Here is a 115,343-nt window from a genome sequence, read left to right on the forward strand (position 1 = left end):
GGAACGCCCGGGCGTGCCACGCGAGTTGCTGACCACTGACGCCAAGGCGCTTATCGCCCGCGATGACATTGATCTTGTGGTGGAGGTAATTGGCGGCATTGATTACCCTCGTGAGCTAGTTCTTGAGGCGCTTAAGTCCGGAAAGTCAGTGGTCACCGCGAACAAGGCCCTCGTTGCGGCGCACGCCGATGAACTCGCGGATGCGGCGGAGGCCGCCGGGGTGGACCTCTACTTCGAGGCTGCGGTGGCCGCGGCCATCCCGGTCGTGGGCATGCTGCGCCGTTCCTTGGCCGGCGACCAGATTCAGCGCATCTCCGGCATCGTCAACGGAACCACCAACTTTATCCTTGACGCCATGGAGTCCACCGGTGCTTCCTATGATGACGCATTGGCAGAGGCCACACGCCTGGGCTACGCGGAGGCGGATCCAACCGCCGACGTTGAGGGCCACGATGCGGCATCCAAGGCGGCAATCATGGCCTCGCTGGGCTTCCACACCCGCGTGAAGTTTGAAGACGTCTACTGCGAGGGTATTTCCTCCGTGACTGCTGATGACATCAAGGCGGCGAATGAGGCGGGCTATTCCATCAAACTGCTGGCCATCTGTGAGCGCATTCAGGATGAATCCGGCGTGGAATCGGTGACCGCACGCGTCCACCCAACCCTTGTCCCTCAGGAGCACCCATTGGCCTCTGTATCCAAGTCATTTAACGCCATCTTCGTTGAAGCCGAAGCGGCCGGTTCCCTGATGTTCTACGGCAACGGCGCCGGTGGTAACCCTACCGCTTCCGCGGTGCTTGGCGATGTGGTGGGCGCCTCCCGCAACATCGTCCACGGCGGCCGCGCCCCCGGGGAAAACACCTACGCTAACCTGCCGATTGCGGACTTTGGCCAGGTTCAGACCCGCTACCACATCGACATGGAAGTTCCTGACCGCACCGGTGTCTTGGCCACCATCTCTAACACCTTCGCGGCGCAGGGCGTGTCCATTCGCACCGTTCGCCAGGAGGAATTCGGCGGCACCGCCCGCTTGATCGTGGTGACCCACTCCGCACGCGAGCACGTGCTCGCCGCCATCGTTGAGCAGCTGGGCAACCTGGAGGATGTAATCAATGTTAATTCAGTCATCCGCCTGGACCACTAGGGGTTAAACGAACGCCCGCAACCGCGCCCGCATCCCGCAATCTGGGATACGGGCGCAACGAATTTATGCGCCCCTTAGTCCTTGGCGCAGTGGTTGCGCAGTGGTTGCGCAGTGTTGCGGAGTATTGGAAACAAAAGCCGATGAACCGGCTAAGATAAACCGGCATGAGCACTGAACTTGAAGTTGGCACCAAGGTAACCGTCAAGGTCCCGGGTTCTTCCGCGAATCTGGGCCCGGGCTATGACACTCTAGGGTTGGCGGTGACCCTGTATGACACGGTTGAAGTTGAGGTCACCTCTTCCGGCCTTGAGGTGGAAATCTTTGGCGAGGGGGAAGCTGAGCTGCCGCGCGATGGCTCCCACCTGGTGGTCAAGGCCATCCGCTCCGGGCTCAAGGCCGCCGACGTGGAGGCGCGCGGCCTGCGCGTGGTCTGTACCAACAATATCCCTCAGTCCCGCGGACTGGGATCCTCGGCCGCGGCCGCCGTCGCCGGGGTGGCGGCGGCCAACGGCCTGGCGGGTTTCCCGTTAAGCGATGAAAAGGTGGTCCAGCTTTCATCGGCGTTTGAGGGGCACCCGGATAATGCCTCCGCATCCGTGCTTGGTTCGGCCACCGTATCGTGGACGGATATCCCGGTCGATGGCCAGTCCTTGCCGGCTTATAAGGCCGTGACCATTCCGGTGCATGAGTCCATTAAGACTACGGCCTTGGTCCCTGACTTTCACGCCTCGACTCAGGCGGTGCGTCGCGTACTTCCTTCGCACGTCACGCATGCCGACGCCGCCTTCAACGTCTCCCGCGTAGCGGTCCAGGTCGCGGCGCTGCAGAACCATCCGGAACTGTTGTGGGAGGGAACGCGTGACCGCCTGCACCAGCCGTATCGCTCCGATGTCTTGCCGGTGACCGCTGAGTGGGTAAACCGCCTGCGCAACCGCGGATACGCGGCTTACCTTTCCGGGGCCGGCCCGACCATTATGGTGCTCCACACCGAGCCGATCGATCAGGCGATCCTCGACGATGCCAGGGGCCAGGGTCTGCGCGTATTAGAACTTGGCGTAGCGGGGCCCGTCGAGGTCGAGGTCTCCCAGGCCTAAACGCGCTTCGCGGCCCGGGAGCATTTTTGGCCGCGGGATTCCTGCCGGGCTACGCCACGGTTTGCAGGGCCACGCGGCACGCGCCGTTGCCCATCATCGGGTGCAGATCTAGCTTTAGCCTGCCGCCGCTTTCGTCGCTGACCAAGTGCGAGAGGAAGCCGTCATGGATAGCGCACAGGAATGGGGAAGGGCGGATGCCGGCAGCGACGAACGGGCAGGCATTGAGATCGAGGGCTATGCAGCCGCCGGCGGAACCGGCCTGGCTGCGGACCACCGGATCAAAGCCCATGTCGCGCAGCTTGCGAAACAACAGGTCCCGGGCCTCTTCGGGTGAAGAAGGGGCGAGCCCGTGGGCGCGGATGGAGGCGGCCCAATTGCGGCCAATCGTATGGGCCTTTACGCTTTCCCAGTCCTCGAGTTCGTCCTTATCGGCGAGGATTTCCGCCATGATGCCGATGAGGGAAACGTATTCCTCGGCAATGGATTTACTATCCGGCACGCGGACCTGGAAGATGAGGGACGGCCTGCCCCGGCCCTTAGCCGGTGCGGTAACGACGCGCACCGCCTTGCGTAACACGAGTTCATCCAGGTGGCCGCGGGCGGTATTGACGTGCATGCCCAGCACCTGAGCCACCTCCGCTGACTTGGCGCCCTGCGGGAACGCCTGGAGGGCGTTGAGGACTTCACGCTGCTTGGGTGACAGCTTGAGCTGGTCAGGGAATAGTTCCGTGGATGAACGGGGCATGGCTCACGCTCCTCTTCTCTGGTTGCTAGACAGGCGCGGGCGCATGGGCTGCACGCAGCGGATGCCAGGTTCGGAATAAGCTTTAGTGGTACGCGCTAGGCCTCTGACGGGGCACCGTAGAACCTCCTGCGGAGAGGCGGGTGCGCGCCGCTCGCACTGGGGCTAAATTCTTACCCCAGAAGGAGCTTCGATTAGGCCCTACCGTAGCAGATTGCGCCACCTACTTTATCGGTTCAGGGCCCCTTGTTACGGTGATTTTCGCAATAAAAATCCCCGTGCGCGCATGTCATTGGCGGCCATGCGCGCACGGGGGAAGCCCTCCGGCAAGTCTTAAGCGCTGGTGCGCGTGTATTTCACGTGGTAATCACCGGGGAGGTCCTTGAGCACGGTCGCCGTGAAGCCCGCCCCGCTGGTCTCCAGGGCCGCAGCGATGCGGCGCGGGTCGTCCGGGGTGATCACGATGAGGGCTTGGCCCTCCCGCCGCTCCAGCAGTGCGCCGATAGTTTCCTCGAAGCGGGAAGTTTCGGCGAGGCTCCAGGCGTTAAGCGTTTCAACGCTGCCTAATTCATCGGCTAGCGGCGCGTCGAAATGGGCGAACCCGTGGGCGCCGGATCCCAGCGCCCGGGCTGGCGCTGAATCCAGGACTGGATCTTGGGAGTTGGTCTCTGATGGGCTCTGGGAAGATGCAGTCATGATCCCACCATAACGGGCTCAAACGGGCAGAGAAAATTCGGCGTGCAGGAGTTTCATCACGGGCGCCGCGCCCTTTGACCCGGCTCACACGAGGTTGGAACGGGGTAGGGGCCCGCGCTGCGGCGGATGCCTCCTGATGCGGCGTGCGGCTGACCGCTGCAGCTCAGGAATCCGTGGGTGCTAGCTTTCTAACGGTCCCCGCGATCCTGGCGCGCTAACTTGGGAGTTATCCGCTTGCTCCGATTCACCCGGGCCTGTCAGGCGGATGATATTGAGCTCGCCCTCCGCTAGGTGCGTGCGTAGATCCTTCTTATCGAATTTGCCCACGGAGGTTTTATCGATTGCCCGGACGAATGCCCAATACTCCGGAAGCATCCAGCTGGGCAGTTCCTTGCGCATGTTGTCCCGCAGGCGCTCGGCGGTTTCCCTGTCCGGGCTAACCCCCGGATACAGCACCGTCACGGCCAAGGGGCGTTCCACCCATTTCTGATCCGGGTAGCCGATGACGGCCGCCTCCACTACTTCCTCGTCGGCCATGATCAGGTTTTCGAGCTGCACGGAATAAATCCACTCGCCGCCGGAGCGGATAACGTCCCGGGCGCGGTCCTCAACGGTGAGGAAGCCGTCCGCGGTCACGCTACCCACGTCCCCGGTGCGCAGCCATCCATCCCCGGTGAACTTGTCTGAGGCATTCTCCACGACCTTGCCCCGGAATTCCGAGGCCGGCCCGCCGTCTACGGCGGTGGGGGACTCATAGTAGCTAGCGGTGACCATGTTTCCCCGGACCTGAATTTCACCGGAGTGCCGGTCAGACTTGGAGACCACCTGGCCGTCGTTGACCACGCGCCACTGCAGGGAGGCGGGGAAGCGGCCTTGTGAGATGCGGTAGGCCCAGCGTGCCTCACCAGATGCGCCCTGAGGCGGGCGGGCCACCGTCCCTACGGTGGAGGTCTCCGCCATTCCCCAGACATGGATGACGTCTACACCGAACCGTTCCTCCCAGACCTTGATGAGCTGTGGCGGAACGGGGGAACCGCCTGCGTAGATCTCGACCAAGGACATACGCGATGGTGGATTGTTGAGGTAGTGGACCATCAGCTGGATCCAAACCGTGGGAACGCCATGCGCAACGCGGGGGTGCAGGGCGGCGATTAGGCGGGCGAGCGTGGGTGCGGAAACATCGGAATCCGGCAGGATGAGGGGAGTGCCGGTCATGAAAGCGGCAAACGGCACGCCCCAGCTAAGCACATGGTAGATGGGGATGCAGCACAGGAAGGATTCACCGTGGGTGACGGCCAGCGAATCGGTGGCGCGCAGCATCATAGCTTCCAGGTAGATCGAGCGGTGGGAGTACACCACGCCCTTGGGGGCTCCGGTGGTGCCGGTGGAATAGCACAAAGCCGCCGCGGTATTTTCATCAAGCTCGGGCCACGGGTAGAGGCTAGAGCGCCCATCGAGCAACGCCTCATATGAATAGGCCTCCACGCCACGCGGTAACTGCGCGCTCAAGTCATCGAGCTTCGCGGTGCCGATGAACACCACCGCCCGGACGGACTCGGCTCCGGAGAGGACCCTTCCTAATTGGCCGGCCAAACGCGGATCCGCTACCACCACTTCAACTTCCGCATGGTTGATAATGTGACGAATCTGATCATTCATCAGCTGCTTATTAAGGGGCGTAAATACCGCTCCTTTGCAGGCGGTGGCGAACATGACCTCCAGGTGTTCGGCGCAGTTCCATAAAAAAGATCCCACGCGCTGGTCCCTGTCAATCCCCAGCTCGTCGTGGAGGGCGTGGGCGAAGGCCGCGGCGCGGGCGGCGATGGCGGAGAAAGTGGAGACCTCGGCGGGATCTTCACCCTCAGGCGTGGTTTCGCCATGCCACGTGGTCACCTTGGTGTCACCGTGGACCGTGGCGCCATACCTAAGAATGCGCCCAATGGAAAGTGGTACGTCCTGCATCGTGGAGAGCATGAATACCACTCTAGCTGTGTCCGTTACATTCTGGGAGCGGTGGTGCGCTATACTGGGGCGCGACTGAACTTTAGGGGACTAGGTATCAGAGATAGATATCGATAGTCCGCGGGAGGGGAGCCGGATAGGCACGTCCCCCGCCCTGCGGGTATTCCGCCCCATGACCTGCAGCTTGCGCTGCAAGCAGTCACCATACAATCCCGCTGCCATTACAGCTTTTACTGCGCCTGCGAAGGGCTCATGCTGGGCATGCAACCTAGGCGCTCGAAGTAGCGGCCCATACGGCGGCGGCGAACCGGTTCACCTCAAGACGGCTTCCGGCCCTTATATATTTTCATCCACTTCTTTTTGCGCCCACGCTTTAGGCGCGGGGTCGGTGAAGCGACGAAAGGACATCCGTGAGCACAACGGACAACAACGCGGCACAGAACTTGGCATCCCTGAAATTGCCTGAGCTGCGCAAGATTGCTGCAGAAAAAGGCCTACGCGGAATCTCGGGGCTCCGCAAGGGTGATCTGATTAAGGCCATCGAGACGGGCAAGGTCCCGGCCAAGGGTGCCAGCGCCGGAAAGGATTCCCAGGAGTCCAGCGCCGCACCAGAGCGCGGAGCGGCAGATCTCGGCGGAGACAAGCCACGCCGCGCAACGCGCCGCCGCGCGGTGCGCCAGGATAATCACGAGCAGACGCAGGAGAACCAGACTGAGGGCGCTGGATCCTCGGCCGAAGCAAACGGCGCCGAGGCTAAGGGTGACGGCGGCGATGAGCGCCGTTCCGATTGCCGCTCCGAGTCCCGTTCCCAGGCTCGCCGTGCGCGTCGCAACCGCGCCCGGCGAGAGGCGCGCAATGGCGAAGGCAACCAGGACGCCCATGACTCTGAGAATCAGGATGAGCAGAGCGTCTCTGGTAACCAGGCCGAATCCAACGCTGAGCCCGGTAACGGCGTGGACGGGGACAAGCGCGGTGGGCGCAACAACCGCCGCAATCGAGACAACAACCGCGCCGATTCCGAACGCGCTGACAGGGGCGAGAACGGCGGCGAGGGCGACGCCCAGGATTCCGGCGATGAGCGCGGGGACCGTGGGGATCGCGGCAACGATCGCAACGACCGTGGCGGCCGCGATAACGATCGTCGTGGCCGTAACAACCGCCGCAACCGCGGTGACGATGATGACAACGGTGGCCGCCGAGGCCGCCGCAACCGCCGCAACCGCCGCAACCGGGGCGGCAACGATGACGGTGGCAACAACAACCCCAATGAGCTGCAGATCCGTGAGGGGGATGAGCTCCAGGCCGTAGGCGGCATCCTCGAGGTCGTGGACAATAACGTGGCGTTTTTGCGCACCACGGGTTACCGCGCGGCGGCGTCGGACGTGTTCGTGCATAACAAGCTGGTACGCGGCCTGGGCCTGCGCTCCGGGGACGCGATTACCGGCCAGGTTAAAGTCGGTGGCAACACCCACACCCATGGCAACGGACGCAACCGGCGGAAGTACAACCAGTTGGTACGCGTCGATTCCGTCAACGGCATGGAGCCAACGGCGGCTAAGGACCGTCCGGAGTTCAGCAAGCTTACCCCGCTGTATCCAAACCAGCGCCTGCGCCTGGAGACCACTCCAAACATCTTGACCACCCGCGTCATCGATCTCATCATGCCAATCGGCAAGGGTCAGCGCGCGCTGATTGTCTCCCCGCCAAAGGCCGGCAAGACAACCATCCTTCAAAACATTGCTAACGCGATTTCCACCAACAACCCTGAGTGCTACCTCATGGTTGTCCTGGTTGATGAGCGCCCCGAGGAAGTCACGGACATGCAGCGTTCCGTCAAGGGTGAGGTAATCTCCTCCACCTTCGACCGGCCGCCGTCAGAGCACACCTCCGTGGCCGAGCTGGCCATCGAGCGCGCCAAGCGCCTGGTGGAGCAGGGCAAGGACGTCGTGGTTCTCCTGGACTCCATCACCCGCCTAGGCCGCGCGTACAACAACTCTTCACCTGCATCCGGCCGCATCCTGTCCGGTGGCGTGGATTCCAACGCGCTGTACCCGCCGAAGCGTTTCTTGGGTGCTGCCCGCAATATCGAAAATGGCGGCTCTTTGACCATCATCGCCACGGCAATGGTTGAGACCGGCTCTACGGGTGACACCGTGATTTTCGAGGAGTTCAAGGGCACCGGCAACGCCGAGCTCAAGCTGGATCGCTCCATCTCGGAGCGCCGCGTATTCCCGGCGGTTGACGTCAATCCTTCCGGTACCCGCAAGGATGAGCTGCTGCTGGTCCCCGAGGAGGCACGCATCATGACCAAGCTGCGCCGCATCCTGTCCAACCTGGATTCCCACCAGGCTATCGACCTGTTGATCAAGCAGCTGAAGAAGACCAAGTCCAATGGCGAGTTCCTCATGGGCGTGGCGAGCTCCGCGCCTATGGTCGCCGCCGCTGATGAGGAGGACTACTCCTAATGGCTAACCAGGTTTCCCTTGTAGACGATATTGTCTCTGAATACCAGGGCATCGAGATGCAAATGGGCGATCCGGAGATCGCCGGTGATCAGACCCAGTTCCGCAAGCTTTCCAAGCGCTACGCCGAGCTGCGCCCGATCATTCAGGTCAACGATGAACTCACACAGGCCCGCGAGGACCTGGCCGATGCGAAGGAAATGGCCTACGAGGACAGCGAATTCAAGGCCGAGGCCGAGCGACTGGAAAAGAGCGTGGTAGAGCTCGAGGAAAAGCTCGCCGACCTGCTGGCCCCGCGTGATGAGCAGGACTCTGAGGACATCATCATGGAGATCAAGGCTGGTGCCGGCGGCGAGGAGGCGGCCTTGTTCGCCGGCGATCTGGCCCGCATGTACGAGCGTTTTGCCGATAAGGCCGGATTTGCCTGGGAGGTCCTGGGGCTCAACGAGTCTGACCTCGGCGGCGTCAAGGACATGACCATCGCCTTTAAGTCCAAGACCCCGTCCCGCGATGGCGCGTGGTCCGTGTTCAAGTTCGAGGGCGGAGTGCACCGCGTGCAGCGCGTGCCGGTCACCGAGTCCCAGGGGCGCATCCAGACCTCCGCCGCGGGCGTGCTGGTATACCCCGAGCCGGACGAGGTTGAAGCGGTCAACATTGATGAAAAGGACCTGCGGATCGACGTGTACCGCTCTTCCGGTAAGGGCGGACAGGGCGTGAACACCACGGACTCCGCCGTCCGCATCACGCACCTGCCAACCGGCCTGGTGGTGACCTGCCAGAAGGAGCGTTCCCAGATTCAGAACAAGGCGCGCGCGATGCAGGTCCTGCAGGCGCGCCTGGACCAGATGGAGCGTGAGGCGCGCGAGGCCGAGGATGCGGAAAACCGCGCGTCCCAGGTCCGCACCATGGACCGCTCCGAGCGTATCCGCACCTATAACTGGCCAGAAAACCGCATTACGGATCACCGCATTGGTTACAAGGCCAATAATTTAGACGCTGTGCTCAACGGTGACCTTCACGCGTTGATTGAGGCCCTTCAGGCCCAGGAGCGCGCCGAGCGCCTCGAGGCCGAGGGCTAAGGCGTGTCCTTCGACCTCTCTAAGGCGCTCCGTGATGCCGCGGGGCGCCTTTCCCATGCTGGTGTTCCCAGCCCATATGTCGACGCGCGTTTACTGGCGTCTCACCTCCTAGGCCGCGACCCCATGCAGCTCGGGATGGTGGAGGTTCCGCCCGTTTTCGAGGCGGCCTTCGTCCGGCACTTCGGGGAGATGGTGGCCCGCCGCGCGGCGCGTGAGCCGCTTCAACACATCCTGGGTGAGGCACCGTTTGGGCCATTGACCCTGAAAGTTGGCCCCGGCGTGTTCATTCCGCGCCCCGAAACGGAGGTGCTGGCGGACTGGGCGGTGCGCAGCCTGCTTAGCCACGGGCCGGACGCGCCAGTGGTGGTGGATTTATGCACCGGCAGTGGCGCTTTGGCCCTGTACATAGCCCACTACTTTCCATCCGCACAGGTCCACGCGGTAGAGCTGTCTGAGTCGGCACTTACCTACACACGCGAAAACGCGCACGGCGGCGGGGTAGTGGTCCACCGAGGGGATGTTACTGCGGCGGATACGCTGGCTGAACTCAACGGCGAGGTGGATATGGTGGTGACCAATCCGCCGTACGTACCGGAGAGCCCCGATCTGGACCCCGAGGTGTACTGGGACCCGCACATGGCTGTCTTCAGCGGGGAATCCGGCATGGATCTCATCGAAGCATTTATTCCAACGCTGACCAGGTTGCTCAAGACCGGCGGATTGTTAGGTATTGAGCATGATGACTCCACTTCCCGCCAGGTTCAAGACGTGCTGGCGGCAAGCGGCGCCTTTAGCGAGATCGCCGTACTCAAGGATCTCACCGGGCGGTCGCGGTTTGTTACGGCGCGACGGGCATAAACCGCGGTGTTCGCAGGCCGCACCCGCGGCGCCCTAACCGGTTAGCACTTTGCGGTGGGGGGAGTAAACTAAGCATTTTACAACCAGCGGGCTACTCTTTTAGATGGAAGCGGTCCGCGAAAGGGAACGTGGACGATTGCAGGGAGGTCTCTAGCGAATGAACGGCACAATCTACAGTTGCGCTGATGCCGACGCGCGCGCCAAGGGCATCGACGCTGCGGCCAACGCGGCTCGTGACGGGCGCCTCGTGGTTATGCCTACGGACACGCTATACGGGATTGGATGCGATGCGTTCAATAACCAGGCGGTGGCAAACCTATTAGCCGCTAAACACCGCGGCCCCGATATGCCCGTGCCCGTGCTGGTGGGCTCGTGGGACACCATTCAGGGACTCGTGGCTACCTACTCGGATCAAGCAAGGCTGCTGGTGGAGGCGTTCTGGCCCGGCGGATTGTCGCTGGTAGTCCCGCAGGCGCCATCCCTGCCGTGGAACTTGGGTGATACCCGAGGCACGGTGATGCTCCGCATGCCGCTGCATCCGGTAGCCATTGAGCTGTTGCGCGAGGTGGGCCCCATGGCCGTATCCTCTGCCAATATCTCCGGACAGGCCCCTGCGAAGACTGCCATCGAGGCCAAGCAACAGCTCGGGGAGACCGTGCAGGTCTACCTTGACGGCGGGGAGGCTCCAATCGGTGAGCCCTCCACCATCATTGACTTGTCCGGCCCCCGCCCGTACCTATTGCGTGAGGGCGCCATCTCCGCCGAGCGCCTTGGTGAAGTTCTGGGGGTGAGCGCTGAATCGCTGCGCACCCGCCCAGGTCAGGGTGGTGCAGCCAGCTAAATGGGGGCGGCCGGCGTACCGCTACGCGAACTGGGGTTGGTCCTCCTAGTCGCTGCGGCTATCACATTCCTTGCGACCGGTTTCGTGCGATCTTTCCTTGTCCGCACCGGCCAGGTCGCCGAGATCCGCCAGCGGGATTCACACTCCCAGCCCACCCCGCAGCTCGGGGGCGTGGCTATGTTCACCGGATTCGTTGCCGCGACCTTCCTGGCCGCGCAGCTGCCGGCCCTGACGCGCGGGTTCATGCCCGTGACCCCAGAGATGACAGCGGTGGTGTGGGCGGCCCTCGCAATTGTGTTGGTTGGCGTGCTGGATGACCTGCTTGAACTCTCCGCCTCGGTCAAGCTGGTGGGGCAGCTATTCGCCGCCGTGTTGCTGTCCATGCTGGGGTTGACCTGGACCATCCTCTTTGTGCCCTTCGGCGGTGGAACCACGGTTTTTCTGGACCAAGTCCAGTCCACGCTCTTGACCGTACTCTTTACGGTAGTGCTCATTAATGCCATCAACTTCGTTGACGGGCTAGATGGGCTTGCGGCCGGCCTCGGCATGATCGCCGGCGCGGCCATTTTGGTTTTCTCACTGACGGTGCTTCATGACCAAGGCGGCGCCGTTTCGGCCTACCCACCGGCTATCATCGCGGCGGCCCTGGTTGGCATATGCGCTGGATTCCTGCCGCATAACTTTGAGCCCTCGCGTATTTTCATGGGGGACAGCGGCTCGATGCTCATCGGTCTGCTCCTGGCGGCGGCCTCCACCTCCGCTTCCGGCAAGATTAATATGTCCCTCTACGGTGGTGTTGACATGATAGCGCTGCTCAGCCCCATCATCGTTGTCGCCGCCGCGGTTTTCATCCCGGTGCTGGACTTGGTATGGGCGGTGATCCGCCGCGTCTCCCAAGGGCGCTCTCCCTTCTCCGCGGACCGCCTGCACATCCACCACCGCTTATTGTCCCTGGGTCATACGCACCGCCGCACAGTATTGGTGCTGTACTTCTGGGTCTCCGCGGTGGCCTTCGGGGCGGTGAGTTTTTCCATCGTCCCGCCCATCGCTGCGATCATCTTTTCCGTCCTGGCACTGGCGTTCGCCTTCCTTGCCACGCTCATTCCCCTGCGCGCCGGAAAGATTGGGCGCAAGCGCCCCCGCACCCAGATAGTCGCCGAAACCGAACCCCGGTAGGGAAACTCAAGCCGGCGGGGCGGTTCCAGCTTTAAGCTTCGCCGCTGGGGTAATATGTGGCAACGTGTCTGAAAATATTTCTCGAGTAGCAAAGCACACGGATACGGGAAGCGAATCAGAATTCGATGACCCGCGCCGTCCCCTGATTCGCGCCGTGCGCCTGGGCGCTATCGCGCTGGTGGTAATCACCATCGCCTCGTTGGCCATCTGGGGTGGGTTAGCCGGGTTGCCCGGTATCTGGGGCGTGCTCATCGGCGCGGCGATAGGTGGCGGATTCGTGCTGTTGACGGCCCTCTCCGTTCTAGTGACCTCTGGTTCCACGCCCTCTACTACCATGGCGGTTGTATTGGGAGGGTGGTTAATCAAGATTGTGGTCTTGATTCTGGTGCTTCTGCTTATCAGGGACCTGGACTTTTATCACACCATGGCGATGTTCGTGACTGTGGTCCTGGCTCTCCTCGTGGTCCTTGGGACCGAGGTATGGGGAGTGATTACGTCTAAGGTGACCTACGTCAGCTAGGTCCACGGCGGGATCGCTTCCTTGGCGGCCTGTTTATGAGCAGCGGGCTTGGGGATAGCTGGAAATTAACCCGACACACCCTGTGGGTGTGTCGGGTTTATTCTTGCCCCCATCGCTGTGGATTTGGCTAGTACTAGCACGTCACGGGCGTGCGGTGGGCCTTTTTCTCTACCCCCGTCAAGGGTGGAATTAACCCGGTGTGACCAACCTTACTTACCGGCATTGCGCAGGTGCGCGGGCTTTTTGGGGCAAATTTCCGTGGTGGGGCGAAGGGGTGCAAAGTATCCATCGGCAGCGGGGGCGAAATAATGCCTTTTACCTGATAGTATTTCCTGCGGGTTACCGCGGAGCTTGTGGACCCTCCATTCTGGAGTGTCTTTACGCATCCGTTGCGGTGAATCCCTGTCACAACTTCGCTGATGTGCGACGGAGTCCGTAGTTGTGTCAGAGAGTTTGAGACGTCCATCGCACCGTATGAATTCGACACTCATACGGCCCGAACACGGGAGAGAACGCTGAGCGTTACAACATTGGCCATGAAGGGTAGCTTCCACGCACCCGAACTGGATCCAGAATTTTTCCCGGGGCAATACTACGGCGACATTCTGCTCAACGACGTGTTGGGCGGTTGGTTCGCACTGGATCGCCTGATGCTCGTCCGCCTGCTCATGGCGGCAGTATTGGTAATCCTTTTTGTTGTCGCTTTTAGGAATCCGAAGCTGATTCCTAAAGGTCTTCAGAACGTCGCAGAATACGCGTTGGATTTTGTTCGCATCCACATCGCTGAAGACATTCTTGGCAAGAAGGAGGGGCGCCGTTTCCTTCCGGTTATCGCGACCATCTTCTTCACCATTTTGTTCATGAATGTCGCCACGATCATTCCTTTGCTGAACATCTCTCCAAACGCGCGTATCGGTATGCCAATCGTGCTGGCAATCTTCGCGTACATCGTTATGATCTACGCGGGTTCCAAGCGCTACGGCTTCGGCAAGTTCGTGAAGTCTTCGGTAGTGATTCCTAATCTGCCGCCGGCTCTGCACCTGCTGGTTGTACCGATTGAGTTCTTCTCAACCTTCATTCTGCGCCCAGTCACCCTGGCTCTTCGTCTGATGGCGAACTTCCTTGCAGGCCACATCATTTTGGTCCTCCTTTACTCGGCTACCAACTTCTTCTTCTGGCAGCTCAACGGTTGGACCGCAATGGCTGGCGTGACCGCGTTCGCAGCGATTCTGTTCACGGTTTACGAGTGCATCATCATCTTCCTGCAGGCATACATCTTTGCCCTGCTGACGGCGGTGTACATCGAACTGTCACTCCATGCAGATTCGCACTAGACAGCACGGACCGCGTTGCTAATTTAATAACCCCATATCAAACCAACACCGCCTCCGCTGGCAAGGCGCCGGCGGAAACATTCGAAAGGGAACGACTTTCACATGAACGAGATCATCCTGGCTCAGGCTGCAGAGTCCACCATCACTGGCCTCGGCACCATCGGCTACGGCATCGCTACCATCGGCCCAGGCCTGGGCATCGGCATCCTCGTCGGCAAGACCGTTGAGGGCATGGCACGTCAGCCTGAGATGGCCGGCCAGCTCCGTACCACCATGTTCCTGGGTATCGCATTCGTTGAGGCACTCGCTCTCATCGGCCTGGTTGCAGGCTTCCTGTTCTAAAAGCGCGCGTTAAATAACTAACCACCCTTTTTAGACTGGAGACTCATGAACAACGTCCTTTACTACCTTGCTGCAGAAGGAGGGGAGACTCTGCCACTCGAAGGCGGAAACTCCATCCTTCTGCCCAAGGCATATGACATCGTCTGGTCTCTCATTCCGTTTCTCGTAATTCTGTTCGTCTTCGGCAAGTTCGTTATTCCGAAGTTCCAGGAACTACTGCAGGAGCGTGAAGACCGGATTGAGGGCGGCATCAAGCGCGCTGAGGCCCAGCAGGCCGAAGCAAAGGCCGCACTCGAGAAGTACAATGCTCAGCTTGCAGACGCTCGTACTGAGGCCGCGGAGATCCGCGAGGCTGCGCGTGAGCGCGGCAAGCAGATTGAGGCCGAGGCTAAGGCTAACGCTGAGGAAGAGTCCCGCCGTATTGTCGCCGCTGGCGAGAAGCAGCTGGAAGCTTCCCGTGCCCAGGTCGTCTCTGAGCTGCGTTCCGATATCGGACAGAACTCCATCAACCTGGCTGAGAAGCTCCTCGGCGGCGAACTTTCCGACGCCACCAAGCAGTCTTCCACCATTGATAACTTCCTGTCCGAGCTCGACAATGTGGCACCGGCCGGAAAGTAGGCACTCATGAAGGCAGCTAGCCGCGAAGCACTCGCTAACGCAGAATCTAGCCTGGATCAGGTCCTGGCAGAGGCAGGCGCAGTAGCGATTGCAGCAGAGACCGGTATGGATCTGTTCGAGATTGCAGACGTCCTTGACAGCGACCGCGAGTTGCGCGTCGCCGTATCCGATTCTGCTGCTCCAGAGTCCGCACGCAAGTCCCTGGTTAGCCAGTTGATTGGCGAAAAGGTCAACCCAACCACCTTGAAGGTTGTTGAGGATGCCGTTGCCTCTAATTGGTCCTCCGGCCGCGACTTGGTAAACGGTCTGGTTGCTCTCGGCCGCCGCGCACTGCTGCGCGGCGCTGAGTCTCAGGGTCAGCTTGGACAGGTTGAGGATGAACTTTTCCGTCTGTCCCGCATCCTGGACCGCGAGGGCGAGCTTACCCAGCTGCTTTCCGACCGCACTGCAACGTCCGCGCGCAAGCGTGGGTTGCTGGCAAATGTTCTGTACGGCAAGGTCACTATGTTTACCGAGGCGCTAGCGCTCCAGGTCATTGGCCGCCCAGAGCACAACCCAATTGATGACACTGCCGCTCTTGCCTCCAAGGCAGCCGAGCTGCAGGGCCGTACCGTGGCACACGTTGTCTCTGCGGGTGAACTGAACGAAGGCCAGCAGGCAGTACTCGCCGAGAAGCTGGGCAAAATTTATGGTCGTGCGATGTCCATCCACTCTGAGGTTGACACCAGCCTCCTCGGTGGTATGACCATACGCGTCGGCGACGAAGTCATTGATGGTTCTACCGCGGGCAAGATTGCTCGCCTGCGAACCGCTATGAAGTAAGTCTCCGAGAGTCCGTTGACTTTTATTAACGACTACGACAGATTGAACAAGAATTGCTGGAAGATACTACCGAGAGCAGGAACAACATGGCGGAGCTGACGATCTCCTCCGACGAGATCCGTAGCGCGATTGCGAACTACACCTCGAGCTACTCCGCGGAGGCCTCCCGTGAGGAGGTCGGCGTGGTCATTTCGGCAGCTGACGGTATTGCGCAGGTTTCTGGCCTGCCGTCCGTGATGGCGAATGAGCTTCTCGAGTTCCCAGGCGGCGTTATTGGCGTCGCACAGAACCTTGACACCAACTCCATCGGTGTCGTGGTCCTGGGCAACTTCGAGACCCTTACTGAGGGCGACGAGGTAAAGAGGACCGGCGAGGTTCTCTCCATCCCTGTGGGCGAGGAATTCCTCGGCCGCGTAATTAACCCACTGGGTCAGCCGATTGACGGCCTGGGCCCTATTGCAAAGGAAGAGGACCGCGTCCTCGAGCTGCAGGCACCTTCCGTTCTGCAGCGCCAGCCAGTGGAAGAGCCAATGCAGACCGGCATCAAGGCTATTGACGCGATGACCCCAATTGGTCGTGGTCAGCGTCAGTTGATCATTGGTGACCGTAAGACCGGTAAGACCGCCGTTTGTATTGACACCATTCTTAACCAGAAGGCTAACTGGGAATCCGGCGACAAGTCCAAGCAGCTGCGTTGCATCTACGTAGCCATTGGCCAGAAGGGTTCCACCATTGCTGGCGTTCGCCAGACTCTGGAAGAGCACGGCGCACTGGAGTACACCACCATCGTGGCGGCACCAGCGTCTGATTCCGCCGGCTTCAAGTGGCTTGCACCATTCTCCGGCGCGGCTCTGGGCCAGCACTGGATGTACCAGGGCAACCACGTCCTGATCATTTACGATGATCTCACCAAGCAGGCCGAGGCCTACCGTGCGATCTCCCTGCTTCTGCGCCGCCCACCGGGCCGCGAGGCATACCCAGGTGACGTCTTCTACCTGCACTCCCGTCTGCTGGAGCGTGCTGCAAAGCTCTCCGATGACATGGGTGCCGGTTCCATGACTGCACTGCCAATCATCGAGACCAAGGCGAATGACGTTTCCGCGTTCATTCCTACCAACGTTATTTCCATTACCGACGGCCAGGTCTTCCTGGAGTCCGACCTGTTCAACCAGGGCGTCCGTCCGGCGATTAACGTCGGTGTTTCCGTGTCCCGTGTTGGCGGCGCCGCACAGACCAAGGGCATGAAGAAGGTTGCCGGTAACCTGCGTCTTGACCTGGCTGCCTTCCGTGACCTCGAGGCATTCGCTGCCTTCGCTTCTGACCTGGACTCCGCGTCCAAGGCACAGCTCGAGCGCGGCCAGCGCCTCGTCGAGCTGCTGAAGCAGGCAGAGTCCTCCCCACAGCCGGTTGAGTTCCAGATGGTTTCCATCTTCCTCGCCGACAAGGGCGTATTCGACGTCGTTCCCGTCGAGGACGTTCGCCGCTTCGAGGCCGAACTGCACGAGTACCTGAATCAGAACACTCCTCAGGTATTCGAGCAGATTGCCGGCGGCCAGGCTCTGAGCGAAGAGTCTCAGCAGGCTCTGGTTGCTGCGGCAGAGGACTTCACCCCAACCTTTCGCACCACTGAAGGCCACAACCTAGGCACTGAAGCGCCGGTTGACCCATTGGATGCGAACGAGGTTAAGAAGACCGAGCTCAGCGTCTCCCGCAAGACGGCTAAGTAAATAGAGCCTTAATAAAGACTCTTAAGACGAACCGTTTAGAAGAAAGAAGGGAGGAGCAAATCCATGGCAAATCTTCGCGAATTGCGTGACCGTATCAGGTCCGTGAACTCGACTAAGAAGATCACCAAGGCACAGGAGCTCATTGCGACCTCGCGCATTACCAAGGCTCAGGCCAGGGTAGAGGCGTCGCTGCCGTATGCGAACGAAATGACTAACGTCATGAACCGTCTCGCGGCGGCCAGCTCGCTGGATCACCCGATGCTGCGTGTCCGTGAAGACGCTAAGGTAGCTGCCGTTCTCGTGGTCACCTCTGACCGCGGCATGTGTGGCGGCTACAACAACAACGTCTTCAAGAAGGCGGCTGAGCTCGAGGCTCTCCTCAAGAGCGAGGGTTACGAGATCGTCCGCTACGTCACTGGTGGCAAGGGCGTTGGCTTCTACAAGTTCCGCGAAGCCGATGTCGCTGGCAGCTGGACCGGTTTCTCTCAGGATCCATCCTGGGAGGCAACCCATGACGTGCGCCGCCATCTCATCGATGGCTTCGTGGCGGGTTCTAACGGCACCACTAAGGGCCGCGATGGCCTCCACACCGAGGGCGAGGGCAATGGCGTCCGCGGCTTCGATGTAGTGCACGTTGTGTACACCGAGTTTGAGTCCATGCTGACCCAGACCGCGCGTGCACAGCAGCTGCTGCCGGTCGTGCCGGTAGTGCAGGAACGCGAGATGCACCTGGGCGGCTCCGCCACGGAGACCGCCGAGGACGCAGAGATTGGCCCGGACGTAGAGTTCGAGCCGGACGCGGATACCCTGATGGAAGCCCTGCTTCCTAAGTACGTATCTCGCACCCTGTACGCCATGTTCTTGGAGGCTTCCGCTTCCGAGTCCGCCGCACGCCGTACCGCTATGAAGTCTGCTACTGACAACGCTACGGAACTGGTCAAGGACCTGTCCCGCGTGGCTAACCAGGCTCGTCAGGCGCAGATTACCCAGGAAATTACAGAGATCGTCGGTGGCGCTGGTGCGCTCGCCGAAAGCGCAGAAAGTGACTAGATTATGACTACAGCTCTGCAAGAAGAGCAGAACACACAGTCGGCTGTCGCCGGCCGTGTGGTGCGTGTCATCGGTCCGGTCGTCGACGTGGAATTTCCACGTGGCGGGCTGCCGGCACTGTACAACGCATTGACTGTCGAGGTAACCCTCGAGGCAGTTGCAAAGACCATCACCCTTGAGGTTGCTCAGCACCTCGGTGACAACCTCGTTCGTGCCGTTTCCATGGCGCCTACCGACGGCCTCGTCCGTGGCGCTGCGGTAACCGACACTGGCAAGCCAATTTCCGTACCAGTCGGTGACGTTGTTAAGGGCCACGTATTCAACGCCCTTGGCGACTGCCTCGACGAGCCGGGCCTTGGCCGCGACGGCGAGCAGTGGGGCATCCACCGCGAGCCACCAGCATTCGACCAGCTCGAGGGCAAGACCGAGATTCTGGAGACCGGCATCAAGGTCATCGACCTGCTGACCCCTTACGTTAAGGGCGGCAAGATCGGCCTGTTCGGTGGTGCGGGCGTGGGTAAGACCGTTCTTATCCAGGAGATGATTACCCGTATCGCGCGCGAGTTCTCCGGTACTTCCGTGTTCGCGGGTGTTGGTGAGCGTACCCGTGAGGGTACCGACCTCCACCTCGAAATGGAGGAAATGGGCGTTCTTCAGGACACCGCCCTCGTGTTCGGCCAGATGGATGAGCCGCCAGGAGTCCGTATGCGTGTGGCTCTGTCCGGCCTGACCATGGCGGAGTACTTCCGCGATGTTCAGAACCAGGACGTGCTGCTGTTCATCGATAACATCTTCCGTTTCACCCAGGCTGGTTCTGAGGTTTCCACGCTGCTCGGCCGTATGCCTTCCGCAGTGGGTTACCAGCCAACCCTGGCTGACGAGATGGGTGTTTTGCAGGAGCGCATTACCTCTACCAAGGGTAAGTCCATTACCTCTCTGCAGGCCGTTTACGTTCCTGCGGATGACTACACGGACCCGGCTCCAGCAACCACGTTCGCTCACCTGGATGCAACCACCGAGCTTGACCGTGGCATCGCTTCCAAGGGTATCTACCCAGCAGTGAACCCCCTGACCTCGACCTCTCGTATTCTCGAGCCGGGTATCGTTGGTGAGCGCCACTACGCCGTAGCTCAGCGCGTTATCGGCATTCTGCAGAAGAACAAGGAACTCCAGGACATCATCGCCATCCTCGGTATGGACGAGCTGTCTGAAGAGGACAAGATCACCGTTCAGCGCGCGCGTCGCCTCGAGCGCTTCTTGGGCCAGAACTTCTTCGTTGCAGAGAAGTTCACCGGCATCCCAGGTTCTTACGTGCCGCTGTCCGAGACCATCGACGCGTTCGAGAAGATCTGCGACGGCGAGTTCGATCACTACCCAGAGCAGGCCTTCAACGGCCTGGGTGGCTTGGACGATGTCGAAGCAGCCTACAAGAAGATCACCGAGAAGTAGGGAGTAACACATGGCTGACATCACCGTGGAACTGGTCGCTGTTGAGCGCTTGCTGTGGTCCGGTAAGGCCACCATCGTTACCGCAGAGACCACCGAGGGTGAGATCGGCGTGCTTCCTGGTCACGAGCCAATGATCGGCCAGTTGGCCGAGAACGGCGTTGTGACCTTCCGCCCAGTGGACGGCAACCGCCGTGTCGCTGCCGTTCAGGGCGGTTTCCTCTCCGTGTCCGCTGATAAGGTGACCGTTCTCGCTGATTGGGCCGTTTGGGCCGATGAGATCAACGAGTCCCAGGCGCAGAGCGATTCTGAGTCTGATAACGAGTTGACCGCTTCACGTGGCGAGGCGGGCCTGCGTGCCCTGCGTCGCTCCCGGGAAAGCTAGGACACGTAGGGATGAAGGGGTAGCAGTTGCGCCCTTCCATTCTCGCATCGACTTAAAGCCCCACCGCTTCCGTTAGGGAGCTGGTGGGGCTTTCGCGTACCCAAAATTCTGGGCCGTGGTCCCCAGAGCTCAGATCACACAACCGCCCGCTGTGTGATTGTTGACTATTGGCGGGGCTGGGGGCGCGAATTCCTAGCGTATCGGGTGAACAATCGTTAGACTCTTTGAAAAATACTTCATGTCATCCTGTGAATACTTTTTCGCTGAAAGGGACGCACTGTGAATGGAACTCTGCTCAGCCTCGTGACCTGGTCAGTGCTGTTCGTTCTGGTTGGCGTAGTACTCCTCGCCGCGACGCGCTTTTTCACGCTGCGTTCCCGCGGGGCCTCGGTACTGCTGCGCCACTTGCCGGCGAAGGGGATTCACGGCTGGAGGCATGGCGTCATTCGCTACGCGGGGGACCATGCTGAATACTTTAAGCTGCGTTCGCTTGCCCCGGGCTACGATCTGCGCCTCAATCGCCTCGACATTGAAGTCGTGGGTCACCGCACCGTCTCCGACGATGAGGCCAGCTTCATCTCCACCGACATGAGGGCGGTCCACGTCAAGGTGGGGGCTAAGGAATATGAGATTGCCTTTGACCTCCACGGAGAGATGGCCTTCATGGCATGGATAGAGTCCGCGCCATCCAAACGCATGGAGCGGGTAGATTACCGTCGGCTGCGCGAGCGCGCAGAGCGCAAGGACAAGGCCAGCCGCAGGAATGCCGAGGGTGATTACGGTGCAAATTGGCCCACATCCTACGATCGATAGGCGCTACGTCGGGTAAAAGCTGGGCGCCAAGCACACGATGCGGGCTCGAGTAGGACTCGGCGCTCGCTCGCGATAGGGTAGAGGGCATGCGTTTAGTCCTCGCCCATTGTTCAGTTGATTATGTAGGTCGTTTGGATGCCCACCTTCCGGCCGCGGACCGCCTGCTATTAGTAAAAGCTGACGGATCCGTATCCGTTCACGCGGATGATCGCGCCTACAAACCGCTGAATTGGATGACCCCACCGTGCACCCTTGTGGAGGAGTCCATTACCGATATTGACGGTGAGGACACCGGGGAGCAGCTGTGGTTGGTGGAAAACCCAAAGGGCGAGCAACTCCGAATCACCGTTTCGAAAATCTACGAGGATATTTCCTTCGACTTGGGGGTGGATCCCGGGCTGCAGAAAGATGGCGTGGAGGCACACCTGCAAGAGCTCTTGGCTGAGCACATCACGACCCTGGGGCCTGATTACACCCTGGTTCGGCGCGAATACGCCACACCCATCGGCCCTGTGGACATCATGGCCCAGGACGCGGATAAAAAATACGTCGCGGTGGAGGTCAAGCGCCGCGGGGAGATCGCCGGCGTAGAGCAGTTAACCCGTTACCTCGATCAGCTCAACCGGGACAAGCTCATCGCGCCGGTTGCGGGAGTGTTCGCCGCCCAGGAAATCAAGCCGCAGGCCCGCACCCTCGCCGAAGACCGAGGCATTCGTTGCGTTGTCCTCGACTACGATGAGCTTCGCGGCATTGAGTCCAACGAGCTCCGCCTGTTCTAGTGGGGCGCAAGAACCGTAGGGCCGTCACGCCTGCGCGCGCCTTGCCCCGTGACGGTGCCGCGTTTCTGGGGTCCGCTACCGTAGAAGGCCCGCGGTGGTCGATGGGCGAGCCGTACGTAATGCGGCACATCGGGTCCAACGCGGCCCGCAAGTATTATGTGTGCCCGGGATGCAACCAAAACATTCCGCCCGGCATGGCCCATATAGTGGCTTGGCCGCGGGATACTGGTGGCCGCGCGGATGATAGGCGGCACTGGCATAGGAATTGTTGGGAACGCCGTTAAAGATATGGCGGTAGAATGGCCGCCATGATTGTTGCGTTTTCAGTAGCACCCGCCGCCGTTGATAATCCCACCGCAGAAATGGCCGAGGCGGTCGCCGAAGCGGTCCGGGTGGTCAGGGCCTCCGGGCTTCCCAACGAGACGAACGCCATGTTCACTCTGATTGAGGGTGATTGGGACGAAGTTTTCGCGGTTATAAAAGAGGCCACTGCGGCGGTAGAGAGGGTATCCCCTCGCACCTCGTTAGTTATTAAGGCCGATATTCGTCCGGGGCGCACCGACATGCTGACCCAGAAGGTGGAATCGGTGAATAGGATCCTTAGCGGAGATGTAGACGGTCAACCCGGCACGGTTGACACCAGCAAGTAGACCAGGGACAAAATAGGGAAGTAGAGGACGTTCACGTGACTAAACCCAACGCACCATACGTAGCAGGCGCACTAGATCTCGGCGAGGTCAAGGCACGGGCGGAGGCCCGCGCTCAGGCGGAGAAGGCGGCGCAGGGAGCCGCTGGTGGCGCGATGGGCGCGAATGGTGCGCCCCAGGACGCGGGCCTGGCTCCGTTTTTTGAAGTAACCGATGAGAACTTCGAAACCCATTTGGTGCGCCGCTCCGCCGAGGTTCCCGTCATCGCCATGGTCGGCACATCCCGTTCCGATATGTCCGAAAAGCTTAAGGCCACCCTCAAGGAGCTAGCCGAGGAGGGTAGCTTCTCCTTCATCGTGGGCTACATTGATGCGGACGCCCGCCCGCAGATTGCGCAAGCTTTTGGCGTGAAGAATCTACCCACCACAATCGCGGTGGCTGGCGGTCAGCCGATTACCAACTTCGAGGGCGGTCAGCCCCGTGAGGCGCTTGAGCCCTGGGTCGAGGCTTTAGTCTCTAATATCGCGCCGCAGCTCAACGGCCCGGGCCCGGAGCTGCAGGCGGCCAAGGCGGCCTGGGAGGCGGGGGAGCGCCCCGGCGCGGCTCAGGCAGGGCCCCAAGAGGGCTTGGCAGATCCGCGCCTTGGAGTAGCCGAAGAAGCTCTCAATGCTGGTGACTTTGACGCGGCCATCGCCGCATACGAGGAAATTTTGGCTGCGGAGCCGGGAAATAAGGAAATCAAGCAGGCACGCGATACCACCATGTTGCTCAAGCGCTTAAACCCCGCCGAGCGCGCCGAGGATCCTATCGCCCTGGCGGATTCCAATCCCGATGACGTGCAGGCACAGTTGGATGCTGCGGATGCAGAGGTAGTAGCAGGAGCGCCGGATAAGGCTTTTGACCGCCTGATCGAGGCCATGAAGCGCACCGCTGGTGACGATAAGACGGTGCTGCGCGAGCGGGTATTGGAGCTATTCGGCCTTTTTGAAGCGGGGGACCCGCGCGTCTTGGCCGCGCGCACCAAGTTGGCGAGCGCGTTGTATTAGCCTTCCCCAAAGCTGCCAATAGCCAGTATGGTGCGGAGCTGAGCGAAGACCTCAGGGACCACGCTGTAACGCAGCGTGCGTCCCTCTCTTTCTGCGTGGAGTAGCCCGGCCTCCTGGAGTTTGGCCAGGTGGTGGGAGACGGTGGCTTGGCTGGTGCCCGTGAAGCACTGGAGATCTGCGGCGGTAACCTTGCGGCAGCCGTCGGCCGCGATACGCGAGATGATGCTCAGCCTGTTGGGATCCCCCAGCGCCTTGAAGATATGGGCGTAGTGATTTAAGTCTTCCTGACTCAACGCTTCATCGGCCAACGGGCAGCACTGGGGCTTAGCGGCGGGTGGGGATTGTCTCTGAAGCGGTGGACGCATGGTCTGAGTATAGCTTGACTGCGCCGCCGCATAGGCTAGGCTTGATATCGATAGTTGTCGATATCAAGCTAGGGGCTTCAACGCATGCGCCTTTCACTGCTGGACCGCTACCTGCCGGTCTGGATACTTCTAGCAATGGGCTTGGGCCTGGCGCTGGGCACGTTTGTGCCTGGTGTAAACGAATTGCTCCAATCCTGGAGTATTGGGCAAACGTCCATTCCGATTGCCGTTGGCCTGCTGGTCATGATGTACCCGCCTTTGGCGAAGGTTCGCTACACGGAGGCCAAGCGCATAGCGGGTGATGCGAAACTGATGACGGTGTCCGTGGTCCTCAATTGGATGTTGGGCCCGGCTTTCATGTTCGCGCTGGCATGGATCTTCATCCCAGATCTGCCGGAATTGCGCACCGGGCTTATCATCGTGGGCCTAGCTCGGTGTATCGCCATGGTCCTTGTGTGGAATGACCTGGCCTGCGGCAACCGTGAGGCCGCGGCGGTTCTGGTGGCGATCAACTCGATTTTCCAGGTGTTCATGTTCGCGGTCCTCGGCTGGTTCTACCTTCAGATTCTGCCCGGCTGGCTGGGCCTGGAGACTGCTAGCGCCCAGTTTAGCTTCGGGGCCATCGCGCTATCTGTCATCGTTTATCTTGGTATACCACTGCTGGCCGGTTACCTCTCACGCGTTGCTGGTGAGGCAACCAAGGGGCGGCAGTGGTATGAATCCACGTTCATCCCAGCGGTGTCCCCGCTGGCGTTAGGCGGCCTGCTCTTCACCATCACCTTGCTCTTTAGCCTGCAGGGGGAGCAGCTCCTGGCTCAACCGGCCGCTGTTGCCCGCGTGGCCATTCCGCTCGTCGTTTACTTCATCGGCATGTTTGCAATGGCGCTGTTGGTGACCTGGCTAATGAAGTTTGACTACGCCACGTCTACTACCGTGGCGTTTACCGCAGCGGGTAATAACTTCGAGCTCGCCATCGCCGTGGCGATCGGTACCTTCGGAGCCACCTCTGGCCAGGCGCTGGCAGGTACGATCGGCCCACTCATCGAGGTTCCAGTCCTTGTGGCGCTGGTTTACGTGTGCCGGTGGGCGGGGCCTAGGCTCTTTCCTCAGACTTTTAAGGAGGCAGTCAATGTCTAAAGAATCCAAGTCCGTAATCTTCTTATGCAACTCGAACCGCGGAAAGTCTCAGATGGCTGAAGCGTTGGCCAGGAAGGCCGCGCCGGAATGGAAGGTGTACTCTGCGGGTGTCCAGGTAAACGATGAGAACGCGGGACGTTCCGTGAATCCCGAATCCGCCGCGTCCCTGGCGCGGGTTGGCGCGGACATGAGCCAGGGAAGCTCCAAGCCGGTTGATGAGCAGCTTGTCCGCAGCGTCAACTACGTAGTAGCCGTAGGTGGCGCGGAGTTTGAGATGCCGGAGGGCGCCGCGGGTGAGTTTATTCGCTGGGAGATTATAGACCCGTCAGAGCGCGGCGTCGAGGGAGAACAACGCATGGACGCGCTGCGCGATGATATTCAATCGCGCGTCCAGGAGCTAGTTGACCGCAGTTAAAGCAGTTACGCATCCGCTGAAACCGGGTCAAGAATTCCGGGAGCACTGGTCATTGATGTGGTGCTCCAGCAGCGGGATGAGGTAATTAGTCAGTTATTGGTCAGTACTCCAAGCATGGCCGGTTTAAGAGACTCCCCAAGCCAAGTTTTCATCTCCATGTCACGTGACATGGAGATACCCGCCTCCGCGCGAAAGAGTGATCCGCCCTGCGTGAGCCGGTGGAGAGCTGATACCCGCCGGTAACGCCTGGGCTTTGCTCATAGTATCTCTTTGGTTAATACGCGGCCGTCTGAAGGGTTTTTAGATACCTCTGCCACGCTCATGCGTCTGCTTTAACTGAAAAAGGCTTCGCATTGGATGCGTCGTGTTATGCGCTGGGCAACTATCGCGATGGATTGGGAAAACGCTTCTATCACTAACGGCTCTTCCCGAAAAGAAGGGGAAGAGCCGAGCGGTTTGGGGTCAGGCTGGGCCTATGGGCCTAGCCGCGATGGACGTACCACTGAACGGACATGGCCGGCAGGTGCAGAGTTAGAGCATTTCCTTCACCTGTATGCACGTGGCGTGGCAAGTCATTGCCGGCGCCTTCATAAACACCGTCATCGGTATTGAGCACCATCTCCCATTCGCCACCGCGTGGCACATGGAGGCGATAGTTCGTGTGGGAGGCACCGGCCAGGTTGATTACTGCCAGCAGCGCGGATCCATCAGAGCCGTAGCGGACGTAACCGAGCACCGAGTTTTGGGAATCATCGTCCTTGACCCACTCGAATCCGGCCGGGTCAAAATCCTGGGACCATAGGGCGGGGGTGTCCTTGTAGATGGCTCCGATGTCGCGAACGAGGCGCTTGATACCGCGGTGCCACTCGCCGCCCCAGCCCTCCAAATCGGACCAATTAACCGACTCGTGCTCAGCCCACTCGCCAACCTGGCCAAATTCCTGCCCCATGAAGAGCAAGTTCTTGCCGGGATGGGAGTACATGTAACCGAACAGGGCCCGCAGGCCTGCGGCCTTGTTCCAATCGTCACCGGGTTGGCGGGTCCACAGGGAACCCTTGCCGTGGACCACCTCATCATGGCTAAACGGCAGTACGTAGCGTTCAGAATAGGCGTAGACCATGGAGAAGGTCAGGGATCCGTGGTGGAAGGAGCGGTGAATTGGATCGTGCTTGAAGTATTCAAGCGTGTCATTCATCCAGCCCATATTCCATTTCAGGTCAAACCCCAGACCGCCCTCGTGGGTGGGCGCCGTAACGCCAGGCCAGGAGGTGGATTCCTCGGCGATGGTGAGCACGCCGGGATGGGCTCGGTGGAGCGTGCCGTTAGTCTCCTGGAGGAATTGGACGGCTTCAAGGTGCTCGCGGCCGCCATGAATATTGGGTAGCCACTCATCGCGGGAATAATCCAGGTACAGCATGGATGCCACCGCGTCTACGCGCAGTCCGTCGATGTGGAATTCCTCGGCCCAGTACAAAGCGTTGGCCACCAAGAAGTTGCGTACCTCATTGCGCCCGAAGTCAAAGACGTAAGTGCCCCAGTCGGCCTGCTCGCCGCGGCGTGGGTCAGGGTGCTCGTAGAGCGGTTCGCCGTCAAAACGGCCCAAGGCCCATTCGTCCTTAGGGAAGTGTGCGGGGACCCAATCCGCGATAACACCTATGCCGGCTTGGTGGCATGCGTCAATCAGCGCGCGCAGGTCATCCGGGGAACCCCAGCGTGCGGATGGGGAGTAATAACCGGAGACCTGGTATCCCCAGGAACCACCGAATGGGTGCTCGGCAACCGGGAGTAGTTCCACGTGGGTGAAACCGTGTTCGAGCAAGTATGGGATGAGCTCTTCACGGAGGGAGTTGTAGTTGGATCCCAGCTTCCACGAGCCAACGTGGAGCTCGTAGATGTTCATGGGCACGTTCAGGTCACCGCTGCGGTTTGCCATCCATGCGGAGTCCCCCCAGTCGTAGCCGCCGGCGACGACGATGGAAGAAGTGGATGGGGCCTTCTCGGACGCCTTGGCCAGCGGGTCGGCCTTGTCTATACGGCCGTTGCGCTTAGTTTCGATGGCGAATTTGTAGCTCTCACCTGCGCCAATGCCCGGAATGAAGACCTCCCACACGCCGGTGGAGCCAAGGGATCGCATTGGGTATTGGGTTGGGTTCCACCCACAGAAGTCACCTACTACGGCAACGCCTTCAGCGTTGGGGGCCCACACCGCGAAAGCCACGCCCTCCACCGTGCCCAGGGCCGTTTCGTAGGTCTTCAGGTTCGCCCCAAGCACGTCCCAAAGGCGCTCGTGGCGCCCCTCGGAGATGAGGTGCAGATCTAATGGCCCCAGGGTTGGCAGGAAATAATAGCCGTCAGCTACGGTCTGTGGGCTTTGGCCAGGGTAGGTGATGGCCAGGCGGTAGTCATCCGCGGAGTCAGCAATACCGCCTTCCCAGATATCGTGACCGATATTGTTCATCGGGGTGCTGCCTTCTGCAGTGACCAGCTCTACCTTCTCGGCGCCTGGACGACGCGTACGCACCACCCCATCATGGCGGCCGTAGAAGGCATGCGGGTTGTAGTGGCGGCAATGGTCAAGACGAGAAAGATCGTCTGCGGGAATGCTCATTCTTTTAACGCTACCTAAAAAATAGTTTCTGATCAGACGTGTTACCGGGGAACGTGGCGGATCCCCACCGCAACGCGCTAGGCCCGGTAGTCCTCAACGGTGCGCCACGACAGCCGCTCGCGGCGGTCTTGGTCAACGGAAGGCAGAACAAAAATGTGGGCCACATCGCGCAGCGGCTCCAGGCGAACAAAGTTACGCTCAGACCACTGGTAGGCGGCCCCGGTGATGAGGTCCTTGACCGGATACACTTCGCCGGGGTTGCGGCCTATAGCATCCATATCCACCGTCACGGTGGCCTCTTGCGCGTTGCGCGGGTCGAGGTTGATGACCACCAATACCACGTTGCCGGTCACCGAATCCGCCTTAGAGTAGGCCATGATATTGGGGTTATCCGCATTGTGGAAGTGAAGGTTACGCAGCTGCTGGAGGGCGGGGTTGTCGCGGCGAATATGGTTGAGCAGCCTGATGAAGCTCTCGAGGGAATTGCCTGAGTTGACCGCGGCCTGGAAATCGCGCGGGCGCAGCTCGTACTTCTCGGAATCCAGATACTCCTCGGAACCGGGGGCCACGGCGCGGTGTTCGTAGAGCTCGAACCCGGAGTAGACGCCCCAGAGCGGGGACAGGGTCGCGGCAAGCGCGGCGCGGATAGCAAACATTGCACGGCCGCCGGTCTGCAGCGACTCATGCAGGATGTCTGGCGTGTTGACGAACAGGTTGGGGCGGCAAATATCGGCCTGTTCAACGTGCATCTTGGCGAATTCGGTCAGGTCGTACTTGTTGGTCTGCCACGTGAAATAAGAATAGGACTGGCTAAATCCCGCCTTGGCCAGGCCGAATAGGCGCGGGGCGCGGGTGAACGCCTCGGCCAAGAAGATCACGTCCGGGTGCGTGGACTGGACCTTGGTGATCAGCCAGTTCCAGAAGTTGGTTGGCTTGGTGTGCGGGTTATCCACGCGGAATGTCTTGACCCCGGCCTCAACCCAGATCATGACTACTCGGTAGATCTCCTGGTAGATAGCCTCGGGCGCGTGGTCGAAGTTGAGGGGGTAGATGTCCTGATACTTCTTCGGCGGGTTCTCAGCGTAGGCGATGGTGCCGTCGGCAAGAACCGTGAAGAACTCTGGGTGCTCCTTCGCCCAGGGGTGGTCCGGCGAGGCCTGCAGCGCCAGATCCAGCGCCACCTCTAGCCCCAGCTCCTCCGCGCGGGCAACCAGCTTCTTGAAGTCTTCCATGGTGCCCAGTTCCGGGTGCGTTGCGGAGTGGTCCTGAATCGCCCATGGGGAACCCACGTCGCCTTCTTCGACCACCAGCGTATTGTTCTTGCCCTTGCGGTGGACCTCACCAATCGGGTGGATAGGAGGGAAGTAGACGGTATCGAAGCCCATATCCGCCACGCGGTCCAGGGCCGCGGCGGTGGTCTCGAAGGTTCCATGAACAGGGTTGCCTTCCTCATCCCAGCCGCCGGTGGAGCGTGGGAAAAGCTCATACCAGGAGTTGAATAACGCCTCGCGGCGCTCGACATAGACCTCCTGCTCGCTGCCTTCCACAACCAGCTCGCGCAAGGGGTGCTCGTCGAGGATCCCGCGGATCTCATCATTTTCTACCGCCGCTACGCGCGCGGACAACGGTTTGGTTTTATCCGCTAGCGTTGCGCCGGCGTTGAGGAGGGTGCGGCGGTACTCGCGCGGGGCCTGCGCTGCGGCCTTGGCCAACAGGTCGGCACCGTGGGCAAGATCGTTGGCCAACTCAATGGCGTCCTGGCCAACGTCCATCTTCTTGGTAACGGCGTTGCGCCAGGTGGCTACGGGATCGGACCAAGCGTCGATGCGGAAATACCAGCGGCCCTGGGTCGCCGGGGTAAACACGGCGTGCACGCGGTCTTCATTATGCGGGTCCTGGGCCATGGTAATGGACGCGACTTTGTCAGGATGGGCCGCAGACCAGACGTTCAACGTAGCCGCTATCTTGTCATGGCCTTCCCGCCAGACCAGCGCGGTAACTGGAACCACTTCACCTACTACCGCCTTAGAGGGCAGCGAGCCGGAAGATACTAGGGGGCGGACGTCATCAATACCGAGGCGTGTAATCATACTTTTAGGGTAGTCCACCTGTGTCACTTTCACCGGCCGTGGGGAGAATCGGTCACAATGGAGTGGTGAATTCCCCCATGTTTAGTCAAGAACAAATTGCTGCGGCCCGGGCGGCAGCCAACCACGCGGAGCAGCAGGCGGCGCAGCGCGCGACCGCGGCGGCAAATAACGCCGCGATGGAAACTCCCGAGGTGGATGAGGACCTCCTCATTGACTTCCGTGGGGTCTCGCTTCGCCGCGGCGGTAATACGCTTGTAGGTCCGGTGGACTGGCAGGTGGAGCTGGATGAAAGGTGGGTCATTATTGGCCCCAACGGGGCCGGAAAGACCTCCCTAGTGCGCATGGCGTCCGCTGAAGAATTCCCCTCCTCGGGCACCGCCTACATCATGGGCGAGCGTATCGGCAAGACTGACATGCGCGACCTGCGCGCATCCATCGGCATATCCTCTGCCGCGGTCCAGCACCGCATCCCTGATGGCGAACGCGTCGATGACCTCGTCATCTCCGCGGGGTATGCCATCTTGGGCCGCTGGCGTGAGGAATATGCCGACATGGACTTCGGCCGTGCCGATGAAATCCTCGAACAGGTTGGGGCTTCCCATCTAGCCAAACGTACATGGGGGACGCTATCCGAGGGTGAGAAGAAGCGCGTCATCCTCGCGCGCGCGTTGATGGCCGATCCCGAGCTGCTCATTCTGGATGAGCCATCCGCGGGCATGGACCTAGGCGGCCGCGAAGATCTTGTGGGCTACCTCGGGGATCTAGCCCTGGATCCTGACGCTCCGGCGATAGTGATGATTACCCACCACGTGGAGGAAATCCCGTACGGATTCACCCACGCCATGGTTTTGGATGAAGGCAAGATCATCGCCAAGGGACTCATCAACTCCGTGCTGACCAGTGAGAATCTCTCGAGGGCCTTCAAACAGGATATTCAAGTCGATAGAATCGGGGAACGCTACTTCGCCCGTCGGGTACGCTAAGGGCGGAGACAGCCCAGTAAGCCTGAGCGCTTGCTAAGCCATAGACCCAACGCCTAAGGACATTATTTCTGTTGACTTCGCAGGACCTATCCGGTGATGAATCGGTGGACATCACCGGATTCAACGGCGGCCGCATGGCCGCTACTGTGATGCTGATCCGGGATGGCAAAGAGGGCCTTGAGGTATGGGTGCAAGAACGCGTTTCCACCATGAAGAATTTTCCCGGCCACGTTGTCTTCCCCGGGGGCGGCGTGGATCCCAGGGACTTCCCGGAAAGAACCTGGGACTCCGGTGAACTATGGGCGGGTACCTCCGCTATAGCCCGCGCCCGCCACATGGGACTAACCAAGGCCAAGGCGCACGCTGTGGTATTCGCCGCTGCCCGGGAGCTCTTCGAAGAGGCCGGCACGCTCGTGACCATCCGGGACGACGGAATAGTCTCAGACGCCTCCCGTTTCCACTCTGACCGCAAGGCGTTGGAATCTCACCGGGTTTCCTTCACCGAATTCTTAGAGCATCACGGGATGCGCGTGGATTCCGACATGCTCCGCCCCTGCGGCCGGTGGGTAGGCTACGGCCATGATCAATGGTTTGACACCTTCTTTTTCATCGCCGTGCTCCCGGAAGGCCAGGAGCCGGACGGTTCCACATGGGAAGCGGACGACGCGGGTTGGTTTAGCCCCCAGCTGATCATGGATGGCTGGCGCGCGGGCCTCGTTCGCCTGGCAATCGCTACGTGGGCTAACATTCAACGCCTGTGCACCTATAAAACGGTGGCCGACGTCCTCGCGGACGTCGATTATTCTGACATGCGCCCCGTTATCGGCGACCCGGTCGACGATGAGCGATACCGCGAGTTCTTCACGACCCGCCCGATTGACCGCATCTAGCCCGGCAGCGCGTAAAGCCTAGAGCGCCACGGAAGGTTGTCCGCAGCGCCCACCGGGGACCTAAAAATCACCCTAGAATCACGGAATCTAAAGAAAATGGCCTACTCGGTTACTGAACTTGACTACCTGAGCACGCATGCGCGGGAAATTGATGCAGTCATCTCGCAATTAGGCCTGAGCAAAAAGACCCAACTCCAAGACGCGTCTATCGCCCGCGAACACTGCGGAGACTACGGCCGCGCGGTTATGGAACTCGCATCCGCGCGCGCCACCGGGAAGGTTCCGTCACAGTGGCTGGCCGATTCGGAATCGGTTCAACAGGCAACACCGTTAGCGGTCACCGAATACCGCGCCAGCCTCCTTGCACGCGCCGGGGTCGAATTGGTGCATGATGTAACGTGTTCCATCGGCACGGAGGGCGCAGCGCTTACCCGCAAGAACGTTACCTACCTTGGCTCTGATCTGGATGGCGTGCGCCTGCGGATGGCCCGCTATAACGTGCCAGCCGGTCACTTTGCCCAGGCGGATGCGCTTGGCCCAGTAAGCAAGGATGGGGTAGTGGTGGCGGACCCGGCCCGCCGCGCCGGTGGCTCCCGGATCACGGACCCGGCCAAACTGATGCCGCCCCTGCCAGATCTCATCGATGCCTACCGCGGCCGCGAGATGGCCATTAAATGCGCGCCGGGCCTAGATTTCAGTCACTGGGAGGGTCTGGTGTCAGTGGTCAGCCTCGACGGCGGGGTAAAAGAGGCCTGCGTATATACCCCCGGACTCGCCGCGGCCGCAGGACGCTTAGGGCGGCGCGAGGCGGTGATTATTCGCGGCGGTGTTCTGGATTACCTCGACGATTCCGCGGATGACCTGCCGGAGGCTGGCGCTTTGGGCCGGTTTATCATTGACCCAGACGGCGCCGTGGTCCGCGCGGGCCTGGTCCGCCACTATGCCGCGCGCGAGGGGCTGTGGCAGATCGATCCCCACATCGCGTACCTGACTGGAAATAATATTCCCGCCGGAACATCCGGGTTCGAACTCATCGAGGCGGTGCCCGTCAAAAAGCTCAAGGCAGCGTTGGCCTCGCATGGCGCGGGGCGGGTCGAAATCTTGGTCCGCGGCATCGACGTTGATCCGGATCAGTTGCGCAAAAAGCTTAAGCTCAGAGGGGATAAACCCATGGCTGTGGTGATGACGCGCATCGGCCGCAATGGCGTGGCGCTTATCTGCTCCGAGCGCAAGTGGGCGTCCGCTGGCTGAGGGCGAAACCGGTAGTTGATCGCGGAGTGAGAACTCCACGAACGGTCGAGAATACTCACGTGCCTTTTGCGCTCGGCGCTACTACTATGGCGTGGAGAAAATCTCAAAGACTCTGTGCGGCTAGATAGTGCGCACCTTATATAACTGTGAGAAAGGTTGTGCTTAATGCCTTCCATCGTGGCACTAGTGAAGTATGTACCCGATACGTGGTCTTCTAAAAACCTCAACGCTGACAATCGCCTCGATCGTGAGTCTGTGGACAACGTGATTGACGAGATTAATGAATACTCCGTTGAGCAGGCGCTGCGTTTGCGCGATGACAACCCGGACGCCGGTTTCAAGGTTGTGGCCCTGACCATGGGCCCCGCGGCGGCGGACGAGGCCCTGCGCAAGGCCCTGGCAATGGGCGCTGACGAGGCCGTGCACGTTAGTGATGATGCGCTCGCCGGCACCGACGCATTAGGCACCGCGTGGGCCCTGAGCAACGCATTGAATTCCATCGAGGATGTGCAGCTTGTGGTTATGGGCAATTACGCCTCCGATTCATCCACGGGCCTGCTTACCGGCCTGCTCGCCGAGTACCGGCAGGTCCCCGCCCTATCCAATGTGAAGTCCATAGCGCTGGCTGGTGACGTCATCAAGGGCGTGCGTGAGGACAGCCGCGGCAACTGGGAGCTGGAGGCAAAGCTCCCCGCCATTGTTAGCGTGACCGATAAGACGGATAAGCCTCGTTTCCCAAACTTCAAGGGGCTCATGGCGGCGAAAAAGGCAGAGGTTACCAAGCTGGATTTGGCCGCCATTGGCGTGGATCCTGCGCAGGTTGGGGGCGCCGCTGCAACGACCCAGGTCACCGCTTCGGAGCAGCGCCCGGCGCGTACCGCTGGAGAGGTGATCTCCGGAGTGAGCGCCGAGGAGGCCGCAAAGAAGGTTGCGGACTACCTCGAAGCTAAAAACCTCATCTAACTCGACTGTTTATAAGGAGAAAACCCATGTCTCACGTATACGTTCTGGTCGAGCACGAAGCAGGCCAGCTTAATCCTATTACCGCCGAGCTGATCACCGCGGCACGCCCGCTGGGCGCCGTATCCGCCGTCGTGGTTGGCGCCCCCGGTGTGGCCGAGTCCATGGCCCCCACCCTTGGCGCGTTGGGCGCGGCCCAGGTGGTTGATGCCTCCGCCGCTGACTATGATTCCCGCCTGATCGTTCCCGAGGTGGACGCGCTTCACGCCTTGGGCGCGGCCAACCCGGCACCAATCGTGATTGCGGCCTCACCAACCGGCAACGAGATCGCCGGCCGCGTCGCGGCCCGCCTCGCTTCCGGCGCGTTGGCCGGCGTCGTGGCCATCAACGAAGACGGCTCCGCGCGCCACTCGATTTTCGGTGGCACTTATGAAACCACCGCTACTGCCGCGGGCCCGTGCCCGGTCTACACGGTGCGCCCTGGCGCCGTCGAGGCCGAAGAGGTGCCGGCGGAGGCCGTCGTGGCGCCCATGCCGCTGCCCGAGGCGACCGAAAGGGACGTGAAGGTTACCGCATTCACGCCGGTCGAGAAGACTGCCCGCCCGGACCTTGGTTCCGCGAAGGTTGTTGTGGCCGGCGGCCGCGGTGTGGGTTCGGAATTTACCAGCGTGGTCGAGCCATTGGCAGACGTTCTTGGCGGAGCCGTGGGCGCAACCCGTGACGCGGTGGATGAGGGCTTTTATGACCCTGGCCACCAGATTGGTCAGACGGGTGTGACCGTATCCCCAGACCTCTACATTGGGTTGGGTATCTCCGGTGCCATCCAGCACACCTCTGGCATGCAGACCTCTGGCACCATCGTGGTAGTAAATCAGGACCAGGATGAGCCTTTCTTCCAGATTGCGGACCTCGGCGTTGTGGGTGACCTCCACGAGATTGCCCCAGCGCTGACTGCGGAACTCAACTCCCGCAAATAGTCCCACGTAAAGAGGCTCCCGGTTGGCGGCGTTCGGCCGTCTAGCCGGTGGAGTAGTATGGGCCGCATGGCTTTTTACTTCGATCACGCCGCAACCTCGCCCATCCGCCAAATCGCAGTGGATGCGTGGGTTGCGGCTTCTTCTGCGTTGAATGCCTCCGCTCAGTACGCCTCCGGCCGCCAGGCCCGCTCCGTGCTGGATGACGCGCGTGAGAAAGTAGCCGAGTTAATGGGCTGTGAACCCATCGAGGTTATCTTCACGTCCAACGGTACCGAGGCCAACAACCTGGCTATCCGTGGTTTGTACGAGGTAGGCACGACCAATCGGGTGGTAACAACGCCCGTTGAGCATCCTTCGGTGCGTGAGACCGTAAATCACTTGGCCTCTCGCGGGGCCTCCGTTGATTACATGCCCGTGGGCGGCAACGGGCACTTTGAAGGCAGCGCCATCGAGCTTCTCGATGCCCCCGCCGACGTGGCCACCATGATGATGGCCAACAATGAGACGGGCGCCCTGTTCCCGGTGGAGCGGTATATTGAGCGCGCAGCGGCGCAGGGGACCCCGTTCCACGTGGATGCGGTGCAGGTAGTGGGAAAGATTCCGTTGAACTTCACTGCTTTGGGGGCTACTTCCTTGTCCTCTAGCGGCCATAAGTTCGGTGCGCCACGAGGTACCGGCTTCCTGTTAGCGAAGCGCGCCCCAGCCCCAGCGACGGTGATGTTTGGGGCCAACCAGGAGCGCAAACTTCGCCCGGGAACTGTCGATGTTGCAGGCGCGTCGGCCTTGGCGGCGGCGCTTGAGGAATCCTTAGGCGAGGCGGCTACTCACGCGAGGAATCAGGAAGTGTGGCGTTCGAGGATCATCGAAGCCTGCATGGGGATTGACGGCGCAGTCCTGCGCTCTGAGGAGCCTTGCCTGCATTCCCACGTGTACGTATCCTTCCCGGGGGCGGATGCGGATAGCCTCATCATGCTGCTCGATATGGCCGGCATCGAGGCCTCCAGCGGGTCCGCCTGCCACGCGGGCGTAAACCAGATGTCACACGTATTGGAGGCAATGGGCGTGACGGCGGAAGAGGCCGGGGGTACTTTGCGTTTTACCATGGGTACCGCGACCACAGATGAGGGCGTTAACTATCTCGTCGAAAAACTCCCGGGCATTGTAGAGCGGGCCCGCGCGGCTAATTCCTAAGGTTTGGCCCCTTATGGCTTAAGCCCGCCGCCTCCCGGTTCCTGTCAAGGTCAACCCCAATTCAGGGTGGGACGGCGGGCCGCTGGGGTAGCCGCCGCGGACCGATCCGTGCCCGGTACAAAAGTTACTCATGTTTAGCGTGTTACTCGTGTGAATAGTGGGGCGTGTTGGGTACCCTCGCAAGCATGTTTAAACCCAAGGGACTTCTTTCCGCCTTGACCGCGTTGGTTGCATCCGCCGCGTTGCTCTTTACCGCACAAGCCGCACCGCAGGCCCGCGCCTTGACCATTGGCGCCCCTTCCGGCGTAGACGTCGCAGGTCACCAACACCCGGGTGGCGCCCCAATTAACTGGAAGACCGTCCGCGCGGATGGTCAATCCTTCGCCTTCGTTAAGGCCTCGGAGGGCATAGGCTGGACCAACGAGTTCTTCGAAGAAGATGCGCGTGGCGCAGACGCCGCGGGCATGAAGGTAGGCTCCTACCACTACGCACGCCCAGCCAGCGACCCGCGTGCGCAGGCCGCCACCTACGCCGCCCAAATTGCCCGCGTGCCACACCACTCCTTGCCGCCGGTGCTAGACCTAGAGGTCTCCGAGGGCAAGAGCCCGCGGGAACTCATCGCGTGGACCAGGGCCTTTACAGATGAACTCAAGGCCCTGACCGGGCGTACGCCGATGATCTACACCTACCGGTACTTCTGGACTGATCACATGGCAAACACCACACAGTTCTCCGAGTACCCATTGTGGCTGGCGGCCTACCAGGCGCAGGCCCCGGAGCCGGTCGGCGGCTGGAGCAAGCTAGCTTTCTGGCAGCGCTCCGAATCCGGCCGCGTAAACGGCGTCACCGGCCCTGTGGACATGAACTTGTTTAACGGTAACGATGCCCAGCTGGCAAGCTTCGCCGCGGGTAACTACGGCAACTTCGGCGGCGTTCTCAATGGCCTTGTGGTCCCTGGCGCACCAGACCTGGGGGAGGACGCATCCCTGCTCATCGGCGCCATCCTGGCGCTGGGCGTGGGCGCCGCGGCGGCACCGGCGATCATTGAGGCGGCCAAGGAGTCCGGCCTTGGCGCCCAGGCGGCTGGGGAACTAGCTAGGTTCGTAGAGGATCTCAATGCCGCCGGTGAGCTACCAATCTCGGAACTTCAAGCCATGGCCGCTGGCGATAGTACCGTGGGCGACCTTGCAATCCTGCTGGATAACGCCGCGCACCTCGGCGGTGTAGATAGCGAGCTCACATTGACCGCTGCCCAGGTTGACAAGGTCGCCAACGCGGCCCGGGGAGCGGGCGTCGACCTGCCGGCAATCGACTCTCGCGCCGTGGCCGACGCGCTCTCCCACGCAGCTACCGGACGCTAACGAGTAACACCCCGTTTCCTTGGTGTCATCCCCGGGCCCCTGTGGCCCGGGGTTTATTGCGTTATGGCATCGTGGCGCGCTGCGGTGGCATGCTTGCGCATCCACGCGGGGCCTTTGTACTGCGCGGGCACGGCGCCACCGAGCAGCTTTTTGGTGAGGGTGGGGACCTCGGCGGCGTCGGACGGCAGGGGGCGAGAAGAACCCAGCAGGATGATGTTGCCGTAACGGCGGCCCTTGAGCATGGCCGGATCCGCGATGGCGGCCACATGCTCCCAGACCTCGCGCATACCGGCAATCTCGGCCTTGGCCACGGCCATGTCAGCATGGTCACCGCAATTGGCCACGTACAGCCCGGTCGAATCCAGGGCTGACTTGGCCGCCTGGAAGAACTCCACTGTGGTGAAAGGGCGCGGGGTGGTGGACCCGGCGAACACGTCACGGATGATGACGTCCCGGGACCCGGGGAGGAATCCCTCCGTGACCGCGCGTGCCTCACCCGCGCGGATTTTCACCAACGGAGCGCGCGGGATATCGAACTTCTCGCGCACCAGTTCGCCCAGTTTCGCATCCAGCTCCACCACGGTATTGCGCGAGTCTGGCCACACGTCCGCGAAATAGCGGGCCAACGAGCAACCGGCGCCCCCGAGGTGGGTGATGCGTCTACCAAGGGCAAACTCCTCGATGGCCGCGGCAATCCAACGCATGTACTCAAACTCAAGCTCACGCGGGGCGTCCGGAACAATGTGGGAACTGGGAACGCCGTTGACCTCTAAGAGATACGACCCCGGGCGGAAGCGGTCCTCACTAATAACCGCGGTACCCGTGGATATCTCGTAGGTGCCGACAATTCCGTCTTCTGCTGCGCGCTTTCTTCCCATAACCCCAACAAGGGTACACTGCCGGGTTATGCGTGTTCTTGTTGCTATGAGTGGAGGAGTAGATTCCTCCGTTGCCGCTGCCCGAGCCGTGGAAGCCGGCCATGAGGTCGTGGGCGTGCACCTTGCCTTGCATAAAGACGCCCAGCAGACCCGTGAGCGCGCCCGAGGCTGTTGTTCCCTTGAGGATTCCGCCGATGCCCGCCGCATCTGCGACAAACTAGGCGTGCCGTTTTACGTGTGGGACTTTTCCGAAGAGTTCAAGGAAGAGGTTATCGGCGACTTTGTGGACTCCTACGCCCGCGGCGAAACCCCCAACCCGTGCCTGCGGTGCAATGAAAAGATCAAATTCGCCGCGCTGCTGCGCAAGGGTATGGCCCTGGGCTTCGATGCGGTGGCCACCGGCCACTACGCCACGCTGGATGATGAGGGCTACATGCGCCGCAGCCTGGATGAAAATAAGGACCAGTCTTACGTGCTGGGAGTTATCACCGCAGAGGAACTGGCGCACTGCTATTTCCCCATTGGGGACACGCCTAAGCCACATATCCGCGAGGAGGCCGCGCGGCATGGTTTTTCCACCGCGTCAAAGCCGGATAGCTATGACATCTGCTTCATCCCGGACGGCAACACCCAGGCGTTTCTGGGCAAGCGCATCGGCCTGCGCCCGGGCATGATCGTGGACCAAGACGGCACCGAGCTCAAGGAACATGACGGCGCCTGGAACTACACCATTGGGCAGCGAAAGGGCCTTGATATTCGCGTCCCCGCTGCCGACGGCCGCCCGCGCTACGTCACCGACATTAACGCCCAGACCGGCGTGGTCACGGTGGGCGCCAAGGAAGATCTAGCGGTAAAGGAAATCCATGCGGACCGTTTGAAGTTCCTCCACCCAGCCATGGACGGAGAGCTTGAGTGCCAGGTACAGGTCCGCGCGCACGGTTCCGTGGTCTCCTGCAGCGCGGTGGTTGACCGTGAGGCGGACCAGATGACCCTACGCCTCCATGAGCCGCTCCAGGGCGTGGCCCGAGGCCAGGCGGCAGTGCTCTACCTGCCATCCCCGGACGAGCTAGGGGATATTGTGCTAGGGTCCGGCACCATTTGCGCCACCGCCTAAGAGGGCTTGGTACGCAGATGACTGGATTTGGATTGGGCCCCATGCCGGGGATCTCCATCGCTGAGGCGGCGGACATTGTCATGGGGGAGACCGGGCACCTGCCGCACCTGCCGCAACTGCCCGAGCGCGGCCTTGGTTCCGATGCCATTGGGCGTACGGCCGGGCTGATCAAGGCCGTCAACGTTGACCGCGGCCCGCGCAGCTGGCAGATGACCGCCCGCCCGCAGCTTCTGACCCGCCGCACATGGGACCGCATGGAGCGCGACCTTGATGAGATCGCGGAGGTCTGGGGTGAAAACGTCCCGCTGGTGAAGGTCCAGCTGGTGGGGCCGTGGAGCCTGGCCGCGGCCGTGGAACTGTCCAACGGCCACCGGGTCATTACGGACCGCGGGGCGCGCAACGATCTCTATGAGGCGCTGCTCGATGCGGCGGATTCCCACCGGGCCGAGATTAGCCGCCGCTTTAACGCGGATACCGTTCTGCAGCTTGATGAGCCCTTGGCCGCGGACATCTTGGGCGGCCGTCTTGAAGGGACCACGTATTTCGATGATATTCCCGCCGTTGCCGCCGAAGTAATGCACGGTGCGCTTGAGCGTTTCGAGGCGGATTACTTAAACCTCACCGGGCAGGACCCGGATTGGGAGGTAGCGCGCAGCGCCCAGACGGTAATCGTTGACTGGGACGGGGTACAGACTCCGCGCCACGTGGACGGGCTAGGCCACCACCTCGATGCTGGCAGGCGAGTGGGGCTGGCCATAAAACCAGCCCCGCCGCGCGATACTGCTATTGCTATTGCGCAGTATGCAGACCTTCTAGGCCTGAACCGCGATTACCTCGTGATTTCGATGGATGTCATCCCCCGGCCCCTAAGCGCCACACCCGCCGCAGACTACGCGTTCGCCGCGGAGACCGCAGGGATGCTCGAGCGTGACGCCGGTGACCTTTAACCCGCTTGCCGCGGCGCCGCGCGCCCTCGCCGTTGAGCCGCTAGCGCCTTTCCATTTGCGGTGCCTGTGGCGTGGGCATGTTGTAGCCGGCTGGGTTGAACCGTCGAGGTTGCCTGGTCCATGGCTACCCGGAGCTATCCGGCCTGCGCTGGTGCGTGCCTGCGCGTAGCGATGTGCCGCGCCAGTGGGACTGACATCGACAGTCTCGGCCGGGGCCGTTGCTTGCGAAGTCTCCAGTGGGGCAGAAAGATTTCTCTTAATTTGAAAGGGCTGGCAGGTCCGTTTTTGAGACTCTATGAACTCTGCAAAGGCCACGAGGTGTTGACCTGGCTGCCGTCTTTTCCCTGCGCCTCGAAGTAGCGCTTCAGGGATTCCTGAATCTCGTAGTAGCCCACGGCTTGGAATTCCATCAGTTCACCCTCACTCATCTGGGCCAACTCCGGCCAGCGCTGGCGCACCTGCTTCCAGGCGATGCGGGCCGCCGCAAACGCGTCCGATGTAGCCTCATGCGCATTGCCTAGCTCCACGCCGTATTCCTTGCATACGTCACCAAGGTTGCGCTTGCCCTTGCGGTATTTGTCCTTAATCTTGTCAACCACAAATGGGTCAAAAACAGGCCCGGTAACGGTAAAATCGCCGGTCAGCTGGCGCAGGACGGTCAGGTCATAGGCCGCGTTGTATACGATAAGGGTAAGACCCTCATCCCAAGCCTTTTTGATAGTCTCCACGGTTTCTTTGAGTACTTCATCGTGCGGGCGGCCCTCTGCACGGGCCTTTTCCGTGCTGATGCCGTGCACCTTCGCCGCAGCCTCAGGAATTTCGATGCCCGGGTCAGCCAGGGTTTCCCTTGCGTCCACGTGTGAGCCCTCAATGCGCACCAACGCGGAGGTCACGATGCGCGCCTCATGCGGGTTTGCGGAGGTAGTCTCAAGGTCGAAGCTGAGCATTCGGGAAGCATCAAAAGTCATGCGAATTAGTTTAGTAGCTCCGGCGGACAGTTACGTAGCAAAGGCAGGCTTGCGTTAAGCCATCAGTGTCTATCGCTCTATTACACTGGTGCCTTGTGACTGATACTGCGAAGACACCTAGCCCTAGTAACTCTGGCAATCCGGAGCCGGATAACGCCGTGGACCCGGCGGATATCCAGCGTCAATGGTCCGAACTTGCCCAGGAGGTGCGCAAGCACCGCGAGCTGTATTACAACCAGCAGCCGGTGATTTCCGACGCGGAGTTTGACCAGCTGTTCCGCGATCTGCAAAAGCTAGAGCAAGAGCATCCAGAACTGGCCGTCCCGGATTCCCCGACCCAGGAAGTGGGCGCAGTCCCCGGTGACAGCGCGTTCGCGGACATCGAGCACTTAGAGCGCATGATGAGCCTGGATAACGTCTTTAGCGCAGAGGAAATGGCGGAGTGGCTCGCCCGCACCCCCGCGGCGGCCTACCTAGCTGAGCTCAAGATTGATGGCCTGTCCATTGACTTGGTTTACCGCGACGGGAAACTGGTGACCGCGGCTACCCGTGGTGACGGCCGCGTGGGTGAGGATATCACCGCTAACGCCAAGGTGATTGAGGATATTCCCTATGAGCTCACTGGCACCGATGAATACCCGGTGCCGGCCCTGGTGGAAATCCGCGGTGAGGTCTACATGAAGCCTAGCGATTTCGAAGAAGTCAACGCCCAGCGCGTAGAGGAGGGCAAGCCGCCGTTCGCTAACCCCCGCAATTCCGCGGCCGGTGGGCTGCGCATGAAGGATCCGGAAGAGGTAAAAAAGCGCCGCCTGCACATGATTGCCCACGGTATTGGCGCACGCGAGGGATTTAATCCGGTTTCCCAGCACGATGCCTACCAGGCCATTTCCGCGTGGGGGCTACCTGTTAGCCCGTATACCAAGCGCGTCGAGACGGCCAAGGCGGTCCAGGAACAGGTGGAGTATTGGGCGGATCACCGCCACGATGCCGAGTTTGAAATGGACGGCCTGGTGGTCAAGGTAGATGACCTGGCTTCACAGCGTTCATACGGTGCCACCTCGCGTGCGCCTCGCTGGGCGATTGCCTATAAGTATCCGCCGGAAGAAGTCACCACGAAACTTCTCAACATCGAGGTTGGAGTGGGCCGCACCGGCCGCGTGACCCCCTTCGCCATTATGGAGCCGGTATTTGTCTCCGGCTCCACCGTATCCATGGCCACGCTGCACAATCAGTCCGAGGTCAAGCGCAAGGGCGTGCTCATTGGCGATACCGTCACCATCCGCAAGGCCGGTGAAATCATTCCGGAGGTCCTGGGTCCGGTAGCCGAGCTACGCGATGGTAGCGAGACGCAATGGGAGTTTCCCGAGAACTGCCCATCGTGTGGCACCAAGCTGGCCCCGCAGAAAGAAGGGGACGCCGACTGGCGTTGCCCGAACCAGCGCACGTGCCCAGCCCAGCTAGCTGCGCGCTTGGAGTACCTTGCCGGCCGCGGCGCTTTCGATATTGAGGCGCTGGGTGAAAAGGGTGCCCGGGATCTGATTGAGCGCGGCGTGCTGGAAGACGAATCAGATCTCTTTGATTTGGATGAGGAAAAGCTGCTGGGCTCTGACGTGTACACCACCAAGGCTGGCAAGCTGAATGCATCGGGCAAGAAGCTCCTGGCCAACTTGGAGACGGCCCGTCATACGGATTTGTGGCGCGTGATTCGCGCGCTATCCATCCGGCACGTGGGCCCAACCGCCGCCCGAGCCCTAGCCACTCGCTACGGCTCGCTCGAGTCCGCGCGTCAGGCGGACGTGGAGGATATCGCCCAAACCGATGGAGTGGGTTCCATCATCGCCGAGTCTTTCAAGGATTGGTTTGAGGTTGACTGGCACCGCAGCATCGTGGACAAGTGGACCGCTGCCGGCGTGACGATGGAGGTCGATGAGTCAGACAAGGCCGAGCAAACCCTTGAGGGGCTGACCATCGTGGTAACCGGCACTTTGGAGAACTTCTCCCGCGATTCGGCCAAGGAGGCCATTATCGCCCGCGGAGGCAAGGCCTCTGGGTCTGTTTCGAAAAAGACGGATTATGTGGTGGTGGGGGAGAATGCCGGCTCGAAGGAGACCAAGGCGCGTGAACTGGGCTTGCGCATCCTTAACGAAGAGGAGTTCCAGCAGCTGCTTGAGTCCGGCGAAGCATAAGGTTCGGCAGTCCCAAAACTTTCCCGAGCGCGCACCTGAACCGCCGTGCTAAGCCCGCATCTGACTAATCCGAATGGACACGGCGGGCGCGGTGCGGTTTAGCTGGAGGGAATGCATCGAACTGAAGGACTCCCCGCTGGGCATGTACGTGGACATGGCTTTAATCGACCACGGGGTTGGCCGAAACGGGTGCAGCCTCGCCCCGGGATTGGGTGAAAGTCTTTGTATCTAGGTTCCTTCACCCTTTATTCGCCTGAGTGTTTAGCGCGCCCCACTGCTCGATTGCCGCCTGTAAACGCAAAAGACTGGTCGCAAAAGACTGCTACCGAGTAAAATCCCCTGTCCGAAAGTCGATTTCCGGCGAATATGGTTGATGTCAGTCTTTTGCGACCAGTCGTTTGGGAAACGCGCCGCATTCGGGCATGCGGGAGGGCATGCTGAGTGCCACCCCAGTTGTAGCGACGTAAAGATTCCCCAGCCTTATTATGGTTGCGACGCGACGGGGTTGCGAAGCGGTTCCGTGGTGGGGCTCGATGAAAGGGGATATGGTCCCTGTTTGGTTCTGTCCTATTTCTTAAGGAAAGCGCCCAAGATAGTGCCAATGTTGCCTAGGTGCTCGACCTCGGAGGCGAGGTAGTCAGGTCCGCCCGTGCGGCCCATGACTATGACTAGCCCGGTGTTGCCTAGTGGGGCCGCGGCAAGGGCGGAATCCAGCAGGGACCACGATTCCGGAATCCAAGTTTCGGTCTCCGGATTGAGCGCGCGTGGGCTTTCGACCTGAATGGAGGCTGGGGTGGTGCCGTCATCCTCCGGGGCGGCGACAGACGAAGCGACGCGGTGGATGGGCTCGTTGTTGTCAATGACGATCGCCCATGTCGAGGTCATGGCCTGCGGCATAGCCTCAACTACCTGTTCCATACCCTTGGTTACATCGGCCGCGGCCGCAACGCGGGCGAGCAGATCGATCTGCCCACGGCGGTCCACGCTGCCGGAAAATGGGCGGATGGAATCAACCTCCACGCCCTCCACGGAAGCCGCGGCGGTGATGAGCGAGTCGGCCATAAATCCGGCTGGCAATTCAACCACGATGTCATCCATCACCGTGCCGTCACTGAAGCTTTCAACGATATCGACGGACTTGATGTCACCCTCAACCTGGCCGATTGCATCGGCGAGCTGACCAAGACTCCCGGGGGCATCGGGGAGCAGGACTCGGATGAGAAAAGACATAATTTCCAATCAATGTTTCAGGAGCAATATATTAAACGCGGTTGCTGGACCATACTACTAGTGCTGAGACTCAAGCCACAAGCATTAATTGCGCGGTGAGCATTCAATTTCGCGGGTGGCTTAGCGACCGCCGCGGGGCGTGCAGTAGCATGGAGGACTAACTCAAGAGTTAAACACCGGCTCGTTTGCATAATATACATTCGAGTGAAATATAAGCAAAGGATGGAGTACGCGTGTCTGAGATTTCGCGTGACGAGGTGGCACACCTCGCCAAGTTGTCTCGCCTGGCGCTGAGCGAGGAAGAGCTGTCACAGTTTGCTAGCCAGATTGATGAAATCATTGGTGCAGTGTCCGCTGTGGGCAAGGTGGATGCGGAAGGCGTAGTGCCAATGAGCCACCCTCACACCATTAACGCCCCAATGCGTGAGGACGTTATCGTCCGCACGCTGGGCACCGAGCAGGCGCTTGACCAGGCGCCTGCCGCGGAAGATGACCGCTTTGTTGTCCCTCAGATCCTCGGAGGAGAGTAAATGTCCACCTTTGTTGTACCCGCCGAGGGGCTAACCTCCCTTACCGCCGCGGAGCTGGCGGAAAAGATCCACTCCCGCGAAATTACCTCCCGCGAGGTGGTCCAGGCTCACCTGGATCGCATCGCCGAAACTGACGGCGAGCTCAACGCATTCCTGCATGTTGGCGCCGAGGAAGCGCTCGCGGCCGCCGACGCCGTGGACAAGGCTCTCGACGCCGGCGAGCCCCCGGCCTCGCCACTGGCGGGCGTCCCACTGGCGTTGAAGGATCTGTTGACCACTACGGACGCGCCAACCACTGCCGCGTCCAAGATGCTCGAGGGCTGGATGTCCCCGTATGACGCGACACTGGTCACCAAGCTGCGCGAGGCTGGCATCCCAATCCTGGGAAAGACTAATCTGGACGAGTTCGCAATGGGCTCTTCCTGCGAAAACTCCGCTTTTGGCCCTTCGCGCAACCCCTATGACATTGAACGCACCCCGGGCGGTTCCGGCGGCGGCACCTCCGCCGCCCTGGCCTCGGGGCAGGCTCCCCTGGGAATCGGTACGGATACCGGTGGATCCATTCGCCAGCCAGCCGCACTGACCAACACCGTGGGCGTAAAACCCACCTACGGCACCGTGTCCCGTTACGGGCTTATTGCCGCGGCGTCCTCCCTGGACCAGGCCGGCCCGTGCGCGCGCACCGTATTGGATACCGCATTGCTTCACGAGGTAATCGCGGGCCATGATTCCTTCGACGCGACGAGCGTCGATAAGCCTGTGGCCCCTGTGGTGGCCGCGGCTAAGGAAGGTGCGAAGGGTGATCTGTCCGGCGTGAAGATTGGCATCATCAAGCAGTTTGAGCGCGACGGATGGCAGCCCGGTGTGATGGAGGCTTACCATGCGGCGGTCGAGCAACTGGTGTCCCAAGGCGCCGAGACCGTCGAGGTTGATTGCCCGCACTTCGATGACGCGCTAGCCGCGTACTACTTGATCATGCCGTGTGAGGTTTCCTCCAACCTCGCCCGCTTTGATGGCATGCGTTACGGCCACCGTGGAGGCGACGATGGTTCGCATTCCGCGGAAGAGGTCATGTCCATCTCCCGTGCCGAGGGCTTTGGGCCAGAGGTGAAGCGGCGCATCATGCTGGGTACTTATGCGTTGTCTGTTGGCTACTACGACGCGTACTACCTGCAGGCGCAGCGCGTGCGTACCTTGATTGCCGAGGACTTTGCCAAGGCTTTCGAGCAGTGCGACGTCTTGGTTTCCCCAACCACCCCAACCACCGCTTTCAAGCTTGGCGAGAAGGTTGAGGATCCGATGGCTATGTACAACTTCGACCTGTGCACCCTGCCGCTGAATCTGGCCGGGCTGTGTGGCATGTCGGTCCCATCCGGTATGGCGTCCGATACCGGCCTCCCAACCGGCCTGCAGATTATGGCGCCGGCCTTCGCCGACGACCGCCTCTACAAGGTCGGCGCAGCCTACGAAGCTGGTCGCAAGTAGGGCCCGCAAGGGGGACAGTGTAAGGGGCCGAAATCCACTCCAGATTCCGGCCCCTTTTTTGAGCCCAGCGGGGCCGTCGGTTAAATCCGGATTAGACAACCGCGGCTGCGGGTGCTGGGGGCGCGGGGCGCAGACCCCGGTTACTGCTTGTATTCGTCGGGCAGTGGGCCAAGTTTAGGGCCGTCCGGATAGTACTTCCAGCCGTCCTTAATGCGAACCTCATCGGCCCACGGGAGCTTGTATTCGCCATTGGCGAGGTCTTTAACCCAGGTGAGGTAGTTTTCCGTCTTGCCGCCTGGGTGGCCCACGTAGCCGCGGTTGCCCAGGTTGTAAATGTTATTCTCCAGCGCCCAGTTGCGGCGGGCCTTGTCGGAGAGCTCCGGGAAAATTTCGGCGGTTACTATCTCGCCGGGGTTGCGGTGGCCCTCGGCGATGAGGTGGCCGTCATAGTTGCAGACGTTGCCCTCTCCGAAGTAGTAGAAGGTCTGGTCGTAGCCTGCGAGGTTGACCGATGCGGTGTACATCAAATTCTGCCAGGCGTTGGTCTTATTGGTCATGATCCACTGGTCGTTGACCTGGGTGGAGTAACCCGATATGCGGATGTAGACATTGCACCCCTTATAGGCGGCTTCGCGGGCTAGCTCGGGGAACATGCCGTCATGGCAAATATTCACGGCGAGCTTTGAGCCCTTGGGGCCATCGCAGACCGGCATGCCTAGGTCGCCCGGGTACCACGGCTCGATGGGGCACCAGGGCTGCAGCTTGCGGTAATGCAGCGCAATCTCGCCCTTGTTGTCGATGATGATTGCGGTGTTGAATGGGGGCTTTCCCTCCTCATGGTTTGGCTCCATGATGGAAAAGACGCCCCAGACGTCATTATCGATGGAGGCCTGCTTGAATTGATCGACGCGTGGGTCGTCCAGGCCGATGAGGAATTCATCATAGGACCAGATCTTGGTGTTGAGGCCGGAGGTGGAGTACTCCGGAAAGACAATGAGATCGAGTTCCGGGTAACCGGCCTTGGTGGATGCGACCATGCGGCAAATCTCATCCACGTTGGTTTGGAGATCTTCCGGCTTGTTCACGACTGGAACGGGATATTGGATGAGTGCCATCAGCAGGCCGTCGGGGGAAGCGGATACGCTACCGGTGCTAGACATGTGGTCTCCTTAGAACTTTGATGTGGCCATCACGGGTGTGAGGTGATCTAAGGATATGGGGCATGGCCCCTAAATTCTATAGGGCTATAGATTAATGGTCTGAAATGTCAGACTCTCAAAACAATTCGCTTGGATTAGGGGACGGGTATTAATAACCCCGCTGGCCGTGGCGCGTGTCCCGCAACGCGGCACGGGCCATGACATCCCGGCTCAGGTTAGGGTAACCTAATCGCATGCCTATGAATCCTGAAGCTCAGAGCCAATCCAAGCCCCGCCACGGTCGGGGGATGCCGGGCGGTCCGCGCAAGGGCTTCACCGCCCGTGAGGCGGTAGTGGTCACTACACGTAGGCTCTCGCCGTCTATGGTGCGCGTGACCTTTAGATGCGAGGAACTTCAAGGAGTCGAGCTGGCTTTTACCGACCATTACATCAAGCTACTCTTCGTGCCGGACGGGGCAGATTACCAATGGCCGTTCAAACCGGGGGAGATTCGGGAATCAAAGCCGAGGGAGATGTGGCCGATTACCCGGACCTATACCATCCGTTCCTTCGACCAATTAACGGGTCTGATGGACGTAGATTTTGTCCTGCACGGCGATGAAGGGCTGGCCGGGGCGTGGGCGGCTAAGGCGAGGGAAGGGGATGTTATCGGATTTGGAGGTCCGGGCGGAGCATGGAAGCCGCAGCCTCACTATGATCGATTCGTCCTTGCGGGGGATGAATCGGCGGCGCCAGCAATCGCGGCTGCAGTCGAGGCGCTACCCGCTGAAGCCCCGGCGAGCATTTTCATTGAGGTCGAGGACGCGGCACATCGCTTTGAGATGCCCAGAGAGGTGACCTGGATCTATCGCGAGGGCGCCACCGCGGGGACGGAACTTGCGCGTGCGGTACGCAACCACGGGGTCCCGTCAGGACGCACCAGTTGGTTCGTTCACGGGGTGGCTGAGATGGTCAAGGACGTGCGTCGATTCCTTTTCGCGGAAAATGGTGTGGACCGAAAGGATGCATCGATTTCCGGCTATTGGCGCCTCGGTATGACCGAGAGCCAATGGCAATCGAGCAAGCGCGAGTTCGTGGCGGAGATGGAGGCTCAGGAAGCCGCGGCCGTGCAGGGTCGCGGCTAAGCGGTGCTACTTGCTATCGGAAAGCGCGTAGGCCGCGCCGGCCGCCGCGGCGGTCACCGTGAGGACGGATGGCCACGCGCCAATCTTCTTCGCCAGCGGATGAGAGGCGCCGAATGCACCCACGTACAGCGTGGCCAATGCGGCGGTGGTCGCAGCGCCGGTCTTGGCATACCACGAGCGGGCGGCCCATACCCCAGCCGCCCCAAGGAGTACTCCGCCCAGTGGGCGGATGCCGGTTTCACGGGCGGTGAGCCACCCACCGATCAGCCCGGTGGCTACGGTAGCGGCGGTGTTTACGTCTTGAGGTTTCTTGATTTCAATAGCTCCCATGGCTCACGAGTGTAGTCCGCCGCTCGTGAAGGCGCGGCGGCTTGGCGCAATGGCGTGGCGATGACCGGAAGTGACAACCAGCAGGGACAAACTCGAAAGGTGAGCCTAGACTAGTGAAAATGAACACACCCAGCACGGTGATGCCAGAGAAGCAGGCGTGGCTTGCCATGTTCGCCCTGTCAATGGGCTTTTTCATGGCGTTGATGGACCAGACCATGGTTGCCGTTGCACTGCCCGAAATTCAGCGGGATTTGGACGCGAGTATTAACGAGCTGCTGTGGGTGTCCTCCGGATACCTGCTTGCGGTGGTCGTTCCCCTGATTTTTACGGGCCGCCTGGGGGACATGTATGGCCAGAAGCTGCTCTACCGCCTGGGTCTGGGCGTCATGGCCTGTGGCGCCGTAGTCTCGGCGATGGCCCCTAGCATCGAGGCACTAATTGCGGGCCGAATCATTCAAGGATTTGGCTCCGCCATCCAAATGCCTCAGACCATGTCCGTTATCAACCGCATCTTTGCCCGTGAGCGTCGCGGACGCGCGTTGGGGGTGTGGGGGATCATCGGTTCGGTCGCGGCCCTACTCGGGCCTATCGTTGGCGGATTCCTCACCGGTACCTTTGGATGGCACGCCGTATTCTGGGTGCCGATTCCTATCGTAATCGTGGCTATCATCTTGGCCACCTTGTGGGTGCCCAAGATGCCTGCGGTGCACCGCAAGATTGATGCGGCTTCTGTCCTCGCTCTGTTCGTGGGGCTGGGCAGCATCATCTTTGCCATTCAGCAAGCACCGGACTCCGATTGGGCCTGGTGGGTCTTTGCCCTCATTGCTGTTGGCGTAGTGGGGCTTATACTCTTTGTGCGCCTGCAGGATTCGGCGGCGGCGCGCGGCACGGATGCTCTTGTACCGCTGGAGCTGTTCGCGGACCGCAACTACCGGGTGGGCACGCTGTCCATTATCTCCATGGGGTTTATGTCGGTGACCTTGGCATTGCCGGTCAACCTGTGGGTGCAGGATGTGCAGGGGTTCAGCGCCAACCAGGCGGGCCTGGTCATGGCGCCCATGGCCGCCACCTCTGTCATATCCAGTCCCTTCGCCGGGATTCTTGTGGATAAGCTGCATCCACGCCGCCTTAGCCAATTCGGCTTTGGCACCCTGATCGTAGGCATGGGCATTATGTGGTGGATCATCAGTTCCGGACTCAACCCATGGTGGCTGTGCCTGCCGGCCATGCTCCTGGGATTCGGCCAATCCTTCGTGTGGGGCACTAATTCGGCTACGTCCATGAGGGACATTAAAGGGGAGCTAATGGGGGTTGCCTCCGGCGTGTACAACACGTTCAGGCAGGTAGGCTCGGTGGTAGGTGTGGCGCTGGTCTCCGCAGCGATACAGCTTGGCTCGGCCAACTCGGGTCTGCAGACCGGTGCCGCGAGCGCCCTACTGCTCATCATGTTGGCGCTTGTGGGCGGCTTTGCCGCGGTGTGCTTCTTTAAAGACACGCTGCACACCACGACCGGAAACCAGCGACCGTAGGATCTCGGCGCCGGTACGAAGGACCGTGTCGAAGAACTAGTACACCAGCGGCCGGGACACGGTCATCCCTACCTTCTCGCCGATGTTCAACGCGTGCGGGCTCACGGTCCTGAAGGACTGCCCCTTAGCGGTTTTGACCGTGACGGAGTAGTGGTCGAAGGCAAATAGCGTGGACGTTACTTCGGCTCCAATGGAGCCTGGTGCGCCGGGTCCCGTGAGCGCTACGGACTCAGGCAACACGGCCACCTGGTTTCCTCCACCTAGCATGCGGCATTGCGACTCGGGCCAGCTCATGCCCAATTCAGGGCAGACCACCGTGCTCCCGTCGAGGCGGGAGCTAAGTACCGTGGCATCGGAGATAAAGGCGGCGACGGCGGGGTTAGCCGGGTGGTGGAGAATCTCCTCCGGAGTACCTACCTGCTGAATCTCCCCCTTGTCCAGCACCACGATCCGCTGGGCGATGGACAGGGCTTCCGCGCGATCATGGGTCACATGAATCGTGGTCAACCCGCGCCGGTGGCTCAGCGCCACCAGCTCGCGGCGAAGGGAGTCTCGCAGCGGTTCGTCCAAGGCTGAAAGCGCCTCGTCGAGTAACAGGACCGTGGGGTCGGAGACAATGGCGCGCGCAAGCGCCACGCGCTGGCGCTGGCCACCGGAAAGGGAGGCCGGCTTGCGCTTGCCGTACCCGGCCAACCCCACCAATTCTAGTACTTCCTCAACGCGCCGCTTGCGCTCAGCCTTGGCCAGCTTGGCCATCTTGAGTGGATAGGCAACATTGCTTTCCACAGACATGTGCGGCCACACAGCGTGCTGCTGAAACACCATCCCCAAGCGCCTTTCTTCCGGCGGTACGGCAGTCACGTCTTGGGCATCGATAAGCATCCGCCCGTCCGAGGGCTCCACGAAACCAGCGATAGTCCTCAGCAGGGTGGTTTTACCGGAACCTGAGGGTCCCACCAGCGCGATGAATTCATTTTCGTCGATGGAGAGGTCAACATTGTTTAAACCTTTGGTGCCATCCGGGAAGGTGACGGATAGATTCTTGATTTCGATTGAGGACATTGCGGTTCTAAACCTTTACCTTCGGGGAGCGGATAGTCAGTGCCACGGCGAAGATGCCGATGAGAACGAAGAGCAGGGACAGTGCGGAGGCTTGGTTGTAATTGCCCGCCTGCTGGAGGTTGAATACCTGGACACCCAGCGTGGTGGTTCCCGGCGCGATGAGCAAAATGGACACGGTGAGCTCGCGGACCGCTGTTACCGCGACCAACACCGCACCGGAGATGGCCGCGGGAATAGACATGGCACCGGTGGTTGATAGTAGCGCCCTCACGGGGCCCGCACCGGAGATGCGTGCCGCTTCTTCAACGGCCACCGGGGTGTTTAGTAGCGGCGCGCGCACGGCCTGGAGTACTAGGGCGGTAAAGGCGCAGACGTAGGCGCCCAGGATGACCCACACTGTGTTGTAGAGGCCTGTGTATCGGCCGAAGATCAACCAGGCCACGCCGATGATGAGACCGGGCATCGCCGTGGGAAGCAGCACCGTAAGGGTAAGGGCGGTGTTGCCAAGGAACGCCGTACGGGTTACCACTACGCCCACGAACCAGCCGAGCAGGCCACAAATGACGGCCGCGCTCACGGCCAAGAACAAAGAATTCGCGAAGCCATCCTGCACCCGTGGATTGGCAACGGCGGAGACAAAGTTGTCGAGGGAAATGGTCTCTAAGGTAAATGGGACACCGGGGGCGGGCAGCAACGCCCTGTACGCCAGTCCGCAGAGCGGGGCCAGTGAAATAATAAGGGCCATTACCCAGGTGATGACGGTGACTGGGACGCGCGCCGCCCGCAGTGCGAAGCGCTGCGAGGCGCCCGTGTCCTGCAGCTTAGTCGCGGCGAACATTGACACCAAATAGTCGGCGAGGACCGCGCCGATGCCGAGGAAAAGCAAGAGCACTCCGATGGTGGAGACCACCTGCAGCGGATTGTCCACGGTACCGGAATCCATGAAGCGGTAAATCATGGTCGCCAGCGTCTCGAAACGCGCAGGGGAGCCTACTAAAGCGGGGATGCCAAAGTCAGCCAGGTTGGCCACGGCGGTCAGGGTGAAGGCTGAAAGCAGCGCCGGGGCCAGCAGAGGAAGGGTTACAGTGCGCAACACTTGGGCTGTGGATGCGCCGGAAACGCGGGCGGCTTGCTCCAAATCGGAAGGTATGGAACGCAGCGCAGAGGCGATAATGACGTAGACCGTGGGGTATGAATGGATGATGAATAGGAACGTCACGCCATCGGCACCCAGCAGGTTCCAGATTTCCGTGCCAAAGAACTTATTGAACCCTTGATTAGGCCCGAAGAGCTGCAACCAGGCAATGGCTCCGATGAACGGTGGAATCAACAGTGGCGCCAGCAGGAAAAGCCGCAGGGCTCGGGTGCCATAGATGTCCGTGCGCTCCAGGATGAGCGCGATGACCGTGCCGAGGGCCACCGCTCCTAGTGCGGACAAGATGGTGGTCAACAGAGAGTTTCGTACGGCTTGGCCAAGGCCGTGCTCTAGTAATTGGGGAATCTGGTTGCCGCCTAGGGCGAGGGAGACAATCATGGCCAATGGCGTTGCGAAGAGGCCGATGACTATGAGCCACACGCCAAGCCGCATCAAACTTAGAGGGGAGGTAAATCGAGCCACGTAAACGAGTCAACCTTAAGCAGTTAGTTCATTGCGGACTGGAAGGCGTCAACCGCTGCGTCCTTGTCTTGGGTGACTACATCGAGATCGGGGGTCATCAGCGCAATCTCCGATAGGGCCGGCGCGCCGTCTGGGGTACCTACGTCCTCGCGTACCGGAAGGTACGCCTGATCTACCGCAATCCTCTGGCCCTGCTCGGACAGTAGGAAATTGATGTAGGTTTCAGCGGCCTCCTTCTGATCGGAGGCGTCGAAAACGCCCGCGGGCTCGGTGATGTACGGGACGCCCTCAGATGGGTAGGCGGTCGCGATGGGGGAACCGGCCTCGGCCAGATCGCGAACCAAGTAGTCCACCACGATCCCTACCGGGCGTGAGCCGGACGCAACTTCCTGGGAGGCAGGGCCGTTAGATTCGGCAATCATGGGGGTGTTCTCGCCCAGCTTATTAATCCAGTCCACTCCCAGCCCATCGGCGTTCTTCCAGACCGATGCGTTGAATGCCGCTGCGCCGGATACGGCGGGGTTAGGCAGGACTATCTGCTCCCTGTACTTGGGGTCCACCAAATCGGCCCAGGACTGCGGCGCGTCAGTTTCCTCGATGACCTCGGTGTTGTACGCGATTACGGTGGGGATGATGCGCGTGCCCACGTAGTAGCCCTCGGGATCAATGGCCTCCTCGATAAGCGACGTAGAATCGACGTTGCTCAGCTTCGCAAGGTCGCCTTCCTCCACGTAGTCCTCGAAGGTGGCGGAGTCTGCTGCCCATAAAACGTCAGCCTCGATGTTGCCGGATTCTTTCTCTGCCGCGATACGCGTATTGAGATCACCTGTGCCCGCGCGGTAGACCTCGACCTCAATATTGGGGTGGGTCTCCATGAAGGCCGCATTGACCTCGTCAACCTTCTCCTCCGGCTCGGAGGTGTAGACGGTAATGGTTACTTTCTCTCCCGAAGCGCCGGCTTTGGAGGAAGCCGCATCGCCTGTTCCGCCTTCGGTGGGCTCCGAACAGGCAACTAGTAGTCCGGTCGCCGCTAGGGCCGCAAGGCCGGCGGTAGCCTGGCGTAATGGGCGGTTGGGGCGAGGTGTCGCGGTCATGATCAGTCATCTCCAGGGTCGTCTAGGAAGCTCAGCGCAGAGTTAAAAGCTACGTAAATACAATTCGGCCCCGCCACGGAACGTGGCCTTGGTGCGGGCCGAAGATTGATCTAACCTTCCCCTGGTAAACAGCGGACGGGGAGAAGTTTAAGGCCTGGTTAAATCTATGCATTTTCCCGCCCGCCGGCGCGGGCATGGAAGGAACGGAACGTGAAAGGCGCTCATTGCCGCGGCGGAAGGCGCCCATTGACTGAGTACGGCGCGGGGCGGAACTGGAGCGCCGAATGGGCATAATCGGGCATGAGTAGCTAGGCTTGGGAGTATGCGACTTGCCTGTTTGACCTCCGGTGGCGATTGCCCCGGCCTGAATGCTGTTATCCGTGCGGTGGTCCGTACCGCTTCTAACGAATTTGGTGACACCGTCATTGGATATGAAGACGGCTGGGAAGGCCTCATGGATGACCGCCGCCGCGATCTTTACGACGACGCCTCGATCGACCGCATCCTTTTGCGCGGCGGCACCATCCTAGGCACTGGCCGTATGCACCCGGATAAGTTTAAGGCGGGCCTTGAGCAAATCAAGGAAAACCTCAAGGACGCCGAAGTCGACGCGCTTATCGCCATTGGTGGTGAGGGCACCCTCAAGGGAGCTAAGTGGCTGGCTGACAACGGTATCCCAGTCATCGGTGTGCCCAAGACTATCGATAATGACGTCAACGCGACCGATGTGACCTTTGGCTTTGATACCGCGGTATCCGTTGCCGCAGAGGCTATCGATCGCTTGCACACCACGGCCGAATCCCACAATCGCATCCTGATCGTGGAAGTCATGGGCCGCCACGTGGGCTGGATCGCGCTCAACGCCGGCATGGCTGGGGGCGCGCATTACACGGTCATCCCGGAGCACCCTTTCGATGTCGCCGATATCTGCAAGGCCATGGAGCGGCGCTTCCAGATGGGGGAGAAGTACGGCATCGTCTGTGTCGCTGAGGGGGCCCTGCCCAAGGAAGGAACCATGGATTTCTCCGAGGGCGAAGAGGATCAGTTTGGCCACAAGACCTTCAACGGCATCGGCCAGGTCATCGGCGATGAGATTAAGAGCCGTACCGGATACGACGTGCGCACCACGGTCCTGGGGCACATCCAGCGCGGTGGCACCCCTACGGCGTTTGACCGCATCCTGGCTACCCGGTTTGGAGTCCATGCGGCTCGCGCCGCCCACAACGGCGAGACCAATAAGTGCGTAGCGGTGCACGGAGAAAACATCGATCTGGTGCCGCTGGAGGCGGCCGTCGGCGAGCTGAAGACGGTCCCGCAGCGCCGTTACCAGACCGCCCAAGCCCTGTTCGGCTAAATCAGCCGAAGGATAGGGCACTCTAATCCGCACCCCCACTGGGCCGCTAGCCGTCCCCCGCTAGCGGCTCTTCACATACCCGCCGATGCGAAAATTATTCCAGAATGTGGAACGCCTGTTTCATTCCATGGACTATATTTGTCAGTTATGACACCAACTAACAACCCGTCCGGCCGCGCGACGCCGCTGCCTGACCGGCCCAATGAAACAGTAAACAGCACCGCTGAAGACGCACAGGGTGAGCGCGCGGCGATGATCGCCGCTCTCGGATTCCCGGTGCTAGTCATCATCGGCGGCCTCATCGGTTTCTTCGCCGCCGACACCACTGCTGGTATGTCCGCCTGGGTTACCCCCTTGCTAGGCATCGTCATGTTCGGAATGGGCCTAACCCTGAGGCCCGTAGACTTTGCGCTGGTCGCAAAGCGCCCGCTGCCTGTCCTCATAGGCGTTATCGCGCAGTTCGTACTCATGCCCCTGGCGGCCGTCATCGTGGTTACCATCATGGATCTGCCCACCGAGGTCGCCGCGGGCGTCATCCTGGTGGGTTGCGCGCCGGGCGGTACCTCGTCCAATGTCGTTTCCTACCTGGCGCGTGGTGACGTGGCCCTGTCCGTGGCGATGACTTCCGTGTCTACCCTGCTGGCACCCGTCCTGACTCCCGTGCTAACGCTGTGGCTCGCGGGCGAGTACCTGCCGGTCGATGCCGGCGACATGGCCATGTCCATCGTCAAGGTCGTTTTAGTGCCCGTGGTCGCCGGCCTGGTTATCCGCATGTTCCTGCCGGGCGTGATCAAGGTAATAGCTCCGGTACTTCCATGGGTTTCCGTGCTGGCTATCTCCGGGATTGTGGCGATTGTCGTGGGCGGATCTCGGGACAATATCGCCACCGCCGGCCTGGTGGTATTCCTGGCCGTCATCTTGCATAACGCCTTCGGCTACGGCCTGGGTTGGTTAACGGGCAGGCTCAGCGGCCAGCCCGCGCCGGTGCGCCGCACCATGGCCGTGGAGGTAGGTATGCAAAATTCCGGCCTGGCCGCATCGTTGGCCTCGGCGCACATGAGTCCTCTGGCAGCGCTTCCTGGCGCGGTATTTTCCGTCTGGCACAACCTTTCGGGTGCGCTCTTGGCCGCCGGATGCCGCTATATCGACGGTCGGAATAGGGCAAACTAAACCGGCCCGCGCCAGCCTCGGGGCCGCGGCAACCCGGCGTGGGAGCCTTAAGGCACTGCGCCCATTACGCCGCTGCCAAAGGCCCCGCCGAGGGATAACTAGATCAATGACCGGGCTTCTATTATCAGGGCTGGAACCTTGTCGCTAATGACCCACGCGCCAGCTTCGACGGTGGATGGGGTAGCGCCTTGCGAAAATGAGAAGGTGTCACCCTCTTTCAACGTGGCCCCGCCAATGACGTAATTGGCCAGATTCATGAGCTTCAGGTAGGCCTCGGTAGGGTCACCGCTGATACCGGTGGCCTGCAGCTCCGGGTGGCCCAGCTGATGCAGGCCGTAGGTATAGCCCGTGAAGGTGTCACCGGAGGAATCCGGGGCGAGCCACACCGGCGCCATGAGGACGGGGTAAACCGAGTCGGACAGGGCGTCGGAATAGAGGCGCGGGGCAACCGTCGTGGAATCCTGCACGTTGTGAATGGCCACGACCCCAGCTAGCCGGGATAGATGATTGGAGACCCGGGCGTGCAACAGGGCCTGCGCTAGGCGGTCCTCCCGCGTTGGCTCCCCCTCGTTGGGGTGGAGGCTTACCAGGGCCTGGGCCTTGACGGTGCCAAGCTTATCGGCCGCGGGGCCGGTGAGTATGGGATGAATGGCTGGGGCCACGCGGTCGGTGAGAGGGGAATCAACGAGTACGACGCGAACGAGGTACTGGCCGTTGACGCCAAAGATTAGGGTCGGGCCGGATTCGGTGTTTTCCGGGAGTTGCTTTACCTCCCCGATGCTCAGTTCCTGGGTGTCTAGCCCCTCCAGGTGGTCCTTTACCTCCGCCACCCCTAGTGTGCGGTCAAACATGACGGAATTTATAAGGAACGGTACAAAGAGCTCTTTATCAACGGAGATTGGGGTAGCCATGGTCTCTACATTTACCTATTGAGGGCGGTGCGCGCTAACGCAGCGCGCCCGGAAGGGGACATTCGCCTTCCCTAGGGGGCACCTGTGGGGCGGCGCGTACTAGTATGTACCCCATGACTGCTGCGATGTATGACTTGATGGACTATGACGAGGTCCTTGAAAAGTACGAACCGGTAATGGGCATGGAAGTCCACGTGGAGCTGGCAACCGAGACCAAGATGTTCTCGGCGTCAGGCACCAACTTTCACGCAGCCCCGAATTCCAACGTAGATCCGGTTTCCCTGGGCCTGCCTGGTGCGCTACCGGTAGTAAACGCTAAGGGTGTGGAGTGGGCCATCAAGATTGGCCTGGCGCTCAACTGCAAGATTGCCGAATCCTCGCGCTTTGCACGTAAGAATTACTTCTACCCGGACCAGCCGAAGAACTATCAGATTTCCCAGTACGATGAGCCCATTGCGTACGACGGATACCTTGATGTTGTCTTGGAGGACGGCACCCCATGGCGCATCGAGATTGAGCGCGCTCACATGGAGGAAGACACCGGCAAGCTGACCCACCTCGGCGGCGCGGACGGCCGCATTCATGGCGCTACCGCATCGTTGGTGGACTGCAATCGTGCGGGCATTCCTTTGATTGAGATTGTGACTAAGCCGATCATCGGCGCGGGCGAGCGCGCCCCCGAGGTGGCACGCGCCTACGTCACCGCGCTGCGTGAACTGGTCGCGGCGCTGGGCGTGTCCGACGCCCGCATGGACCAAGGCTCCATGCGCGTCGATTCCAACGTGTCCCTGCGCCCGATTGGCCAGGAAGAGTTCGGCACCCGTACCGAGACTAAGAACATCAACTCGTTGAAGTCCGTAGAGCAGGCCGTGCGCTTTGAAATGCAGCGTCAGGCGCAGGTGCTCGAGGACGGCGGTGAGATTATCCAGGAGACCCGCCACTACCAGGAGTCTGACGGATCCACCTCCAAGGGCCGCCCCAAGGAGACCGCTGAGGATTACCGCTACTTCAATGACCCGGATCTGCCCCCTGTGCTGGCGCCGGCCGAGTGGGTCGAAGAAATCCGTGCGACCCTGCCCGAAATGCCGTGGATCCGCCGCGCGCGCATCCAGGAGGAGTGGGGTATTAAGGATGAGGAGATGCGAGACCTGGTCAACGCCGGAGCGCTCGACCTTATCGTTGAGACCGTAGAGGCTGGCGCAAAGCCGGCCGAGGCCCGTTCCTGGTGGGTGTCCTACCTGACCGGTAAGGCGAATGAGGCCGGCAAGGACCTGCAGGACTTGGAGATCAGCCCGGCGCAGGTTGCGCGCGTTGCCGAGCTCGTTGCCGAGGGCAAGCTCACCAACAAGCTGGCCCGCCAAGCCGTGGACGGAGTCCTGGCCGGAGAGGGCGATGTAGACGAGGTTGTGGCCTCCCGTGGCCTCGAGGTGGTTCGTGACGATGGGGCCATCGAGAAGGCGGTGGACGAGGCGTTGGCCGCCAACCCGGACATCGTTGAGAAGTACAGGGCCGGCAACACCAAGGTCACCGGCGCCATCGTCGGCGCCGTGATGAAGGCCACCCAGGGCAAGGCCGATCCGGGCCAAGTCAACAAGCTCATCGCCGAGAAGCTGAAGTAACGCACCGGAGGCTGGAATCCGCAGCTAACGCGCCTAAAGGAAATCATTTTCCTTAGGCGCGTTAGGGCGTTTTCGGGGTATCTTGGCCATCATGACTATTACATCCAAGGTATTGCAGAAGGCCGGCCCACAGGAGCCCTACAAGGTCGTCGAGATCGAGCGTCGGGATCCACGCGCCGATGACGTGGTCATCGACATTAAGGCCGCGGGAATCTGCCACTCTGACATCCACACCATCCGCAATGAGTGGGGTGAGGCTAGCTTCCCGCTGACGGTCGGCCACGAAATCGCCGGCGTAGTGGAGGCCGTGGGTGAAAACGTCACCAAGTTCAAGGTCGGTGACCGCGTGGGCGTGGGCTGCATGGTTAACGCCTGCATGGAGTGCGAGCAGTGCAAAAATGGGATGGAGCAGGACTGCCTGAAAGGCAACGTTGGCACGTACAACTCCATTGATGTTGACGGCACCGTGACCCAGGGCGGTTACGCCCAAAAGGTTGTGGTCAATGAGAATTTCGTGGTGACCATTCCGGAGGGTATCGACTTTGACGTGGCAGCACCCCTGCTGTGCGCCGGTATCACAACATACGCGCCGCTGAGCCGCTGGAAGGTTGGTGAGGGCGACAAGGTTGCCGTCGTGGGCCTTGGCGGACTTGGCCACATGGGCGTGCAGATCGCCGCGGCCAAGGGCGCAGAGGTGACCGTGCTATCGCGCACGACCTCCAAGGCGGATGACGCGGCCAAGCTCGGGGCCGCCCGCACCCTAGCCACCTCCGAGGAGGGATTTTTCGCCGAGCACCATGGCGAGTTTGATTTCATCCTGTCCACAATTTCCGCGCAGTACGATCTCGAGGCCTACCTCGGTTTGTTAAAACCCCACGGCGTTATGTCTGTCGTTGGGCTGCCGCCGGAGGCTATGCCGCTGCATATGAACCGCCTTGTGGGCGGGGCAAAGGTTTTGACCGGCTCCAACATCGGTGGCATCGCGGAAACCCAGGAGATGCTGGATTTCTGCGCCGAGCATGGCCTTGGCGCCGTGATTGAGAAGATTGGCGTCAGCGACGTGGACGAGGCCTATGATCGCGTGGTAGCCGGTGACGTGCGTTTCCGTTTCGTCATCGATACCGCAACATTCGAGGACGCCGCGGTGCAGTAAGCGGTGGCTCCGGGGCTCGTATCGCCTAGGGCCCGAGCTTTGGCAACACGCTAATTCGAAAGCGCTTGATAACAATTGGCCCGTCTCCGATTAAGGGGACGGGCCTTAAACCTGTCGCCTCTAATGGCAATCTATGCATGGATGAGCGTAGACTGTTTGGCTGTTCGTTTGTTCACTGAGCATCTAGCACCTGAAGGAAAGCGTGTCTCTTACTAAATCTCTGGGAATATCCATGTCCTTCGTTGGCCTCTTGGTCGGCGCAGGCTTTGCTACAGGGCAGGAGGTGGTTCAGTACTTCACGTCCTTCGGCCTCAATGGCGTCTGGGGAATCATCGTGGCGGGCATCATTATGACCCTTGCGGGAACCGTGTTCCTACAGTTGGGCAGCTACTTCAACGCCCAGGAACACAATTCCGTGTTCCGCAAGGTGACGCATCCCTGGGTATCTCGCTTCCTGGATATCTGTGTCATTGTGACACTCTTCGCGGTGGGTTTCGTAATGCTGGCCGGCGCGGGTTCCACGCTCGAGCAGCAGTTCGGGGTGAAGGCGTGGATTGGTTCGCTGATTATGCTGGGCCTAGTCCTCGTGTGCGGCATGCTTGACGTCAGCAAGGTCTCCCGGGTCATTGGTGCCATCACGCCGCTTATCATCGTCGCCGTGGTGTTGGTGGCGATCTACACCGCTTTTAATATGCCAAACGATATTGGTGCTGCGGTGGAGGCATCTTCACAGCTAGAGTCCCCGATCGGCAACTGGTTGGTCTCGGCACTTAACTACAACGGCCTGGCCCTTCTCATGGCAGTTTCCATGACCCTGGTTATCGGTGGCGACCACGTCAACCCACGCGAGGCAGGATTCGGCGGAATCCTTGGCGGCATTATCTACTTCATCATGATGGCGCTTGCCGGTTTCTCCCTGATGATGAACGTGGAGAGCATTGGCGACTCTGACATCCCGATGCTGATGATCGTGGATTCCATCAGCCCAACCCTGGGCGCCATCATGGCCCTGATCATTTACCTGATGGTGTTTAACACCGCCATCGGCATGTTCTACGCGCTGGGTAAGCGTTTGGCCGCCGGCCGCGAAAACCGTTACCGGGTTATCTTCGTAGTGGTATGCCTTGCGGGCTTCGGTCTATCCTTCCTGGGCTTCAAGACGCTAATGGGCTCCGTTTACCCAATCCTTGGTTACCTGGGCATCGTGATGGTTGCCGTGCTGGTAGTGGCATGGGTTAAATCCCTCGCTGATATCAAGGATGAAGCTACCCGCCGCGAGCGCATTAAGGCACTGCTGCACCTAAAGCTGCACCCCGATAAGGAATACGACCAGAAGTTCGACGAGGAAATTGGGGAGAATATCACCCAATCCAACATGGATGACGAGCAGATCTTCGAGGACATCCGCACCGAGGTTGCCGAAGAACTCGATGCCGATGACTCGGTCAACTTCGACATGGAAAAGTTCGAAGAGAAGAAAAAGGACGTGGAATACTACACGGATAAGGCTGGGGAGTAACCCGTAAGCCTTTCTCGCGGGGAATCTAGCTGTTGAAGGCCCGGTCCATCGCCTCCCGTTATGGGAGATCTTTTATGCGATGGCCCGGGCCTTTGCCGATGATGATGAGCCTTTAGCTGAAAACCCCTACAAGCTCGTTGCCGCAGATGAAGATGAAGGCGATTGAGATAATGGCCATGAGAGTGTTGACGAACCAACCATTGCGCCACTGCTTCGGGGTGTGCTTAGTGTTGAGCAACAGGAGCAGCGTGAGTCCCAAGAACGGCATGAAGAAGGCTCCCAGCACACCGTAGGCGATGACCAATGCGGTGGGCTTGCCCAAGAAGAGTAAGAGCATGGGCGGGAAGGTCAGCCAGAGAATGAACCAGCGGTAGTATTTGCCACCCATCTGGATATCCGGGTGGTCCTTTGGCAGCTTTTTGAGGTGGCCGACGTAGTCCGCGAACATCATGGAGACGCCGTTCCAGACGCCCAGTACCGAGGATAGTGCCGCGGCCCAAAAGCCGACGAGGAATACCACGGACATCACTGAGCCGTAGCGGGCCTCAAGAACATCCGCGAGCTGCACGAGTCCCTGGTCGCCGGAGTCCACGGCGATGCCGGCGGAGTAGAGTAGATCGCCGCCGATGATGAGCATGGCGATGACGAAGATTCCGGTCACCGTGTAGGCCACGGAGTTGTCCAAACGCATGACTCGCATCCACGGCACGGAATCCCAGCCCTTTTCGTGAAGCCAGTAGCCGTACGCGGCAAGGGTGATGGTACCCCCAACGCCTCCAGCCAAGCTAAGGACGTAGACGAAGGAGCCCTCCGGCACGCTTGGAACCAGCCCAGTGATAATTTCGCCAATATTGGACAGTGAGAAGCACGCGATGACGCATACGGTCAGGAACATAATGCCCACGAGGACCGCGATGATCTTCTCAAATACTTTGTATTGGCCGGCCCAGTTAAGCGCGAATCCAATCAGTCCAGTTACCACCGCCCAGGCAACGAGCGGCACTGCCGGGATGAGCGCGTGGAGTGCCATGCCCGTGGCGGACATAGCGGCGGCACCGTAGACGAATCCCCAGATGACGATGTAGGGGGCAAAGTACCATTGAGTCCACTTTCCTAACTGAGTCCAGCCGTGGAAGATGGTATTGCCCGTGGCCAACGTGTAGCGACCCACGCCCTCGACGAGGACAATCTTCATGATGGTTCCGGCGACACAGGCCCATAACAGGGCGTAGCCGTATTTTTGGCCGGCGATGAGGGTGGCCACAAGGTCACCGGAGCCCACGCCGGTGGCTGCGGCGACAAGGCCAGGGCCAACTATCCGCCATTTCTTCGTAGAAGCCGCGTCTGGAATGGGACCGGCGTTTGCCGCTGAGGGCTGTTCGATTTGTGTCATTGCGTCTTTCCCGTCTTGGGTCAGTGACCCGTGGACATTGAACTCCGTCCCGGCGGTGCGCACTAGCGGCGCCGGGACGGGTGATGGAAAAGAAACTAGCAAATTGTAACTTAAGCCACAATAACTATTGGGGAATAGTTACGAAAATTTTACCGCGGTGGCCCCTTATACAAGGAACAGGAGCTTGTAGGTCAGTGCCACCATGATGCAGCCGATGGCGAAGTTGATGATGCGCCAGACGCGCGGCTGGGCAAGGACATCGGAGAATTTTGATGCGCCAAAGCCGACGGTGGGGAACCAAAGCACTGAAGCGCACAGCGCGCCGGTGGCAAAAAGCCAGCGGCCGTCAGCTCCGTACTGATTGGCCACCCCGCCCAGCATGACCAAGACATCAATGTAGGCGGCTGGATTGAGCCAGGTAAAAGCCAAGGCGGCCAGCGCCGGTTTTAGCCACGCGCGCTGTTGCGTTCGCGCGGTTATCCGCGTGCGAGTGGCGAGTGTTCCGCGGGTAGAGCCATCGAACGAGGCGACCTCTTGCAGTTCGTGCTGTTCCGCTTTGATGGCTTCCGCGTCTTTTTTAAAAGCGTCCCGGAAGCAAAGGAATGTGAAATAGGCAAGGTATAGGGCGCCCGCGTACTTGAGGATCGTCAGGGCCATGGGGAAGCGGTCTACTAGGTAGCCGACCCCGGCGGTGCCGCCGAAAATGAGGAGCACGTCCGAGACCATGCACACGATTACCACGGCTGCGACGCCTTGGCGTTTGATGCCCTGCTTGATGAGCAAGGCATTTTGTGGACCGATGGCAACGATGAGGGATAGGCCTAGTGCAAACCCGGCGAGCACGATTGACATGGCTCTCACTGTCGCAGTTGCTTCTAATGAAGTCCAATTAAATAATGTGAGGATGGTTTAGAATAGCTTCATGAACCCCGTTCACCTGGAAACCCTGCTCGCGATTGTTGATGAGGGCAGCTTTGAGGATGCATCCGCAGTGCTAGGAATCTCGCCTTCCGCGGTCTCGCAACGCATTAAGGCGCTGGAAAGCCAAGCCGGAAGGGTGTTATTGCGGCGCGCCAACCCGGTTACGGCGACGCACGCCGGTGAGATCTTGGTCCAAGCCGCGCGGCGCATCGCCCTAGTGCAAGCTGAAACGGATGCGCGCCTGCGGGACCGCATGGCCCGTGTGCCGCTCGAGGTAGCGGTGAACTCAGACTCACTGTCTACGTGGTTCACGCCCGTGATCTGGGACATGGCGCGCCAGGGTATGGCGGCGCTGCGCATCCGCATTGAGGACGAAGCCCGCACTTTGTCGATGCTCCGCCGCGGAGACGTACTGGGCGCGGTAACCCGTGAGGCCAAGGCCGTCTCTGGGTGTGAGTCTACCTACCTTGGCACGGTGAGCTATTGGGCCGTAGCGAGCCCGGAACTCGCCGGTCGATACGCGTTGGAAGAACCGGTTGCAACCGGTGCGACTCGAGGCGTGGACTGGCATAGCATTCCCGCGATCATGTATGGGCCTTACGATCAGGTGCTGGCAGATGCGATGAGCGAGCGGCTCATTGATAGCGTGCACATGCGCAATCGCACGTCTTCCATCCCGAGTTCGGACGGATATTTGGAAGCGGTACGTGCGGGGCTGGGCTGGGGACTAGTTATTGAGCAGCAGGCGCGCGATCTCCTTGAGTCTGGCGAGCTGGTGCAACTAGACGATCGTAGGTTGGACATCCCGCTGTATTGGCAGCGTTGGCGGCTTGAGTCCCAACTCCTCGAAGATTTAACCCACAGCGTCCAGGCGGCCGCGGCCCAGGCTTTGGCCCCTGGCGCCTAGGCGCTTTAGGGGTTGCGAAAGTCGATCCGTAGGACTCAAGAGCGTAGTGGCTTAGGACTTTCCGCCGCAGTAGGGAAAGAGCTCCAGTTGGAAAGGCTCCGGGTTTTTAATGTGCTCGCCTTCGGGGAGCTGGCGTGGCGCGGGCGTTTGACCGGTGGCAAAAGGCTGGCCGCCAAAGCGGTCACGGTCGTGTGGCTCGGCTAGCCATGACATATCCGGGCCAACCGGAACTACCTGGGTGGGGTTTACTTCCTTATGTACGAAGTAGTAGTGCTTCTTGATCTCTGCAAAATCCACCGTGTCGCCGAAACCTGGGATTTGGAATAGCTCTTGGAGGTAACCGCGAATATTGGGCAGCTCGCTCATTTTGTGTCGAGAGCACTTGAAGTGGCCGTAGTAAACTGGGTCAAAACGGATGAGCGTGACGAACAGATAGATATCGGTCAGCGTTATGTTATCGCCTACCATGTAGCGCCGCTCGCCGAGTCGCCTCTCCACCCAATCGAGCGCCTCCCAAAGTTCCTGATACGCCATCTCATAGACCTCTTGCTCAGAGGTGAAGCCGCAGCGGTACACGCCGTTGTTAATGTAGCGGAAGATGTATGAGTTGAACTCCTCCATCTGTTCGGCATGTTCTGCGGGGTACAAGTGTGGGGCACCCTCACGGTGGAACTGTGACCATTCAAGGACGAAATCCTTCACCATGGTGGGGTAGTTATTCGTGACCACCTTTGTGGTTGCCTCATCCACTAGCGCCGGCACGGTTATGCCGCGAGGGTAATCGGGGAAGCGGTTGAAATACGCGTCCTGCAGGCGGGGAATCTTCAGCACTGGGTCTACTTTTCCGGGGTCCAAGTCGAAGGTCCAGGATCGGACGTCATGTGTTGGGCCCGCCAGGCCAAGGGAAATATGATCCTCAAGGCCCATCAAGCGGCGGGTGATGACGGCGCGGTGCGCCCATGGGCACGCGCGAGCCGCGACGAGGCGGTAGCGGCCGGATTCGGCAGGCCAGTGGAATGTGCCGTCCTCGGCCGGGGTGATATCGCTAACGTCCGCGAGGACTCGATCCTCGATGTAATTGACGTCGCGAACATATTCGCCCTCAGGGCTGGCATTATGCGGGTCGCCAGCGTAGTCATCGTTAGTGTTTGTCTGCGAAGTGGCATCTGCCATCGGTCACAACTCCTTAACTTTTGAGAGAATGTGGACATGTCAACAGAATCTCCCATCAGTGTAAGCGTTTCTCCTGGGGCTTGGCAATGATGGGCAAATCCTTCCCCGTATTCCTGGCTGGTGGGCGGGTGAAACCTGTCTGGCTAAACCAATTGGTGGGGGAGGACCAATTGGTGGGGGAGGCGGGGTAGTCATAAATTTGTCCGCAAGTTTTAAGTGTCTCGCTTTGGTATCAGTTAACGGCGCGCCGAGGTGCAGGAAGCATAATGGGCTAAGCCTCGGCTAACCTGAGTGCATGACCGATAAGAAGCCAGATAAAGCCGGTATGGACTCCGAGATGGATGTTCCAACCTACAATCCAAACAATCCCTCCCGTTACGCGTCGAGCTCTACGCCCCAGGAGACGCGTTCGATTGAATTGAACTCCGATGCCCCTACTTCCGCTGCGCCGCGTGGTGGGGCAGAGAAGGGACAATCACAACCGCCGGCATCCCCGCTGGAGCGTCCGGGCCGCGCGCAGCCACAGTCCATCAATCCGGACTCCCGCTCAACCACCGCTGCGGGCTTTGATGAGCCTGCCGCCAGCACCACCGCATTCCCCGCGGCCGGTGGAACCACTGCTTCCGGAGCGTATGTCCAGCCTTCGGAGCAGTATGCGGCGCCACAGGCCGCGCCCGCACCTGCGACCGTTGAAGGGCCTGTCGAGAGCCCGGAAGAGCGTGCGGCGCGCGAAGAGCGCGAGCGCCTTGAGGCCGAAAAGCGTGAGGGGTACAAGACTTACGGCAAGCGCGGCACCATCGACTTTGGCCTTCTGTTCGTGCGCTTGGCGCTGAGCGTGTACCTCATCTTTGCTGGCGTAACCACCTTCTTCAAGCTGGGCGGCAGTGAGGGGCTTGCAGGCCTAGAGTCTGACTTCGCGGCTTACGCGCTGCCAAATGTTTTGGCAATCGGCGTTCCAACGCTCCAACTCATCGCGGGCGTATTCCTCTTATTGGGCCTCATAACCCCATTGGCGGCAATGCTTGGGTTGGTAGTCACCGGCTTTACCGCACTGCATGCCCTTGTAGAGTCCGGAACAGGCCTGGACGTCTTTGCATGGCCTGAATCCGTCTGGTTGTCCCTGGTGCTCTTCGTGATTGCTTTCGCGCTTCAGTTTACCGGCCCAGGCTTCTATTCCTTGGACTTTGGCCGTAGCTGGGCCCGCCGCCCGCTGGCCACCTCCTGGGTCTTCGTTATCCTGGGCATCGCCGCCCTTGTGGCCGTCTGGTGGTTTGGCGCAGCTGTCAACCCACTGGCATAAACCCTGACTTCTTCCTAGTCCGCCTCCTTCGCTACGAAGGTGGGCGGACTTTTTATTGCTCACCATAAATGTTGATGAAAATTATTGTTAATTACCAAACCGGAAAGTAATAGACTTTCCATTATGGAAAGCAAGCAGGATCGTGATGCGCAAGAATCGTTGGCCTTCGCGGAAGGCCTTGAGCAAAGCAAGAAAAAGGCATGGCCAAACCCATTAGGGGTTATAGTTACCCTTTTTATTGCGGTGAGTTATTCCGTCATTTCCTATGGCATCGACATTCCTGCGTGGGCACTTATCGTTTATCTGTTCCTGCTCTTCGGTGGAATTATTGGCTTTCTACTGTGGAATCAAACAAAGTCGGTGCGTGAGTCGTATCGTCAAGATCCCAATGCTGGGGAACAAGGCGGACAGTGGGTAATTCCGGTAGCGCTCATGGTTCCATTGTTCTTGCGCCCGTTCGCTGAAGGAAACATCATTGTTTCCGCCTTGATTGGCTTGATGATCATCGCGTTCTTCTATTGGGTGTGGAAGCGGAACCCGGATTGGCTGTAGGGGATGCAATGAGCGGTGATATTGTTCCTGCCCTTGATCCGGTCATCCATCCGATTAACCGCTTCAAGATTTGTGCCGTGTTGTCCAGTTACGGTGCCTTTGCAGGCCCCGTGCGCAAAGAGATGAAGTATTCGCGGTTGTGTGAAGAGACGGGGCATTCGGAAGCGACGCTGTCAAAGCAGCTGGCCGTATTGCAGGAAGCAGCCTACATCGAAAAATTCCGTGAATACGGGGCGACCAGAGCAAAAGATACGGTGTGGGTGATGCTCACTGAGACCGGCAAGCGCGCCTTTGATGGCCATCTGGCATTTCTGAAAGGCTTGGCTGGGTGATAGGCGTCGTTGCCTTGATAATGGGAATTGGCGCTTAGGTAGCGGGTGCCGTTTCCTTCTTTTTGTACTTTAAGCAGTAATATTTTTGGCGATGTCTACTCCACTTATGCTGTCTCAGTCGCCAACCAGAAGGTCATATCGTACCGATATTGACGGTCTGCGCGGTTTGGCTATCGCGCTAGTGGTTTTCTTTCACGTGTTCGTGGGGCGCGTGTCATCTGGTGTGGACGTGTTCCTGCTTATTGGCGGCATCTTTTTCTTTGGTCCTCAGATTCGGTCTGCCCTGAGCGGTAAGTCGCTGACGGTTATCCAGACTTTGATCCGCCTGCTACGTCGACTCTTCCCGGCGCTTGTCACCGTCGTCTTGGTGTCAATGGTGTTGGTATGGGGCATCTATACGGAAGTGCGTTGGGGCGCAGTCGGCAAGGACGCGATTGCATCGTTGCTGTACATCCAGAATTTCAACCTTGCTGCCGCAGGACAAGACTATGCCGCTATTGGCAGCGACGTCAGTATCTTCCAGCACATCTGGTCCATGTCGGTCCAGTTGCAAATTTATATTGGTTCGATTCTGGTCATCATGTTCTTAGGCTTTGTGCTGCGCAGCAAACCATGGGCAAAGAAGGCCTTGGTGTGGCTGCTTATTGCGGCTACGGTTACCAGTTTCATTGTGGCGATCATTGAAAATCAGATAAACCAAGGCTGGAACTACTATTCGCCACTAAGCCGCTTCTGGGAGATTGGATTAGGCGGCCTGTTCGGCATGAAGTTCATCCAGTCACCAATTGCTGAATCGCGGCGTTCATGGCGTTTGCCCGTCGGCATTGTCGGCCTTGGCCTAATCGGCTTTACCGGCCTTTTCCTGGATGGTGCCCAGCAATTCCCTGGACCACTAACACTAATACCTCTTGCTGGTGCCGCATTGGTGATCTGGTCCTGCAACCCGGAAACCGTGGCGGCGGGCCAGCAGCATGAATATGTCCAGGATTATGTTGGGGGAGTAGCCGCGATGCTGCGCTCTCCAATACCGCAGTTTCTGGGCAAGATTTCCTACAGTTTGTACCTGTGGCACTGGCCCCTACTTGCCATTGCAACCTATGCATTTGCTGGTGGTGGAGCGCGCGTCAACGTGGGTGGCTCTGGTATCACTGCGACACTAGGCGTCGTGCAGGGCGTCATCGTTGGCGTGGCTGTTATTGCCATTTCAATTTTGCTGGCCTGGGCCACGTTGAACTGGGTGGAAGTTCCGACGCGTCAGAAAACGAAACCGCGACGCTCTTGGGTAGTCAATGATGTCGGTTACATCAAAAATGCGGTCATCGGTGCGCCTGCTCGTGCCGTTGGCGCAGTGTTGACCGCGGCCTGTACATTCATGGCGTTGTTTGGCGGTGTGTGGATGCAGGAAGTCACCATCCGAACCAACCAAGTTGCCCAAGAAATCGAATATGACCCAGAGCTGTACCCAGGTCCCGATGCGATTTTGCACGGCGTAACCGTTGAACCTGAAACCCCATTGCCGGCAGCGGTTAGCCCCATTGAAGCGTTCTATCCCCGAAGTGGTGCCGACGGATGTACGGCGTTCTTTGAAGATGAAGAACTAATCCTTACTAAGGATAGTAACGGAAGTTCGGAACCGTGTGCCTATGGTGATGTCGAATCTGACCGGACCATGTATCTGTTCGGAAATTCACACGCCGATCACTTCTTGCCCGCGCTCGACGTTGTTGGGCGTGAATACGGAATCAAGGTATTTCTCCTTGCAAAGTTGAGCTGCTTTCCAGGTGGCGGCCCGGTTCGTACCGACGGTGCTGACTATCCTGAATGCGACACGTGGGTCGACAAAGCGATGAACTACATGCGTGAAAATCCACCGACGGATGGTGTGTTCTTGATTAGCACCCGACCAACCCCTACGACGCAAGGGCCTGAAGCATCACCGCTGGGGCTGCGTAGGATCGTCGAAGAACTCAATGATGCCGACATCAAAGTGTGGGCATTGCGTGATAATCCATGGCCACAGAATGCCGCCGGTGCACTAAACGTTCGCTTGTGCGTTGCGGAAGGCTCTTACGATCCCAATGATCCTGCCCGTGATTGCGGAACCGAACGCGGTCTGTACTACCTTCAGGACAATCCGGCAGTTCAAAACCTTGAAGGTCTCAACGTGACTCATGTGGACTTGGCCGATGCTTTCTGTAATGAAGAGCGTTGTCCTGGCGTCATCGGAAATGTTTTGGTGTACCGCGATGCGTCCCACGTGACAAACCTCTATTCGCAGCTGCTTGGACCGACGCTGGGTGAGCGTATGTTCCCAGACGGCCAGCTACCGCCGCTTTCGCCCGCTGGTGAACCGAATCGGCATGAGTCGGACAATAGTGAAGGTGCCCAAGACAGTCCGGACGGTGAACAGTCGCCGGAGAACCCGGCAGACGGTGTAGACAATGCTCAGTAAACAAGACACGACACGCGACAGAAAGCCTTTTCCCACGATGCAGACCAATGAACGCTTCAACAAGTTCTACCCGTTGTTGGGCTCAACGATTGCTTCCCAGCCGGTGTGGAAGAAAACGGCAATGAAGGCATTGTGGCTTGCTGCGGTTGTTGGATTGTTCCATGTCTTGGTGTGGAGCACGTGGGGAACTCATGGCCCAGATTTCGATCCGATTTGGAACGCGGTTGATAAATACGTCAATGGGGAACCGATCTACACTGCCGATTATTCGACACAGGATCCGCATTATCTGTATTCACCCGGTGCCACATTTTTGATTAGTCCTATTGGCTTGCTGCCTGGGCGCGATATTGCGCGGTGGATCATGCTTTATCTAGGCGCCGCCTGTATCTTCTTCGCCATGTGGTTGCTGGCCAAGAGCCTGACGCGCAATTACACCATACCGGTATTCCTTGGCTTTATCGCGTTGACCTGTTTCAGCAACGAACCTGTGAAGTCCACACTGGCGATTACCAACATCAATGGCTTCTTGTTCATGCTGCAGGTTATCTTCGCCTTATCTTGCGTGGAAGCCATCAAGCAGCGGCAACAGCTAAACGATGACAAGAAGAAGTTTTGGGCATGGAATCTGGGATCATTCGGCAATAAGCATGTCATCATTGCCGGTATCGCGTTGGGTTTCGCGATGGCGATCAAGCCACAATTCGTGGCAATGGCGGTCGTCCCATTCTTTGCCGGCCAGTGGTCTCTGCTGGTCATTGCTGCAGTATTTATCATCGTCACTTTTGCTATTGGCTGGTTCACGATGGCGCAACCGATGGATTACGTGGAACGATTGCTGCCTTATTTGAGTCAAGCACGCGACTATAACAACGGTTCGATTGACGGCATGGCGATTCAAATGGGATGGCCTGATGGTCTCCGTATTGCGCTGACAATCGTCTTCTTGGCGTCAGTCGCCTTCGCAGTGTGGGCGCTGTGGCGTTGGAAGGACTCTGCACCAATGTTGTGGATGTATGCCAGCTTGGGAGTGCTCTTCTGTGGCGTACTGATGTCCAGTGGCCTGATGCAGGGTTATTACTGCATCTGGCTGTTCCCAATGTTTGCCACCTTTGTCCTGAAGCAATCACCAATGCACAGCGTATTCATGTGGGTCGCTGCATGGTGCCTGATGGCGTCCGGTTCCGGGCTGCCCGAAGGAATCTGGGAGCCACTAGCGCAGGTTTTCCGCTGGCGCTCATCTATTGCGTGGTTGGTCATCCCGCTGTTTGTCGGCATTTGGGCGCTGGCCAAGAAGCCGTCAGCGCACGTAGATTCACCCGCTGTGGTGAGTGAAAATAGCTCACGCGTTAACTAAGGCAAAAAGAATCCTCTTCCGCCCATGTCTTCCATAGTGATGGAAGACAAGCAGGAGAGGATTTTTGGATGTGGCTGATTAATCTACGCGGCGAACCGCACCAAGGTCGGCAGAGGTAGCCATCTTGGCGTACGCACGCAAAGCCTTTGTTACTGGGCGGTTGCGCTCTAGCGGCGTCCAAGGCTTTTCGCGATTGTTCATTGTTTCCACGCGCTCAGCGATGACGTCTTCCGGCAGATCCAGAGTCAAGGAGCGGGTGTTGACATTGATGGTGATTGGGTCACCGTTTTCGATGATGCCAATCAAGCCACCATGGGCGGCCTCTGGTGAAATGTGGCCGATGGACAGGCCAGAGGTACCGCCCGAGAAACGGCCGTCGGTGATCAATGCACACTTCTTACCCAAGCCAGCGCCCTTGAGGAATGAGGTTGGGTGCAGCATCTCCTGCATGCCCGGCCCTCCCGCGGGGCCCTCGTAGCGGATGACCACAACCTCACCGGGCTGTACCTCACGCTTCAGGATCATGGACACCGCGTCTTCTTGCGAGTCAACGACGCGGGCAGGGCCCGTGAATTCCCACAGTTCCTCCTCGACGCCAGCCGATTTAATGATGGCGCCGTCGGGAGCAAGATTGCCCCGCAGGACCACCAACCCGCCGGACTCGGAGTAGGCGTGGTCGACAGAGTGAATGCATCCGTTTTCCTGGTCCAGATCCAGTTCATCCCAGCGGTTGGACTGGGAGAAGGGCTCCGTGGTGCGAACGCCGCCCGGTGCGGCATGGTAAAGCTCAATGGCTTCCTCCGTGGCCTTGCCGCCACGGATATCCCAGTCATCCAGCCACTGCTCGGCGTCCTTGTAGATCGCGGTGTGGACGGTTAGGTCAAGGTGCCCGCCGCGGCGAAGCTCGCCGAGGATGGCGGGGATGCCGCCGGCGCGGTGGACATCTTCAATGTGGTAGGTGCCGTTCGGGGCCACCTTGGACAGACATGGGACGGTATCCGAGATTCCCTCAATGTCATGCAGCGTGAAATCTACCTCTCCCTCCACGGCCGCTGCCAGGGTGTGGAGAATTGTGTTAGAGGAGCCGCCCATGGCCATGTCGAGGGCTAAAGCGTTGGTAAATGCGGCCTTGGTGGCGATGTTACGCGGCAGGACGGATTCATCCTCGTCGCCGTAGTAACGCTGACACATTTCAACGATTGTTTGCCCGGCCTTCTCGAATAGGGCGCGGCGGGCGGAATGGGTAGCCAGGGTGGTGCCGTTGCCAGGAAGTGCCAGCCCCAAGGCCTCAGTCAGGCAGTTCATGGAGTTTGCGGTAAACATACCGGAACAGGAACCGCAGGTGGGGCAGGCGGCTTGCTCCAGCGCGTCAAGTTCGCCGTCAGTCACGGAATCATTGGCGGACGCGGTCATGGTTGTAATGAGATCGGTGGAAGCGTGCGCTACGCCGTCGATCACAACTGCCTTGCCGGCCTCCATTGGCCCGCCGGAGACGAATATGGTGGGGATGTTAAGGCGCAGTGCCGCGTTGAGCATGCCCGGTGTGATCTTGTCGCAATTTGAGATACAGACCAATGCGTCCGCGGTGTGCGCGTTGACCATGTACTCCACCGAATCTGAGATGATCTCACGCGACGGCAGGGAGTACAGCATGCCGGAGTGTCCCATGGCGATACCGTCATCTACGGCGATGGTGTGGAACTCTTTTGGCACGCCCCCGGCCGCGCGCAAAGCGTCGGCCACGATGTCACCGACGTTCTTAAGATGAGTATGGCCCGGAACGAATTGGGTGTAGGAGTTGGCAATAGCCACGATTGGCTTGCCAAACTCGTGCTCCTGGGTGCCCGTTGCGCGCCACAGGGAGCGCGCGCCGGCGGCCTGGCGGCCTACCGTAGTTACTTTAGAACGCAGTGGAAACATGGGGAATCAGAGTCCTTGGGGATTGTTGACAATTAAAGATGCGGTTTTATTACTCGGCTTTACTACTCGGCGCGGCGAGCGCGGCGCTGAGGGCGCTTGGTTGGCGCCTTAGCCGCGACATCCGAGGATTCCGCGGCCTGCTTGCGCGCCTGTTGCGCCTGGTGCGCTTCGTATTCATCCTTGGTCATGAGCACTTCATGGCCGTCACGATGAACTACCTTGACCTTCTCCTCAGCAGCCTGGCGGCCGGCGGTAAGAGCATCGGGAATGCGTCCGCGCGACGCGGAGGCCAGCTGTGGAAGTGAATTAAAGGTTACTCCAGGCAGTGCAAGTTTGGAACCCTTTTTATCCACGGCGTACGTGGTGCGCTTGAATTCAATGCCGGCAAAATCGCTCCAGGAGATTCGCTTGGTCCCGCGGAACAAGGAGGTCACCGCGATCCCGTCCTCGTTCACAGTGGTCTTTGATTTCAGAATCCACAATACGAAGCCGACGGGCAGAATAAACAGCCACCACCAATACCATTCCATCCAGCCGATGCCCAGTAGGGCAATGGCGGATAGTAGGAGCGCGGCCAGAATATGGGCGCGGTCCGGTTTGAATACTTCTTCTTGCGTGTAGCTAGCCTGATTGGAGCTACCGCTCTTATCCGATGCGCGATTGGATGTCATGATGGCTAACTTTAATTGACTTGCGGGCGCCTTGGTTAACCACCACACCCAAGGCAATCCCATGCAACGAGACTCTTGTCCCAAAAAGGGGTATTAGGTGGCACACATGTTTGCTTTGTGTATGATTCAACTCATGATCAAGATTCGGCTTCAGCTAGTAGCAGCACGGCGCCTGCCGTAGCGGCTTTCTTAAGTCGATACCAAGCAAGCGCCCTCGCCAGCACCTACCAGAGTGCTGAGACGGGGGCTTTGTTGTTGAGGTTGCGTCCTGTCACCCGCGATGCAACTTTGGCTGATCATCACTCCCGCACCCAGGGGAGCGGATCGAGATACTTGTTAATACACGAGAGTTAAAAGGAGCAACGAGATCGTGGCAGCCTCACCTTCGCCCACACCGTCCTCGGTTGCCGAGACGACCAAACGGGAATCCGGGCAATCGGCCCCGGAACGTATCACCGGCGCGCAGGCTATTGTGCGCACCCTGGAAGACCTTGGTACTGACCTAGTCTTCGGTATTCCCGGCGGCGCCGTCCTTCCTTTGTATGACGCTTTGCATGAGTCCACGAAGCTGCGCCACGTGCTGACTCGCCATGAGCAGGGCGCGGGCCATGCGGCCGAGGGGTACGCGCAAGCCTCCGGCAAGGTCGGCGTGTGCATCGCAACGTCTGGACCAGGGGCCACGAACCTGGTTACCCCTATCGCCGATGCAAACCTGGACTCCGTTCCCGTCGTGGCGATTACCGGTCAGGTTGGCTCCCACCTGCTGGGCACGGATGCCTTCCAGGAAGCGGATATCCGCGGCGTGACCATGCCTATCACCAAACACAACTACATCGTTACCCGCCCGGAGGATATCCCTAAGGCTATCTGCTCCGCCTTTCACCTGGCTTCCACCGGCCGCCCGGGACCCGTGCTGGTGGACATTCCCAAGGATGTGCAAAACGGGACGCTGGAGTATTCCTTCCCGCCAAAGTTTGACCTTCCCGGCTACAAGCCGAACACCAAGCCACACAACCGCCAGATCGCCCAGGCGGTCAAGCTCATCGCCCAGGCTGAGCGCCCGGTGCTCTACGTAGGTGGCGGAGTCATCAAGGCTAACGCGTCCCGTGAGCTTCTGGAATTTGCAGAATATACCGGCATCCCCGTGGTTACCACCCTGATGGCCTTGGGATCATTCCCGGATTCCCACCCTCAGCACATGGGCATGCCGGGTATGCACGGCACGGTCCCCGCGGTTGCCGCGATGCAGCGTTCTGATCTCCTTATTGCCATCGGGGCGCGCTTCGATGACCGCGTGACCGGTGACGTGGATTCCTTCGCACCAAACGCCAAGGTCATTCACGCCGACGTGGACCCAGCCGAAATTGGCAAGATCGTGCAGGTCAACGTGCCCATCGTTGGCGATGCGCGCGAGGTGTTACTGTCCCTGCTCAAGACCTACCAGGCAAGTAGTGAGTTCAACCCGCCGAAGATCGATAAGTGGATGAACTACCTGCGTGACATGCAGGAGCGTTTCCCGCGCGGTTGGGAACCCACCTCCGACGGGCTTCTCAACCCGCAGTTCGTTCTGGAAAAGCTTTCTGAAATTGCGGGTCCTGACGCCATTTATTGCAGTGGCGTGGGGCAGCACCAAATGTGGTCCGCGCAGTTCATTGACTTTGAGAACCCACGCACGTGGATTAACTCCGGTGGTGCGGGAACCATGGGATACGCCGTTCCCGCGGCGCTGGGCGCAAAGGCCGCCTGCCCCGACAAGGAAGTGTGGGCAATCGATGGTGATGGCTGCTTCCAGATGACCAACCAGGAGTTAGTAACCGCCGCGATAGAAGGCTTCCCCTTCAAGGTGGCCGTCATCAATAACGGCAGCCTAGGCATGGTTCGCCAGTGGCAAACCCTGTTTTTCAATGGGCATTACTCGAACACTAAGCTGCGCGAGCAAGACGCCTTTGTCCCGGACTTTGTGAAGCTGGCCGAGGCGCTGGGCTGCGAATCCATCCGCGTGACCAGGGAAGAAGAGGTAGAAGCCGCCATTCAACGCGCGCGTGAAATCAATGACCGCCCGGTGGTCATTGACTTCATTGTGGGCCAGGACGCCCAAGTGTGGCCAATGGTATCCGGCGGAGCGTCCAATGAAGAGATTCAGTACGCATTGGGCCTGCGCCCGTTGTTCGATGAAAACGCCTCAGCTGCGGAAGAACCTACTGACATCCACGAAACCCTTGAGGAGGTCCAGGAGTAATGGTTGCCAACAACCCAACTACCGGCCGTACCCGCCATACGCTCTCCGTGTTGGTGGAGGACATTGAAGGCATCACCTCGCGCGTAGCGGCGCTGTTTACCCGCCGTGGCTACAACTTGGTTTCCATCGTGTCCGCGCGCACGGAAACGCCAGGTATCAACCGCTTTACCATCGTTGTGGATGCAGATGATGTGGTAATCGAGCAGGTGACCAAGCAGCTCAACAAGATCATTCCGGTGCTCAAGGTTGTGGAGCTCGAGCAGGAGACCTCGGTGGCTCGCGCCATCATGCTCGTTAAGGTCGCGGCAAACAACGAAAACCGGGCTCAGCTGGTATCTGCGGTGGACATCTTCCGTGCTCGCATCATTGATGTAGCGCCCGAATCGGTGATTGTGGAGGCCACCGGAACGCCTAAGAAGCTCAAGGCGTTGCTCAACGTGCTGGAGCCCTTCGGTATCCGTGAACTGGTCCAGTCCGGACACGTGGCCCTGGGCCGCGGCCCCAAGGCCATGGCGCCCAGCAAGCTGCACTAGTTGTAAGAGTGCGCCGGGACGGCGAGTAACCAGTGCTCCACGTCTCATTTGGTGGGATACACAACCCAAAAATCTCATAATGTGAACATTTTGTCCCGCGGTGTGATATAAAGGAAGTCATCCCGCAACGCATCAAGCGCCCGTCTTGGGCGGGCCTGATGCAACCTCAGAACATAAAAGGAAGAGTATTAATGGCTATCGAGACTTTCTACGACGCTGATGCGGACCTTTCCCTGATCCAGGGAAAGAAGGTTGCAATCATCGGCTACGGCTCCCAGGGCCACGCACACTCCCAGAACCTGCGTGATTCCGGCGTAGAGGTATGCATTGGTCTGCGTGACGGCTCCAAGTCCGCGGAGAAGGCTAAGGAAGCCGGCTTCGAGGTTAAGTCAACTGCGGACGCTGCGGCTTGGGCTGACGTCATCATGATCCTGGCTCCGGATACCTCCCAGGCGGAGATCTTCACCAACGATGTTGAGCCCAACCTCAACAATGGTGACGTGCTTCTGTTCGGCCACGGCCTGAATATCCACTTCGAGCTGATCAAGCCCCCAGCAAACGTTGCGGTTGGCATGGTTGCGCCAAAGGGCCCGGGTCACCTGGTACGCCGCCAGTTCGTTGACGGCAAGGGTGTTCCTTGCCTGATCGCCGTTGCCCAGGACCCACAGGGCGACGCCCAGGAACTCCTGCTTTCCTACGCCGCTGCCATCGGCGGCGCACGCGCGGGCGTAATCCCAACCACCTTCGAGGCAGAGACTGTTACTGACCTCTTCGGCGAGCAGGCTGTCCTTTGTGGCGGCACCGAGGAACTGGTGAAGACCGGTTTCGAGGTTTTGGTCGAGGCAGGCTACGAGCCTGAAATGGCTTACTTCGAGTGCCTCCACGAGCTCAAGCTCATCGTGGACCTTATGTTCGAGGGCGGCATCTCCAACATGAATTACTCCGTGTCTGACACCGCGGAGTTCGGCGGCTACCTCTCCGGCCCTCGAGTCATCGATGCGGGCACCAAGGAGCGCATGAAGGAGATCCTGAAGGACATCCAGGACGGCACCTTCACCAAGCGTCTGGTTGCCAACGTTGAGGGTGGCAACAAGGAGCTTGAGGGTCTGCGCGCTGACTACGCCAACCATGAGATTGAGAAGACCGGCGCCAAGCTGCGTGACCTCATGAGCTGGGTAAAGGTTGAACTCAACGAGACTGCCTAAGCACTCCCGCTTAAAGCTTTAGCCACGCCTTAATCAGGCGGGGCGGCCATTCCAGGGGCACCGCACTCTATGTGCGGTGCCCCTAAAAGGTATTTAAGGCGTGGAGCATTCTAAGCGATCGAGAAACTCGTGGCGCGCCTCCATCGAAATCAGCGGGGTGGGGCGGCTCGTTAAGCGAGCCTCCACATACCGGTTTAGACTATGGGGCATGGGTTTTACTACGCCGAACTATGGACTGACGGATCTTTTCTCGCGGATAGACAGGGGAGACCTGCAATTGCCGGACTTCCAGCGCGCCTACGCCTGGGATGTTGATCGCATTCGCTCCCTTATAGTCACCGTCTTGCGCGGATACCCCATGGGTGCATTGATGGCGCTCGATACCCGCAATGAGCCCATGCGTTTTCGCCCTCGCCCGCTCAGCGGCGCTCCCGATACGGGGGAGAACCCGGGCCTGCTTCTGCTCGACGGGCAGCAGCGCCTGACCACCCTTTACCACTGCTTCCGCGGAAACGGCCAGGTCAATACCACGGATTTCCGCGGCAAGGAGATTACCCGCAGCTTTTTCGTTGATGTGCATTCCGCAGTTAGCGAGGGCCTCATGCCTGACGAGGCAGTGTTCGCGGTCGACGCGGAGGGCCACGTGCGCTCCCACTTTGGGCCCCGGGTAGAGGGCAGCTTGCTCGATAAAGAGGTTGCGTTGGCTCACGGCTGCCTGCCGGTCGCCGCATTGCTAACTGAAGAGGGCACGTCCATGCTCTTTGAGCTCGTATTCGCCACATCGGATACCCCGGAGCGGCGCGAGGAGATCGCGGCTTTTAACAACCGGATTCTGCGCCCATTGGCCGGCTACCGCACGCCCATGATTCGATTGGCGCGCGAGACCGGCCGGGCTGGTGTGGGTTCAATTTTCGCCCAGGCCAATTCGGCAGGTTTGCAGATGGACGTCTTTGAGCTGCTCACCGCGGTGTTCGCCAACGAGCGTGAGGACTTCAGGCTCGGGGAACACTGGCGGGACGTGGAGGCGCAGCTGCGCCGGTTCCCGGCGCTAGACGGCATCGGCCGCACCGAGTTCCTCCAGGCGGTCTCCCTCTACGTAACGGCCACCACGGGTCAAGCCGGCGGTCAGCGCGAAGACATCCTGAGGTTAAGCCTCGATCAGTACCTTGAGGGCGCCGAGGCCATGGTGCCAGCATTTGCCTCCGTCGCCGAGTTTTTCGCACGTCGGTGCATTTTCACCAGGGACCAAGTCCCTTATACCGCCCAGGTGATTCCGCTTGCCGTTATCCTCGCACAGCTCGGTGGCCATACGGATGTACTGGCCAACGAACAGGCGCGGGACCGCATCAACCAGTGGTTCTGGTGCGGCGTGTTTGGGGAACTCTACGGCTCATCGGCCGTGAAACTTCGTTCGGCTCGGGACGTAGTCGAGGTGACCCGTTGGGCGCGCGGAGAGACGGAGGAAAAGCCCAAGACGGTTGTCGATGCCACCTTCTACGAGTCCCGCTTCCTTACCGCTAACGATGCCGACGCGATTTATCACGCGTTTTATTCTTTGCTGATGGCCCGCGGCGCCCGGGATTGGCGTTCTGCGCAGCCCTTTGACCGCCACACAGTGGCGGACCTGGTGCCCGGTTTCCATTGGATATACCCACGGGAGTGGTGCGAGTCCCACGGCGTTGACCCGCAACTTGCCGGCTCCGTGCTCAACCTCGCTCCCATGGGGAAGCGCACCTGGGTGGTGATCGATGGCCGTGCTCCAAAGCGTTACCTTCCGCGAGTCCAGTCCAAGTCGCTCATGGAGGACTCCGAGTTCGACGCGGTCCTGGAATCCCACGAGATCGACCCGGAGCTGGTCCGGCGCGACGATCCACAGGAGTTCTGGGATGACCGCCGTGCCCGCTTCACTGGCATTATTGAATACGCCATGGACAAGCCTGTGGTGCGTGATATGGATGGCGTTTAGGGCCAGGCGATGGGCCGGGGGCGTTGCCCTAGCCGCGGCGTTGAGCGTGGCCGGCTGCGGTATTGGACCCACCGGCTCCCTGGCCGTACCCACCAGCACCGACGTGCCCGAGGCAGACATTGACTTAGCGAAGGCGGCTGCAGAAAATCGCTCCAATTTCTATGAGGAGCGCTTCCGGGGCAAGGTTCAGGTCTTGACGGATAGTACGGGAATTGACGCCGCGAGACTGTTTTTCAAGGACTCATCCTCGCTTATCATCGCCGATGCGTCACAGGCTTCTCAGTTGCGCGCGGCCTCGATCGCCGTGGCCCAGCACGCGCCAATGATCGTCTACGAGCCCGAGGCTCGTGGCGATATCACCTCGCTCATCCATGAGCTAGGCGTCAGCCGCGTGTTGCTTGTGGGTGACGTGCCGTTTGCTGCCCAGGAGGGCGCGACGGTCGTTTCCCGTGATCCTGGAACCGTCAAGGCGATGGGAGTCTTCACCGCCTTTCAATTCACCCCAGAATTGGTCTCTGGCCCCGAAAAGATGGTGGAGAAGGTCGCCGGCCTAGACCCTGAGGCCAAGACCGAACTCAAGGCCACGTGGGAACAGCTCGAAGTGGATGCCGAGGCTGATTACAGCGAGCTGTCCGCCGTTCCAGCGCAGTCTCGCAGGGACGCCGATCAGGCCCCCGTAGTCATCGCCACCCCCGAATCCCCCATAGCTGCCGTAGCCACGGTCCGCGCATATGGGGGTAGCGTGCGCGTATTACCCAGCGGTGACCCAAGGGAGTCTAAGGCCGCATATGCCATGGTAGCGGGCCTAGAGCAAGGACCTTTAGTGGCTTTAGGTCCCGTTTTCGAGACACCCCAGGTGTTGCGGGATAGAATCAGGCAAGGCTGGGGCCAGCAAGACTGATACACCTCTTGGTGTTGCTGCGGTACTCCGGCCATGTTGCGTATTTTGGGCTCACCCGCTCACCCCGCACACGAAGTATTTAGCCACCACGGAATTCCGCCTACGGAATCCACTGTTTTCACCTTTAAGGAATACGAATGTCGAAGCCGGTCGTTCTCATCGCCGACAAGCTTGCTGAATCCACCGTTGCTGCCCTGGGCGATGGAGTAGAGGTCCGCTGGGTAGATGGCCCGAACCGTCCAGAGTTGCTGGCCGCCGTTCCGGAGGCGGACGCGCTGCTGGTGCGCTCCGCAACCACTGTGGACGCCGAAGTACTACATGCCGCACCGAAACTAAAGATCGTGGGCCGTGCCGGCGTTGGCCTGGACAACGTTGATATTGATACCGCCACTGAACGCGGCGTCATGGTCGTCAACGCGCCGACCTCCAACATTCACTCCGCATGTGAGCAGGCTATTGCGCTGCTCCTAGCAACCGCCCGCCAGGTACCTGCCGCTGATCGGACCCTGCGCGACGGGGAATGGAAGCGCTCCGCTTTTAAAGGCGTGGAGATCTACGGCAAGACCATTGGCGTCGTGGGTTTTGGGCACATCGGCCAGCTTTTCGCCCAGCGTTTGAAGGCCTTTGAGACCACCATCATTGCTTATGACCCATACGCGAACCCGGCGCGCGCCGCGGCCCTGGGGGTCGAGCTGGTTGAGCTAGAAGACCTGGTCGCCCGCGCCGATTTCGTTACTATTCACCTGCCTAAGACCCCGGAGACCGCGGGCATGTTCTCTGCGGATCTGCTCGCTAAATGCAAGAAGGGGCAGATCATCATCAACGCCGCCCGCGGCGGTCTAGTAGATGAACAGGCCCTGGCCGATTCCATCAAGGCTGGCCATCACCGGGGCGCGGGGTTTGATGTCTACGCCACCGAGCCGTGCACCGATTCACCGCTTTTTGGGCTTGACGAGTGCGTGGTATCTCCACACTTGGGCGCGTCTACCGTTGAGGCTCAGGATCGTGCGGGTACTGACGTGGCGGCTTCGGTTCTCAAGGCGCTCAATGGTGAGTTTGTTGCGGATGCGGTCAACGTATCCGGCGGCAAGGTTGGCGAAGAGGTGTCCCTGTGGCTGGACTTGGCCCGCAAGCTGGGCCTCGCTGCCGGCAAGTTGCTTGGCCAGGCACCCGTGGCTTTGGAGGTTACCGCCTGCGGTGAATTGGCGGGTGAGCAGGTTGATGCCTTGGGCCTGTCCGCGGTACGCGGGCTCTTTTCCGGCGTCACCTCCGAACCCGTGACTTTCGTCAACGCGATGAAGATTGCGGAGGCTCGGGGCCTGAGTGTCTCCGTGCACACCGAGGCTGAGTCTAAGGCTCACCGCTCGACGCTGAAGGTAAACGCCATTGGTGCGGACGGTACGGCTTTGGAGTTGGTGGGCGCGTTGACGGGCGTCGAGGCCGTTGAGAAGTTTGTGCGCATTAACGGCAGGGGTGTTGATATGCGCGCTTACGGCCGCAATATCTTCTTCTCCTATGCAGATAAGCCCGGCGCGTTGGGTGCCGTGGGTACCGCGTTGGGTGCGGAAGGTATCAACATCGATGCCGCGGCGCTGACTATGGGAAGGGATGAGAGCCAGGCGGTTCTTATCATCCGCGTCGATCAGGAGGTTCCGGAACCCGTTCTGGATTCTCTTTCCGACAAGCTCGGAGCGGTAACCCAGCAGTTCGATTTCGAGGCTTAAAGCGCCCCAAGAACTAAAATCCAGGCCCCTGAGTCTTTTAGGGTTCTAGTGGCCTAGCCGGAGACGATTTCCGGCTAACGTCTGCGCAACCCGCGCGCCGCGTGCTCCATGTGAGGGCCCGCGTAGCGTGCGGGTTGCTTCGTTTGTTGTGGAAAGGGCGGATTCTAGGGATCGTCGAAACACCTGACCTTGATTGGTGGTGTTTGTGGTGTCGAGTCGTTGGGATCCTTCGCCGGAGGTGGTGGAGCAGCTGTGCGTCTTAGTCCACGGTGGCCGCAGCGTGTGTAGTGCCGCGACGGAATTGGGCCTTAGCCTGAATGTTGCTTATCGTTTAGCCCGCGAACTTCAGCTGCCTATTCGCAGTAAGAAGACTCTTTCCAGGCCAGATGCTCAACGCATTGAACAGCTGTGGAAGCAGGGCGTGAAGCCAATGCAGATTGCGTCCCGGCTCAATCTGACCCCGAGCGTGGTCTACCGCATTGGTATTGAGCGTGGCCTGTGGCACCGCAATCCGCATGGTCGTCGCGCAAACGCCACGTCACGTCGCTGTGAGTATTTGACGCTGCGGGTTAGCGCAATGGGCCGAAAGGACGCCGCAGAAGCCGTCGGGATCAATCCGCGCGACGCCCTCGATATCGACAAGGGAGTTATTAAGCTCAATCCTGTAGGACGCGTGCCGTTTGTCCCCGACGGACCCGATGTCGCGCTCTATAAAAGACTTATGCAGGTCTTGCCCTATGTTGACGGCCGTCTAGCAGTACCCGTCGAAGTCATCGCACAGCACGCAATAGACAAGCGCATCAGTTCACGGTATTTGTCCGTCGAGGAGCGCGAACTCATCGCCGATTTGCACCGTCAAGGCCTTGGTGTGCGTGCTATTGCCCGACGATTGGGACGCTCTGCTGGAGCGTGTCAAGTTGTTTGTGTGTGGGGTTGATTTCTTATAGATATAGGTCGAAGCGCTCGGGGTAGGCTACAGCCATTTGGTTGATGGCTTGTTTCCAGCCAGCAACTCGTGCGCCTTCAACGAGCCTGCCGGCGGTTGCTGAGGCGCGTTTTCCTTCTTTATCGCGACGAGCAGCGCGTTTGTCTTCAATGTTGCAGATCATCAACCACAGCGTCTTCAGCGCTGATTCATCGTTAGTAAACTGCACCCTGTTACGGGTGGCTTTACGCAACTCGTTGTTCAACGATTCGATGGAATTAGTCGTATAGATGACTTTCCTGGCTGCCGGCGGGAACTGCAAAAACGGCACAAACCGCTCCCACGCGTCCTGCCAGACCTTGACTGACCTTGGGTATTTCTCGCCAAGCTCAGAGGCCTCAAAATCTGCCAAGGCTGCAGCAGCACTGGATTCATCTGGGGCAGTGTAGACCTTTTTGAGCGCGGCTGATACTGCTTTGCGGTCACCGTAGGACACCCAGCGGTTAGCAGCCCGAATCAGATGCACTACACAGGTTTGAACCATTGAGCCTGGCCAGGTTGCCTCAATAGCCTCAGGCAGGCCTTTAAGCCCGTCACAGCAGACGATAAACACATCACGTACGCCGCGGTTAGCAAGGTTGGAGCATACCTGCGCCCACAACGATGCGCCTTCTTCTTTGGCAATCCACAAGCCCAGAATATGCTTAACACCGTCGATGTCCACCCCGATGGCCATGTAGGCGGATTTGTTGACCACTCGGCCGCCGTCACGGACTTTAATGCGTAGCGCATCGAGGAAGATGACGGGGTAGAACTCGTCAAGCTGGCGGTTTTGCCAGATCATGACCTCGTCAAGCACAGCGTCGGTGATTGCGGAGATGGTTTCATGAGAAATATCGACTCGCATCGCAGTGGCCAGGTGATGCTGGATATCGCGGATGGTCATTCCGCCAGCATACAGGCTAACGATCATGTCATCGACGTCTGTTAAACGCCTGGATCCTTTAGGGACCATGGTTGGGATATAGGTCCCGGCCCTGTCCCTGGGGATATCTACGGTGACCGGCCCGTAGTTAGAATCAACAGTCTTTGGATACGAGCCGTTGCGGTAATTGTCCGTACCAGCAGCGGCTTTACCATCCCGGTCACCAGCCTGGTATCCCAGGTGAGCGTCCATCTCGGCTTCCAACCCCCGCGTGATAGAAGCTTGCAACATGCCTCTGACTAGGTCATTGGCATCCGTAGTGGAGGTTCCAAGCTGATCAATAAGCTTGGCGATCTCGGGGTTGGCTAAAAGCTTTTTCTCAATCGCGTCAATCTTGGCCTTATCAGCCGGATCTCGTCGTGCCATAGTTGTCATTCTGGCTCATCTCCTTATGCGGGATAGATTCCCACACACAAACCATCTGACACTCTCCTCTGCTGGAACGATAAGCAAGGAAATGGCACGCAATCGCGACGAGTGTGGGCTGTATCTACCGCATGCAGCTCACAGGAAATCGGTGCTGCGCAGGTTTCGGCCAAAGCCACGCAAACTCGACACGAACGCGGCACTGCATGAGGTGGTGTGGTCGTTGCTGAAACAGCGGTATTCGCCGGTGCAGATTTCGAATCGGTTGCGTCTGGACTTCCCTGACGATGACACTATGAGGGTGTGTCCTGAAACTATCTACATGTCGTTGTTCTTCCAAGCTAAAGGGGAGCTGAAGAAAGAAATTGCTGCGTGCCTGCGTCAAGGCCGCGCCGTGCGCAAGCCTTGCAATCAGCGCATTCCACGTCAACGGTGTAGCGATCCCATGGTGATGATTTCTCAGCGGCCTGCAACGGTCGACGATCGCGCAGTCCCTGGACATTGGGAAGGCGACCTCATCTTGGGCAAAGCAAACAAGTCAGCAATCGGCACCCTTGTAGAACGCAGCACCAGGTACGTGATGTTGCTTTACCTGCCCAACGGCCACGGTGCTGTGGAAGTACGCAACGCGCTCGTTGATGCTATCGAGCAGTTGCCGACGCATTTGCGTGGTTCGTTAACGTGGGATCAGGGAAGTGAAATGGCTGGTCATAAGTCCTTCACCATTGCCACAGATTGCCCGGTGTACTTCTGTGACCCTGCATCACCATGGCAGCGAGGAAGCAACGAAAACACCAACGGGTTGCTGCGCCAGTATTTCCCCAAAGGCACTGACCTATCGGTCCATACCAAAGAAGACCTCGAGTTCGTAGCCATGCAACTCAACGACAGACCACGCGCAACCCTAGGATTCGCCAAACCAGCCGAAAAGATGGCTGAACTGCTAGGCTGTGCCAACGAAAACTAGAACCGTGTTTCCACGATCCCTAGAATCCGCCAAGCCCGCGCTTCAATGGCTATCTCAGCAACTGGGGCGCGCGCCACAACGTAATGGGTACACCAGGTTAAGTAAGGGTGGTAGCCTTAGGGAAGCATCCATTATGTGAGAAAGGAATCCCGCAAAATGAAACTAGCTGTTATCGGTGGAGACGGAATTGGCCCGGAGGTCACCGCGGAGGCTCTCAAGGTCCTCAATGCCGTGCGTGATGACATCGAGACCACCGAGTATGACCTTGGCGCACGCCGTTACCTGCGCAATGGTGAGCTTTTAACCGACGCGGATCTGGATTCCCTTCGTCAGCATGATGCTATTTTGCTGGGCGCCATCGGTGCTCCGGGCGAGGTGGCCCCAGGCATCCTGGAGCGCGGTCTGCTGCTGAAGATGCGCTTCGCCCTGGATCACCACGTCAACCTGCGCCCGTCCAAGCTGTACCCAACCGCCAAAAGCCCCCTGGCAGACCCCGGCGAGATTGATTTCGTGGTGGTTCGCGAGGGCACCGAGGGCCTCTATTGCGGCAATGGTGGAACCCTGCGTAAGGGGACCGAGCATGAGGTAGCGTCCGAGGTTTCCCAAAACACGCGCTATGGCGTGGAGCGCGTCGTGCGTGACGCTTTCGCCCGCGCAGAGGCTCGACGCAAGCACCTGACCCTGGTGCATAAGAACAACGTTCTAGTAAACGCTGGTGATCTGTGGAAGCGCACCGTCGATGAGGTTTCCGCGGAATTCCCCGACGTTACCGTTGAGTACAACCACATTGACGCCGCGACCATCTATATGGTCACTGATCCCTCCCGTTATGACGTTATTGTCACCGACAATCTTTTCGGTGACATCCTGACGGATCTGGCGGGCGCGGTCACCGGCGGCATTGGCCTAGCGGCTTCCGGCAATATCGATGCATCTGGGGTCAACCCGTCGATGTTCGAACCGGTGCATGGTTCCGCGCCGGATATCGCTGGTAAGGGTATTGCCGACCCCACGGCGGCCATTCTCTCCGCAGCGATGCTGCTGCGCCACCTAGGCGATACCAGTAACGCCGAGCGGATTGAGCGCGCTGTGTCAGAGGATGTGTCGAACCGCTCAGGCGAGCAGGAAAAGACCACCGTTATTGGTGACCGCATCGCCGCAGCGCTAAGGGCTTAGTTTTCCACGCCTCAATCCGCTCCATCCCGCCCCCTCGCACCCAGTGCGCCGGGGCGGGATTTTTCGCGCAAACGCGTGATCCAAACCCCATATAGGCTCCGCCCAGCACGTAGGGTTAAACATTGATGAATAAGCCACTTAGTTCCCATTCTGTATCTACTATCCGCAAGGCCGCCGCGCTCGCGGCGTGCATCGGCCTAGCCGCCACTGGCGCCGTTGCCTGTTCGCCCAACGGCGGTGACGCCAACGGCCCAGGTTCCGCGGCCGAGGAAAACCTGGCCCCGCCTTTCGGCATTGATTCAGCCCAGGCTGAGCTTGCCGCGGACCCTAAGGGCGTCAAGGCCCTCCAGCGGTTCTTTGAAGAAACCCCTGACCGCATCGTCGTTGCGGGCGCCGGTCAGCCGGATCAACTCGCGGCGGCCCGCGCGGCCATCGCGGACGGGGTGCCCCTCCTCGTTGCGGATTCGGCGACTGACGCGGACGTAATCGCCGCTATTGAAGAATCCGGGGCTGACTCCGTGACCGCGTACGGCGCGGATGTATCGGCAATGGTCATCGAGGGAGTGGAGGTTAACGTCGGCGAGACTAGCCCGGAGCAGGAGCCCGCCCCGGCGCTCACCGACCTTCAATCCCCAGCCGGCCTAAGCCCCCAGGGGCGCACTGATACTATGGCGCCGGAAGAGGCGGAGTCCATCGAGCAGGCGGGGCGCCTCGTAGCCGCCGCGGCGGCGGCCCAGCCCGCAGAGACGGTGGATGCCACCGTGTTCGTGACCGCTGACACCGGGGTGGCGGCCACGGCTACCGCACGCGCGGCCGGTGCTCGGGTGCTGCTGCTGCCGGTCGGGGACCCGCGTGCCACCCCCGAATCCATGGAGGCGGTTTCAGGGGGCAAGTTCCTTGCAATGGGTCAGGACTTTGGGCCGCAGGAACGCTTCGACGGGGCGGTGGAGCTGGCCGCTAACGGCGAGCTCCCCGGTGGGGGCGGATTGGTGTTCCCGGGGCGCCGCATGATTGCCCTGTACGGCCATCCATCCGGCCCGGCACTGGGGTTGATGGGCGAACAACCGGCTGAGGAAGCCGTAGCCCGCGTGCAGGCGATGGTCGAGGAGTATCAACAACACACCCAGGAGCCGGTGATCCCCGCGTTTGAAATCATTGCTACCGTCGCCTCCGATGCCCCCGGGAAGGACGGTGATTACGCCAACGAGACGGCCGTAGAGGATCTTATTCCTTACGTTGATGCTATTACTGAGGCGGGTGGCTACGCCGTCCTAGACTTGCAGCCGGGCCGTGCCAGCTTGGTGGACCAGGCGCGCATGTATGAAGAATTGCTTAAGCGCCCGCATGTCGGCCTAGCGCTGGATCCCGAGTGGAAGATTGCCCCGGATGAGGTGCCCATGACCAACATTGGGCATGTAGACGCCGCCGAGGTAAACGAAGTGGCGGATTGGCTAGCAGCGTTGGTCCGCGAGAATAACCTCCCGCAAAAGGGCCTCATTCTTCACCAATTCCAGCTGCAGATGATCCGCGATAGGGAGACCATCCGCACGGACCAACCGGAGTTATCCTGGATCCTGCACGCCGACGGCCACGGCTCGCACGGCCAAAAGATCGAGACGTGGAATGCGCTGCGCCAGGATCTCAGCCCGGATTTCTCCATGGCGTGGAAGAACTTCCTGGATGAAGACACGCCAATGTATACGCCTGCGGAAACTTTTGCCCTGGATCCCCGCCCATGGTTCGTCTCCTACCAGTAACCTGGCTCACATGAGCGTCGAGTTTGAGGAAGTCAGCGGTTTCCTAGCCAAACATGAGCCCTTCGCGCATCTTCCCGCGGAGGAACTCAGCGGGCTGCCAGCCCAGATGTCCATGCGCTATGCCAAGCGCGGGGAGTACCTAGTCCACAAAGGCGAGGTTAACGAGTCGCTGTTTATCATTCGATCCGGCGCGGTAGATGTTGTCAGTGGAGAGGGCAGCCTCCTGGACCGCCGTGACCCGGGGCGAAATTGTGGGTACTCCACTCTCCTGGGCGAACCTGTCAGCCACTATGACATGGTGGCCGTCGAGGATTCATTGTTGCTTGTAATGCCGCAGGCCACCTTCCAAAGGCTTACTGAGCAATACCCTGATATCACCCGCTTTTTCACCACGCAGCAACGCCGCATCAGGTCCGCCGCGCAGGAACTCGCGGATTCCACCGCGGCCGACGTCCTCCGCACCAGCGTCAAGGAACTCATTCAGGCCGACCCGCTGGCAGTCTCCCCGCAGACGTCAATCAAGGATGCGGCTATCAAAATGACGGAGCACCGGGTGTCTTCCCTGCTCATTACCTCCCAGGACGGGGCGCTGCACGGAATCGTCACGGATCGCGATTTGCGCAGCCGGGTGGTAGCCGCCGGCGTGGATAGCGCGCAGCCGGTAGCGCAGATCATGACTGGAGATCCCGTCACCCTGTCTCCGGAGTCGCTGGTGATGGAGGCCGTTATGCATATGGGGGAGCGGGGCATCCACCACCTTCCGGTGACTCGCGGTGGCGCGATAGTGGGCGTAGTCACCCAGACAGATATCACGCGCCGGATGCAGGATGACCCAATTTTCCTCTCCATGGATCTCTCACGCCGCGGCAGCGTCGAGGAATTGGAGGGCTCCTTTGCGGCGGCTACGCAACTAGCGGCGCGCTACATTGACCGCGGCACCTCCCCGCATGACGCTGCCGGCCTCGTGACCATAGCGGCGGATACCCTGGCGCGCAGGCTTTGTGCCATGGCCGAGGAAGAGCTTGGTCCGCCGCCGGTCCCGTACGCCTTCGTGGCGGTGGGCTCCCAGGGGCGCAGGGAAATGGCTTTGGCATCCGATCAGGATAACGCGTTGGTCCTCGACGACGGCTTCGAGGAAGCCGCGCACGGGTGGTATTTTGAGGAATTGGGGCGTTTCGTCTGCGAAGGTCTGGACAGGGCCGGCCAAGTCCTGTGCCCCGGCGACATGATGGCAATGTCGCCTGAATGGCGGATGACGGAAAGCCAGTGGATATCGGCGTTTGGTACGTGGGTTACCGCGCCGCAACCGGACGCGCTGCTTCATAGCCAGGTCTTCTTTGATTTCCGCACCGTCTACGGTGATGAAGGATTAGGCCGCAGGGTCCATGACGCCGCCGTGGCCGCGGCGAAGGGGTCCCGCCGCATGCACGCGCACCTCGCTAGCCTGGCCGCGCGCCGTGAACCGCCGCTGACCTTCTTTAAGGGACTGGTGGTGGACCGTGCAGGGGATTACGCCAACACTTTGGACGTAAAGAAAGGAGGCCTGGCGGCCATCGTGCAGATGGCGCGACTCTATGCCTTATCCGCCGGATTGGCCGCCGTAGACACCCGTGAACGTTTGACCGCTGCGGCCGGGGAGACGGTGTCTCGCGAGGGTTCGCAAAATTTGCTAGACGCGTTTAATTACCTCCGCGCCGTCACCCTCAACCACCAATCCGAACAGGTGCGCCGCGGGCTGCAACCTGATTATCACATTGACCCCAAGAGCCTCTCACGCATGGACCGCGAAAACCTCCGTGACGCGTTTCAGGTGATTAAAAATATGCAAAACTCGCTGGCCACCAAGTATCCGGTGAGGAATATTTAGATGGGGCTCTTTGAACTCTTTTCCCGTCCCGCCCTCGATCTTTCGGCCCCGCCCAAAAATCTCCCCGTTGAGCGGTGTGAATTTCTGGCCGTTGATTTTGAAACCACCGGCGTTGATCCCACCAAGCACGAGATCGTGTCCATGGGATGGGTACCGGTCAGCGGTGCTTCCATTGATCTATCACAAGCCAATTACCACCTGATAAAAGGCGTGGATGTGGGGGAATCCGCAACCATCCACCTGATTACCAACGAGGATTTAGAGGGCGGGATTGGGCTGGAGCAGGGCCTCGACCTTTTGCTCCAGGCGCTGAAAGGGAGAGTGCTTTTGGCGCATTTCGCCGGACTCGAAGTGGGATTTCTCAACGCCGCTTGCAAGCGCCTCAAGGGCTCCAAGGCGAAAGTAACCGCAGTGGACACCTTTGCCATTGAACGCCGGCACATGGAGCGCATGGGAACGTATCCCCGCGGAGAGGACCTTCGCTTGGCGAGGGTGCGGGAGCGCTACGGGCTTCCCGCCTACGGCAATCACAATGCCTTTTCCGACGCGCTAGCCTGCGCGGAGCTATTTCTGGCACAGCAGGCGCACAACCCGGCCGGGAAGCTAGGGGAGCTGGCCAGACTCACGCAGGTCTAGGAGGCCCCATGCATCGCTGACCCCTAAACGTGGGCTTGACTGTCTAGTTAAGTTCCGGAGTGAGTACGATAACGTCCATGCGTTTAGGACGAATTGCACACCCAGAAGGAATTTGCTTCGCCCTCATTGAGGGCGAAGAGGAACTAGTAGCCAAGGAAATCAAGGGCACCCCGTTTACCCCGCCGGAGACCACCGGCCGTGAATGGAAGCTTGATGAGGTCCGCTTGCTGGCCCCAACCCTGCCAACCAAGGTCGTTGCCTTGGGCCGGAACTACGCCGACCACGTGGCCGAGGTATTCAAGGAGTCCGCGGAGCACTTGCCGCCAACCATCTTCGTCAAGCCATCCACGTCCGTGATTGGGCCAGGCGCGGAGATCAAAATCCCCGACTTTGCCACCAACGTCGAATTCGAGGGCGAGCTGGCGGTAGTTATTTCCAAGGTTTCCAAGAACATCGACCCCGATAACTGGCAGGATCATGTGCTGGGCTACACCATCTGTAACGATGTTTCCTCCCGTGACCTGCAATTCGCCGATGGTCAGTGGGCTCGCGCCAAGGGTATCGATACGTTCTGCCCACTCGGCCCTTGGATTGAGACGGACCTTAATGTCTTGGACCTCGATGACGCAAAGATCAATGCCTACCTGACCCACGATGGCAAGACCGAGCATAAGCAGGATTCCAATACCAACCAGATGATCGTAAAGATGGGTGGAATCCTGCAGCGCATCTCCCAGGCGTTCACCCTGCTGCCTGGTGACGTGGTCACCACGGGTTCCCCAGCGGGCACCGCTGAGATGGTCCCTGGAGATACCATCGAGATCCATATTCCGGGAGTGGGTTCGCTGCGCAACCCGGTAGCGCGCGCCTAAATACAGCGAGCTCGTTTACAGTTTAGAAACCCGGGCACCATCGAAGGCGGCCGGGCGAAAGCCGGGGATCCAGCCCCGGCTTTTTTAATGCTCGATTGCCCGTTTTGGAGGCTATAGGTCAAGGGAGCGCAGGATGGTCCGTAGCTTGGCCGAGGTTTCGGCAAGCTCCTCGTGTGCATTGGATTCGGCGACTACTCCGCCGCCGGCCCAGGTCCGTGCGCTCAGCCCGTCCCCGGCTACTTCCGCGCAGCGAATGGCGACCATGTATTCGCCGTCGCCAGCAGAATCGCACCAACCCACCGCGCCGGCGTAGAAACCACGATCCGATTCGCAATCCAGGATTATGGCCTGGGCGGCCTCGGCGGGTGTGCCGCAAATTGCCGGCGTAGGGTGAACCGCAAGGGCGAGGTCCAAGGCCGAGGTCTGGGAACTCGCGAGTGTGCCGACAATCGGCGTGCCAAGGTGCCACATCTCCCTGGTCTGGATTACCTGCGGCGTGCGGGGAGCGTCGAGCCTCGAGCACACCGGGTTGAGCACGCGACGCAGGTGGTCCACGACGTAGCGGTGCTCAGCGAGATCCTTGGCGGAATGGGCCAGGGCCTTGCCGCGGGCCTCGTCGCGCTCCGGGTCCGGGTGGCGCGCCGCGGAACCCGCTAGCGGAAACGCGGTGACAGTGGATCCCTGCTTTTTGATCAATACCTCGGGTGAAGAGCCCACGAGCATCGCCCCCTCCCGGCCCGCAGGGGAGAGGTCCGCGATGAATCCGTCGCGGTTAACGGCGTTATCGATTAGGCGGGCCGCCACGAGGCGCGGGTCGACGGGCTGGGGGAACGTAATATCCACGGCTCGGGCGAGGACCACTTTGTCAAGCTTCGAACGCTCAATCGTAGCGATAGCCGCCTCGACCCGGCTTAGGTGCTCCTCCGGTTCGGGATCGTAGCCCGCAACCCGGGCCACGAGCGTGCCGCGGCGATAGAACGCGTGTGGCTCCAGCGGACCATCTTCGCGAATGATGCTTTCCGGCACCGTCAGTGCGGCGGCTTCATCAAGGTTAAAGGGCAGCGCGCCCACCACCATTTCCGCCTTGCCGGAACGCAGGTAATCCGCGGCCTGCCAGGGGTCCGTGAACGTAGTGACGGAACCCTTTGTGCGCACCGATCCCGTAGCGCGAGACAGGAGAAAATCGGGTGCTGTAGCCGGCCGTGGAATATCCATAGCCCCCTAGCTTAATGGGCAGTTAGATGCGGCCAGTAATTGGCGGGTCGGGCCGGGGCGTAAGGGGCCGCCAATGCGCGCAAGCGCCGGTGGCTGGTCTACCATGGTCTGCATGACTGATGTACGCGTACGCTTTTGTCCATCGCCAACGGGCACCCCTCACGTGGGTATGGTCCGTACGGCCCTGTTCAACTGGGCATATGCCCGCCACACCGGTGGCAAATTGATTTTCCGTATTGAGGATACGGACGCAGCCCGCGATTCTGAAGAGTCCTACCAGGCGATCATCGATTCCCTTGAGTGGCTGGGGCTCAACTGGGACGAGGGGATTAATGTCGGTGGCCCGCACGAGCCTTACCGCCAGTCCCAGCGCAAGGATATCTACGCTGACGTTCTGGAAAAGCTCAAAGAAGGCGGGTACATCTATCCTGCATACTCCACCAATGAAGAGGTAGTGGAACGCCACAAGGCGGCGGGGCGCGATCCGCAGCTGGGTTACGATAATTTCGACCGGGATCTCACCGACGAGCAGATTGCCGCCTTTGAGGCAGAAGGCCGCAAGCCGGTATGGCGCCTGCGAATGCCTGACCAGGACTGGACCTGGAATGACCTGGTTCGTGGCGAGATGACCTTCAAGAAGGAAACCCAGCCGGACTACGTGGTGGCCCGCTCCAACGGTGAGCCGCTCTACACCCTGGTCAACCCCGTAGACGACGCGCTCATGGGCATCACCCACGTATTGCGCGGCGAGGATTTGCTCTCTTCCACTCCGCGCCAGCTCGCGCTCTACGAGGCGCTCAAGGAAATAGGCGTTGCGAAGGAGACCCCCACCTTCGGTCACCTCCCATTCGTGATGGGGGAGGGCAACAAGAAGCTATCCAAGCGCGATCCCCAGTCCAACCTGTTCAACCACCGCGACAACGGCATCATTCCGGAGGGCATGCTCAATTACCTGTCCCTGCTGGGATGGTCCCTGTCTGCAGATCAGGACATTTTCTCCGTCGATGAGCTGGTGAAGAATTTCGACGTGGCCGACGTGCTGGGCAACCCAGCGCGCTTTGACCAAAAGAAGCTTGAAGCCATCAACGCGGATCACATCCGCCTGCTTGAGCCGGAAGAATTCAAAAATCGCCTGCGGGACTATTTGACTGAATACACGGATTTCCCAACGGACTACCCAGAGGACAAGTTCGCGTTCATCTCAGACTTGGTGCACACCCGCATCAAGGTTTTGGGTGACGCTTACGGTCTGATGAGCTTCCTTGTAACCCCAGACGCGGAGTTGACCCTCGATGAAAAGTCCGCCAAGAAGAACCTCAAGGAAGATGCTGTCCAGCCGTTGGAGGCCGGTATCGCAGCCCTGGAACCAGTAGAAGAGTGGGTTACGGAAAACATTGAGGCGGCGCTCAGCAAAGCCCTCATCGAGGATCTCGAGCTCAAGCCGCGCAAGGCTTATGGCGCCTTGCGCGTCGCCATCTCCGGCCAGGCGGTGTCCCCGCCATTGTTTGAGTCCATGGAGCTTCTGGGCAAGGAATCCACCCTCGCCCGTTTGAAGGCCGCTCTGGCGGTTACCCCCTACCAGCCCGCCGCGCAGGCCTAAAGCCGGCTGACGGCTGCTTTAAGGCGCCCGAAACGCCGCCCTTAAACTGTTGCCCAGCGGTAGACCCTGACACATGTGCAGGGTCTCTATCGCTGGGCTTTTTCATACCCTTTCGCCCGCCCGCGGTGGCGATTATGAGTGGAGTATCAAGGGCGTAATTACATCCTATTTTGATCGCATTTTTAAGTGTTAAAAAGCGGCGCTGTGCAGGCGATTTGTTAGTTTGCGTATTCGTGGTTATAGTTATTAACCGTTGCACAGAGCAGCGAGGGAAAAGAAACAAAATAGTTGAGTTTCACCCTCACGGTTCAATCGCAATAATGGCCTATGGTGTAATTGGCAACACTACGGTTTCTGGTACCGTCATTCTAGGTTCGAGTCCTGGTAGGCCAGCGGTGATAACTTCTGAATAAAAGCAGAGTTCACTAGTTCTAAGCCCCGTTCGTCTAGCGGCCTAGGACGCCGGCCTCTCACGCCGGTAACACGGGTTCAAATCCCGTACGGGGTACAGCTAATCTCCCGCCTCAGTCCACACTGTGGCGGGAGATTTTCGTTTTCGGGATCGCGTATCGGGCAAGCGCTATTTTGTATAACTGCCGCATTTCACACTGGGGAGTACAGTCGTGGCATGTCCTACGGCTGGCGAGTACATGCGCGGAATGAGGTTGCGCAACAAGCCGCGATTCTTATGTTTCGCTGTTGGGCTTCGCCTTGCCGAGGGCGCCATGAAAGTTTGTCTCCTCGATAATCCTCGCCAAGGCGCCTCGAAGGGAGAACCCCGCGGCGGGCCTGAGAGGGGATGCTAGAGGGTAACGCCCAGAGAGGTTGTAACGTGAGAAAATTCGACAGTATTAATCGTGTAACCGTCATGGGGGCCGGCTTGCTTGGTTCCCAGATCGCGATGCAGGCAGCATTCCACGGCAAGGAGGTAGTCATCTACGACGCCTTCCCCGAAGCCCTCGATAAGCTGTCAGAGCGATGGGAGTGGATGCGCTACCACTACCAAAAGGACTTGGGAAACGCTTACAGCGAAGGTCGATTCGAGGATGCGGTAGCGCGTGTTTCAACTTCCGGCGACCTGGCGGAGGCGCTTAAGAATGCGGATATCGTCATCGAAGCCGTTCCTGAAAACCTTGAGCTCAAGCGGAAGGTATGGAAGCAGATCGGAGAGGTTGCACCGGATAAGACGCTGTTCGCCACGAATACTTCCTCCTTGCTCCCTTCGACCTTCGCCGAAGCTAGCGGCCATCCGGAAAAGCTAGTAGCGATTCATTACGCCAATATGATCTGGATCAACAATCTTGCCGAGGTCATGGGGACCGAGCAAACATCAGCTGAAGCTGTAGAGGGTGCGCGGAAATACGCCGAGGAGACGGGCATGGTGGTTAGCGTGATCCACAAGGAGCAGCCGGGCTACTTCACCAACTCCTTGCTTATCCCATTCCTTCATGCCGCCGGCAAGCTCTATATCAATGGGGTCGGTGACCCGGAGGAGATTGACCGCAACTGGAGCCTGGCAACCAGCATGGCCATCGGGCCATTCGCGGGCTTCGATATCGTTGGCTTCCGCGTTGCCGCCAACATTGCTTCCGCTGACGAGGATCCCGATGTACGTCGATTCGGCGAATTCCTCCAGGAGGCTATCGAGGAAGGATACACGGGGCGGGAGAGCCGCCAGGGCTTTTATTACTACGATGAGGACGGAAACAAACTCGGCGCCGTGGAGAAGTGGAATCGCTACTCTTAAAGCCCGTAGCGGCCATCAACGTCTAGAATTGGCTGTTCCATGTCTATCGGCCTGCAATTAACTGCCCGCAGGCTGATAGCGCTCGCCAAGCCCTAGCTGCGCGGGGGCCGGCGCAAAAGTAACCTCAGATTCTTTCCACTGGTATTAACTCACCCCTTACCAGTTACCTCTTCCTAGTCATCATTGCACGCGGGCGGGGTGAAACCAGCGCCCATTTTGACTGAGGGTATTCCATCTGCGTTCTGCCGCTCCTAGACTGAACCTCACCAGCATGGCACTAGCGAAAGGAGAGTGGATGGCAGCAGAAGAAAGTCATTCTTCCTCGCGGTCACGGCTTCAGGAATTCGGATAGCGGCACAGCCATAATCTAACTTCCCCAAAGCAAATTTCGCTGAAGTACAGGAGCTTCCCGAATGCGAACCACGTGCACCGCGCAATCCGGGCAAAGTGTCTCATGCTAGAACACCGGGCCAAAGACATCCATTGATGACCGGCGGAATAACCATTGATTCGATCCGCACTAAGGCCGCAGGAGTTCACAGGGCGATGAACCTTTGTCCGGATTGTTAATTGTTCGGGCAAACTGGACTCACGGGTCTTCAATGGAGGGCGGAATTAACCGTAAGGTAACCCGGCTCAGTTGTGGGGGGTAGGACTGGAATCGGATGGGTCCGGGCTAGACGGTTAAGTGCCGGAAATTCTGGGCTTAGATCATTCACAATCTAGCCCCTATTTTATGTCTTGAACTGGCGATTTGTGGCGATAAATTGCCATGGTCTAAAGTTATTCCAGTCCGAAAGGAACGCGCCCCGTTCGTCTAGCGGCCTAGGACGCCGGCCTCTCACGCCGGTAACACGGGTTCAAATCCCGTACGGGGTACCATCGTGTGCTTACGCATACGAGTACGAAAGTTTTTAGAGAAAGCCAGGTCTTCGGACCTGGCTCTTTCTGTTTCTCGGGATATTTCCACCCCTATAGCCAGGTTCTCGTCCGGTTCTTGTTCTAGTACTGGCTCGGGTTGGTGCCCTAAGCCAATTGCCGGCTCCTCACGATTTAGAGTGCGTTGATCCGGGTGTGCAGCTGGCCGGAGTGCATCAGGGACCGCAAGATGTAGTGGTTGAGGTTCCTGAACCCCAGAGCGATGCCGCGCAGGTGCTCGAGGCGCCCGTTGATGGCTGCGCCGCCAGCTAGATCCTTAAACCGTGTTTCGCACCATGATGAAATCCAAGATCCACCGAGCCACCGTTACGCAGGCCGATCTACACTACGTCGGCTCCTGCACGATCGACGCTGACCTCATGGGGACTGCTGACATTTTAGAGGGGAGCAGATCGACGTCGTTAACATCAACAACGGCAACCGACTGACCACCTACGCCATCACGGGCGACCGGGGCACGGGCGTTATCGGCATCAACGGCGCCGCCGCCCGCCTGATCCGCCCCGGCGACCTCGTCATCATCATCGGGTATGCGCATTACGAGGAGCGGGAGCTTAAGGACTACAGCCCGCGGGTCATCTTCGTCGATGAGAACAACAAGCAGGTTGAGCTCGGCGAGGACCCCGCCCACGCGCCGGCGGGTTCCGGCCTGATCAACCCGCGCCACCCGGACTAAGCTCGCGAACCCGGCAGCACGCCGCAAAATGTGAGAAGCTATCTCACGATGTCTACACAGCAGGTTAAAGGTAACGTCGCCGAAGTCTTCTCCGTCTTCCTCCGCCTCGGGCTGACCTCCTTTGGAGGGCCGACGGCGCACCTCGGCTACTTCCGCGACGAGTTCGTGTCCAGGCGCAAATGGATGAGCGAGAAGAGCTACGCCGACTTGGTCGCCCTGTGCCAATTCTTGCCCGGGCCCGCCTCAAGCCAGGTAGGCATGGTGGTCGGGCTACAACGCGCCGGCTACGTCGGCATGTTCGCGGCGTGGTTCGCGTTCACCATGCCGTCGGTAATCGCGCTTGTACTCTTCGCCCTCGGGGTCGCGGTCATGGGAGACATCTCCGACGCCGGGTGGCTGGCGGGCCTGAAAGCCGCGGCGGTCGCCGTCGTTGCGCAGGCGGTTCTCGGCATGACAAAGTCGCTGATCACCGACAAGATCCGCGCGGGTATCGCCTTGGCGGCATTCATCCTTGTGCTTCTAATCCCCAACCCGATCGTCCAGGTCGGCGCGATCGTCGTTGGTATGGTCGCGGGGCTCGCAGCGCTCCGGGCGACTCCCGATGCAGACGATGACGTTGGGTTTAGCTCGCGGGTGCCGAAGAGCGTGTCGTTCGTGTCGCTCGCGGTTTTCGCAGCCCTGTTCGTGCTTCTGCCTGTGCTCGCGGCCGCGGCTGGCAGCACAACAGCCTTTATCGCTGACACCTTCTACCGCGCCGGTGCGCTTGTCTTCGGCGGCGGCCACGTTGTCCTACCACTGCTGGAGAGCGCGACCGTGCCCACCGGGCTGGTTGACCACGACACCTTCCTCGCCGGGTACGGCGCCGCGCAGGCGGTGCCGGGTCCACTGTTCACCTTCGCCTCGTTCCTCGGTGCATCCGCCCAAGGGGTCCACTGGGTGATCGGTGCCGTGGTGGCGACGATCGCGATTTTCCTCCCCGCCGCCCTCCTCGTCCTCGTGGCGTTGCCGCTGTGGGAGGGCTTGCGCAAGCACGCCGCCGCAGCGCGTGCAATCGCTGGTGCGAACGCGGCCGTGGTGGGCATCCTCGCCGCCGCGCTGTACGACCCTGTCTTCATCGCCGGTGTGACCTCCGCGGCCACGATGGCTGTGGCTGCGGCATCGTTTACCGCGCTGCAGGCGTGGAAACTGCCGGCGTGGGCGGTCGTGATCGCCGCCGCGGTCATCGGTTTGATCGCGCTGTAGCTCAATAGAGCAACCTGGCACTTTCTCGTAAGCGGTGTATCCTTGGACACGCACAATGAAAATTTTCATTACAGCAAAGGAAGTGTCATGACTGACATTAAGAACGTTTCCGTCATCGGTGCAGGCGTCCTGGGCGCCCAGATCGCATTCGTCATCGCCCACGCCGGGTTTAAGGTCACCGCATGGGACATCAATGACGACGCGGTTGAGGCCGCCAAGGGACGTTTTAACTCCATTGGCAAGTTCATGATCGCCGACCTCGACACCGCTAGCGAGGAGAGCGTTGCTAAGGCTCACGAGAACCTCTCGCTGACCACGGACATGGAAGCAGCCGTCGCTGAAGCGGACATTATTATTGAGGCAGTTCCGGAGAAGCTCGACCTGAAGCGCTCCACCTGGGAGAAATTGGGCAAGGCAGCGCCGTCGCACACCATCTTCTGCACGAACACCTCGTCGCTGCTCGGCAGCGAGATTGCGGACGCCTCCGGCGACCCGAAGCGCTTCATCAACACCCACTTCGCCAACCGCGTATGGGTCAAGAACATCGTCGAGATCATGCCGAACCCGGAGACGGACCTGAAGTACCGCGACATTATCGAGGAGTTCGCCCACGAGGCTGACCTCGCACCCGTCGTGCTGAAGAAGGAGCAGCGCGCCTACCTGCTCAACACCATGATGGTCCCGTTCCTGCAGGGAGCGCAGTACCTCTACGTCAACGATGTCGCTGACGTCGACCAGATTGATAAGGACTGGCGCATCGCCATGGGCACCGATATGGGCCCGTTCGAGATCATGGACATAATCGGCCTGCGCTCCATCGTTAACGTTGCTGAGGGTTCCGGCGAGGATCAGCCGGAGTGGAAGAAGAAGTTCACCGAGATCGCCAAGCAGATGATCGAGGAAGGTCGCTCCGGCCAGGGCGACGGCGAGGGCTTCTACAAGTACGACGAGGACGGCAACAAGATCGCGAAGTAACCCACCCGCGGTAGGGGTGCCGACATGCTGATTTGCCGGATAGCCGGGGCGTGTTCTATCTTTTAGGAGTCGCAAACGACAGATAGAACGCGCCCCGTTCGTCTAGCGGCCTAGGACGCCGGCCTCTCACGCCGGTAACACGGGTTCAAATCCCGTACGGGGTACAATTAGCGCCCGGGAAACCGCACGCTGTTAAACGAGGTAGTTAGTGATTATTCACTGACTACCTCGTTTGCGTTTTCCCACTCGATGTGGACTTTGGGATAGTGGCTAAGTGCGCTGTGCTCGGCAGTTGGAGGGGATGGATTAAAGGCCAGTATGCGTTCCGCTATTGGAAATGCCCCTATCGGAATGTGGCGTACTGAGAGCCGGGATGCCATTGAGGGTTTCTCCGCAGCTGAGCCTGGGACGCTATCTAACGCTCGGTTAGGGGTCAAGAGTTAGCGCGGCCTGTACCCGTGGGGCTAAATTGTAGGAACGCGCGGCCCTGCGAAACCCAATCGAACTGGTCCCATCCGAGCTATCCCAATTGAAGGTTGCCCCTGGGCTCCCTGTGGGCGCCGCGTCGGCGCGGTGGGAGAGCGGGGCGTGATTGAGGGGGTGCTGCGGGAAGGGCGCGGGGACAACCCGCAGCCCGGAAGAGCGGGCGTTGCTGCGGTTCCTGCTTGGGCAAGTCTCATACGCGCCGCTTCCTGCAATTGATTTAGCTCCCGGGCGCGGGTTATCTGGCTAGCTCTTAATCGGAGCCTGAGCCGTCATGACCGGCCAAGAGAGAGGCGAAATCAGTCACGTTGGCGTCCACGGTGGTATTCGTGCTTTCCCTCTTTGGCTTGTTGCCCGCGCTCGTGCCGGATTTCTCCGCGGCATCGAAATCGGGCCCAAATCCCGCCACAGAATCGCGCACATCGACGATACGCTCCGCGAGCTCGCGGGCGGCGCGGATGATTCTCGGATCTAGATCGGAATCTTGGCCGAAATCCTCGGTTGCGGCGAAGACCGCGGTGGGCATTGTGCTTGCGCGAAGGTAGCTAAAGAGCGGCCGGAGCGCGTAATCCAACACCAAGGAATGGCGAGCGGTGCCGGCCGTGGCGGCAATCAGGACCGGCACGCCGGTCAACGCATGATGGTCAAGGGCATCGAAAAACATCTTGAAAACGCCGGAATAGGAAGCATTAAACACCGGGGAGGCAGCGATTAAGGCATCGGCTTCCGCTACCGTATCGAGGCTGGCGCGGAGTCTTTCGTTATAAATTCCGGTGGACATTGCGGTAGCCAAATCCATGACAACGTCATTGGTATCAACATACGTTACGTCCAGTCCTTCACCGCGTTTGGATACCTGCGCGCTCACCGACTCGGCGATTCGCTCGGCAAGCATGCGCGTAGATGAGGGGTTCGATAGGCCGCCATTGACAACAACTAATTTCTTCATGATTTAGCTCCGGGTCTCCTTCACAGATTGTTCCACGCGTTTCTCGGCCGGGCGGATTTTCAGGTGAGGCGAGTCCGGCCCCTCGGCAACGAGCGTGGCATGGGTTGGCGGATCTGACGGCACGTGCGATGGGCGGCGTGCCTCAAACTCCTTGCGCAGCACCGGCACGATTTCCTTTCCGAGGATCTCCACCTGCTCGAGCGCCATCTCCAGTGGAAGGCCGGCATGGTCTAGGAGGAATAGCTGGCGCTGGTAATCGCCAATTTCGTCGGCGTAGCTTAAGTAGCGTTCGATGATCTGCTCGGGGGTGCCTACGGTCAGTGGGGTAATACGCTCAAATTCCTCCAGTGATGGACCATGGCCATAGACCGGCGCGTTATCGAAGTAGGGGCGGAAGGTGTCCTTGGCCTTCTTCTCAGTCTCTGCCGCGAAGAATTGCCCGCCTAGGCCAACGATAGCCTGGTCTGCCGAACCGTGGCCGTAATGCTCGAAGCGCTGGCGGTAGAGGTTGACCATGGCCCTGGTGTGCTCAATGTTCCAGAAGATATGGTTATGGAAGAATCCGTCGCCGTAGAACGCGGCCTGCTCCGCGATTTCGGTGGAGCGAATGGAGCCGTGCCAAACGAACGGTGCCACGCCGTCGAGGGGGCGTGGGGTAGCGGTGAACTGTTGCAAAGGGGTGCGGAATTGGCCGGACCAGTTCACGTTTTCCTCGCGCCACAGGGTGCGCAGGAGGTGGTAATTCTCTACCGCTAGGGCAATGCCCTGGCGGATGTCCTTGCCGAACCATGGGTAGACGGGGCCGGTGTTTCCGCGTCCCATAATGAGATCCACGCGCCCGTTGGCTAAGTGCTGAAGGTAGGCGTAATCCTCCGCGATGCGGACGGGGTCTGTGGTGGTGATAAGCGTGGTGGACGTTGAGAGCTGAATGTTCTGCGTCTGTGCAGCAATATTAGCCAGAAGCACCGGTGGGTTGGCGGGGGCTGCGAAGGGCGGGTTGTGGTGCTGGCCAGTCGCAAAAACGTCGAGGCCAACCTCTTCGGCCTTCTTGGCCAAGGCCACGGTTGATTTAATGCGCTCGTGCTCCGTCGGTGTCCTACCGGTTGTTGGATCTGTAGTGACGTCTCCGATGGTAAATATTCCGAATTGCATAGTCCCCACGTTAACCCCGTGATGTTGATGCGTCAACAAAAATTTAAACTAAAACCGGGAGGAAGTTTCTGCTGGTGTGAGCCGTGCGTAGACGGGGAAGGTTTGCCCAAGGTTCGGCGGCGGTTGGGAAGCCGCCCATTGGACTGGGTGCGGCTGCTTGAGGCTCAAGCCGGAAGTATTGGCTTAGGAAGGTAAGTCTCTTATTCCTTTGCTACGCCGGGGTCACAATTCCCGCATCGTGGGGCGGTCGCCGGGGTGCCGGCCCCGTCGTTCGGCGGGCTTGTAGGCTAAGGCCGCTAGAGGCTATCGCCTAGGCGCTTGGCGTAGGCCTTGAGGGTGGGACCAAACTTTTGGCCGGGGGAGGGGCGGAAGCGTTCGGCGGAACCGGAAATGGATAGCACGCCAATAAAGGCGCCGGTGGAGTCGATGACCGGAGCGGAACACGAGGCAAGGCCGGCCTCGCGTTCCTCAAGGGATTCGGAAAAGCCCCGGTTGCGGGCTAGGTCCACATCAGCGCGGCTGAAGGTGGCGTCCTTGACTTCGACGTCGGCAAAGGCGGCGATTACGCGCGCCGCGGAGCCGGAGGTCAGCGGGAGCTGGCGCCCAACCGGAACCACGTTGTGCAAGCCGCTTTCCGGCTCGCGTGCGGCCACGCAGGTGCGGGTGGTTCCGGTGAGCTGGTACAGCTGCACTGACTCCCCGGTTTCCTCGAGCAGCTCTTCCATGATCGGGCCGGCGGCCTCGATGAGGTGATCGCGGTTGCCCGGCAGGGCGGGCCCGGTGGTCCACCGCCCGTCAGCGGTGCGCGTGAGGATGCGGTGCGCCTCCAGGGCGGTGGCCAGGCGGTGCGCTGTGGCGCGCGGTAGGCCGGTGGTCTCACACAGATCGTTTAACGAGGATGGCTTGTTGGCGGCGGCCATCATAATAGCCACGGCGCGGTCTAGTACCTTGATGCCGGATACTGCGCTATACTCTCCCATATAATGAAATCTACGTCTCAATTAATGAGATTTCAAGTGGAGTGATGTGAATGTCTGAAAAGTTGACCTTGGCAGAGAAAGTCTGGCGTGACCACGTGGTCACCAAGGGTGAGAACGGTGCGCCGGACCTGATCTATATCGATTTCCAGCTCCTCCATGAGGTTACCAGCCCCCAGGCCTTCGATGGACTTCGCCTGGCCGGCCGCAGGATGCGCCACCCGGAGCTGCACTTGGCCACCGAGGACCACAACGTGCCGACCCTGGGCATTAAAACCGGTAACCTGCTGGAGATTAAGGATGAAACCTCCCGCACCCAGGTGTCCACCCTGCGCAAGAACTGTGAAGAGTTCGGCGTGCGCCTGCACTCCATGGGTGATGAGCAGCAGGGAATCGTTCACACCGTGGGCCCGCAGCTGGGTATTACCCAGCCGGGCATGACCATCGTCTGTGGCGACTCCCATACCTCTACCCACGGTGCCTTCGGTTCCATCGCCATGGGCATTGGTACCTCTGAGGTTGAGCATGTGATGGCGACCCAGACCCTGTCCCTGAAGCCGTTTAAGACCATGGCCATTGAGGTCACCGGCGAACTGCAGGAGGGCGTGGGCGCCAAGGACCTGATCCTGGCGATCATCGCCAAGATCGGCACCGGCGGCGGGCAGGGCCACATCATTGAGTACCGCGGTGAGGCTATCCGCAAGATGTCCATGGAAGCCCGTATGACCATCTGCAACATGTCCATCGAGGCGGGCGCCCGCGCCGGCATGGTGGCGCCTGACCAAACTACCTTTGACTACGTCCAGGGGCGCGAGTTCGCACCCAAGGGGGCGGATTGGGATGCGGCCGTTGAATACTGGAAGACCCTGCCCACCGATGAGGGCGCGGAGTTTGACACCGTAGTAGAAATTGACGGCTCCGCGCTGACCCCATTCGTCACGTGGGGAACCAACCCTGGCCAGGGCCTGCCGCTGAGTGAGTGCGTCCCTAACCCTGAAGACGCCGGCGATGACAATGCCAAGGCCGCGATTGAGAAGGCGCTGGCTTACATGGATCTGACCCCGGGTACGCCACTGCGTGAGATTGCGATTGACACCGTATTCCTTGGCTCGTGCACCAACGCCCGCATTGAGGACCTGCGCGAGGCAGCCGCGGTGGTCAAGGGTCGCAGTATCGCCGCCGGTACGCGCATGATTGTGGTTCCGTCCTCTGAAATAGTAAAGAAACAAGCCGAGGAGGAGGGCCTGGACAAGATATTCACTGACTTCGGAGCCGAGTGGCGCACCGCCGGTTGTTCGATGTGCCTTGGCATGAACCCGGACCAACTGGCCCCAGGCGAGCGTTCTGCGTCAACCTCCAACCGCAACTTCGAGGGCCGTCAGGGGCCGGGGGGCCGCACGCACCTGGTATCGCCAGGGGTTGCCGCGGCCACCGCGGTGGCCGGCCATCTGTCCGCCCCGGCCGATCTGAAATAAGTAGAAAGAAGGAACAGAACAATGGAAAAGTTCACCACGCACACTGGCACTGGCGTCCCACTGCGTTATTCCAACGTTGATACTGATCAGATCATCCCCGCCGTCTACCTGAAATCGGTCAAGCGCTCGGGTTTTGAGGATGGCCTATTTTCCAACTGGCGCAAGGACCCAAACTTCATCCTCAACCAGGATGAATTCAAGGACGGTTCAGTACTGTTTGCCGGGGAGGACTTTGGTACCGGTTCCTCGCGCGAGCATGCGGTCTGGGCGCTGGGTGACTACGGTTTCAGGGCCGTGTTTTCTTCCCGCTTCGCGGATATTTTCCGTGGAAACTCCGGCAAGGCTGGATTGCTCACCGGCTTGATGGACCAAGGCGATATCGAGCTCATCTGGAAGCAACTGGAATCCGGTGATACCCAAGTCACCGTCGATCTTGAGGCCCGCACGGTAACCGTGGGTGGCAACACCTATTCGTTCGATATCGATGATTACACCCGCTGGCGCCTCATGGAGGGCCTCGATGATATTGGCCTGACCCTGCGCGATGAGGATGCCATCACTGGTTATGAGGGCAAACGCCCAGCCTTCAAGCCCGCGGTGAACTAAACCCTACTCGCCACACGTTGCCTTAAGGCCCGGAACCGTTAGATCCGACGGTCCCGGGCCTTTTTATGCCTTTATCTCGCTGCGAATTACTTAACCGGCAGAGAGCTGGCCAGGTAATCGGCTCCCGTAAGGGTTCCACCATTGAAGTGGAGTACCCATACGCCACCCTTTTTAGTCTTTAGGGTCTCCTCGTCGCATTCGAGGAAATCGGGGGACAAGCCCTCGATTACCGCCGGGATGGTCAGCCCCTGTGAGCAGATGACCGGCACGCCGCCATCGGCGGCGATGTCTAGGAAGGCGGCGAGCGCTTTGGTTGGATTAGCCTCGCAGGTTTCATCGCCCAATTTTGCGTTGACGGTGACACCCAGCTCCAAATCTTGGGCCAGTGGCGCAACGGTCTGTTGGCAGCGGTTGGGTTTCGCCGAGTAGATGGCGGTGGGGTGGTACGCCTTCAGCATCTCCACGAGCATTTCGGCCTGCTTGCGGCCCTTCTTGTCCAGTGGGCGGAGGTTGTCATCGCCCTCCCAGTTTTTACGGTCGTGGGCGCGGCCATGGCGCACGTAGAGGACGCGGGTGGTGGGGGCGAGCCTAAGGCGCTTCGCGGCCTTCTTGAGCACGTCCTTATCCAGGTCGTAACTCACTAATTTCTTGGCCCCATCTAGTGTGAGCCAGCGGATTTCATCCACTTCGTCATTCTTCTTAAATTTACCGCCGGTAACCTTTGCCGCCCAGTAATAGACAACCTTGGTTCGGTCCTTGACGGGGTAGGTAACCTTCCCCAGGAGCTTGCCAAGCTTTACCTCGTAACCGGTTTCCTCGCGGATTTCGCGGACCGCCGTTACGGGCAGGCTCTCGCCCGGGTCCACCTTGCCCTTGGCTAGGGACCAGTCATCGTAATGCGGGCGGTGGATGACGGCGAATTCCGGATCCTGCGGGTCGCCGCGCCAGAGTACCGCCCCGGCGGCTAGCGTTGTGCGCTTGAATTCTTTGGCGGGATTAGTGGGAATGGTCTGGTGGCGGCCGGTCATGAACTCTTCGTGCTGAATGTCCTTGTCAGTCTCGTTGAGGTTCTTTGGCGTAGGCAATGATCGCTCCTTGAGCACAATAGACAGAAAACCACCCCGGAGTGCTTTCCGTGGCTTACTCTAGGTAAGTTTAGTCCTGACGGGCTAAATGTGCGCCAACCATCAAGGCCAATGGCTTAATATGTTAAGTCTTATGACAACTCGAGGAGAGGCTTCAAGCACGCATGGTTAAGGTAGCCGTAATGGGGGCAGGTTCGTGGGGCACCACATTGGCCAAAGTTTTCGCGGACGCGGGAAATGCGGTGCACCTGTGGGTCCGTAGGCCGGAACTCGCCGAAACCATCCGCGATACGCACCGGAACCCGGATTACTTGGGGAACATTGAGCTTCCCCAGTCCATCGTGCCCAATACCAGCCCGGCCGAGGTCCTGGAAGGCGCCGAGATAGTAGTCTTTGCGGTTCCGTCTCAGACCATGCGCAATAATCTGACGCAATGGGCTCCGCATTTGCCGTCCGATGCCACCCTGGTATCCATCTCCAAAGGCGTGGAAACCACATCTCTCAAGCGTATGAGTGAGGTCATCGTTGACTGCACGGGCGCGGACCCGTCCCGCATCGCAGTGCTTTCCGGGCCAAACCTGGCCCGTGAGATCGCCGAGGAGCAGGCAGCCGCTACTGTCATTGCCTGCTCCAACGAGGAGCGTGCACAGCAGGTTCAGGCGGCCGTCGCCACGGGCTACCTTCGGCCCTATACGAACACCGACGTGATAGGTGCTGAAATCGGCGGCGCGTGTAAGAACGTCATCGCGCTTGCCTGCGGCATGGCTGCGGGGCGGAGCATGGGAAACAACACCACGGCCACGTTGATTACCCGCGGACTCGCGGAGATCACCCGTCTGGGAGTGGCGCTCCATGCGGATCCTCGTACCTTCGCCGGTCTCGCTGGCCTGGGTGACCTGGTGGCCACCTGCACCTCGACCTTGTCTCGAAACTATTCCTTCGGATTCCGGCTTGGCAAAGGGGAAAGCCTCGATGAGGCCCGCGAGGCCACCCATGGCCAGGTCGCAGAGGGCGTCATCTCCTCGGATTCGGTGTTCCGTTTGGCGCAGAGCGTAGGCGTGGAGATGCCTATAACCCAGGCCGTGTACGGGGTGTGCCATCGCGACGTTTCCGTGGAAGAGATGATTGTGGCCCTCATGGGTCGTTCAAAGAAGTCCGAATAGAGAGGGAGTAAGGTTTAGCCCTATGACCACCAAGACCCGCGTAGCCGTTGTGTACGGCGGCCGTAGCTCCGAGCATTCCGTGTCCTGCGTGTCCGCAGGCGCGATTATGGCGAATCTGGATAGGGATAAGTTTGAAGTCATCCCCATCGGCATTACCCAGGAAGGCTTCTGGACCAGCGGAACCACGGAGGGGCTCGAAATCGTTGGCGACAAGCTCCCCGTCGTGGAAAAGGTCAATGAGTTGGCCTTGTCCCTGGCACCGGAGACCCGCGGTGAATTCTATGACACGGTCAATGGCGCCCTCTTCGCCAAGGCTGACGTTATCTTCCCGGTTCTTCACGGTCCGTACGGCGAGGATGGAACGCTTCAAGGCCTCTTCGAGCTTTCAGGCGTACCTTACGTTGGCGCCGGCGTCCTGGCGTCGGCCGCCGGGATGGATAAGGAGTACACCAAGAAGCTGCTTGCCGCGGAGGGCCTGCCCGTAGCCCCAGAGGTAATCCTGCGGGATCGCAGCGAGCTAACCGAGGCGGAAAAGGCTCTCCTCGGGCTGCCGGTCTTCGTCAAGCCGGCGCGCGCCGGATCATCCATCGGCGTCTCTAAGGTGACTGACTGGTCCCAACTGGAAGGCGCCGTCCGGCTAGCGCACGGCGCCGATACCAAGGTGCTCGTTGAATCGGAGATCACTGGTTCCGAGGTGGAAATCGGCGTACTGCAGTACCCAGACGGTTCCTTAAGGGCCTCGGTCCCCGCGCGTCTAGTGGGAATTGAGGATTCGGAAGAAGGCTTCTACGGCTTCGAAACCAAGTACATCGATGACGTGGTCTCCGCTGAAATCCCCGCCCAGTTCGATGCCGGTCTCGTCGAGCAGCTTCAGGAGATGGCGCTGGAAGCATTTACGGCGCTCAATTGTTCGGGATTGTCCCGAGTCGATTTCTTCGTCACTGACAAGGGGCCAGTGATCAATGAAATCAATACCTTGCCGGGCTTTACTCCAATCTCCATGTACCCGCAGGTGTGGGCCGCTTCCGGGGTGGGGTACTCGGAGCTACTGACCTTGCTCATCGAGTCCGCATTATCTCACCATGAGGGGCCCGTAGCCTCCGCCGATTAGTGACTCAGGACGCCACCTCTACGGTGGTGGCTTCGATAGCGGCTGAGAGATTAACCAGCGCCTCCTGCGCCGCATCCTGCGGGGCATGGACGGCTACGTTGACATCGCGCCCCATCGCATACCAGGCGCCGGCGGTGGTGCCCGCCGCCAAAGTGGTGTCCTCAAACCACGGAAGACCGTCAATCTGCTGGAGCTGAACGCCGGCTTCGTAGCCCTCGGCGTCTTGCACTCCGCAACGAACCACCACGGGTTCGCGGGACTGGGCGGTCCAGACGTGGGTGTGGTCCTTGCTGAACTCGCCGTTGTACGCGTATCCCTCGGCGAGCTCGAAGCCCGCGCGCAGATTCGCGTCCAAAGCTGCGCATCGTTCCTGTTCGCCAGCGGGCTTTAACTCGCTCAAGGGGCCGGGCCGCGGAGCCTGGTCTTCCTGCGCGAGCATAGCGGTGGATTCAGATAATTCAGTGGGGAACTCATCGTCCCAAGAGGTCAGGGCCACGTTAGGGAAACGATTGGTGCTGTACCACGTGGTTAACGTTGAACCCGGGGTCATGTCGGCAACCTCGAGCCAGCGGGTTCCATCTATTTCCTCCGTGGTTGAATACTCCGTGTATTGGAAGGGGAGGTCAACTCCACAGCGGAGGGTGGTGGGCTGGTCCGAGGTTTCCGCCCAAGCCGCGGTCCCCGCCGGTACGGGTTCGGCGATCTCGGCTCGGTCCAGACCGCCCAATTTTTCCGGCAGGGCTTCGATGAGGGCTGCGCATTCGGCCGAATCCGCCTGAGGGGAGGGCAGCGGCGTCATGGGGATGGGCTGACGCGCATATTCGTTAAAGAAGTATTTGGAACCAAATAACACGCCCACAACCAGGAATAATGCTAAACCCAATGAGATAAATACTGCGGTGCGGTTAAATGGATTATTCATAGGAGATCATCCTAACTGAAAGGTAGCTAGTGAATTTAACGCCCACCCTTGCAGAGGTAGGGGAACGCGCAGTGATCGACGCTATCAGGGCAGCCGCACCCAGTGGAGTCAACGGTGATGATGCCGCGGTGATACCCGCTACCGCGCCCAACTCGCGCACGGTTGCGGCAACTGACATGCTGGTTGAAGGCCGGCACTTCCGGCTCGACTGGTCTTCTGCTCAGCAGGTTGGATTCAAGGCGATCACCCAGAACTTTGCAGATATCGAGGCCATGGGCGCACGCCCCAGCTCCGCCTTGTTGGCCTTGGCGGCACCGGGCGATACGCCACTGCACGTCATCGAAGGGATTGCCCAGGGAATCGCCAAACGCTGCAAGGATTACCAGGCCGAGCTGGTAGGCGGGGACGTGACCCGTGCAGACCAAATCATCCTATCCGTCACCGCAATAGGGCAGTTGGGCGGCAGCAGGTCCCCATTGAGCCTAGATGCCGCGAGGGTTGGCCAAAAGGTGGTTGCGCATGGACACATTGGTTACTCCGCCGCCGGTCTGGCGCTTTTACAGCGCTTTGGAAACTACCTTCCACCGGGGGCTGAAGGGCTGGCGCGGCTGAAACAGGCGCACTGTGCGCCATCGATTACCGCCGGACGTGGATTAGTAGCCCGAGCCACTGGAGTTACCGCCATGACGGACAATTCAGACGGGTTGATCAAGGATTTGAGCCTCATAGCCGAGCGTTCCTCAGTGGCCGTAGACTTGGACGCCCGCGCGCTGGGGCCGGATGCGCTCCTAAAGGAGGCGGGCGAGCTTCTGGGGATCGACCCTTGGGAGTGGATTCTTACGGGAGGGGAGGACCACACCCTGCTGGGCACCACCCATAAGGATTGCCCAAGCGGCTTTAGGGTCATTGGGGAAGTGACTAAGAAAAACGGGGCGGGGCTCGTCACCGTCGATGGCGCCGCGCCCGCTCACCACCGCGGTTGGGAGTCTTTTGCATGAGTAACTTGCCAGAAATCAACTACCACCCGTCATGGGACCCCGTGCTGGGGCCAGTGCTGGAAAGGGTGTGGCCGGAGCTTTCGCGGCGTCTGAACGGCGGCGAGTACTTGCCCGCTCCGGCCGACGTTTTCCGCGCGTTTCGGACCCCTTTAGAGGCCGTTCGCGTCCTTATCGTGGGACAGGATCCGTATCCCACCCCTGGTCATCCAATGGGGCTGTCCTTTTCCACTCAACCCGGGGTCCGCCCGCCCCGCTCCCTGGTCAACATACACAAGGAACTGCACGACGATTTAGGCCTGACCCCACCCGCTGACGGCTCTCTTCTGCCATGGGTCGATCAGGGGGTATTGATGCTCAACCGGGTGCTGACTGTGGAGCCTGGCAATGCCGGATCTCATCGGCGCTGGGGCTGGGAGGCCGTGACTGAGGCCGCGATTAGCGCTTTGAATCGCGCCCCAATGGTGGCCATCCTATGGGGCAAGGATGCGCAGGCCTGCCAGCGATTCATTCCTGACGTTCCTACCATTACCTCAGCCCATCCTTCCCCGTTATCCGCCCGCCGTGGTTTCTTTGGCTCGCGCCCATTTTCCAGGGCAAATGCCTATTTACAAGAGCAGAATTCCTTCCCGATCGACTGGCAATTGTAGAATAGGCCACATGTCTAAAATCAACGCGCTTGATGCACAGGGTTTGCGCTCATGGGCAAACCGGGCCGTTGCGGAACTTACGCAGCGGCGCGAGGACATCAACGCGTTGAATGTTTTCCCGGTCCCGGACTCGGATACCGGATCCAATATGGCCCACACCATGGAATCGGCCCTGCAACAGGTAGAGCGCGGTGGAGACGTAGCCGAAGCTTTGGCCGTGGGTTCCGTACGCGGGGCGCGGGGAAATTCCGGGATGGTCTTATCCCAGGTGCTGCGCGCGGTATCTGACAGCACCCGAGACTCGGTGGTCGATGGGGAAGTGCTGGCGGATTCTCTGGAGTTGGCGGTGGCGCTGGTAACAAGGGCTATTTCCGAACCGGTCGAGGGCACCGTGGTTACGGTTCTGCGGTGCGCCGCCGAAGCGGCCAGGCAGGCGTTGGAAACCTCCGGTAACGATCTCCACGCTGTGGTCCAAGCGGCCGTGTTCGCAGCCCGAACCTCGCTACAACATACGCCCTCCCAGCTTCCGGCCCTGCGTGACGCCGGAGTGGTCGATGCCGGAGGCGCCGGCTTGGTGATCCTGTTGGAAGCCTTACTCGCAGAGGTGGATGGGACCGCGCAGCCGGAATCCGTCCCGGCCCTGAGCGCCGAGCCCTCCGGGGAGATCGAGGTGGTGTTTAACTACCGCGGTGACGTTGATGCGTTGGAACAGGCTCTCAGCACGATGGGTAATTCACTCGTGGTGGCGAGGATGAGCGATGGGACAGCTCGCTTCCATATACATAGTGCCGATGCCGGATCCCTCATTGAGCACGCCTTCGCCCAGGGTGCAGTGGAGGATTTGGCGCTGGAAGCCCTACCCGTTTCAGCCGTTGACCCAGCCCCAGATGCACAGCCAACGAGCCAGCGCCACATCTACGCCTGCGCACCACAGGGGGCCTTGGCGGATTTGTTCCGCTCGGCCGGCGCCAAGATTGTGGCACCCGGGGAAGCGATAACCGGAGCAACCAGCGAAGATATATTCATCCAGAATGGTTCGGTGGGGGATCCGGGTGAGTCACGGATCATCGCTACCGATTCCTATGTATCCGGATTCGCAGCGCTTTCCGTGTACGAACCCGGGAACCCTGACACGGATGCCATGGTTTCAACCATGCGTGACGCCTCCCGTTCCATGCGGGTGGCGATTCTGGAAGAGGATAGCCCTCAGGCCGTGGTGGATGCCTGCGCAGAGTTACTCGATGAAGGCGGCGAGCAGGTTACCATCCTGACGTCTATGGCCCTTGGTGACGAGGAATTGGCCCAAGAGTTGGGCGTTGAGACTCTAGTCCTACGCGTGCCGGGCATACGTACAGAAATTGGCGTGGAGTAGGAGACAACCATGTTGGGCTGGGAGTACTCCACGCCACTCATTCAGGTTTTAGATCCTAAAGTAGCCCGCACCATCACCTCCTCCCTTGGGTATGAAACGTGTGGAGAGCTTCTGATGCAT

Annotated in this window: 98 protein-coding genes, 4 tRNA genes and 3 pseudogenes (2 of these 105 cut by a window edge); 78 read left to right on the plus strand and 27 right to left on the minus strand. The window is 59.9% G+C overall.

Annotation, left to right across the window (positions count from 1 at the left end; all coding sequences use genetic code 11):
• Both CENDO_RS04635 and thrB read left to right on the plus strand, forming a co-directional pair.
• Positions 1-1,144 carry the 3' portion of a homoserine dehydrogenase gene (locus CENDO_RS04635; RefSeq protein ID WP_210726572.1) on the plus strand. It extends 197 nt beyond the left edge of the window, so 1,144 of the gene's 1,341 nt are visible here — the last part of the coding sequence; its start codon lies beyond the left edge, outside the window; it ends in the stop codon at positions 1,142-1,144.
• Positions 1,145-1,308: 164 nt separating this feature from the next.
• Positions 1,309-2,238, plus strand: coding sequence for a homoserine kinase (gene thrB / locus CENDO_RS04640; protein WP_136140998.1), 930 nt, complete (start codon positions 1,309-1,311; stop codon positions 2,236-2,238).
• A 49-nt stretch (positions 2,239-2,287) separates the two neighbouring features.
• Here the strand turns inward: thrB and CENDO_RS04645 are convergent, their stop codons facing one another.
• The 3 genes from CENDO_RS04645 to CENDO_RS04655 all read right to left on the minus strand — a co-directional run bounded on the left by CENDO_RS04645 (position 2,288) and on the right by CENDO_RS04655 (position 5,650).
• Positions 2,288-2,983 carry a helix-turn-helix domain-containing protein gene (locus CENDO_RS04645; protein WP_136140999.1) on the minus strand — a complete coding sequence of 232 codons (696 nt, stop codon included), beginning with the start codon at positions 2,981-2,983 and terminating at the stop codon, positions 2,288-2,290.
• Between the two features lie 330 nt (positions 2,984-3,313).
• Positions 3,314-3,676 carry a hypothetical protein gene (locus tag CENDO_RS04650; RefSeq protein WP_136141000.1) on the minus strand — a complete coding sequence of 121 codons (363 nt, stop codon included), beginning with the start codon at positions 3,674-3,676 and terminating at the stop codon, positions 3,314-3,316.
• A 180-nt stretch (positions 3,677-3,856) separates the two neighbouring features.
• Positions 3,857-5,650 carry a long-chain fatty-acid--CoA ligase gene (locus tag CENDO_RS04655; protein ID WP_136141001.1) on the minus strand — a complete coding sequence of 598 codons (1,794 nt, stop codon included), beginning with the start codon at positions 5,648-5,650 and terminating at the stop codon, positions 3,857-3,859.
• 398 nt (positions 5,651-6,048) lie between these two features.
• Here CENDO_RS04655 and rho point away from each other — a divergent pair, with 398 nt between their 5' ends.
• From rho to CENDO_RS04750, 19 genes are all read left to right on the plus strand, one after another.
• Positions 6,049-8,103 carry a transcription termination factor Rho gene (gene rho / locus CENDO_RS04660; RefSeq protein WP_136141002.1) on the plus strand — a complete coding sequence of 685 codons (2,055 nt, stop codon included), beginning with the start codon at positions 6,049-6,051 and terminating at the stop codon, positions 8,101-8,103.
• Positions 8,103-9,179 (plus strand): peptide chain release factor 1, encoded by a 1,077-nt coding sequence (gene prfA / locus CENDO_RS04665; RefSeq protein ID WP_136141003.1) that lies wholly within the window; start codon positions 8,103-8,105, stop codon positions 9,177-9,179. The genes rho and prfA overlap by 1 nt, the downstream gene beginning before the upstream one ends.
• 3 nt (positions 9,180-9,182) lie before the next feature.
• Positions 9,183-10,037 carry a peptide chain release factor N(5)-glutamine methyltransferase gene (prmC, locus tag CENDO_RS04670; protein WP_136141004.1) on the plus strand — a complete coding sequence of 285 codons (855 nt, stop codon included), beginning with the start codon at positions 9,183-9,185 and terminating at the stop codon, positions 10,035-10,037.
• A 157-nt stretch (positions 10,038-10,194) separates the two neighbouring features.
• Positions 10,195-10,878: an L-threonylcarbamoyladenylate synthase gene (locus CENDO_RS04675; RefSeq protein ID WP_136141005.1), complete on the plus strand. Its 684-nt coding sequence runs from the start codon at positions 10,195-10,197 to the stop codon at positions 10,876-10,878.
• Positions 10,879-12,054: a glycosyltransferase family 4 protein gene (locus CENDO_RS04680; protein WP_136141006.1), complete on the plus strand. Its 1,176-nt coding sequence runs from the start codon at positions 10,879-10,881 to the stop codon at positions 12,052-12,054. It begins immediately after the preceding gene.
• A gap of 64 nt (positions 12,055-12,118) precedes the next feature.
• Entirely contained in the window at positions 12,119-12,574 is a 456-nt protein-coding gene (locus tag CENDO_RS04685) for a Cg1360 family ATP-synthase-associated protein (RefSeq protein ID WP_210726573.1), read from the plus strand.
• A 536-nt stretch (positions 12,575-13,110) separates the two neighbouring features.
• On the plus strand, positions 13,111-13,908 hold the full coding sequence (gene atpB, locus CENDO_RS04690; RefSeq protein ID WP_136141007.1) for a F0F1 ATP synthase subunit A: 798 nt from the start codon (positions 13,111-13,113) through the stop codon (positions 13,906-13,908).
• A gap of 102 nt (positions 13,909-14,010) precedes the next feature.
• A complete protein-coding gene (locus CENDO_RS04695; protein WP_136141008.1) occupies positions 14,011-14,250 on the plus strand; it encodes an ATP synthase F0 subunit C in 240 nt (79 codons plus the stop codon).
• A 45-nt stretch (positions 14,251-14,295) separates the two neighbouring features.
• A complete protein-coding gene (locus CENDO_RS04700) occupies positions 14,296-14,868 on the plus strand; it encodes a F0F1 ATP synthase subunit B (RefSeq protein WP_136141009.1) in 573 nt (190 codons plus the stop codon).
• A gap of 6 nt (positions 14,869-14,874) precedes the next feature.
• Positions 14,875-15,690: a F0F1 ATP synthase subunit delta gene (locus CENDO_RS04705; protein ID WP_136141010.1), complete on the plus strand. Its 816-nt coding sequence runs from the start codon at positions 14,875-14,877 to the stop codon at positions 15,688-15,690.
• Between the two features lie 86 nt (positions 15,691-15,776).
• Positions 15,777-17,417 carry a F0F1 ATP synthase subunit alpha gene (atpA, locus tag CENDO_RS04710; protein ID WP_136141011.1) on the plus strand — a complete coding sequence of 547 codons (1,641 nt, stop codon included), beginning with the start codon at positions 15,777-15,779 and terminating at the stop codon, positions 17,415-17,417.
• 63 nt (positions 17,418-17,480) lie between these two features.
• On the plus strand, positions 17,481-18,467 hold the full coding sequence (locus CENDO_RS04715; RefSeq protein ID WP_136141012.1) for a F0F1 ATP synthase subunit gamma: 987 nt from the start codon (positions 17,481-17,483) through the stop codon (positions 18,465-18,467).
• A gap of 3 nt (positions 18,468-18,470) precedes the next feature.
• A complete protein-coding gene (gene atpD, locus CENDO_RS04720) occupies positions 18,471-19,916 on the plus strand; it encodes a F0F1 ATP synthase subunit beta (RefSeq protein ID WP_136141013.1) in 1,446 nt (481 codons plus the stop codon).
• Between the two features lie 10 nt (positions 19,917-19,926).
• Complete coding sequence (locus tag CENDO_RS04725) at positions 19,927-20,298, plus strand: F0F1 ATP synthase subunit epsilon (protein WP_136141014.1); 372 nt, start codon at positions 19,927-19,929, stop codon at positions 20,296-20,298.
• Between the two features lie 279 nt (positions 20,299-20,577).
• On the plus strand, positions 20,578-21,111 hold the full coding sequence (locus CENDO_RS04730) for a DUF2550 domain-containing protein (protein WP_136141015.1): 534 nt from the start codon (positions 20,578-20,580) through the stop codon (positions 21,109-21,111).
• An 86-nt stretch (positions 21,112-21,197) separates the two neighbouring features.
• On the plus strand, positions 21,198-21,890 hold the full coding sequence (gene nucS, locus CENDO_RS04735; protein WP_136141016.1) for an endonuclease NucS: 693 nt from the start codon (positions 21,198-21,200) through the stop codon (positions 21,888-21,890).
• On the plus strand, positions 21,890-22,174 hold the full coding sequence (locus tag CENDO_RS11285; RefSeq protein ID WP_136141017.1) for a hypothetical protein: 285 nt from the start codon (positions 21,890-21,892) through the stop codon (positions 22,172-22,174). Before nucS ends, CENDO_RS11285 begins: the two co-directional genes overlap by 1 nt.
• Before the next feature lie 24 nt (positions 22,175-22,198).
• Positions 22,199-22,540: a thiamine-binding protein gene (locus tag CENDO_RS04745; protein ID WP_136141018.1), complete on the plus strand. Its 342-nt coding sequence runs from the start codon at positions 22,199-22,201 to the stop codon at positions 22,538-22,540.
• 35 nt (positions 22,541-22,575) lie between these two features.
• A complete protein-coding gene (locus CENDO_RS04750) occupies positions 22,576-23,583 on the plus strand; it encodes a tetratricopeptide repeat protein (RefSeq protein WP_136141019.1) in 1,008 nt (335 codons plus the stop codon).
• Here the strand turns inward: CENDO_RS04750 and CENDO_RS04755 are convergent.
• Complete coding sequence (locus CENDO_RS04755; RefSeq protein WP_136141020.1) at positions 23,580-23,948, minus strand: ArsR/SmtB family transcription factor; 369 nt, start codon at positions 23,946-23,948, stop codon at positions 23,580-23,582. The two genes, CENDO_RS04750 and CENDO_RS04755, sit on opposite strands and share 4 nt — an antisense overlap.
• Positions 23,949-24,032: 84 nt before the next feature.
• On the opposite strand from CENDO_RS04755, the gene arsB reads away from it, so the two are divergent.
• Both arsB and CENDO_RS04765 read left to right on the plus strand, forming a co-directional pair.
• The gene (arsB, locus tag CENDO_RS04760) at positions 24,033-25,085 is read left to right on the plus strand and encodes an ACR3 family arsenite efflux transporter (protein WP_136141021.1); all 1,053 of its coding nucleotides are present in this window, start codon (positions 24,033-24,035) and stop codon (positions 25,083-25,085) included.
• On the plus strand, positions 25,078-25,500 hold the full coding sequence (locus CENDO_RS04765; protein WP_136141022.1) for an arsenate-mycothiol transferase ArsC: 423 nt from the start codon (positions 25,078-25,080) through the stop codon (positions 25,498-25,500). The genes arsB and CENDO_RS04765 overlap by 8 nt, the downstream gene beginning before the upstream one ends.
• Before the next feature lie 481 nt (positions 25,501-25,981).
• Here CENDO_RS04765 and glgB read toward each other — a convergent pair whose 3' ends face one another.
• On the minus strand, positions 25,982-28,108 hold the full coding sequence (gene glgB, locus CENDO_RS04770; protein ID WP_136141023.1) for a 1,4-alpha-glucan branching protein GlgB: 2,127 nt from the start codon (positions 28,106-28,108) through the stop codon (positions 25,982-25,984).
• Positions 28,109-28,185: 77 nt separating this feature from the next.
• Positions 28,186-30,198 carry a maltotransferase domain-containing protein gene (locus CENDO_RS04775; RefSeq protein WP_136141024.1) on the minus strand — a complete coding sequence of 671 codons (2,013 nt, stop codon included), beginning with the start codon at positions 30,196-30,198 and terminating at the stop codon, positions 28,186-28,188.
• A gap of 176 nt (positions 30,199-30,374) precedes the next feature.
• Here CENDO_RS04775 and CENDO_RS04780 point away from each other — a divergent pair, with 176 nt between their 5' ends.
• The 7 genes from CENDO_RS04780 (at position 30,375) to CENDO_RS04810 (ending at position 37,811) form a co-directional block, all read left to right on the plus strand.
• On the plus strand, positions 30,375-31,181 hold the full coding sequence (locus CENDO_RS04780; RefSeq protein ID WP_136142147.1) for an ABC transporter ATP-binding protein: 807 nt from the start codon (positions 30,375-30,377) through the stop codon (positions 31,179-31,181).
• 71 nt (positions 31,182-31,252) lie between these two features.
• Positions 31,253-32,071, plus strand: coding sequence for an NUDIX hydrolase (locus CENDO_RS04785; RefSeq protein ID WP_246014390.1), 819 nt, complete (start codon positions 31,253-31,255; stop codon positions 32,069-32,071).
• Between the two features lie 96 nt (positions 32,072-32,167).
• Positions 32,168-33,322, plus strand: a complete 1,155-nt coding sequence (locus CENDO_RS04790; protein ID WP_136141025.1) for a THUMP-like domain-containing protein — start codon at positions 32,168-32,170, stop codon at positions 33,320-33,322.
• Between the two features lie 165 nt (positions 33,323-33,487).
• A complete protein-coding gene (locus tag CENDO_RS04795) occupies positions 33,488-34,285 on the plus strand; it encodes an electron transfer flavoprotein subunit beta/FixA family protein (protein ID WP_136141026.1) in 798 nt (265 codons plus the stop codon).
• A 26-nt stretch (positions 34,286-34,311) separates the two neighbouring features.
• Positions 34,312-35,259 carry an electron transfer flavoprotein subunit alpha/FixB family protein gene (locus CENDO_RS04800; protein ID WP_136141027.1) on the plus strand — a complete coding sequence of 316 codons (948 nt, stop codon included), beginning with the start codon at positions 34,312-34,314 and terminating at the stop codon, positions 35,257-35,259.
• Between the two features lie 66 nt (positions 35,260-35,325).
• Complete coding sequence (locus CENDO_RS04805; RefSeq protein WP_136141028.1) at positions 35,326-36,450, plus strand: cysteine desulfurase family protein; 1,125 nt, start codon at positions 35,326-35,328, stop codon at positions 36,448-36,450.
• Between the two features lie 185 nt (positions 36,451-36,635).
• The gene (locus CENDO_RS04810) at positions 36,636-37,811 is read left to right on the plus strand and encodes a glycoside hydrolase family 25 protein (protein ID WP_136141029.1); all 1,176 of its coding nucleotides are present in this window, start codon (positions 36,636-36,638) and stop codon (positions 37,809-37,811) included.
• Positions 37,812-37,864: 53 nt separating this feature from the next.
• Here the strand turns inward: CENDO_RS04810 and CENDO_RS04815 are convergent, their stop codons facing one another.
• Positions 37,865-38,689, minus strand: a complete 825-nt coding sequence (locus CENDO_RS04815; RefSeq protein ID WP_136141030.1) for a spermidine synthase — start codon at positions 38,687-38,689, stop codon at positions 37,865-37,867.
• Positions 38,690-38,717: 28 nt separating this feature from the next.
• On the opposite strand from CENDO_RS04815, the gene mnmA reads away from it, so the two are divergent.
• Both mnmA and CENDO_RS04825 read left to right on the plus strand, forming a co-directional pair.
• Positions 38,718-39,803, plus strand: coding sequence for a tRNA 2-thiouridine(34) synthase MnmA (gene mnmA, locus CENDO_RS04820; RefSeq protein ID WP_136141031.1), 1,086 nt, complete (start codon positions 38,718-38,720; stop codon positions 39,801-39,803).
• Between the two features lie 17 nt (positions 39,804-39,820).
• Complete coding sequence (locus CENDO_RS04825) at positions 39,821-40,750, plus strand: uroporphyrinogen decarboxylase/cobalamine-independent methonine synthase family protein (protein ID WP_136141032.1); 930 nt, start codon at positions 39,821-39,823, stop codon at positions 40,748-40,750.
• A gap of 293 nt (positions 40,751-41,043) precedes the next feature.
• Here CENDO_RS04825 and CENDO_RS04830 read toward each other — a convergent pair whose 3' ends face one another.
• Positions 41,044-41,718: a 3'-5' exonuclease gene (locus CENDO_RS04830; RefSeq protein WP_136141033.1), complete on the minus strand. Its 675-nt coding sequence runs from the start codon at positions 41,716-41,718 to the stop codon at positions 41,044-41,046.
• 158 nt (positions 41,719-41,876) lie between these two features.
• On the opposite strand from CENDO_RS04830, the gene ligA reads away from it, so the two are divergent.
• Complete coding sequence (gene ligA / locus CENDO_RS04835; protein ID WP_136142149.1) at positions 41,877-43,904, plus strand: NAD-dependent DNA ligase LigA; 2,028 nt, start codon at positions 41,877-41,879, stop codon at positions 43,902-43,904.
• A gap of 567 nt (positions 43,905-44,471) precedes the next feature.
• Here ligA and CENDO_RS04840 read toward each other — a convergent pair.
• Entirely contained in the window at positions 44,472-45,134 is a 663-nt protein-coding gene (locus CENDO_RS04840; protein ID WP_136141034.1) for an ACT domain-containing protein, read from the minus strand.
• A 233-nt stretch (positions 45,135-45,367) separates the two neighbouring features.
• Here CENDO_RS04840 and gatC point away from each other — a divergent pair, with 233 nt between their 5' ends.
• Both gatC and gatA read left to right on the plus strand, forming a co-directional pair.
• Positions 45,368-45,664 carry an Asp-tRNA(Asn)/Glu-tRNA(Gln) amidotransferase subunit GatC gene (gene gatC, locus CENDO_RS04845; RefSeq protein ID WP_136141035.1) on the plus strand — a complete coding sequence of 99 codons (297 nt, stop codon included), beginning with the start codon at positions 45,368-45,370 and terminating at the stop codon, positions 45,662-45,664.
• The gene (gene gatA, locus CENDO_RS04850; RefSeq protein WP_136141036.1) at positions 45,665-47,149 is read left to right on the plus strand and encodes an Asp-tRNA(Asn)/Glu-tRNA(Gln) amidotransferase subunit GatA; all 1,485 of its coding nucleotides are present in this window, start codon (positions 45,665-45,667) and stop codon (positions 47,147-47,149) included. It abuts the gene before it with no gap.
• Between the two features lie 140 nt (positions 47,150-47,289).
• On the opposite strand, the gene CENDO_RS04855 is transcribed toward gatA, so the two are convergent.
• The gene (locus CENDO_RS04855) at positions 47,290-48,309 is read right to left on the minus strand and encodes a formamidase (RefSeq protein WP_136141037.1); all 1,020 of its coding nucleotides are present in this window, start codon (positions 48,307-48,309) and stop codon (positions 47,290-47,292) included.
• 287 nt (positions 48,310-48,596) lie between these two features.
• Here CENDO_RS04855 and CENDO_RS04860 point away from each other — a divergent pair, with 287 nt between their 5' ends.
• Complete coding sequence (locus CENDO_RS04860; protein ID WP_136142150.1) at positions 48,597-49,433, plus strand: siderophore-interacting protein; 837 nt, start codon at positions 48,597-48,599, stop codon at positions 49,431-49,433.
• A 6-nt stretch (positions 49,434-49,439) separates the two neighbouring features.
• Here CENDO_RS04860 and CENDO_RS04865 read toward each other — a convergent pair whose 3' ends face one another.
• A complete protein-coding gene (locus CENDO_RS04865) occupies positions 49,440-49,763 on the minus strand; it encodes a hypothetical protein (RefSeq protein ID WP_136141038.1) in 324 nt (107 codons plus the stop codon).
• 119 nt (positions 49,764-49,882) lie between these two features.
• Here CENDO_RS04865 and CENDO_RS04870 point away from each other — a divergent pair, with 119 nt between their 5' ends.
• Entirely contained in the window at positions 49,883-51,292 is a 1,410-nt protein-coding gene (locus CENDO_RS04870; RefSeq protein ID WP_136141039.1) for a DHA2 family efflux MFS transporter permease subunit, read from the plus strand.
• Between the two features lie 36 nt (positions 51,293-51,328).
• Here CENDO_RS04870 and CENDO_RS04875 read toward each other — a convergent pair whose 3' ends face one another.
• The 3 genes from CENDO_RS04875 to CENDO_RS04885 are packed head-to-tail and all read right to left on the minus strand — an operon-like array spanning position 51,329 to position 55,066.
• On the minus strand, positions 51,329-52,354 hold the full coding sequence (locus tag CENDO_RS04875; protein WP_136141040.1) for an ABC transporter ATP-binding protein: 1,026 nt from the start codon (positions 52,352-52,354) through the stop codon (positions 51,329-51,331).
• A 7-nt stretch (positions 52,355-52,361) separates the two neighbouring features.
• Positions 52,362-53,942 (minus strand): ABC transporter permease, encoded by a 1,581-nt coding sequence (locus tag CENDO_RS04880; protein WP_136142151.1) that lies wholly within the window; start codon positions 53,940-53,942, stop codon positions 52,362-52,364.
• Between the two features lie 53 nt (positions 53,943-53,995).
• The gene (locus CENDO_RS04885) at positions 53,996-55,066 is read right to left on the minus strand and encodes an ABC transporter substrate-binding protein (RefSeq protein ID WP_136141041.1); all 1,071 of its coding nucleotides are present in this window, start codon (positions 55,064-55,066) and stop codon (positions 53,996-53,998) included.
• Between the two features lie 322 nt (positions 55,067-55,388).
• Between CENDO_RS04885 and CENDO_RS04890 the strand changes: the two genes are divergently transcribed.
• Both CENDO_RS04890 and CENDO_RS04895 read left to right on the plus strand, forming a co-directional pair.
• Complete coding sequence (locus CENDO_RS04890) at positions 55,389-56,420, plus strand: 6-phosphofructokinase (RefSeq protein ID WP_136141042.1); 1,032 nt, start codon at positions 55,389-55,391, stop codon at positions 56,418-56,420.
• A gap of 252 nt (positions 56,421-56,672) precedes the next feature.
• The gene (locus tag CENDO_RS04895; RefSeq protein WP_246014425.1) at positions 56,673-57,590 is read left to right on the plus strand and encodes a bile acid:sodium symporter family protein; all 918 of its coding nucleotides are present in this window, start codon (positions 56,673-56,675) and stop codon (positions 57,588-57,590) included.
• Between the two features lie 98 nt (positions 57,591-57,688).
• On the opposite strand, the gene CENDO_RS04900 is transcribed toward CENDO_RS04895, so the two are convergent.
• A complete protein-coding gene (locus tag CENDO_RS04900; protein WP_136141044.1) occupies positions 57,689-58,501 on the minus strand; it encodes a DUF4261 domain-containing protein in 813 nt (270 codons plus the stop codon).
• A gap of 113 nt (positions 58,502-58,614) precedes the next feature.
• Here CENDO_RS04900 and gatB point away from each other — a divergent pair, with 113 nt between their 5' ends.
• From gatB to CENDO_RS04915, 3 genes are all read left to right on the plus strand, one after another.
• Entirely contained in the window at positions 58,615-60,120 is a 1,506-nt protein-coding gene (gene gatB / locus CENDO_RS04905) for an Asp-tRNA(Asn)/Glu-tRNA(Gln) amidotransferase subunit GatB (protein ID WP_136141045.1), read from the plus strand.
• A 91-nt stretch (positions 60,121-60,211) separates the two neighbouring features.
• Positions 60,212-61,273, plus strand: a complete 1,062-nt coding sequence (locus tag CENDO_RS04910) for an NAD(P)-dependent alcohol dehydrogenase (protein WP_136141046.1) — start codon at positions 60,212-60,214, stop codon at positions 61,271-61,273.
• A 202-nt stretch (positions 61,274-61,475) separates the two neighbouring features.
• Positions 61,476-62,792 (plus strand): YkvI family membrane protein, encoded by a 1,317-nt coding sequence (locus CENDO_RS04915; RefSeq protein WP_210726574.1) that lies wholly within the window; start codon positions 61,476-61,478, stop codon positions 62,790-62,792.
• A gap of 112 nt (positions 62,793-62,904) precedes the next feature.
• On the opposite strand, the gene CENDO_RS04920 is transcribed toward CENDO_RS04915, so the two are convergent.
• A complete protein-coding gene (locus tag CENDO_RS04920; RefSeq protein ID WP_136141047.1) occupies positions 62,905-64,185 on the minus strand; it encodes an Nramp family divalent metal transporter in 1,281 nt (426 codons plus the stop codon).
• A gap of 165 nt (positions 64,186-64,350) precedes the next feature.
• Positions 64,351-65,037 (minus strand): LysE/ArgO family amino acid transporter, encoded by a 687-nt coding sequence (locus tag CENDO_RS04925; protein WP_136141048.1) that lies wholly within the window; start codon positions 65,035-65,037, stop codon positions 64,351-64,353.
• Positions 65,038-65,107: 70 nt separating this feature from the next.
• Between CENDO_RS04925 and CENDO_RS04930 the strand changes: the two genes are divergently transcribed.
• Positions 65,108-66,013, plus strand: coding sequence for an ArgP/LysG family DNA-binding transcriptional regulator (locus tag CENDO_RS04930; protein WP_136141049.1), 906 nt, complete (start codon positions 65,108-65,110; stop codon positions 66,011-66,013).
• 51 nt (positions 66,014-66,064) lie between these two features.
• On the opposite strand, the gene CENDO_RS04935 is transcribed toward CENDO_RS04930, so the two are convergent.
• Positions 66,065-67,186 carry a glutathione S-transferase C-terminal domain-containing protein gene (locus CENDO_RS04935; RefSeq protein ID WP_136141050.1) on the minus strand — a complete coding sequence of 374 codons (1,122 nt, stop codon included), beginning with the start codon at positions 67,184-67,186 and terminating at the stop codon, positions 66,065-66,067.
• 295 nt (positions 67,187-67,481) lie between these two features.
• Between CENDO_RS04935 and CENDO_RS04940 the strand changes: the two genes are divergently transcribed.
• The 5 genes from CENDO_RS04940 to CENDO_RS04960 all read left to right on the plus strand — a co-directional run bounded on the left by CENDO_RS04940 (position 67,482) and on the right by CENDO_RS04960 (position 73,179).
• The gene (locus CENDO_RS04940) at positions 67,482-68,486 is read left to right on the plus strand and encodes a DoxX family protein (RefSeq protein ID WP_136141051.1); all 1,005 of its coding nucleotides are present in this window, start codon (positions 67,482-67,484) and stop codon (positions 68,484-68,486) included.
• A 123-nt stretch (positions 68,487-68,609) separates the two neighbouring features.
• Positions 68,610-69,038 carry a hypothetical protein gene (locus CENDO_RS04945; RefSeq protein ID WP_136141052.1) on the plus strand — a complete coding sequence of 143 codons (429 nt, stop codon included), beginning with the start codon at positions 68,610-68,612 and terminating at the stop codon, positions 69,036-69,038.
• A gap of 8 nt (positions 69,039-69,046) precedes the next feature.
• On the plus strand, positions 69,047-69,370 hold the full coding sequence (locus tag CENDO_RS04950; protein ID WP_136141053.1) for a transcriptional regulator: 324 nt from the start codon (positions 69,047-69,049) through the stop codon (positions 69,368-69,370).
• A gap of 91 nt (positions 69,371-69,461) precedes the next feature.
• Positions 69,462-71,822, plus strand: coding sequence for an acyltransferase family protein (locus CENDO_RS04955; protein WP_136141054.1), 2,361 nt, complete (start codon positions 69,462-69,464; stop codon positions 71,820-71,822).
• A 37-nt stretch (positions 71,823-71,859) separates the two neighbouring features.
• The gene (locus CENDO_RS04960; RefSeq protein ID WP_168707172.1) at positions 71,860-73,179 is read left to right on the plus strand and encodes a glycosyltransferase family 87 protein; all 1,320 of its coding nucleotides are present in this window, start codon (positions 71,860-71,862) and stop codon (positions 73,177-73,179) included.
• 78 nt (positions 73,180-73,257) lie between these two features.
• Here the strand turns inward: CENDO_RS04960 and ilvD are convergent, their stop codons facing one another.
• Together ilvD and CENDO_RS04970 are read right to left on the minus strand one after the other, a co-directional pair.
• Complete coding sequence (gene ilvD / locus CENDO_RS04965; RefSeq protein ID WP_136141056.1) at positions 73,258-75,099, minus strand: dihydroxy-acid dehydratase; 1,842 nt, start codon at positions 75,097-75,099, stop codon at positions 73,258-73,260.
• Positions 75,100-75,161: 62 nt separating this feature from the next.
• Positions 75,162-75,770, minus strand: a complete 609-nt coding sequence (locus tag CENDO_RS04970; RefSeq protein ID WP_136141057.1) for a PH domain-containing protein — start codon at positions 75,768-75,770, stop codon at positions 75,162-75,164.
• A 370-nt stretch (positions 75,771-76,140) separates the two neighbouring features.
• On the opposite strand from CENDO_RS04970, the gene CENDO_RS04975 reads away from it, so the two are divergent.
• The 7 genes and pseudogenes from CENDO_RS04975 to CENDO_RS11225 form a co-directional block, all read left to right on the plus strand.
• Positions 76,141-78,009, plus strand: coding sequence for an acetolactate synthase large subunit (locus CENDO_RS04975; protein ID WP_136141058.1), 1,869 nt, complete (start codon positions 76,141-76,143; stop codon positions 78,007-78,009).
• The gene (gene ilvN, locus CENDO_RS04980) at positions 78,009-78,542 is read left to right on the plus strand and encodes an acetolactate synthase small subunit (protein WP_136141059.1); all 534 of its coding nucleotides are present in this window, start codon (positions 78,009-78,011) and stop codon (positions 78,540-78,542) included. Before CENDO_RS04975 ends, ilvN begins: the two co-directional genes overlap by 1 nt.
• 191 nt (positions 78,543-78,733) lie before the next feature.
• Positions 78,734-79,747, plus strand: coding sequence for a ketol-acid reductoisomerase (gene ilvC, locus CENDO_RS04985; protein ID WP_136141060.1), 1,014 nt, complete (start codon positions 78,734-78,736; stop codon positions 79,745-79,747).
• A 208-nt stretch (positions 79,748-79,955) separates the two neighbouring features.
• Positions 79,956-81,713 carry a DUF262 domain-containing protein gene (locus CENDO_RS04990; protein WP_136141061.1) on the plus strand — a complete coding sequence of 586 codons (1,758 nt, stop codon included), beginning with the start codon at positions 79,956-79,958 and terminating at the stop codon, positions 81,711-81,713.
• The gene (locus CENDO_RS04995; RefSeq protein ID WP_136141062.1) at positions 81,694-82,614 is read left to right on the plus strand and encodes a hypothetical protein; all 921 of its coding nucleotides are present in this window, start codon (positions 81,694-81,696) and stop codon (positions 82,612-82,614) included. Before CENDO_RS04990 ends, CENDO_RS04995 begins: the two co-directional genes overlap by 20 nt.
• A gap of 137 nt (positions 82,615-82,751) precedes the next feature.
• Positions 82,752-84,338, plus strand: coding sequence for a phosphoglycerate dehydrogenase (gene serA, locus CENDO_RS05000; RefSeq protein WP_136141063.1), 1,587 nt, complete (start codon positions 82,752-82,754; stop codon positions 84,336-84,338).
• Between the two features lie 208 nt (positions 84,339-84,546).
• Positions 84,547-85,245, plus strand: a pseudogene (locus tag CENDO_RS11225) (helix-turn-helix domain-containing protein); the annotation flags it as partial.
• Between the two features lie 34 nt (positions 85,246-85,279).
• On the opposite strand, the gene CENDO_RS05010 reads toward CENDO_RS11225, so the two are convergent.
• Complete coding sequence (locus tag CENDO_RS05010; RefSeq protein ID WP_210726520.1) at positions 85,280-86,614, minus strand: IS256 family transposase; 1,335 nt, start codon at positions 86,612-86,614, stop codon at positions 85,280-85,282.
• A gap of 67 nt (positions 86,615-86,681) precedes the next feature.
• On the opposite strand from CENDO_RS05010, the pseudogene CENDO_RS05015 reads away from it, so the two are divergent.
• The 6 genes and pseudogenes from CENDO_RS05015 to CENDO_RS05040 all read left to right on the plus strand — a co-directional run.
• Positions 86,682-87,581, plus strand: a pseudogene (locus tag CENDO_RS05015) (IS30 family transposase); the annotation flags it as partial.
• A 156-nt stretch (positions 87,582-87,737) separates the two neighbouring features.
• Complete coding sequence (locus CENDO_RS05020) at positions 87,738-88,757, plus strand: 3-isopropylmalate dehydrogenase (RefSeq protein ID WP_136141064.1); 1,020 nt, start codon at positions 87,738-87,740, stop codon at positions 88,755-88,757.
• Positions 88,758-88,882: 125 nt separating this feature from the next.
• Positions 88,883-90,514 carry a cell wall-binding repeat-containing protein gene (locus CENDO_RS05025; protein WP_168707173.1) on the plus strand — a complete coding sequence of 544 codons (1,632 nt, stop codon included), beginning with the start codon at positions 88,883-88,885 and terminating at the stop codon, positions 90,512-90,514.
• A gap of 10 nt (positions 90,515-90,524) precedes the next feature.
• On the plus strand, positions 90,525-92,381 hold the full coding sequence (locus CENDO_RS05030) for a DUF294 nucleotidyltransferase-like domain-containing protein (protein ID WP_136141065.1): 1,857 nt from the start codon (positions 90,525-90,527) through the stop codon (positions 92,379-92,381).
• On the plus strand, positions 92,382-93,017 hold the full coding sequence (locus CENDO_RS05035) for an exonuclease domain-containing protein (RefSeq protein ID WP_136141066.1): 636 nt from the start codon (positions 92,382-92,384) through the stop codon (positions 93,015-93,017).
• 77 nt (positions 93,018-93,094) lie between these two features.
• Positions 93,095-93,889 (plus strand): fumarylacetoacetate hydrolase family protein, encoded by a 795-nt coding sequence (locus CENDO_RS05040; protein ID WP_210726575.1) that lies wholly within the window; start codon positions 93,095-93,097, stop codon positions 93,887-93,889.
• A gap of 111 nt (positions 93,890-94,000) precedes the next feature.
• Here CENDO_RS05040 and CENDO_RS05045 read toward each other — a convergent pair whose 3' ends face one another.
• Positions 94,001-95,104: an isochorismate synthase gene (locus CENDO_RS05045; RefSeq protein WP_136141067.1), complete on the minus strand. Its 1,104-nt coding sequence runs from the start codon at positions 95,102-95,104 to the stop codon at positions 94,001-94,003.
• A gap of 103 nt (positions 95,105-95,207) precedes the next feature.
• Here CENDO_RS05045 and gltX point away from each other — a divergent pair, with 103 nt between their 5' ends.
• From gltX to CENDO_RS05095, 9 genes and pseudogenes are all read left to right on the plus strand, one after another.
• Positions 95,208-96,704: a glutamate--tRNA ligase gene (gltX, locus tag CENDO_RS05050; RefSeq protein ID WP_210726585.1), complete on the plus strand. Its 1,497-nt coding sequence runs from the start codon at positions 95,208-95,210 to the stop codon at positions 96,702-96,704.
• 321 nt (positions 96,705-97,025) lie between these two features.
• Positions 97,026-97,097, plus strand: a tRNA-Gln gene (locus CENDO_RS05055).
• 42 nt (positions 97,098-97,139) lie between these two features.
• Positions 97,140-97,212, plus strand: a tRNA-Glu gene (locus CENDO_RS05060).
• A 324-nt stretch (positions 97,213-97,536) separates the two neighbouring features.
• Entirely contained in the window at positions 97,537-98,451 is a 915-nt protein-coding gene (locus CENDO_RS05065) for a 3-hydroxyacyl-CoA dehydrogenase (RefSeq protein ID WP_246014392.1), read from the plus strand.
• 806 nt (positions 98,452-99,257) lie between these two features.
• Positions 99,258-99,333: transfer RNA gene (locus CENDO_RS05070), tRNA-Glu, on the plus strand.
• A gap of 320 nt (positions 99,334-99,653) precedes the next feature.
• Positions 99,654-100,066, plus strand: a pseudogene (panD, locus tag CENDO_RS05080) (aspartate 1-decarboxylase).
• Positions 100,067-100,114: 48 nt separating this feature from the next.
• Positions 100,115-101,308 carry a chromate efflux transporter gene (gene chrA / locus CENDO_RS05085; protein ID WP_136141070.1) on the plus strand — a complete coding sequence of 398 codons (1,194 nt, stop codon included), beginning with the start codon at positions 100,115-100,117 and terminating at the stop codon, positions 101,306-101,308.
• A 42-nt stretch (positions 101,309-101,350) separates the two neighbouring features.
• The gene (locus CENDO_RS05090; protein WP_281276159.1) at positions 101,351-102,283 is read left to right on the plus strand and encodes a 3-hydroxyacyl-CoA dehydrogenase; all 933 of its coding nucleotides are present in this window, start codon (positions 101,351-101,353) and stop codon (positions 102,281-102,283) included.
• 91 nt (positions 102,284-102,374) lie between these two features.
• Positions 102,375-102,447: transfer RNA gene (locus CENDO_RS05095), tRNA-Glu, on the plus strand.
• A gap of 572 nt (positions 102,448-103,019) precedes the next feature.
• Here CENDO_RS05095 and CENDO_RS05100 read toward each other — a convergent pair.
• The 3 genes from CENDO_RS05100 to CENDO_RS05110 form a co-directional block, all read right to left on the minus strand.
• Entirely contained in the window at positions 103,020-103,715 is a 696-nt protein-coding gene (locus CENDO_RS05100) for an FMN reductase (RefSeq protein ID WP_136141072.1), read from the minus strand.
• 3 nt (positions 103,716-103,718) lie between these two features.
• Positions 103,719-104,867: a CE1758 family FMN-dependent luciferase-like monooxygenase gene (locus CENDO_RS05105; protein WP_136141073.1), complete on the minus strand. Its 1,149-nt coding sequence runs from the start codon at positions 104,865-104,867 to the stop codon at positions 103,719-103,721.
• 296 nt (positions 104,868-105,163) lie between these two features.
• Positions 105,164-105,847 carry an IclR family transcriptional regulator gene (locus CENDO_RS05110; protein ID WP_136141074.1) on the minus strand — a complete coding sequence of 228 codons (684 nt, stop codon included), beginning with the start codon at positions 105,845-105,847 and terminating at the stop codon, positions 105,164-105,166.
• Positions 105,848-105,897: 50 nt separating this feature from the next.
• Between CENDO_RS05110 and leuC the strand changes: the two genes are divergently transcribed.
• Positions 105,898-107,319 (plus strand): 3-isopropylmalate dehydratase large subunit, encoded by a 1,422-nt coding sequence (gene leuC / locus CENDO_RS05115; RefSeq protein WP_136141075.1) that lies wholly within the window; start codon positions 105,898-105,900, stop codon positions 107,317-107,319.
• Between the two features lie 21 nt (positions 107,320-107,340).
• Entirely contained in the window at positions 107,341-107,925 is a 585-nt protein-coding gene (gene leuD, locus CENDO_RS05120; RefSeq protein ID WP_136141076.1) for a 3-isopropylmalate dehydratase small subunit, read from the plus strand.
• An 86-nt stretch (positions 107,926-108,011) separates the two neighbouring features.
• Here the strand turns inward: leuD and CENDO_RS05125 are convergent, their stop codons facing one another.
• Positions 108,012-108,953 (minus strand): NUDIX hydrolase, encoded by a 942-nt coding sequence (locus CENDO_RS05125; RefSeq protein WP_136142155.1) that lies wholly within the window; start codon positions 108,951-108,953, stop codon positions 108,012-108,014.
• A gap of 221 nt (positions 108,954-109,174) precedes the next feature.
• On the opposite strand from CENDO_RS05125, the gene CENDO_RS05130 reads away from it, so the two are divergent.
• Complete coding sequence (locus tag CENDO_RS05130) at positions 109,175-110,173, plus strand: NAD(P)H-dependent glycerol-3-phosphate dehydrogenase (protein WP_136141077.1); 999 nt, start codon at positions 109,175-109,177, stop codon at positions 110,171-110,173.
• Positions 110,174-110,195: 22 nt separating this feature from the next.
• Complete coding sequence (locus tag CENDO_RS05135) at positions 110,196-111,284, plus strand: D-alanine--D-alanine ligase family protein (RefSeq protein WP_136141078.1); 1,089 nt, start codon at positions 110,196-110,198, stop codon at positions 111,282-111,284.
• 4 nt (positions 111,285-111,288) lie between these two features.
• Here CENDO_RS05135 and CENDO_RS05140 read toward each other — a convergent pair whose 3' ends face one another.
• Positions 111,289-112,206 carry a DUF3515 domain-containing protein gene (locus CENDO_RS05140; RefSeq protein WP_136141079.1) on the minus strand — a complete coding sequence of 306 codons (918 nt, stop codon included), beginning with the start codon at positions 112,204-112,206 and terminating at the stop codon, positions 111,289-111,291.
• Between the two features lie 29 nt (positions 112,207-112,235).
• On the opposite strand from CENDO_RS05140, the gene CENDO_RS05145 reads away from it, so the two are divergent.
• The 4 genes in view from CENDO_RS05145 to CENDO_RS05160 are tightly spaced (at most 10 nt apart) and all read left to right on the plus strand, a layout consistent with a single transcriptional unit that may run on beyond the window.
• Positions 112,236-113,204 (plus strand): thiamine-phosphate kinase, encoded by a 969-nt coding sequence (locus tag CENDO_RS05145; RefSeq protein WP_136141080.1) that lies wholly within the window; start codon positions 112,236-112,238, stop codon positions 113,202-113,204.
• A complete protein-coding gene (locus tag CENDO_RS05150) occupies positions 113,201-113,851 on the plus strand; it encodes a uracil-DNA glycosylase (protein ID WP_136141081.1) in 651 nt (216 codons plus the stop codon). The genes CENDO_RS05145 and CENDO_RS05150 overlap by 4 nt, the downstream gene beginning before the upstream one ends.
• Before the next feature lie 10 nt (positions 113,852-113,861).
• Entirely contained in the window at positions 113,862-115,223 is a 1,362-nt protein-coding gene (locus CENDO_RS05155) for a DAK2 domain-containing protein (RefSeq protein WP_136141082.1), read from the plus strand.
• 9 nt (positions 115,224-115,232) lie between these two features.
• Positions 115,233-115,343: the start of an ATP-dependent DNA helicase RecG gene (locus CENDO_RS05160; protein ID WP_136141083.1), read on the plus strand. It continues 1,980 nt past the right edge of the window; 111 of the gene's 2,091 nt are visible here — the first part of the coding sequence; the start codon lies at positions 115,233-115,235; the stop codon falls past the right edge of the window.

The organism is Corynebacterium endometrii, from assembly GCF_004795735.1.
Lineage (GTDB): Bacteria > Actinomycetota > Actinomycetes > Mycobacteriales > Mycobacteriaceae > Corynebacterium > Corynebacterium endometrii.

Coding starts and splice junctions, on each gene's coding strand:
- CENDO_RS04950 (WP_136141053.1), top strand. CDS start 69,047: ATGAGCGGTGATATTGTTCCTGCCCTTGATCCGGTCATCCATCCGATT.
- CENDO_RS04795 (WP_136141026.1), top strand. CDS start 33,488: ATGCCTTCCATCGTGGCACTAGTGAAGTATGTACCCGATACGTGGTCT.
- CENDO_RS04800 (WP_136141027.1), top strand. CDS start 34,312: ATGTCTCACGTATACGTTCTGGTCGAGCACGAAGCAGGCCAGCTTAAT.
- CENDO_RS04970 (WP_136141057.1), bottom strand. CDS start 75,770: ATGACATCCAATCGCGCATCGGATAAGAGCGGTAGCTCCAATCAGGCT.
- CENDO_RS05130 (WP_136141077.1), top strand. CDS start 109,175: ATGGTTAAGGTAGCCGTAATGGGGGCAGGTTCGTGGGGCACCACATTG.
- CENDO_RS04650 (WP_136141000.1), bottom strand. CDS start 3,676: ATGACTGCATCTTCCCAGAGCCCATCAGAGACCAACTCCCAAGATCCA.
- CENDO_RS04680 (WP_136141006.1), top strand. CDS start 10,879: ATGGGGGCGGCCGGCGTACCGCTACGCGAACTGGGGTTGGTCCTCCTA.
- serA (WP_136141063.1), top strand. CDS start 82,752: ATGTCGAAGCCGGTCGTTCTCATCGCCGACAAGCTTGCTGAATCCACC.
- gatA (WP_136141036.1), top strand. CDS start 45,665: ATGTCCACCTTTGTTGTACCCGCCGAGGGGCTAACCTCCCTTACCGCC.
- CENDO_RS05140 (WP_136141079.1), bottom strand. CDS start 112,206: ATGAATAATCCATTTAACCGCACCGCAGTATTTATCTCATTGGGTTTA.
- CENDO_RS04935 (WP_136141050.1), bottom strand. CDS start 67,186: ATGGCAGATGCCACTTCGCAGACAAACACTAACGATGACTACGCTGGC.
- CENDO_RS05030 (WP_136141065.1), top strand. CDS start 90,525: ATGAGCGTCGAGTTTGAGGAAGTCAGCGGTTTCCTAGCCAAACATGAG.
- CENDO_RS04725 (WP_136141014.1), top strand. CDS start 19,927: ATGGCTGACATCACCGTGGAACTGGTCGCTGTTGAGCGCTTGCTGTGG.
- ilvC (WP_136141060.1), top strand. CDS start 78,734: ATGGCTATCGAGACTTTCTACGACGCTGATGCGGACCTTTCCCTGATC.
- CENDO_RS04810 (WP_136141029.1), top strand. CDS start 36,636: ATGTTTAAACCCAAGGGACTTCTTTCCGCCTTGACCGCGTTGGTTGCA.
- CENDO_RS04885 (WP_136141041.1), bottom strand. CDS start 55,066: ATGACCGCGACACCTCGCCCCAACCGCCCATTACGCCAGGCTACCGCC.
- CENDO_RS04645 (WP_136140999.1), bottom strand. CDS start 2,983: ATGCCCCGTTCATCCACGGAACTATTCCCTGACCAGCTCAAGCTGTCA.
- CENDO_RS05010 (WP_210726520.1), bottom strand. CDS start 86,614: ATGGCACGACGAGATCCGGCTGATAAGGCCAAGATTGACGCGATTGAG.
- CENDO_RS04765 (WP_136141022.1), top strand. CDS start 25,078: ATGTCTAAAGAATCCAAGTCCGTAATCTTCTTATGCAACTCGAACCGC.
- CENDO_RS04870 (WP_136141039.1), top strand. CDS start 49,883: ATGAACACACCCAGCACGGTGATGCCAGAGAAGCAGGCGTGGCTTGCC.
- CENDO_RS04940 (WP_136141051.1), top strand. CDS start 67,482: ATGACCGATAAGAAGCCAGATAAAGCCGGTATGGACTCCGAGATGGAT.
- CENDO_RS05105 (WP_136141073.1), bottom strand. CDS start 104,867: ATGCAATTCGGAATATTTACCATCGGAGACGTCACTACAGATCCAACA.
- CENDO_RS05150 (WP_136141081.1), top strand. CDS start 113,201: ATGAGTAACTTGCCAGAAATCAACTACCACCCGTCATGGGACCCCGTG.
- atpA (WP_136141011.1), top strand. CDS start 15,777: ATGGCGGAGCTGACGATCTCCTCCGACGAGATCCGTAGCGCGATTGCG.
- thrB (WP_136140998.1), top strand. CDS start 1,309: ATGAGCACTGAACTTGAAGTTGGCACCAAGGTAACCGTCAAGGTCCCG.
- CENDO_RS04860 (WP_136142150.1), top strand. CDS start 48,597: ATGCCGGGCGGTCCGCGCAAGGGCTTCACCGCCCGTGAGGCGGTAGTG.
- CENDO_RS04805 (WP_136141028.1), top strand. CDS start 35,326: ATGGCTTTTTACTTCGATCACGCCGCAACCTCGCCCATCCGCCAAATC.
- CENDO_RS04930 (WP_136141049.1), top strand. CDS start 65,108: ATGAACCCCGTTCACCTGGAAACCCTGCTCGCGATTGTTGATGAGGGC.
- CENDO_RS04780 (WP_136142147.1), top strand. CDS start 30,375: ATGGAAACTCCCGAGGTGGATGAGGACCTCCTCATTGACTTCCGTGGG.
- CENDO_RS04875 (WP_136141040.1), bottom strand. CDS start 52,354: ATGTCCTCAATCGAAATCAAGAATCTATCCGTCACCTTCCCGGATGGC.
- CENDO_RS05040 (WP_210726575.1), top strand. CDS start 93,095: ATGCGTTTAGGACGAATTGCACACCCAGAAGGAATTTGCTTCGCCCTC.
- CENDO_RS05135 (WP_136141078.1), top strand. CDS start 110,196: ATGACCACCAAGACCCGCGTAGCCGTTGTGTACGGCGGCCGTAGCTCC.
- CENDO_RS05155 (WP_136141082.1), top strand. CDS start 113,862: ATGTCTAAAATCAACGCGCTTGATGCACAGGGTTTGCGCTCATGGGCA.
- CENDO_RS04925 (WP_136141048.1), bottom strand. CDS start 65,037: ATGTCAATCGTGCTCGCCGGGTTTGCACTAGGCCTATCCCTCATCGTT.
- CENDO_RS04880 (WP_136142151.1), bottom strand. CDS start 53,942: ATGCGGCTTGGCGTGTGGCTCATAGTCATCGGCCTCTTCGCAACGCCA.
- ilvD (WP_136141056.1), bottom strand. CDS start 75,099: ATGTTTCCACTGCGTTCTAAAGTAACTACGGTAGGCCGCCAGGCCGCC.
- leuC (WP_136141075.1), top strand. CDS start 105,898: ATGTCTGAAAAGTTGACCTTGGCAGAGAAAGTCTGGCGTGACCACGTG.
- mnmA (WP_136141031.1), top strand. CDS start 38,718: ATGCGTGTTCTTGTTGCTATGAGTGGAGGAGTAGATTCCTCCGTTGCC.
- CENDO_RS04895 (WP_246014425.1), top strand. CDS start 56,673: ATGATCGCCGCTCTCGGATTCCCGGTGCTAGTCATCATCGGCGGCCTC.
- CENDO_RS04890 (WP_136141042.1), top strand. CDS start 55,389: ATGCGACTTGCCTGTTTGACCTCCGGTGGCGATTGCCCCGGCCTGAAT.
- CENDO_RS04655 (WP_136141001.1), bottom strand. CDS start 5,650: ATGCTCTCCACGATGCAGGACGTACCACTTTCCATTGGGCGCATTCTT.
- CENDO_RS05125 (WP_136142155.1), bottom strand. CDS start 108,953: ATGACCGGCCGCCACCAGACCATTCCCACTAATCCCGCCAAAGAATTC.
- CENDO_RS04825 (WP_136141032.1), top strand. CDS start 39,821: ATGACTGGATTTGGATTGGGCCCCATGCCGGGGATCTCCATCGCTGAG.
- CENDO_RS04790 (WP_136141025.1), top strand. CDS start 32,168: ATGGCCTACTCGGTTACTGAACTTGACTACCTGAGCACGCATGCGCGG.
- ilvN (WP_136141059.1), top strand. CDS start 78,009: ATGGTTGCCAACAACCCAACTACCGGCCGTACCCGCCATACGCTCTCC.
- CENDO_RS04960 (WP_168707172.1), top strand. CDS start 71,860: ATGCAGACCAATGAACGCTTCAACAAGTTCTACCCGTTGTTGGGCTCA.
- CENDO_RS04745 (WP_136141018.1), top strand. CDS start 22,199: ATGATTGTTGCGTTTTCAGTAGCACCCGCCGCCGTTGATAATCCCACC.
- CENDO_RS04900 (WP_136141044.1), bottom strand. CDS start 58,501: ATGGCTACCCCAATCTCCGTTGATAAAGAGCTCTTTGTACCGTTCCTT.
- leuD (WP_136141076.1), top strand. CDS start 107,341: ATGGAAAAGTTCACCACGCACACTGGCACTGGCGTCCCACTGCGTTAT.
- CENDO_RS05045 (WP_136141067.1), bottom strand. CDS start 95,104: ATGGATATTCCACGGCCGGCTACAGCACCCGATTTTCTCCTGTCTCGC.
- prfA (WP_136141003.1), top strand. CDS start 8,103: ATGGCTAACCAGGTTTCCCTTGTAGACGATATTGTCTCTGAATACCAG.
- atpB (WP_136141007.1), top strand. CDS start 13,111: ATGAAGGGTAGCTTCCACGCACCCGAACTGGATCCAGAATTTTTCCCG.
- CENDO_RS04705 (WP_136141010.1), top strand. CDS start 14,875: ATGAAGGCAGCTAGCCGCGAAGCACTCGCTAACGCAGAATCTAGCCTG.
- glgB (WP_136141023.1), bottom strand. CDS start 28,108: ATGAGCATTCCCGCAGACGATCTTTCTCGTCTTGACCATTGCCGCCAC.
- CENDO_RS04815 (WP_136141030.1), bottom strand. CDS start 38,689: ATGGGAAGAAAGCGCGCAGCAGAAGACGGAATTGTCGGCACCTACGAG.
- chrA (WP_136141070.1), top strand. CDS start 100,115: ATGTCTACACAGCAGGTTAAAGGTAACGTCGCCGAAGTCTTCTCCGTC.
- CENDO_RS05020 (WP_136141064.1), top strand. CDS start 87,738: ATGAAACTAGCTGTTATCGGTGGAGACGGAATTGGCCCGGAGGTCACC.
- CENDO_RS05110 (WP_136141074.1), bottom strand. CDS start 105,847: ATGGGAGAGTATAGCGCAGTATCCGGCATCAAGGTACTAGACCGCGCC.
- CENDO_RS04715 (WP_136141012.1), top strand. CDS start 17,481: ATGGCAAATCTTCGCGAATTGCGTGACCGTATCAGGTCCGTGAACTCG.
- CENDO_RS04700 (WP_136141009.1), top strand. CDS start 14,296: ATGAACAACGTCCTTTACTACCTTGCTGCAGAAGGAGGGGAGACTCTG.
- CENDO_RS04840 (WP_136141034.1), bottom strand. CDS start 45,134: ATGTCTTTTCTCATCCGAGTCCTGCTCCCCGATGCCCCCGGGAGTCTT.
- atpD (WP_136141013.1), top strand. CDS start 18,471: ATGACTACAGCTCTGCAAGAAGAGCAGAACACACAGTCGGCTGTCGCC.
- CENDO_RS04910 (WP_136141046.1), top strand. CDS start 60,212: ATGACTATTACATCCAAGGTATTGCAGAAGGCCGGCCCACAGGAGCCC.
- CENDO_RS04755 (WP_136141020.1), bottom strand. CDS start 23,948: ATGCGTCCACCGCTTCAGAGACAATCCCCACCCGCCGCTAAGCCCCAG.
- gltX (WP_210726585.1), top strand. CDS start 95,208: ATGGTCTGCATGACTGATGTACGCGTACGCTTTTGTCCATCGCCAACG.
- CENDO_RS04675 (WP_136141005.1), top strand. CDS start 10,195: ATGAACGGCACAATCTACAGTTGCGCTGATGCCGACGCGCGCGCCAAG.
- CENDO_RS04855 (WP_136141037.1), bottom strand. CDS start 48,309: ATGTCTAGCACCGGTAGCGTATCCGCTTCCCCCGACGGCCTGCTGATG.
- CENDO_RS04775 (WP_136141024.1), bottom strand. CDS start 30,198: ATGATTACACGCCTCGGTATTGATGACGTCCGCCCCCTAGTATCTTCC.
- CENDO_RS04990 (WP_136141061.1), top strand. CDS start 79,956: ATGGGTTTTACTACGCCGAACTATGGACTGACGGATCTTTTCTCGCGG.
- CENDO_RS04695 (WP_136141008.1), top strand. CDS start 14,011: ATGAACGAGATCATCCTGGCTCAGGCTGCAGAGTCCACCATCACTGGC.
- CENDO_RS04945 (WP_136141052.1), top strand. CDS start 68,610: ATGGAAAGCAAGCAGGATCGTGATGCGCAAGAATCGTTGGCCTTCGCG.
- CENDO_RS04830 (WP_136141033.1), bottom strand. CDS start 41,718: ATGACTTTTGATGCTTCCCGAATGCTCAGCTTCGACCTTGAGACTACC.
- CENDO_RS05025 (WP_168707173.1), top strand. CDS start 88,883: ATGAATAAGCCACTTAGTTCCCATTCTGTATCTACTATCCGCAAGGCC.
- CENDO_RS04865 (WP_136141038.1), bottom strand. CDS start 49,763: ATGGGAGCTATTGAAATCAAGAAACCTCAAGACGTAAACACCGCCGCT.
- CENDO_RS05035 (WP_136141066.1), top strand. CDS start 92,382: ATGGGGCTCTTTGAACTCTTTTCCCGTCCCGCCCTCGATCTTTCGGCC.
- gatB (WP_136141045.1), top strand. CDS start 58,615: ATGACTGCTGCGATGTATGACTTGATGGACTATGACGAGGTCCTTGAA.
- CENDO_RS04955 (WP_136141054.1), top strand. CDS start 69,462: ATGTCTACTCCACTTATGCTGTCTCAGTCGCCAACCAGAAGGTCATAT.
- CENDO_RS05100 (WP_136141072.1), bottom strand. CDS start 103,715: ATGAAGAAATTAGTTGTTGTCAATGGCGGCCTATCGAACCCCTCATCT.
- CENDO_RS04920 (WP_136141047.1), bottom strand. CDS start 64,185: ATGACACAAATCGAACAGCCCTCAGCGGCAAACGCCGGTCCCATTCCA.
- arsB (WP_136141021.1), top strand. CDS start 24,033: ATGCGCCTTTCACTGCTGGACCGCTACCTGCCGGTCTGGATACTTCTA.
- nucS (WP_136141016.1), top strand. CDS start 21,198: ATGCGTTTAGTCCTCGCCCATTGTTCAGTTGATTATGTAGGTCGTTTG.